The organism is Ruegeria sp. CDSA034 (genome assembly GCF_059612275.1).
On record NZ_JBXWQH010000013.1, the window covers coordinates 1 to 115,343 of the forward strand.

Genomic DNA, 115,343 nt, shown 5'->3' on the forward strand with positions numbered 1-115,343 from the left:
TAGATTGAAACTACGGCGAGCCTGATCCTCCTAAGCCAATCAAACGCTCGTGTTCCAAATCATTCGATGACGGACACGCAGCAGTGAGGGTATATTCGTCTGGACGGCACCTGCGAACATCGCTGCGGGTACAGTGATAAACCCCGCATTTACCGGGCCAAACTTTTCGGCCAGCGGCGATCAGATCCACGCGTATCAGGGTGATGACGACACGCCCAGTTTTGTCGCATCGGTTCATTTCAATGAAGACGGATATGAGGCTGACGCAACATCGTCGAATACGTCTGCACTGCCCTCGGGGCTGACAGTCGGCACCAGCGCAATCGCCCTCACCGAAACCGATAACGGTGTTTATTCCGGCCCGCTTACCGGTACCAAAGCTGAATTGCAGGCCGCCATTAACGATCCCGCCAACTGGACGACCGACAATTCCAGAATTGAAGATGTTGAGCCTGCAGGCTTTAAGGTCACGGATGCCGCGCCTTCACCATCGGTCATCATAAATGATCTGGACCTGGCGGCCGATGAAGGGGGCATGGCGGATAGTTATGAAGTCACGTTGTCTGTCGCGCCCGAGCAACCCGTCACGATCACCATAGCCGCAGGAGCTGATCTTGACGTTGCACCAACCGAATTGGTTTTTGACGCGACCAATTTTGATCAGCCACAACAGGTCATAGTCACGGCCGTTGACGACGATCTGCCCGAAGCAGCCGAGGTCGCGGACATTCAGCACACGGTAACCTCGGGCGATCCCGCCTTTGACGGTATTCTGGCCCCTGTTGTCGAGGTATCCATCTCGGCCAGCGACATCGAAATAGTGTCAATCTATGAAATACAGGGCTCAGGCCATGTGTCTGAATTTGTTCTGGCAGATGGACAAACGGTTGCCGAATTCTTCGAGGACTTGCCTGCCGGCCCATCAAACGTTCTGGGCGATATGGTTTCAACCAGTGGCATCGTCACTGCGGTAGATTCCAACGGATTCTATCTTCAGGATCCGGAAGGCGACGGAAACGATGCGACCTCGGACGCGATTTTCGTGTTCACCGGATCAAGCCCTATAGTGTCAGTAGGTGACGCCATTTCCGTGGGCGGAACCGTTGCCGAATTCTTTCCTGGCGGCACTGGCAGTGGCAACCTGCCGACCACCCAACTGACCAATGTTTTTGACCTCGAGGTGCAGTCATCGGGCAATGCGCTGCCCGAAGCGGTTCTGATTGGCAATGATCCGGGTGAGCGAGCGGTGCCCAACCAAAGCATCGACGATGATGCGTTTGCCTCATTCGATCCAACCCAGGATGGCATCGACTTCTTCGAAAGCCTGGAAGGGATGCGCGTGACTGCAACGGATTTGCAAGCCGTCAGCGGAACCAGCCGGTTCGGTGAAATCTTTGCGGTTGCCGATCAGGGCAGTGGCGCAACCGGTCTTTCTGAGCGGGGCACGCTCAATATCTCACCAGATGACTTCAATCCTGAGAAAATCCAGATCGACGAAGACAGTGGAATTTTCGATTTCGACTTTCCCACGGTGAATGTCGGCGATCACCTTGGCGACGTCACGGGTGTGGTGGGCTATAGTTTCGGAAATTACGAAATCCTGCCGACCGAGGATTTTACACCGAATATCCAGTCAGCAGGGTTGGAACAGGAAACGACCACCCTCGCCGGTTCAAGCAACGAGCTGACGATTGCCACATACAATGTTCTTAATCTCGACCCCAATGATGGCGACGGCGACCAAGATGTCGCCGACGGTCGGTTTGCCGCCATTGCCGAGCAGATCACCAATAACCTCAACAGCCCGGACATCATTGGTCTGCAAGAGGTGCAGGACAATTCGGGCTCGGACGATGACGGAACCGTTTCGGCGTCGGAAACCCTGGCGGAACTGGCCGCGGCTATTCTGGCGGCGGGTGGTCCGGCTTATGAGGTGATCGACAACCCCTTTATCGGGGACGGAACATCCGGGGGTCAGCCCGGCGGCAACATCCGAACCGCCTTTCTCTACAATCCTGATCGTGTCTCGTTAGTGGAAGGATCCGTGCAGACCATCAGTGGGCAAGGTGAAGGCGAGGCCTTTGAGGGCGCACGATTGCCGTTGGTCGCAGATTTTGTTTTCAACGGTGAAACCGTCACGGTGGTCAACAATCACTTTTCATCCAAAGGTGGTTCTGCGCCTATTCTGGGAACCGAACAGGACTTTGCCGCTCGCCAAGTAGACGTTGATGTGAACGGCAGTCTGGATGAGCGCCAGGCCCAGAGCCAGGCTGTTCAGGATTTTGTTAACGGACTGGGTGATGGTGCTAATACGGTTGTGTTGGGTGACTTCAACGAGTTTGAATTTGTCTCACCCGTAGCCGGCCTTGAGGCCAATACCGACCTCGTCAACCTGACAAACGACATCCCGGAAGACGAACGCTATAGCTTTGAGTTTCAGGGCAACAGCCAGTCGTTGGATCATATTCTGGTGTCCGAGGATCTGCATTCCGGCGCACAGGTTGACATCGTCCACGTCAATTCAGAGTTCGCCGCAACCAGCGGGCGCGCCTCGGATCACGATCCCATGGTGGCAAGCCTGTTCATTCCAGAAACCCAGAGTTTGGCGGTTGAGTTCGAGGCCGGTCGCTGGTTCAAAACCAAAGCCTTTGAGAGCATCGATGGCGAAGACGTGGATGTCGACAAGCTTGGTCCGGTTCGGAACAGCCTGACGTTTTCGGATGTGGGTATCAAGGTAGATGCGGTCGATCCGACCGATTTTGAACTGGTCGCGATCAAGCATGGGGCGATTGGCGTGTTCTCATTCGACGACTCGTTGTTTAGCCGCGATGCTGCATCGGTTGACGGTGACGAAAGCCTCAGAATTGCGCTGGAAGACACGGACCTAGAAGCGGTGGAATTCATCTTTAGCTTTGGCGACAGTCACGGCAGCGGTGACGTCGAGGTTGCCTTCTACGATGACGGTGTTCTTGTCGGCACCATGGTGGCGGATGCCGACGACGGTGATTTCTCGGGCTCACTCGGGCGCAAAACCTTTGATGCGGTAGAGCTGTCAGCGATCGACGACACCATGTTTACAGTCGACGAATTCTCGTTCGAGGTGATCGACCAAAACTTGATTGCGTAAGACAATGCCACACGGGGTCACCCCTGTACCACCGTGTGGCATACCACTGCCGGATCCAACCGCATCGCGAACACCAAAGAACTCGAACAGAGAATTTTAGCCTAAGTGATTTAGTGAACGTGGTGGGTTGCGAAAAAAAGCCTGGCTGCTGAACCGTGCAGGTTTGATCCCATCTGACGACCTGTAAGAACTCCATCCGCAGCTTTGTTATGGCTACCGGCCATTCACGCCTTGCACAGCATTGATCAAAATGGGCTCAAAGCGACCCCATGCCGTGTTGATCAATGTTCTCAAGGCGACGACGCGAACCGACGCTAGCTTGATGTCTTTTCTCAAAACCTTGACGTGCAATCGCAATAAACCTGAGCCGCAGAATGCCAAATTGAATGCACACAAAGCGTTTCAAGCACGCTCAACCGAAAGGGACCAAGAAATGAAAAAAGTAATAATTGCATCTGCTACCGTGTTCGCACTGATCGTAAGTGCTGGAATGTCCTCGGCGCACCCGTTGGGTGACATCGACCAACAAACCGTAAATCTGTCCGGCCCCGGCTTCCAGTTGACACCAGAGCTTTCGAATTCCGACTCTTGTGATTCATGCAGTGATGCCTTCTCATAAACGCGCTGACACATAAAAAGCGGATGCCTGAGGCTACGTTTCAGTAGATCAGCATCCGCTTTCTTGCCCGAGATCACTGTAACAACCGAGTTGCATGCCCTGAGATCAACCTAAACTGTTCGAACACTACCCGGAGATTGGCCCGTCCAGGTCTTGTAGGCATTGGTAAACGCAGCCTGATCAGAGTAACCGAGCGCAAAAGCAATATCGGAAAGACTTAGCTTGGGGTCATCAAGATACTGTTCTGCCAGCCTTGCGCGAATGTCTTTGAGCAGTTGTTTGTAGGTTGTGCCTTCTTTGGCAAGTTTGCGTCCGAGTGTACTGATGCTCATCCCCAGCGTCTTCGCGATTTCATCTTGTGTGGGAGCGTTAAAAGACAGTCGCGACGTAATCTCGCTTTGCACCAAAGAACTTGTTTCGCCGATTGCGGGCGGCAAATCCTTCATCAAAGTTTGCACATGTTTTTCAAGATGCAGAAGCAATGCGGGGTCTGTATCTTTGATCGGAATATCCATCACTGTCTGGTCAAACAGGATACCCGGAACCCTTTGACTCTGTTTGATATTGACCGCTAAAGCACCGGAGATTTCGGATTGCCTTTCTTCGGTCAATTCATGCGGAAAACGTATCTCAAGGACTGGTAAGGGCGCTTCAGCTGCAATCTGAATACTGGTCAAGAAAGCGGATATTCGAAACTCATTATGAGCTCCGTCAGAACGCATTAGTTCAGCGATGGAATCTATCTCCAAGAACATGCCACGCTCTTCTTCATAAAACGACAATTTGGCGAAACCCCGCGCCAGGCGCGCGTAGGTCACTGCCTTCTCAATTGCGTCGCCAGCGGTCGGAGAGTTCAAAACGACGTAGCTGAGAAGTGTCGTTTTTCGGGGGTTAAATGTTCTTCCTGCTGAGATTGCAAATAGGGGGTCCCCGGTCTCTTCAATGGCAAGCTCTAGGAGGCGAAGCTCATTCCGGACATCAACAATATCCGGTGGTGTTTCGTGGAGATCAACGGGTAGGTTGGCCGATCTCAGAAGCGTAACAATATCCGAACCACGGTTTTCCAGAAGCTTGGCAATGTGATGCACGCCAAAACCTGGAACATTCCAAGTTTCGCTATCAGAATTCAATTTGTTCTCACTCATGTTGCCATACCGCCCGAGACTGAAACGCCCCATTTAACCTAGGCGCTTTGTGTTTTGGGCGATAATAGACAGGCTGCAAAAGCTATGCCAAGCAATCGTTTGGTTGCCGCTAGAAGGGCAGGCAAACGAATGTCTGCTGCCGCATAATCTTGCGGCCCTGCGCCACCGGGGTCACCTTCGCTCCATTGGCACCCGCCGACGTGACAATCTTAAGATTGAACGCGCCATGCAAGATAGCCGATTTGATCGACACAACTTTTGACGATGTGCAGAGATAGACACCAACTGTGCATCTTTGAGCCTAACGGTGCGAGTTTTCAGCACACACATGTCTGCGGAAAGGAGTAAGCGCATGCTTGATACATACGACATTCGCACCGCCGATATGCCGGGCGAGATGCAGATCTTGCTCGAACAATATCCACGCGACAGCTGGGAAGCACACCCCGGCTTCACCGAGAAAACCCGCCATTGGCTGGGTGCCCATCTGATGTTTCGGCGCCTTGCCCGGCTGGTTCGCTCTGATGCAGAAAGCTATCTTGAAAAGGACCTGTCCCCCGAAGAGTACGCCGCGCGCCTGTCCTATTATGGAAACGCGCTTGTTGGAAACTTGCACGGCCATCACGGTTGGGAAGATCATAGCTACTTCCCCGAGCTTTCTGCCGCGGATTCCCGCTTTGACGCCGGACTGAAGGTTTTGGAAAAGGACCATGCCGACCTCGATCTGGTCCTTGACCAATACACAAGGACGGCCAATCGTGTGATCAAGCTCATCCAATTGGATGAGGCTCAGGCCCGATCCGAAGTCGGATCTCTGCGCGACACCTCAGAAGCCATCGAGGCCTTTCTGAAACGCCACCTGAGCGATGAGGAAGACCTTGCGGTTCCGATCATCCTGCACCACCGCCTAAGAGGATAAGGCCACGCATGACCGACCATTCCAAACAGGAAGATCAGGCCCATGCCTCAGAACGCCGCGCACGAGGAGAGTTCGTGCGCGGCGTCAGCGGATTCCGACATGCTATCGGCGATCCAGAGTTCCCGGCTGAACCAGGGCGCTATCACCTGTTTGTTGCGCTGAATTGCCCATGGTGTCATCGGGTGACGCTGGCGCGCAATGTGTTGGGTTTGCAGGACAGCATTTCGATGGATGTGGCCTTTCCCAATCGCACCACAGAAGACGACCCAGAGGGTCCGAACAACTGGCAGTTCGCCCCCGAGCTTGTTGCTTCAGCAACTGGGGCAACGTTGCCTGAATGCACCTTGGAAACCGCAACGGGACAAGGTTTCAGGTTGGTTCGCGAAATTTACCGGGCTGAAGGCTCAGAAGAACGTTCAGTCCCAATCCTGTATGACAAAATAGCCGGCCGTATCGTGAACAATGAAAGCGCCGAGATCATTCGAATGCTGAATGGCAATGCGGCGCTGCTGGGCAGCTACTGCAATGAAGCCAACCGGCCCAACCTCTACCCGGATGATCCTGCGATCCGGGCTGAAATTGACGAACTGAACGTGCAAATCTACGCCGCCATCAACAACGGGGCATACAAGGCCGGGTTCTCGTCTGATCAAAACGTCTATGCCACCAGTTTCGGGACTTACTTCAAGACATTGGCGCAGTTGGAAGATCGCTTGGCCAGCGATTGCAGACCTTTTCTAACCGGGGAGCGATTTACAGAAGTCGATCTGCGCCTTTTCCCGACGCTCTACCGCCACGACCCTGTTTACTACGTGCGAATGAAGCTGAACGGCGCCAAGATCCTTGACTACCCGCATCTCTGGCGCTGGCTTTGTCGCGTCCATGACCTGCCCGGGGTGGCGAACAGCAGTTCACTGGATCACTGTCGGCAAGGGTACTTCGGCCGAAGCTGGAATGGTATTATTCCCGCAGGCCCGTTTGTTCCCATGGCATATCCCGAAGCCTATGGGCATCCTGAACTGACGGTCCAGCGTGTGACTCCGCCGCTCATTCCCAAGACAAATGTTTAAAGCGCCGAAGCAGCGAACTTGGTATAAACTGGCACGGATTTTTCCAACCAAGAGAGGGATATTGCCATGGGCATTCGGCAGACTGAGGGACGCAAACGGCTTTATGACAGTGTTCTCGATACCGTAGGTGACACGCCCTGCATTCGGATCAACAAGATCGCGCCGTCGCATGTGACGGTCTATGTGAAATTCGAGGCTTTCAATCCTGCAGCTTCGGTCAAGGATCGTTTGGCGCTGAACATTATCGAGGCGGCGGAACGTGACGGGCGGCTGAAACCCGGCCAGACCGTGGTCGAGGCCACATCAGGCAACACTGGGATCGGCCTTGCGATGGTGTGTGCTGCCAAAGGGTATCCTCTGGTGTTGACCATGGCCGACAGCTTCTCGGTAGAACGCCGCAAGCTGATGCGCTTTCTGGGGGCGAAGGTCGTGCTGACGCCGCGCGCGCAAAAGGGCTTTGGCATGTATGTCAAAGCCAAGGAACTGGCCAAACAGAATGGATGGTTTCTGGCCAGCCAATTCGAGACGTCGGCAAATGCCGATATTCACGAGAACACCACTGCCCGAGAAATCATGGCAGATTTCGAAGGTGAGCGGCTGGATTACTGGGTCACCGGCTATGGCACCGGCGGGACCGTTTCCGGTGTCGCACGCGTTCTTCGCGCAGAGCGCCCCGGCACGAAAATCATCCTAACAGAACCCGCCAACGCGGCGATTGTGTCATCGGGTTATACAAACACCCGCAACGAGGGCCACCAACCCACGGAAAGCCATCCGAATTTTGAACCTCACCCCATTCAGGGCTGGACCCCAGACTTTATCCCATGGGTTCTGCAAGAGGCGATCGACAAGGGTTACTATGATGAATTGATCCCTGTCCCCGGTGCCGAGGGGATTGAATGGTCCAGACGGCTGGCGTCGGAAGAAGGGATTTTTACGGGAATATCTGGTGGCTCGACGCTTGCTGTTGCTATGAAAGTGGCCGAGCGAGCTCCGCAAGGTTCCGTTTTTCTGGTGATGTTGCCAGACACGGGCGAGCGCTATCTCTCCACACCACTTTTCGACGGGATCGAAGAAGATATGACCGAAGACGAGCGCGTGATTTCGATGTCGACACCTTCGGCACAGATGGCCGCTGAATAGGCAAAGCACACTTCATCTGGACGCTTCTATGACTATGGCTTTCGGGACGATCTGCGCCCCGAAAGCCCTTTTCGCAGCGCGCTCACAACCTTCGAAACACGCAGGCCAGTCTGTAGTTGAAGCCGCGCAAAAAGTCGTCACCCGAATGAATTCTCATCGTTAAATCAATTGTATATGTCGGGACGTTTCGCCGATTTTCGGGTTTGAAGCTTGACTCAACAACCCTCCCTTCGTGCATGATGGACGAATAAGCATCGTATTTTAGCTGCTTTTTCGAACGGTCTAAGTTCTCAGGAGGCGGACGATGGAAGCAATTGTTAACGGCATTAACTCTATTCTTTGGAACTACGTCCTGATCTACGGGTTGCTCGGCGTCGGCATATTTTTCACCATTCGTCTGGGTGCGCTGCAGTTTCTACATTTCGGCGAGATGATCCGCGTCCTTACCTCGTCCAAGTCCACTGACAAACGCGGAATTACACCGTTTCAGGCACTGACCGTTAGTCTGGCGTCACGCGTTGGCACCGGAAACCTGGCCGGTGTCGCCGTGGCTTTGACCCTGGGTGGCCCCGGCGCAATTTTCTGGATGTGGATCGTAGCCTTGGTCGGGATGGCCACAGCCTATTCCGAAAGCACTCTTGCGCAACTTTACAAGGTCACGTCTTCGAACGGGCGGTTCCGTGGCGGTCCTGCTTTTTACATGGCCAATGCCCTGAACGCGCCTTGGGCCGGTGTGATCTTTTCGATCTGCCTGATCGTCAGTTTCGGCCTGGTTTTTGTCGCCGTCCAATCCAACTCAATCGCTGAGGCGTTCGAAGGCGCGTTCGGGTTGAACAAATTGATTGCTGGTCTGGCGCTGGCGGCTGCCGCTGCTGTGGTCATCTTTGGCGGCATCCGAACCATTGCGCGATTTGCCGAAATCGTCGTGCCGCTCATGGCCGGGCTTTACCTGTTGCTGGCCTGTGTTGTCGTTGTCCTGAACCTGCCACAGGTGCCTGCAATGCTGTGGTCTATCGTTGCAGGGGCCTTTGGCCTTCAGGAAGCAGCAGGCGGCGTCACAGGTGGCGTGATGGCAGCAGCGCTCAATGGTATAAAGCGCGGGTTGTTTTCAAACGAAGCTGGCATGGGCTCGGCCCCCAATATCGCGGCTGTTGCCACACCGGCTCCGCACCACCCGTCGAGCCAGGGTTTGGTTCAGGCGTTTGGCTGTTTCGTGGATACGATACTGGTCGCCACCGCGACAGCATTGCTGATCCTGCTGTCTGGCGCCATCGAACCAGACGGGGCCACCGGTATGCGTCTAACTCAGGATGCGGCAGCGGTCCATCTGGGTGAGATCGGCCGCCATTTTATCGCAATCGCAATCGTGTTTTTTGGCTTTACGTCGATATTGGGCAATTACTCATACGCAGAAAACGCCATGACGTTTCTGAAGCTGGAAGGCAAAGTGCCAATCTACATCTTGCGCCTGGGTTGTCTTGCCATGGTCGTCTGGGGCGCGGTGCAAGCGGTCAGCACAGTGTTCAATTTTGCAGATGCAGCCATGGGCGTAATGGCAACCATCAACCTGGTCGCCATCGTGCTGCTATCGGGCACGGTGTACAAACTGACCGTGGACTATTTCACACAGCGCAGACAGAATCTTGAGCCCCGCTTTGTGGCAAGCAAATTCCCTGAATTTGACAAAGGCGTGGATCACTCAGTCTGGACGGAGGAGGCATATGCCGAGACCCAGCGTGGTTGAAACCGGTGAGTTGCAGGTCATTTTGGATGACATCGCCGATCGCGTTGCCAGCATGTCGGAACGCGGGAAGGTCGCCCAATATATTCCCGAACTTGCCAGCGTTGACCTGAACCAGTTCGGCATCGCTGTCGCGCCCATTGACGGCGCGCCTGTTTCGGCCGGAAATGCGGACACGCTGTTTTCCATTCAAAGCATTTCCAAGGTTTTTTCGCTGACAGAGGCCCTGCAACATGTGGGCGCGACCCTTTGGCAACGTGTGGGGCGCGAACCTTCGGGCGATCCGTTTAATTCAATCGTCCAGCTCGAACATGAACGTGGAATTCCCAGAAACCCGTTTATTAACCCCGGCGCCATCGTCGTGGCCGACGTTCTGCTAGAAGACCGAAGCTCTGATGAGGCGGTCAACGATGTACTGAACCTTTGCCGGACGCTCGCAGAGGATGCGTCCATTCAGGTGGATAAAGCCGTTGCAGACTCCGAGATGCGGACAGGGTCCAGAAACAGGGCGCTTGCGCATTTCATGAAAGCCGAGGGAAACCTAAAAGCGCCGGTCGAAGATGTTCTGTCGCTGTATTTCCGCCAATGCAGCATCGCCATGTCGTGTCGTCAGTTGGCGGTTGCGGGCCGCTATTTGGCCGCCGCAGGCCAGAACCCTGCAGACGGTTCAACCGTTCTGTCCGCGCAGCGCGCCCGCAGAGTGACTGCGCTGATGATGATGTGTGGATCTTATGACGCCTCGGGCGAGTTTGCATTCCGCGTCGGACTTCCTGCCAAAAGCGGTGTCGGCGGCGGCATCCTGTGTATCGTTCCTGGCGTCGCAGCGGTCACAGCATGGAGCCCGGGACTGGACGCAAAAGGCAACTCTCATTTGGCAAGCATTGCATTTCAGGAACTGGTCCGCGCGACCGGATGGTCGGTGTTTGGGCCAAGTGTTTGATTGCCGAAACACACGGTTCACTCACGCCGCTTCTCTTGTACATTTCGCGTGGTTTTGGTCAACCTTCTGGGGTTCCTCCTGTCAGCCGCTAAGACACGTGGCATACGGCCGGCGTGTGACGGACTTTCCCAAGAAATCTAGAGGTTACCTCCACCCGGCTTTTGCGGCGTAGCGTTTCAACAGCAAATATAATAATGTTTCAATATGACAAACAGCCTGCGCCGTGGAGTCGGTATTCTGAAGGGGAGATTGGAATGAAATTGCAGTGTGTTTTTGTGTTGTCGATGGGCTTTGCTGCCTTATCGGCTGAAGCGCAGGAAAACCCAATTCAACACGATGCGGAATTCTATATCCTTCAAGCACAGCTTGGATCGCAATGGGCCCAAGATGACGCAGCCGTTGACCAAGCATTAGCTGCGTTTCGGGAAAGTAACGGTGGAAACCCTCCAAATATCGTCAGTGTGCTGATCGATGACTTGGGCTTTGGGGATATGGGCATCCCAGAGCTGAATGCAATACGCGGGTATGAAACACCGAACATTAATGACTTCTCGGATCAGGCCATGCGGATGGTTCGGATGTACACCGAACCATCGTGCACGCCGACGCGCGTGGCACAAATGACCGGACGCCTGCCTGTCCGTATGGGTATGGGGAACACACAAGTTGATATTGCCGGAGAAGGCCTGCCGGGTGGCGAAATTACACTCGCTGAAGTGCTTAAGCAGGCCGGCTACTCCACGAGTCATGTTGGCAAATGGCATATGGGTGACATTTCAGAAAGCTGGGCAATGAATCAGGGGTTTGACTATGCCCAGCATGCGATTCATCAGCAGGGGCAGTTAACCATATTCCACGATGACGCGATTAAGGAGCAGGTTTCCGTAGCCATCAACGATTATGACGACAAGTATACTGTCGACAAGTGGTTCCGCCCCGACGCCTCGGCCATGATGACCGTGATTGAAGGCGAGGCCGGGGGTCCCATCCGCGAAATTAGGATGAAACCCGGCGAACGTTGGAACGCGGCCAAGTATGACGAGATGAACCAAGCCTTCCAAGACAAGACCATGGAAGAACTAGAGCGCTTGGCTGGTGGCGAGGATCAGTTCTTCCTGCAATACTGGCCGATGATCCCACTGGACAACACACGGACCGGCCGGACCGGACCAAAAAGCGCAAATGGCGGCCTTTATGTCGACAAAATGCAGCTACTTGACCAATGGCTTGGAGATCTCTTTGCCAAGATTGACGAGCTTGGATTGGCTGAGAACACCATCGTTATTGTAATGGGCGACAACGGCCATTTTACCAAATATTCACCGCAATCTGGGTTCACACCGATGATCTTCCGTGGCGGCAAGGCCGACACCACTGAAGGTGGCGTACGAGTTGACGCCTTTATCCGATGGCCCGGCATGATCGAAGCGGACGGGCTGCTCAACAGTATCATCCACGTCTCGGACCTTTATACCACCTTGTCGCGCTTTGCCGGTGCTGATGAGTTCATACCGCGCGACCGCCTGATTGACGGAGTGGATCAATCCGCTGCGCTACTTTTCGACGATGAATCCAAATCGCGTCGCGATCACGTGATCATCTATTCGGACAAAAAACCCGAGGCGATCGTCAAGGATCAGCTCAAACTCATCTTGCCGCCTCCGGGCAAGAACCCGATCGCGGCCAAGTTCTTTGACCTCTATCGAGATACTCGTGAAGAATTTTCAGTCTCGACCGAGGTTGGCGCATGGGGCGGCCAGGAATTTGTGCGCATCTTGGGTCGTCACATGGCACGAAAGGAAAAATTCCCGGATGTGCCTCCAGCATATGGCGCGCCCTACGAGGGGATCGAAAACACCCGCCCCGAAACCCAGCTAGCCGTAGATGCGTTTCTCATAAAACGCGCGTCACCGCAGCAATAATTCCTGACCGCCCGCGGTTTTCCTGCAGGCGGTCTATTGGAACCCGAAAATAGGATAAGCATATGGCAGGAAACATCATTTTCGCTCTGGGTTTAGTCGTTTCACTGGGTATCGGGTTCGTCTATTTCCGCGATCTTGGCGACATTTCGCAAATGGTGCTTAAGGTTAAACGCAAAAACATGATCCGGTTTATCCGACACGAATACCGCCTGATCGCAGTGGGGTTGAGCGGATTTGCCGTCGCTACGCTTGCGCATTTCATTCTGGGCGGCGGCCCGTTCTGGCTGTGGCTGATTGCGGCGCTGCTAGTTTTGGTTTTGTATGGATTTCCCTATGTGTGGGTCCATCTGGGGCTGAGGAACCAACTCAACACTGCGGCCTTCTTTCCTATTGCCGAGGCGCAAAAATTCATCGGCCCGACCGCGCCGGTCATCGTTATTGAAAACAATGGTCACGCCCGCGCGCATCCCGATGCGCAAATCATGCGACCCCACTTGGCCGGCAATGCTGACGGGCTGGGTGGCGAAGATATCGTCATGACCTTTTGCGCGATGGCCAACCTTGGGCAAGGCTATGCCCCACGCATCGAGGGCAACCGCCTGGATCTTGAAGTTCTGGCCCAACATGGCAACAACCTGATCCTGCGGGACAACGAAACCGGGGAACCCATCCAGCAGATCTATGGGTTTCGCGAGACGGATCGCGATACTGGCGCGGATGGGCCCGCCTGCCCTGTGCGCCCCGAAGCAAAGATGCAGCCCTGGCCCACGTATCGGATGACGTTCCGCGGATTTCAAAAAGCGTTTCCCGATGGCGAGGTGTATCTGAACACGCCCTCGCCGAACCCGTTTTTGCGGCTGCTGGATATGGTGACGGAAATTACGTTTGGCTGGGGGATCGCGCGCCAGCATCAGGAAGATGCGCCCGTCATGGACAATATGGACCGATCGGACGACCGGCTTCCGAATAAGTCCTATGTCTGGGGGATCACGATCGGCAATGATGCCGCCTGCTGGACCGATGATTTCGTGGTCGAGAATGACTGGATCGTAAACGCAAATGTCGGTGGACGAGACGTGGTTGTCAGTCTGGACCCAAAGTACGAAAGCCTTGGCGTTTGGTACAATGACAAAGGCCAGCCCATCACCCGCTGCGATTTCTGGGGGATGTCGGATCAGGGAAAACTGCAACGCGTCGAGACCCTGCGTGCCGGTGTATTCTGGCATGTCTGGTCCGAGTTCTTTCCGGAAACCGATATCAACCGTGTCGGTGCGCGCGTACAACAGTCTGGCGAAGCCGCTGAATGAGTGAGCAATCAGATCAGATTGCCAAATTGGAACAAACGGAGGATCAAAATGGTCTTTAAGAGGGCAATAACAACCGCTGCGTGGGCCGTGGCGACCTGGATTCCAATGACAACTGCCGCTGTGGCGCAGCAGTCCGACTGGTCCTATGAGGCAACAATATACCTGTTCATGCCTGAAACGGAGGTTACGCAGGAAACAGCCCGCGGCACAGTTGATGGAACGCTCAGCTTCTCTGACGCACTAAAAAATCTCGATCTGGCCTTCATGGGCGTCTTTGGTGCATCGAATGGGCGCTGGTCACTGTTGGCCGACTACAACTATGTGGACGTCTCTTTCAGCAATGACACGCCCGGTCCGGCAAGCTCTGGTCTTGAAACCTCTCTCACAACGCAATTTTTCAGCGGTTATGTAGGCTACCGGGCTTATACTACAGATACGTCCTACGTGGACCTGGTCGGCGGTTTCCGCTGGTTCCGGACGCAGACCGATTTCACCGTCCTTCCCGGAGCAGCCCCCGGCCGGTCCGTCAGTGTCGATGAAAGCTGGACAGACCCGGTCATCGGCGTTCGAGCCCGCGTCGCATTCAACGACAGATGGTCTGGCACTGGCTTTTTTGATTACGGCGGCTTCAGCAGCGACAGCGAAACATGGCAGGTCTTGCTGACTGCGGATTATGAAATCAACGACAGGTGGGTGATCCGCGGCGGTTATCGCTATATCTCTTTCGATCACGAGATTGACGGCAACGATTTCACGTTCGAACAGTCCGGCCCCATGATTGGTGCGACTTATCGGTTCTGAGGGGCTCTTTTAGCCCTTCAAACCTTACCCGGTCCAAAGTCACTTAAACATCGGGGTGATCATGACCGCGTAGTTGTCGGCCAGCATGGCGGCGTCTTCGCGGTTGAATTTGACTGATGAGAGCATACGCAGGTCGACTTGCGTGGGCCCGTCAAATAGCTTTGCAACATCGACGTTCATGTGCAGGTCCACATCGCCCTCAACAACGATATCCGGTGGCAACTGGATATCGACCTCGCGCGCGTTTTCCGAAAACCCAACGTGATAGACCAACGGCGAGACCTCTTCGCCAATCCGCAGCGTTCCTTCCATCACGACGAATTTATAGCCGACCTCCCAATTCCAGGCCATTTGGCTGTTCGGGTCCAGGTCCCCGCGCGCTTGGATCGAGCCATTGGCTTCTGGGTCTACGCCGATCATGAAACGGACCTGCTCAATGCTGCTCACGGGAATGTCGTTCAGCCTGAGCGAATGGGTTGTTTCCGGGTTGTCGAACCGGAGCAGATGATAGCTGTCAGGCTCAGCAAACAGTGCCCCATCTTGCGAAAGGGTCAGGTTGCTGAGGTAGAGCCGAAAGTCACGAACCCTGAACGTGCCAGGCCCGCCGGGGTTTTCGTACAAGAACTCATCAAATACCAACGGATGTTCACCCATCTTCGCGTGAAAGGTCAAAGTGATCGACGTGGTGCGCTGCGGACCAAGAGCAAAGAACAGCGCTCCGCCAACGAACAACAGTATCGCAAGCCCCGTCATCCAAATACGCATCAGCCGTCTCCTCCGAAAGGATTGGATAACTGTGTGTTTGTCAGAAAACCCTCATCCGTCAGCGTGTGCAGGAACGCGATGATGGACTGCACTTCGTCGGGCGTCATACGCAGGCCCACAGTGCCCTGCCCGGCCTCTGGTGCATTGTCGGCCTCAAGGATCAAAGGGCTGAGCGTATCGCTGACGACAATCCCGTCATTGTAGTGATCCATGACCTCTTCTAACGTCTCGAACCGACCATCATGCATGTAGGGCGCAGTTACTGCGATGTTGCGCAGTGTCGGCACTTTGAAGAAGCCCTTGTGCGCCGGATTGTCTGTCACAGCCATCAGACCATCCGGCAGGTCGTCATCGGACTCCAGGCCGTTGTTTGAAAACCCATCCAATGCGTCCCGAAACCCGGAAGTCAAAAACTGGCTGTGGCAGTCGATGCAGTTCCCACCACGCAATGAAACCTTGGTGTCCGGATGCGCCATGAATAGTTTGCGACCATGTTCTTCCTGCACGGTCAAACGCACTTCGCCACGCAGAAACCTGTCGTATTTTGAATCCGACGAAATCAGCATTCGCATGAAGGTCGACAATGCCCGGGCCACGTTTTCAGCGCTGACTTCCCCGTATGCCTTGTGGAACATCCGTCGATAATCGCGGGATGCTTGCAGTTCGGTGATCAGCGCATCCAAGTCCTGATCCATCTCGTCCGGGTGTTGAATCGGCATCAACGCCTGCGCTTCCAACGACGTTGCGCGACCGTCCCAGAAGAACCGCTCTTGCCCCCAAAGGAGGTTGGTCAAACTCATGGAGCTGAACTCCAGCTCTCCGCCCGACAATGCGGGCGACTTTGCCAGACCATCAGTGAAGGCAAGGGCCTGCATATGGCATGTCGCGCACGAGACCTGATTGTTGCCGGACAGGATCGGATCGTAGAACAGGTGACGCCCAAGGGCAAAGGCCTCTTCCGTCAGCGGGTTGTCCGGGGGCACAGCAAAGCGTCCGAAAACAAAAGGCGCCGAGAAGCCAGCAATCGGCGTCGCCGTCGGCCCGCGTGCGCGGTCCCAGAAGACCCACGCCGTCGCCGCGATCACCACAGCGACGGCTGCTGTCAAAAACACCCGAAGCATAACGCCCCCAGAGCATTAATGGTGGTGCACAAAACCCGAACCGAACAGCCCTTCAACGTTGTCCACGCCTTTGTTGTAGCGTTCTTTGAAATTGACCTCGGCGATACGTTCACCTGTCTCAAGATCGTGGATCGTGATCGTGTGTGCGTTCAGGTCAGCAATAAAATCCACATCCGTTGGGTCGTCATCAGCCGCGTTGCCCAGATTGAGCAGGTTATTTTGAACGGCGATCAGGTCCCGGCCCGAAGCGGACGTGAAAAAGATCATGTGATGTGCACCCGGATCGGCAACGATATCCGGCCCGCTGGACACAAGCTCGGGCAGTGCAGCCAATTCATATCGCTTCACGACACCCGGCAGCCCATGAGAGATGAATAGCTCATCTTCAGTGCCATAGAATTCCAGCGGAACGGCGGTTTCATTGGCCACGCCACTATATATGACTTCGGCTTCACCAAAGGTTTTGGAACCGGCGTCATAGGGGATTTTCCAGGTCTCGAACCCGAACATCGTGTTGGCCAGAATGGCCGGTTCAATGTCAGCGTGCATGTCAGGCCGCGCGAACAGCACCTCGACCGGTGAAGACGGAAAATTCAACGGCTTTTCGTTTTCCACAACGATGTTCTGAATGGGTTCAAGCGTGTTGAGATCTATGATCGTCAACACATTTCCAACGCCAGTCGTCATATCGGGATGTATCGTCGAGGTGACCACCATGCGGTCGTCGAACGCAGATATCCCGTGTGGGTACATGATATATGGCTCACCTTCGCCGACTTGGCTTTTGCGTGCTTCGATAATTTTGACCACCTCATTTGTCTGAGTGTCGAAAACACCGACCGAGCCGCCATCATCGCCCCCAGTGCCACCCATGAAGGTTACGAACATATACTCCTGCCCGTTCGACGTGGCCCACATAATGTCCTCGCCAACGATCTGCCCTTGGGTATCCAGACAGGTAAAGCCTTCGATCACAGGCGTTCCGCTGGAATCGCGGGACAGCCCGATCTCGGCCAGGCTGCAGGACGGGTCCAACCCGGTCGAATAGAGACGCCCGTTCGGGCTGTAGTAGAGGTGATGCAATGGATGCTGAATATCCGGCTGTTCAACTTCGCTCAGTAGCTCTCCGAACTGGTCGGATTCCGGATCCAGCTCGACAATCGCGATGCTGTGATTTGTATCCAACGTCGGCAAACCGCGCAGCAGAACCATGCCCTGACTTTCCTCGCGGGTCTGAGATTGCGCCGGCGTTAGGCCAACCATCAACAGCCCGGCACCGAAAAGTACGCTTTGCGCAAGCAATTTGAATTTCATAATTTCCCCCCTTGCGATGAAACTTCTAAAAATGTTTTTGAAATTCACTTTACGTAGCGTCATATCACATTCAGGAAACTGCATCAAATTGGGGTGCAATCGACCAAAGAAACGCCGCCCCGAACGGGACGGCGTAAGCTGAATACCTGCAGGTCGACTTCTTTATGACGCTTGGACGGCCTTCATAAAGCGGTCGCGGATCACAACCGGGTCCATCGTGATTACCGGCATCTTGGCATTGCCGCTTTCGCACTTGCTGACGATGATTGTCATTTGGCCGCTGTCGAGCGCTGCCTGCAATGCGGCGCCAGTGTCTTCGGCCTGGCACTCGACCACATTCTCGCAACCACAGGCCTGCGCCACAGCCGCCAGCGATGTCTTTTTGCCCGCGTAAGTCGGCTGATCCCCGGTCGACCCATAAGATCCGTTATCGACAATCAGCAAGATGTAGTTGTCAGCCACGTTGTTGGCGATGGTCGGCAAGGTGCCGAGGTTGGTCAGGATGGACCCGTCACCGTCGATTACGATGACCGGCTTTGGCTGAGACAAGGCCAGACCCAGGCCGATGCTTGAGGCCAACCCCATAGTGCCCAGCATGTAGAAATTGGTGGGCTGGTCGTCGATGGCGTGCAGCTCCTGGCTGGGAATGCCGATGTTGCAAACAACCAGTTGATCTCGCAGGATCGGGGCGATTTCTTTCAGGATTTCAGAACGGATCATTGGTCGCCATAGCCTCCCCAGAAATTGGCGTCGGTCAGAATGGCGACCGGCTTGTTGCACATGAAAGTGTATTTCAGGATCGCATCCAGCTCCTCGACATCTGCCTGATGATGGAAGTGGTAGGTCGGGATGTTCATCTGTGCCAGAAGCGCCTTGGTATGCACCGCCATCTCGACCTGGCAGGCGACGGGTTCGCGCAGCTCTCCGCGATATGAGATCAACATGGGCAAAGGCATCCGGTAATACTGGATCAGCGTCGCCAACGTGTTGATGGTTACGCCAATGGCCGTGTTCTGCATGATGATCGCGGGGCGTTTGCCGCCCATCCAGGCACCAGCACACAGGCCCATGCCTTCATCCTCTTTGTTCGACGGGATGTGAAAGATGTCTTCTCGCGCGTCGATTTCGTCGATGACGCCGGCCAATTGCTTGCACGGAACCGTGGTGACAAATGAGATGTCGTTGGCCACCAGATCGTCGGTGATCTTTTTGTCTATGTTCATGTCCGATATGTAAATCCTGTTTGGGCGCTATAGGCGCGATTGACGGGTTACAGCCTGCGGTGCACATGCACGGCGCAAGGCGCATGACGGACGACGCGCGAGGCGGTCGATCCCAGAAAATAGTCGCTGACGCCCGGTTCGTGCGAACCGATGACGATGCAGTCAAATTTGTTTTGTGTCGCAAAGTCGATCACCGTGCGAGCCGTGTGACCTTTGACAATCTCGGCCTGAACGCCTTCAAGCCCCGAAACTTTTTCCCGCAACAAGGTGCGTGCCGCGCGAAAGCCTTCGGCGACGACATCCTTGTCGAGATAGGCACTGACAGAGCCCTGAGGCATCTCGTAGACGTGCAGGGCCACGATCTCGGCCCCTTTTGCCGACAAGGCTTTGGCGATTTCCAAAGTGTGCGGCGAAATCCCATGATCCAGCGCCATTGGGACGAGAATTTTTTTATACATGAATACCTCCGTTTCTGCCTGGACTAGACCCAGGGTGCGAGGATGATCTTAGGTGCGGCCACAGCACCTTTCCGCAAATCGCGAAAAGCGTCGGCAGCTTCAGACAAGGCCCGTTCCTGTATCCAGTTCAACGGGCCCAAACGGCCATCGAAAATCGCCTGCGCGGTTTTTCTGAAATCCTCGGCAGTATAAGTATAGGTGCCGATAAACGTGATCTCCTGCAAGGTCATACGACGTATATCCAAACCGCCAGCATCCTCACCCAACCCAACATGCACGATAACGCCGCCCGGCTGAACGTGATGGGAAGCGGCAGCACGGGTCGCAGAATACCCCACTGCGTCAACAACCAGTGAGAACGTATCATCCGTGGCTTCAACCACATTGAAAGAGCCCAAACTCTGTAAATAGGCGCGCCGCATATCATTCGGTTCGATGATGACAATATCGTCAACGCCGGCCGCTGCCAGTGCCAAAGCTGCCGCCACACCAATCGCGCCGCCGCCAATCACCAACGCATCACGCGCCATTCCCTGATGCAGCGCCTCAAGGCCCAAACGAACCGCATGCCAGCTAACCGCCAATGGCTCAGCCAAAGCGGCCTGCTGAAATGATACGTGGTCCGGCACCTCAACCAGATTTGCATCTGGCATGGCCACATATTGGGCAAAAGCCCCTTCACGCGGTGGCATCGAGATGATCTGCCGGCTGGGGCACAGGTTTTCCCGACCTGCCTCACACGCCGGGCAGACACCGCAGTTGACCAAAGGATTGATCGTTACGCGCGTACCGTCGCGTGGACCTCCAACAATCGTCCCTGCGGCCTCGTGACCCAGAATAAGCGGTGCAGGTCGGCGCGCGTCGTGACCCAAATAGGCGTGCATATCCGAGCCGCAAATCCCAACGGCCTCGACCCGGATCAATTGCTCACCTATGTCGGGCGCAGCATCTGATACGTCCTCATAGGTCAAATGCTCAACACCCTGATAAACAAGCGCTTTCATTTCGCTGTAAACCCTCCGTCGACCATCAAAACTTGCCCTGTGACGTAGTCGGACGCCCGTGAGCACAGGAACAGGATCGGCCCATCGATATCTTCAATCTGCCCGTTCCGGTTCATACAGGTTTGCGCCGCGTTACGATTTGCCCGGTCGGGGTCATCGAAAACGGCCTGCGTCAGCTCGGTCGGGAAAAACCCCGGCCCGATGGCGTTTGCAGTGATACCGTCAGCGGACCAAGCCTCGGCCATGGCCCGCGTCAGTTGCCCAACCCCGGCCTTGCTGGCTCCATAAGCAATACCGCCCGGGAAAGCGCGCGTGGTCTGAAGCGAGGCGAAATTCACGATCCGCCCCCACCCCCGAGCTTTCATCGCAGGCACCAATGCCTGGCTTAGGAAGAACGGGGCGCTCAAGTTCAGCTCAAGCGTCTTGTCCCAGCCTTCGGCGGTCACGTCATCGGCCACTTCGCGCATGTTGATGCCCGCCGCATGTACAATGATATCCGGCGCGCCAAAACTGGCTGAGACCTCTTCGGTGAGCGATGCCATGCGCGACCGATCGGCCACGTCGGCAACAACTGTGGCCACGCTGTCGCCCCCTTCAGCTTGCAAATCTGCCAGTGCTTCCGGTCGACGCGCGACACCAACGACGCACGCACCCGCTGAGGCCAACACAAGCGCTGCTCGACGTCCAAGGCCCGCGCTTGCGCCGGTCACGCAAGCGACACGCCCGGTCAGATCGAACAACGCGCGCGGATCATTCATCGGCGGTCAGGTTGAACTGTTCGTCAGGGAAATATTTGGCAAGGCGCACGTCTGCAGCCCGCGCATGCCCTTCCATACCTTCCAGCCGGGAAATACGAGCGGTCGCCTCGGCAATGGATTTCGAGCCTTCGCGTGTAGCGCGCTGCCATGTGACGATCTTCATGTACTTGTGAACGCTCAAGCCGCCGGTATAGCTGGCCGCGCCGGATGTCGGCAGAACGTGGTTCGTGCCAGTCGCCTTGTCACCGTAGGACACTGTTGTTTCTTCACCCAGAAACAGCGATCCATAGCAGGTCAACCGACCCAGCCACCAATCCAGATCCTCGGCCTGAACGGTCAGGTGTTCGGGCGCATAGTCGTCCGAACAGGCCGCCATTTCTTCACGATCTGAACAGACGATGACTTCGGCATAATCGCGCCACGCAGCGAAGGCGTTTTCCCGGTTGAGTTCAGGTAGATCCTCGATCAGTGCTGGCACCAACTCCATGACTTTTTGCGCTAGGTCCCGGTCATCCGTCACCAACCAAACCGGAGAATTGTACCCGTGTTCCGCCTGGCTCACCAAATCGGTGGCAACTACATGCGCATCTGCGGAACCGTCCGCAAGGATCAGGCTGTCCGTCGGCCCGGCAATCATGTCGATGCCAACTTTGCCATAGAGAATACGTTTAGCCTCGGCCACAAACTGATTGCCTGGGCCCACAAGAATATTTGCGCTCGGTAGGCCGAACAAACCATAGGTCATGGCGGCCACGCCCTGAACGCCGCCCATGGCCAGAATGCTGTCTGCACCGCAGATATGCGCTGCATAGACAATCGCAGGCGCCACGCCTTCACCCGGACGTGGCGGCGAACAGGCTGTGATGTGGCGGCACCCGGCAACCTTTGCCGTAGTGACCGTCATGATCGCGCTGGCAATATGGCTATAGCGTCCGCCGGGCACATAGCAGCCAGCCGCGTCCACAGGGATGGCCTTTTGGCCAGCGACGAAGCCCGGGACAATTTCCATCTCAACGTCAGACACCGTGGATTTCTGCGTTTCAGCAAACCGGCGAACGTTGTCGTGCGCAAACCGAATATCCGCCTTGAGCCTTTCGGGGACAAGCGCGCAGGCGGCCTCGATCTCATCGGCGGTCATCAACACGTTGCCGTCAAACTTGTCGAACTTGACCGCATATTCCAGCGCTTTGGCATCCCCGCCAGCCTCAATGTCGGCAAGGATTGTCTTCACTGTATCATGCACTTCCGTGGCATGAGATTGAGCCGTCAGGGTCGCCTTTTTCAGATAGTCGCGAGGCATTTTCAGTAGGTCCTATTGGTAGATTTCAGGAAGCAAAGTGGTCGAAACCGCCGGAACGTAAGCAATCAGAAGAACTACGATCAGCATTGTTAATACGAATGGAATAGCACGGGCCGCAATCTTCAGAATGGACTCACCCGTAATGCCAGATACGACGAACAGGTTCAGGCCAAGTGGAGGCGTGATAAACCCGACACCCAGCGCGGTAATCATCATGATGCAGAACTGAATTTCGTTCATTCCGATGTTATCGGCCAACGGTTTAAGGATCGGGGCGAGTATCACGATGTTGGGGGTCGTTTCCATAACGCAGCCCGCAGCAATCAGGATACCGATCATCAGCAGGATCAGCAGGTACGGATCGTCGGTCAGCGACGTGATCGAGGCGACGAACCCTTGCGGCACGCCCATGATCGCCAGCGCCTCGGCCAAGGGGGCCGAAAAGGCAATGATCGGCAGGATCACCCCGTTCACCTTGGCTGAGCTGACCAACATCGACGGAAAGTCGGCCAGTGTCAGGGTGCGCATGATGAAACCCATGATGATGGTGACAACCACGGCAGTAGCGCCCGCCTCGGTTGGGGTCAGGCGACCCGAGAAGATGCCATAGAAGATAATCCCGGGCACAATAAAGGCGTACCAGCCGGATTTCAGGGCCTTGCCCAAATTGGCCAGCCACTCGCCCATCGTCATCAAGCCGCCACCCTCATAAGCGTAAAGACGGTTCATGATGATGTTGGTGATCAGGATCGAAACCAGAATGGCCAGACCGGGAATCAGGGCAGCCAGGAACAGGGTCGACGCGGAAATCCCCAGCACCAGACCGATGATGATGTAGGCAATCGACGGTGGGATCAGGATGCCGGTACAGGCCCCGGCCGCGACCAAGGCGCAGGCGTAGGGGCGCGGATATCCACTTTCGACCAGCCGGTTGATGGTCATGCGACCGACAGCGGCCGCGCCAGCGGCATCCGAACCCGAAATGGCGGCGAACATGCCGCAAACCAGAACGGTGGCCGAGCCAAACCCGCCCTTGGCGAAGCAAGTCAGCGCCTCAGCCACATCCAGAAATTTACGTGACAAACCTGTACGGACCAGCACGTCACCTGTCAGGATAAACAGCGGCACGGCGGTCAGGGCAAAGGCGTCGATCCCGGTAAACAGGCTCTCGCCCACCAGACTCAGCGGTAGATCGCCCGACATGACCAACATCACGATGGCAGCAGAACCAATCGCCGCCCAAACCGGAACAGCCATGGCGATCAGAACAACGAACAGAATGACGGGCAGGTAGAAATCCCAGCCCAGTTCTACGGTTTGATTGAGAGTGTTCCAGAGCATCTCAAATCCCCTCAGTCAAACAGCTTGTCACCTTCGAAGACGGGCGTGCCGTCGCGAAGGGATTTGATGTCACGCATAAACGATTGGATCAGGCGCCAGATCATCAGCGCAAAGCCGGTCGGCACCGCCATCAGGAACCAGACTTTGGACACCCGGAGGCCATCAGTCACTGACCCGAACTTGGCCGAGACGTGAACCGCCTCATATGACCAGTAAAGCGCGATCACAGCGACGGCGAACATCACAAGATCGCCAAAGATGTACAGCAGGGCCTTGGGACGCGGCCCGAGGTAATGCATGACGACATCAATCCGGATATGCGCCCGTTCCTTGACCGCTGCCGCGGCACCGATCCAGGCCAAATAGATGAAGGAATACCGGACGATTTCTTCTCCCCAGATCGAGGAATAAGCGAATATCTCGCGCCGCAGAACCTCGATGGCCATGGTGATGACCAGCATCACGTAGAACACCAGCAGCAGCCAGCGCTCGGCGTTGCGATCAATATTTCGGAGTAAGGTCATCGTGTTCCCTCGGCGACAGAACAGTCAGGCGCGGCCTTCTGTTTCGGGCCCTTTCAGGCCTGACTGCTGTTGAGTGATTGCGGACGTCTAAAAGACGCCCGCCGGTTTAGGTCATGCGTCGTGGACGTAGTACTTGCCCTGCGTCCCGGCCGCCTCGACAAGTTTCTCAAATGCATCCATCGACCCGGCCAACTCTGTCTTGAACGGATCCCAATCGGCGTTTTGGTAGCCGCCGACACTTTCCCATTCAGCCAGTTGATCCGCGTTGAGCGAATGGAATTCCACTCCGGCCTTGTTCAGTTCGGCCATGGCAAAGGCACGGGCCGAGGGAACTTTGGAAAGGTTCTGATGGCTGGTCATTTCCGAACCCCACATGATGCCTTCCTGAACGTCCGGCGGCATCGAATTGAACCATTCGAGGTTACACGAATAAACCTGACTGTCCGGAACGGCCTGCGTAAAGGTCACGTGGCTGAGGATGTCCTTGAAGCCAAACACATACAGCGCTCCGACCGACGGATCGAGCGCATCCGCAACACCCTGTTTGATCGCCGATGGGGTCTCACCCCAGGCAACAGGTGTCGGGTTCGCGCCGACCATGCGGTAGTACTGCTGCAGCATTTTCGAGCCGGGCACGCGGAACTTCACGCCGCTCATGTCACCCGGCGTGATGATGGCATTACCACCCTGACGCACGGCAACGACGCGCGGGTCGATCACCACATAGAACAGGGCCTTGAAGCCAGCGGCCTCGACTTTCGGGTGTACTTCGTTCTGCCATGTGTCGGAATGCACAAGGTTGGTGAACCGCTGGTTCGACCCGCACAGATACGGCATATTGATAAGGTCTACTGTCGACGCGAACGGGGCGAAGTTGGACAGCGAATGCTGCGCCGCCTGAATGGTTCCGCCCTGCACTTTCTGCACCAATGCACCACCGGCACCCAGCTGACCACCCGGCGCAAGTTTGACGTACACCTTGCCGTTCGTCGCGTTCTGGATGTTTTCTTTCAGATCAAGCTGCATGATCGGATAGCTACGTGACGCGCCCAGTACATATGCGGTCGCGACCGTCATGACATGATCGGCGGCCTTTTCACGCTCACTTTCTTCTTTGGCTGTCTGCGCCACGGCCTCGGACGACCAAAGGACGCCGCCTGCACCTGCGACCAGCGCTGCAGTGAATGACCCACTGGCGCTGAGCTTCAGGAAATTACGGCGTTCGACGGACGCCAGTTCATTTCTGTCGTTTTTCATTTAGTGCCCTCCCAAGCAAAAAATTCAGCCATCCTTTTTTGCGTCGCGGACAGCTTCCCTTTTTAGAATTGCGACAACGAACAGGATCGACGCCGCGAACAGAACCAACATCTCTCCGACGTCACCAAGAAAGGCGCTGTTTGCAAAAGCCCCCAACGCCACGTTCGCAAAATAGACGGCAAACACGAGTGCGGACGCAGCCAGAAACATCTCTTGGACTCCCTTTTCAGATTCGGCCCAACGTCATTTGTAAGCGCTTACATACAAAATGCAAGCGCTTACATAAATGCTTCCCTCTCACCGCAGTTGAGTTTAGAGTTATCAGCAAAAGCAAATTGCGAGTTTGGAAATGGCGAAATCCCGGTCGGCGCCGACACTGGATGATGTGGCAAAAATGGCAGGTGTTTCGACGGCCACTGTGTCGCGCTGCCTCAACAGTCCGGACCGGGTGGTCAAAGCTACCCGTGAACGCGTGCAGTCCGCGGTTGATGCGCTTGGGTACACGCCAAACTTTGCAGCCCGTGTAATGGCGGCCAAGCGGTCGTTCACCATCGGCGCGATCATTCCAACCATGGAAAACGCGATTTTTGCGCGGGGCCTTCAGGCATTTCAGGAGGAACTGCACCAGCGCGGCTATACGCTGCTGGTCTCAAGTTCAGCTTACAAACCTGAAATCGAAGAAGAGCAAATCAGGACCCTGATTGCACGTGGGGCCGACGGGCTGCTGCTGATCGGACATGACCGCGATCCCAAGATCTACGACTTTCTGAGCCAGCGGAAAATTCCGGCATTGGTCGCATGGTCCTATTTGCCGGACTCCAAGTTGCCTTCCGTCGGATTTGACAATCGCGCGGCCATGTTCGACCTCGCCAGCCATGTTATTGAATTGGGGCACACGCGGATCGGCGTGATCTCGGGTCTCGTAGACGGGAATGATCGCGCCCGGCTCAGGGTTCAGGGCATCCGGGATGCGATATCTGATAGCGGGCTCGCGGCCAGCAATCTGACTCTTGTCGAAACGTCGTATGAAATCGAAAACGGTGCCAAAGCCTTCCGCGACCTGATGAACGCTGACCCGCCGCCGACTGCAATCTTGTGTGGGAACGATGTGTTGGCCGCAGGTGCCTTGCGACAGGCCCAAGAGATGGGGTTGGACGTGCCTGGCGATGTATCGATCACGGGTTTTGACGATATCGAACTCGCCCGAATCGTTTCCCCGGCCCTGACGACTGTGCATGTGCCACATCGTGAAATGGGGCGCAAAGCGGCCCTGCAACTGGTGGAGATGGTCGAGAACCAAACCGCCGGGACTGGCGAACAACTGGCGACGAGAATTGTAAATCGACCGTCGCTTGGTAAGCCTGCGCCGGGCTAAGCCGCCTCCCCCTCCATCGTGCGGAAGTCGTTTTTTAGCCAAGGATGCTTGGCGCACATTGGGCGAGTGAAATGTTGCCGGATCAGTTTCACCATAACTTTCTGGATCAGTTCCGAGGTCGTCACGGGATACACTTCGGTCGTGAACAGCGACACGGTTCGCACGAAGTTTCTACCGGGAAACGGCATGGCTTTGACACTGTTATGGAACCGCTGGGTCCGATGAAAACAGGCGGCCGTCGTGATCGCCCAACCGCTACCCTGGGCCACCAAACCGATGATCGACTGGTTGCATTCCAGTTCGAACCTGTTCGGTAGGCTAAACTTGCTGCGTGCCAATTGAATCTCGATCTGCTTCCCGATCACATAGTCCCGCGAATACCGTAATAGGGGTAAGTCCGCGTCCGGGTGAAACAACTCTTCTGGCGACCCTTCAAAACTGTTGGGCAGCACGACAAGAAACGGGTCCCGCATCAACGGGTACTCAATCAATCCTTCGGTTCGCCCAGGCGGTCGGGTGGCAACACCCACATCCAGTTTGTGTTCCTGTAGCTTAGAGAGGATTTCGTGGCTGGGACGCGTATAGTGACGAAAATTGCAACGCGGCAATGCCTGCGCCAGAAACCGGACCATATCAGGCGCGATCTGGTTGTCGAAATCGTCAATAAGCGCCAATCGCAGGTCGGTCGCATGTTGCCAATTGCCCGTTCGGATTTCGGCCTCGCCGCGTTTCAGAACAGTCAAACCGTCGCGGACATATCGCGCAAAGACTTCGCCCGCGGGCGTCAGGCCCATGGGTCTGCGCCCATGATCGACCAGCTCGATACCAAGCGTGTTTTCCAAGCTGCGCAGGTGGTTCGAGACCGTGCTGATCGACAAACCCGTTTCGGACGCGACCTGTTGGATCGATCCGGATTTGGCGATCAATTGGAAGATTTCTAACCATCTCAGGCTCAGCGATTTGGACATGGGTGCCAATCATTGTTTCGATTTGCTCGAAACTAGCCAAACAAAGATTTACTCTTGCGGCAATGCCAAAGTTCCAGTTACGCCTTCATCCGGTCAAAGCCCGGGTCATATGGGCACGACGGAATGACCGTTGCGCGCACACCCTGACCGCAACTGTCCAGATCCATTTCACATCCGATATCCGCGTAGGCGGGATCGACAAATGCATGCGCCAGATTCAATTCGGTGCGGTGCCCCCATTCGCCAGATGTGACGGTTCCAACCACTTGATCCCCCTGCATCAATGACGCTCCAGGATGTGCAGGACCGAAGGTCGAGGAAACCTGAAGCACGACAAGCTTCTTACGAAGCCCCTCCGATTGTCGATTTAACAAAGCGTTCCGCCCGACAAAATCTCCCTTATTCATTCGGACGAACCTGTCCAATCCTGTTTCATAGGGATCGAACTCGGTGATCAGGTCTGCTTTCCAATGAAGAAAGCTCTTCTCCATCCGCATCGATTCAACCGCCCGTGCCCCGAACAGTTTCAACCCGTGCGCCTCACCTGCTTGCCGTAACGCCAGATAGGCCGCGTAGAGCGAGGCGTTGGGCACGTGGATTTCATAGGCCAATTCACCCGAAAAGCTGAGGTTCATGACCGTAGCCGGAGCGATGCCAACGAAGCACTCGCGCACATTGAGCCACGGGAAAGCCTCAGCCGACCAATCCCCTCGGGCGCAGGCCGACAAGACGTTTCGCGCCTTCGGGCCAGCGAGCACCAATATGGTTTGGTCATTTGTCAAACTGCGCAGATGAACGTCTTCATCGCGTCGCATGTGCTGACGCAGCCAATCCATGTCATGAAATTCGCTTGCTGCGGCTGAGCCATACCAGACGCGCGCCTCCCCCCGGTCGCTGGCCGGTAGATTGGCGACAGTAGCCTCTGCTTTGATCATACCAAGATGGTTCAGCAGGTACCCTAGCCCAACACGCCCCTCGCGCCGGGTCACAAGCCCGCAGAACATCCGGTCCAGAAAAGCATGCCGGTCATTTCCATTGATTTCGATCCGATTGAACCCGTTCACCTCGGCCAGTCCAACACCCGATTGCACATTCCGAACCTCAGTGGCGATCACGTCAAATGTTTCGTCAAAACCGAAACTATGCGTCGGCGTGAATTCCGGCGAAGGTTTGATGTAATCCACCCTCTCCCACCCGTTGACCACTGTGAACTCGGCCCCCTCCGCCGCCAGCACCGGCGTCAGAGGTGTGGTTTTGGCGGGACGTCCTGCAGGGCGATGTTCGTGCGGAAAGTGGAACCGGAATTCGTTTTGATAATCTTCGATGGCCTTGAGCGCGGTCAATTCGACATTTGCATGACCAGTGAACCGCCGAGGGTCGAGGCACCACGTATCGTAACAAGCCTCGCCATGCACGATCTGCTGGGCCAGCAACCACCCATGCCCGCCACCTTCACCCAGCCCTGCGCGCAGACCGATGATACAAAAGGCGTTGCGTTTGCCTGGGATTGGCCCCACCAGCGGAGCGCCGTCGATCGTGTAAGTAATCGGCCCATTGACCACCGTGTGAATACCAACCTCCATCAGCGCGGGCATCCGCGCGAATGCGCCTTCCAACACGTCCGTCACTCGGTCCAAATCATCGGGGCAAAGGGCATTCACAAAGTTCGGATCAATCCCGTCCATACCCCAGGTCTTGCAGTCCTGTTCGTAAAACCCGAGCAACAGGCCGTTCTTTTCTTGCCGGCAATAATAGTCGCTGATCGGACAACGCAGCAGAGGCATCCGATGCCCCGCGTCGCGGATCGCCTGTATCTCTTCGGTCAGGAAGTACTGGTGCTCCATCGACGAAACAGGATGATGAACGCCCATCATGGCACCGACTTCGTTGACGCGATATCCGCAGGCGTTGACCACGATGTCGCAATCGATGTCACCATGCTCGGTCTGCACAGTCCAGGTGTCGTCGGCGTGCTGCTCCAGACCAGTCACTGGTGTATTCCGATAAACCTCTGCCCCTGCCTTGCGCGCCCGGCGCGCCAATGCCTGACACAACTGAGCGGGGTCAATATCGCCGTCCAGCGGGTCCCACAGCCCGCCGATCAGGTTGTCGGTTGAAATCAGAGGGTGTCGGCGGGCGCATTCGTCCGCGTCAATCACCTCGAAGTGCACATCCATACCCCGCGCCATGGATGCAAAGTGGCGATAGCCCTGCATCTGGCCTTCGGTGTTGGCGAGGCGTATCCCCCCATCCCCGTGGTGATAGTTGATCGGATAATCCGGATCGTCGGCTAATTCCTTGTACAATTGGATCGAGTGCGTTTTCAGGCCCACCATCGTCTGGTTCATGCCAAAGTTCGTCACCTGCGCGGCCGAATGCCATGTCGTGCCCGAGGTCAATTCGTTCCGTTCGACCAGCACCACGTCGGTCCACCCCTCTTGCGTCAAATGATAGAGGGTCGAACATCCGGCGATGCCGCCACCTATCACAACGACTTTGGTACGCGACTTCATTGGCTTTGCTCCGTAAGATTTCGTCCAAGTTTTGCGGAAGAAAAGGCTTAGGCTACAACTGCGCAAATGCGGGTGCAGGAAAATCGAAACTGCGATTGCGGATTCTGAAAAAGGCAATTCGCCTTTGATGCCGGGATGTTCCGCCCCTTACGGTGCAGGAAAGCGATAAAAAGGAATTGGACCGGATGTCATCAGAGGGTTCTAAACGCAGCGGCCGAAAAGCGCGGCATGCCCAGCGAGCAGCCAAACCGGTCGTAGACCCCTGCCCACCCGGCCAGAAGGGCGGCGCTTATAAACCTCTAAGCCAACGCGAGATCGAACAGATATACGATACAGCACTGCAGCTGTTGGAACGTTTGGGCATGGGAAACGTGCCAGACAGGTTAGCGGCAGACCTCAAAGCCGCAGGTGCGCAGGCGGGTCAGCAAGACCGGTTGCTGTTCCCGCGTGAAATGGTTCAGCGCGCAATCGATACAGCCCCCAAAAGTTTCGTGTTCCACGGCCGGGACGAAAACCGCTCGATCGAGGTTGGCGGCGACCGCGTGTATTTCGGCACGGGTGGCGCCGCCGTTCAAACGCTGGACATCGATAGCGGCCTTTATCGCCCCTCTACCTTGGTGGATTTGCACGACTTCACCCGATTGCAGGACACGCTGGCCAATGTCAGCTGGTTCACCCGATGCTGCGTGGCCACAGATGTACCTGATGTATTCGATCTGGACGTCAACACAGCCTACGCTCTGGTGCGCAATACGACCAAACCAGTGGCAACATCGTTTACTCTGGCCGAACATGTCGGCCCCATTGTCGAGTTGCTGGATATCGTCGCCGGAGGGCCGGGTGAATTCGCCAAACGCCCCTTTCTGAAAGCTCATATCAGCCCAGTGATTTCGCCACTGCGGTATGGGGAGGATGCGGTTGATGTCGTCTATGAATGCGTCGCCCACAACATTCCCATGTCGTGCATCACGGCCGCGCAGGCCGGTGCCACAGCCCCGGCGACTTTGGCCGGGTTTTTGGCGCAATCGCTGGCCGAGACATTGGCCAGCCTTGTCATGGTCTACGCTATCAGACCCGGATTTCCGATGGTGTTTTCCAATTGGCCTTTCATCGTAGACCTCAGGACCGGGTCTTTTGCCGGCGGCAGCGGAGAGACGGCTGTTTTGAACGCCGCCTCAGCGCAGATCACGAACTGGTTAGGCCTGCCCTCGGGCGTAGCCGCGTCCATGACCGACGCAAAGGCCATCGACGCACAATATGGCCTGGAAAAAGGCATGACCTCGCTTGCGGCGGCCTTGGCCGGGGGCAACCTGATCTATGAAAGCTCGGGAATGACCGCATCCTTGTTAGGCGCAAGTTTCGAGGGGTTTGTTCTGGACAACGAAATGCACTCACACACTTATCGGGCGCTGCGCGGAATTGAGGTGAGCGAGGAAAACCTGGGTTTTGACGCCATCTGCCATTCTGTTCTGGGTGACGGGCATTTCTTGGGAAGCGCGCAGACCTATGCGGCGATGGAGCGGGACTACTTTTACCCCGAACTCGCCGATCGACAAGAGCCCCACACGTGGCAAAACGATGGTGCCAAAGACGCATGGTCATCTGCCCGGCATCACGCCAAAGAAGTTCTGGCCAGCCATCACCCAGAAAATTTGAGCGCCGAACAGGATGCCGAAATCCGGAAACGTTTCCGCATTCTGATATAAAAGCCACAGAGCATTCCCAACACTTCATTGGGCCGCTAGGGTCCAATGGGAATTGCGCGAAGGATAAGGCCATGACCGATTCATTTTTTCAGCCGGTATCGGCGATGGAGCTGGCCCGGTTTGCCGGCATCCCCTCGTTCATGCGTTTGCCCAGCCTGGGCCTGGATCACGAACGGATTTTGGATGTTCAGGTCGGTCTCATCGGCATCCCGTGGGATGGCGGCACCACCAATCGCCCCGGCGCGCGGCATGGTCCGCGACAATTGCGGGACTATTCCACGATGATCCGCGCGATGAACCCAGTCACAGGCGTCGCGCCGTTCTCAATGGTCAATTGCGCCGATCTTGGCGACGTTGCGCCCAATCCGGTTGATATCGAAGATACTCTGAACCGGGTTACGGATTTCTACTCAACCCTACAGGCAAAAGGCATTGTTCCGCTCACCGCTGGCGGGGACCACCTGACCACCCTGCCCGTTTTGCGTGCGCTTGCCGCCGCAGGCCCCGTCGGCCTGATCCAGTTCGACAGCCACACGGACCTGTTCGACAGCTATTTTGGCGGCCACAAGTTCACCCACGGCACCCCGTTTCGCCGCGCGGTAGAAGAAGGATTGGTCGACCCAAAACGCTTTGTTCAGGTTGGCATCCGGGGCACTGCGTACAACACCGAAGACATCGAATGGGGCGAGGCACAGGGTATCCGCATCATCCGTATCGAAGAACTGTTCGATCGGGGCATTAACGACGTGATGGCCGAAGTGCGCGGTATCGTTGGAAAAGCACCAACCTATTGCACCTATGACATTGATTTTGTTGACCCAACCTACGCCCCGGGCACCGGAACGCCCGAGATCGGCGGACCAAACAGTTTTCAGGCGCAGCAGGTCATCCGCCGGATGTCTGGTGTGAACCTGATTGGCGCTGATCTGGTCGAAGTATCGCCCCCATTCGATCCGAACGGAGGCACCGCGTGGCTGGGCATTTCGCTGATGTTCGAACTGCTCTGCGTTTTGGCGCAGGCTGTGGACGCACGGCGCTAGCTGGCGTTTTCGGCGATCATTGAAATCATTTCGAACATCACCGCAGCTGCCGTTAGCGCGGTGATGTTGTTCGGGCTGTCCTTGGTTGGCATCATGCAGACGACGTCCCCGCCCACAATGTTCAACCCGCGCGCGGCGCGCAGAATGCCGACAGCCTCGTCAATATCGAAACCCTTCTCGCCCGGTTCCAGATTGGACACGGCAGGCGCGACAGTGGGATCAAGGCAATCCAGATCGAACGTGATATAGACCGGGCGGTCCCCCAGCACTTCTTTGGTCTGAGCCACGACGTCTTCCAACCCGCGCTGGCGAAATTCACGCATGGTGACGATGTTGTAGCCATAGTCGTAGGACGGCTGCAGCCAGTCCAAGCTTCGCGGATGGCCCCTAAGTCCGATTTGCATGGATCGCGTGGGGTCGACCTGCCCCTGATCCGCCAGATACGCGCCCCAATGGGCCGCTGATTTCTTCGCCCCCAGGAAATGATCGACCTTGGTGAAGACGTCCGTATGCGCGTCCAAATGCAGAAAGCTGACAGGCTCTCCACCAGCCAGTTTACCGCGACCCAGCGCTTGCACGATCCCGCCAGTGATGGAGTGGTCGCCGCCAATCGACACCGGGCGCGCACCGGCTGCATCGATGTCTTTGTAAAAAGCCGTAATCCGTTCGATGCAGTCTTCGTTATCGTTTGCCCGCGGAAATGGAACGTCGCCTACATCTGCAATCTTCGCACAATTCCACGGATCAATTTCAAACACCGAATGTACCCGCCGCTGTACGGCAGAGACATGCCGCAAAGCACGCGGGCCCAAATGCTGATCCCGCTCGGTTGTGCCGTTGCCTGCCGAATGCGGCACTCCGACCAAAGCGATGTCCTGCCCTTCGGGACCTTGATTGGGGCACCGAAATAGGGTCGGTATCCCCCACCAATATAGATTGTCCATCATAGACTGTTCGTAACGGTCGGTCATCTGCGTCTCCGGTGAAAGAAAAACACCCCCGATGTGAACCGGGGGCGTTTGCGTTCAGAGTTTCTCGTCTTCTCGGCGGAAGGCACCTTGAACGATACGGTCCATGACCATGGCCAGGAACAGGATGGCGAACCCACCCAGCAGACCTGGACCTTTGGCAGCGTATTGCAGCGCCTCAAGGATTTCCTTGCCCAGACCTCCACCGCCGATCAGCGAGATAATCACCACCATCGACAAGCACATCAGAATGGTCTGGTTCACGCCGGTCATGATCGACGGCAGGGCAAGCGGGATCTCAACATCCTTGAGCAACTGCCATTTCGATGCGCCAAAGGCCACCGCAGCCTCCTTGATGCTTTCCGGAACCCCGCGCATCCCCAGCGCGGTCAAGCGAATGACCGGCGGCATGCCAAAGATGATCGTCGCCAGAATGCCCGGCGGGTTGCCTGTGCCAAAGAAAGCGATGATTGGGATCAAGTAGACAAACGCAGGCAATGTCTGCATCAGGTCCAACACCGGCTCGGCCGCCCGGTAGGCGCGCTTGGATTTGCCGAACCAGATGCCTAGCGGAATGCCAAAAACCACGCATAACAGCACCGCCGCGCCCACCAAGGCCACGGTTTCCATCGCCACATCCCAATACCCCAGAAGCGCGATATAGGCCAACGAAGACGCGGTGAAGATTGCCACCCTTGGCCCTGCCGCGCGCCACGCGGTCACACAGATCACCAACATCACAACTGGCCACGGGGAACCGATCAATGCCACCGTCAACGCATCCAGAACAGATCGCACACCCGCCACGATACCGTCGAATACATCCCCGCCAGCTGCGGCGGCTGCATCTATCTGCGCCTCCATCCAGCTTGCCAAGTTTGAGAACAACGTTCCGTTGCCTTCGCCCAATATCATCGCGGAGACTTCCTGCTCGGGAAATGCATCCAACAATGGGAGTGAGGCGTTGACGGTGAATTTGTACACAATCAGCGGACCAATTGCGGCCACCAAAACAGCACCCAGAACAGTGTTGCGGGTCGAGCGGCCGCTTTCGGTGCTGGCAGGATCTGTCCGCCAATTCGAGTACTGCTTTTCGTACACGCGGTCCGCATAAAAACCTTGCGCAAGCTTGAAAACCAACAACATCAACAGGCCTGTAACCATGATGCCAAACGCCTCAGACTGGGCGGACGCCGCTTTCTCAAAACTGGCATCTGCGGCCTTCTGGATATTCGCTGCCAACTTGTTGAACCGGTCAATGTCCGCCTTTTCGGTGGCCGCAGTCGCACGTTCCAATAGCTCGTTCGCGCGGGTCTGCTGACGTTCAGCCCGTTCGGCCAGATCAGCGCCGGGGTTGCCCCAGGCACCGCGGCCGATCTGAACCCAGGCGATGATTTCCAGGATCAGGAAAGTCCAGAACATCCCCCAGATCGCGCGGGACGCAGACCAGAATGGTCCCAAAACAGCCGCCCAGATGTTGAAGGTATTGGGAATACCGCTGGTCGCGTCATGGATTTTGTGAAACGCGTTGACGTAGTAGTCGCCGTTTGGCCCGGTAAATTCGTGGATCGAGCGGTCCAGCGCCTCGCGGTCGACTTCGATATCCGAGGCGGCCGTGACTTTTACTTCCGTGGTTGCATCAGTCATTTTTGCCCCCCTGAATTCCGCGCAGCAAACGCGGTTTAGTGACCACGCCTACATCAGCGCCAGCATCGGTAATGATGACCGGAAGGTCCGTATTGACTGCAAGGTCAATCAACTGGTCCAAATCCGCCCCTTCATCCGCGCGCGGCGCGCCATCGGTCGGGCCAGAGTAACTTTCGATCGGCTCCATGATCGAATGCGCCTTGACCAGTTTCAGCTTGGAAATGCCCTGCACGAACTCTCGCACGTAATCGTCTGCCGGGTTCATGACGATATCTTCCGGCGTACCTATCTGCACAATGACACCGTCTTTCATGATGGCGATGCGATGGCCTATGCGAATGGCCTCGTCCAGATCGTGCGTGATGAACAGCGTCGTCTTTTTCAATTGCGCCACCAGTGCCTTGAACTGGTCCTGCAATTGCAGGCGGATCAGCGGATCAAGGGCTGAAAACGGCTCATCCATCAGCAGGATCTCGGGGTCCGAGGCCAGCGCGCGGGCAATCCCAACACGTTGCTGCATGCCGCCCGACAATTCTTTGGGCAGGCGGTCTTCGTAGCCTGTCAGGTCTACCAACCCTAATGCGTGATCCGAAACCGCCCAGCGTTTCGATTTCGACACTTTGCGGATTTCCAGCGGGTAGGCGACATTATCGCGAACCGAGCGGTGCGGCATCAGTGCCATGTGCTGAAACACCATCCCGATTTGCATGGCCCGAATGCGACGCAGCTCGGCCTCGGAAATCTTGGAGACATCCTGCCCCAGAATTTCGATCTTTCCGGCGGTCGGTTCGATCAGGCGATTGACGTGTCGTACCAGCGTAGACTTGCCAGAGCCTGACAGGCCCATGATGCAGAAAATCTCGCCCCGTGGCACTTCGAAGGACGCGCCCTGCACGCCAACGACACAATTGAATCTTTCCAGAACTTCAGGCTTTCCGATGCCTTCATTCCGGACGGCTTCCATGGCTTCTTCGGCTTTTGCGCCAAAGATTTTCCAGACATCCGTCAGTTTAACGACTGTTTCGGTCATTTTTGTCCCTTTGGTGCAAAACAGGCCGCCGGGGCTGTCCCGACGGCCTGCCAGAGTTTCAATTCCGGTGGGCGTCAATCAATTTGACATCCAGCCCAGAACGGCATCTTCGTTCGCACCGACCCATTCCTCGGCATAAGCCAAAGGCTCTTGGCCTTCGATCACCAATGCAAAGGTCATCGCCGAAACCGTGTCCGTATCCAGTTTCATGTTGGACAGCATGGTCGCCACTTCCGGATATTCTTCCTCAAGCGACTTTGCGAAGTGCAAATGCAGGTAGGCAAGATCCCAGGCAACGCCGGCCTCGGATTTTTCCAGCCAGTCCGGGTCATCTGTGGGCTGCAGTACGTTCCACTTGGCCGCGTCGTACGCCGGTTCTTCCAAGATCTGCATGTCATGCAGGGCAAACACATAGTGCGGCGTGTAGCAGAACCCTACCCACGGCTCGCCCGCTTTGATTGCATTGTCGAGATTCGCGTAAGCCACTGTCTCGTCAATTTCTGTCAGTTCAAAAACTTGGTCATAACCGTAGGATTTGGCCCGAATTTTTTCGACGTTGGTCGACGCCCATCCCGGCGCACCGATCCATAGCTCACCCTGCCCGTCACCGTTGCTGTCGAACAGCGCTGCATTGTCGGGATTTGTCAGGTCTTCAATGGACGTAATGCCATGTGCTTCGGCGGTTGCCTTGTCGACGCACATACCCTGAAAGGCTTCAACGCCATTCGCGTTGAACGTAACCGTACCCTTATCTTTTACGTAGGTATCATGCAGGTTTTGCTGGTTGGGCATCCAAACTTCGGGGTGTACGTGCATGGCACCGGAGTCCATCGCCTCGAACACAATCGGGTTGGTGCCATTCTGAAGTTCGACCTCAAGACCGAGGTTCTGTTCGATCGCGACCTTCAAAATATGTGCCGTCGCATTTACCGAAGGCCAGTTCGGCACGCCGATCACGATATCAGCAGCAAGGGCGGGTCCAGCGATCACAGCGGATGCGCCTCCCAGTAACGTGGCTAATTTTCTCATTTGTGTCTCCATGTTGGACGTCTGCGGCGCTGTTTTTCTATGCCCGAGGGCCGTGGTGCACCTTGCAAACAAAGTCGGAAAGCCGATGCCTTCCCATTTTTGGGTCAGCCGCACGATGCGCCGACCCGGCAAGAAAAATTGAAACATGGTGACGCGTCACCCATCAAGCGTTACGTCCAAGAAGCATTCAAATTCGATATTATCATAGAAATGTTTCGGCTTTGTCGAAAATTGGCCGTGAACTCGTACTCTGCCATCAGGCAGCGCCCAGTTCCAGAATGTAAGCGACCGCCTCTTCGGTCAGATGCTTGAACCGCGCATGTTCACTGACATAGAGGCAGACCTGGCGCTGATCGGGCAAATCCGCAATTTCGCGAAACGCCGTCGCCTCGGGCATGAAACTGGCGACCGATTGCGGCAACACCGTTACCCAATCCCCGGTCTTGACCATTGTGATAAGGGAATGGGTGTTGTGAACAGTAACATCCGCCTGCGCTTCGGATGCCCGGAACTTGGGCGATTGAATCAGATCGCACAGCGCGTTTCGTATAAACGGAAGTGTCAGGACTTCGTCAATTGTTGGCGTATTTGGCTGTCGTATCAAACGGTGATCAGAGGCGCATACCAGCCCAAACCTGTCTTCGAACAACGGAAGCGACCGAACTCCGTTCAGCGCGTGCTGACCTGAGGCGATGCCAATATCCGCTTTACCCTCAACCAGTGCGTCCAATACCTGCTGAGTATCTGTGTCGCGCAATTCGACTTTTACTCCGGGAAAGCGTTCTGTGACATAGGCCAGAACCTTAGGAAAAATCAGCGCCGCAACCGATGGAACGGACGCGATGCGCAGCAACCCGTGCTCTGCTTTTGCTGCGGCCATTATATCCAAGACGGCCTGATCGAATTGGCGGACTTGTTTCAAAGCCACTTCGAAAACCTGTAACCCCAACGGGGACAACTGGTTTTTGCGCTCTCCTTCAAAGAGCTTTTTACCCAGATGATCCTCAAATTGCTTGAGGGTCATCGAGACCGCCGACTGCGTGCGGCCCAACCGGTCGGCCGCCTCGATCAGGTTGCCAGTTTGAGCGACGGTGCAAAAACACCGTAGGGTCTCGATCTTGATCGCCAAGCTTCACCTTTTTTGAAGTTTGCTCAATTTATTTGAGTTTGACTGATATCTACTCAAAAAGCCATTCTGCGCCAGACCAATTTTCATGACTCTGGGGCGCATCGTGACAAAACTGAACCTGATTGCTGGCGAATGGCTGGCGGGCGAGACCGAAATTGAAAACCGCAACCCTTCGGATCTGAGCGATCTGGTTGGCATGTTCGCACAGGCCAGCGCGGATCAGCTTGAGGCCACATTGGATCAGGCGCGTGTTGCACAGGCAGAATGGGAAGCCTACGGCCCCGAACGCAAGCAAGCGGTTCTGATGAATATCGGCAACGAGCTGATGTCGCGCGCCGAAGAGCTGGGCACCTTGCTTTCCCGCGAAGAGGGCAAGCCGTTGGCCGAAGGCAAAGGCGAAGTGTATCGCGCTGGTCAGTTCTTCACCTATTACGCAGCCGAATGCCTGCGCCAGATCGGTGAGAACGCCGACAGCGTCCGCCCCGGTGTTGAAATTGACGTCCGCCGCGAGGCCGTGGGCGTCGTAGCCATCATTAGCCCTTGGAACTTCCCGACCGCGACGGCCTCTTGGAAGATTGCTCCGGCGCTGTGCTATGGCAACGCAGTTGTCTGGAAACCCGCCAACATCACGCCGGCTTCTGCCGTAGCCCTGACCGAGATCATCGAACGTCAGGACATCCCCAAGGGTCTGTTCAGCCTTGTCATGGGGTCGGGCCGCTCGATCGGTCAGCGGCTGGTTGAAAGCCCCAAGGTCAACGCGATTTCCTTCACCGGTTCCGTTCCGGTTGGCAAAGGCATCGCCGCCGCTGCGATTCAGAACCTGACCAAAGTTCAGATGGAGATGGGATCGAAAAACGCGCTGGCCGTGATGGATGACGCCGGTCTGGATTTGGCGGTGACGCTGGCATTGGGCGGAGCTTTTGGCGGTACAGGTCAAAAATGTACCGCATCCTCGCGTCTGGTCGTTCATGCCGGTGTGCACGATGCATTTGTCGAAAAACTTGTCGCGGGTGCGCAGGCCATGAAAGTCGGCCACGCGCTGGAAGACGGCGTTCAAATGGGGCCGGTCGTCAGTGAACAGCAACTGAACGAAAATTTGGCCTATGTCGATCTGGGTAAATCCGAAGGTGCCGAGCTGGCCTGCGGTGGTCAGCGACTTGAGATGCCGCATGACGGTTTCTACATGTCCCCCGGCGTGTTCCTGAACACCAACAACGATATGCGGATCAACCGCGAAGAGATGTTCGCGCCGTTGACCAGCGTCATCAAGGTCGGCAGCTATGATGAAGCGCTGAGCGTGGTGAACGCAACCAACTTTGGACTGACTTCGGGCATCGTGACGCAAAGCCTTGCGCGCGCAACGCACTTCCGCCGCAACGCACGCACCGGTGTTGTCACAGTCAACCTGCCGACCGCAGGCACCGACTATCACGTTCCGTTCGGCGGGCGCGGCGACAGCTCTTACGGTCCACGCGAGCAGGGCAAGGCAGCGGCTGAATTCTATACCACTGTTAAAACAGCCTACATCAGCGCGGGAACACCGGTCTGATGCGCATCGACGGGCTGCAATACGCCAACTGGTCGGAGAAGATTTTTCGGCAGCTACGTGAAGGGGGCGTGGACGCAATACACGTCACCATCTCGTATCACGAGAACTTCCGAGAAACGGTTCTGAACTTTGAAAAGTGGAACCGCTGGTTTGAGCAATTTCCGGACCTGATCATGAAAGGCCGTTGGGCCAGCGACATCGACATCGCCCGGGAAACCGGGCGGACGGCTGTGTTCTTTGGCTTCCAGAACCCCTCGCCCATCGAAGATGATATCGGGCTGGTGGAAATCCTGCACGATCTGGGCGCGCGGTTCATGCAGCTGACCTATAACAACCAGTCTCTTCTGGCGACCGGTTGTTACGAGGCCGAAGACACCGGCATCACCCGTATGGGCAAACAGGTTATCAAAGAGATGAACCGTGTAGGCCTTGTCGTCGACATGAGCCATTCGGCGGATCGTTCGACAATCGAGGCCGCCGAGCTGTCCGAACGTCCCATCGCCATCACCCACGCCAACCCGCACGAATGGTCCCCGGCCCTGCGCAACAAACGTGATTCGGTGATCCGGGCAGTGACCGAAAACGGTGGGATGTTGGGCTTTTCGGTCTACCCTCATCACCTGAAAGACAAATCCGACTGCACGCTGGAGAGTTTTTGCGAGATGATCGCCCGTACGGCCGAAAAATACGGTGCACAACATCTGGGGATCGGCACCGACTTGTGTCAGGATCAACCCGACAGCATTGTCGAGTGGATGCGCGTTGGTCGCTGGACCAAGGAAATCGACTACGGCGAAGGTTCAGCCAGCAATCCCGGCTTTCCGCCGATGCCCAGCTGGTTCGAGGACAATCGCGACTTTGGCAATATCGAAACCGGGCTGCGCAACGTTGGCATGAACGCCGAAGAAGTTTCGGGCATCATGGGCGGCAACTGGTACGGCTTTTTCGATCAGAACTTTGGACCACGAACTGCATGAACCACGTCAGTACTGATATCCCGCGACGCGATCCTGCGCAGGTTATGCGCCTGTCGCGGCTGGGCTCGCTGCATCAGTGCAGACTCAGCTTCATGCGGCAACTGACCCGGCGTATGGCGCGTGAGAACTGGGCCTTTACGCGCCCTGTTTTTGAGATCGACGAAAACGGCGTCGGCCACGCCGTCTACACCGCGCAAGGTCCGGATCGCGCCTATTCGCTGGTTGCGTTCGCCCATGACCTGCCGCCTGAACAACGGTCGGACCGGGTGATCGCCGAGGCGTGGGACGCCACTTTCGCATTATTCGATGGCATCCCAACGGAACAGGACATCCAACGCCTGTCAGAAAACGTTCCTTTGCAAGAGGCAGGGCGCGTAAGCGAAAGCGAGCTGTCACTGTCCCGCGCCAACCGGTCCGTACGTTTGTGGAAACACGTGGTCGACAGGTTGGCTGCCGGACAACAGCCCGACTTGGAGCAAATCCATAAAGTTGGCTACCTGATGCGGACGACGGCCGTATACGGATCGGGCAAGTTCGGCGCCGCAGATCGCGAGAAGATAGCGAACCGGCCAGAACTGCACGCACCGTTTCAGGCGGAAATGCTGTCGGTCTACCTGACGCGAACTTTTGTCCGCGATCTGGTGCAACATATGGCCCTCGCCAAAGGCGGTATGCAGACGGCGGATCTGGACCCCGAGATTGCGCAGTGGCTGGGCATCGGTAACTCTACCGGCCTTGGCATGGCTCCGTTCATCGTGAACCACCCGGTGCTGTTCAACAATTGGATTATGACGCGCGAGGAAGCTTTGGCACGGGTGCGATCCCTGCAAACAGCGTCTGAGGACGAAGCCCGGCACTTTCGTGAAATCTACGATCGTAGCAAACTGTCGATGTCGTGGTGGCGATCAGAGCATCCGGTCCAGATTGAGAAGCTTGCATCGCTGAATGCCGATCTTGCGGCAATTACCAGCTACCTGGATCAGAATGACCTGAGGCAGGACCACCCGTGGGACAGGCTGATCCGATGGTCCGAAACCGCACTTGGCGAAGAAGGGCAGGAACTGCTCGCCTCACTTGTTCTGGAACCCTATGGCGATCTGGTGGATGGCCTGACCGGCTGTATGGCTGACGGGAATGCGCAGGCACAGGTTATCAACGGGGGCATGACCGTCGATCAGGTCCGCACCGCGATTCAGGACCGCTTTGGTTGGGCGTTGGATTTGGAATGGTCGGCAGAGGCAAACTGCGCGCGCGCCTGGTACGTGTCTGAAGAAAAACTGGAACCACGCTTGGGTGAACGGTTCGAGGAACCAATTGCCGAATACGAACAGCCCCTTGCCCCGGCCAGAGACGCCGCGCTGGCTTTCGCGGACCTTGAGAATTGGCAGGATGACAGGTCGATAGCCGAGTTCCTACTGCGCCATCCTGAACACCGTCACACGATCCGGCGTGCGCAGATCGGCCTTGTCGCGCCATATGGCGAGCTTCGCGACAACACGATCAGCGCTGGGGTCATGCCCATCGATATGCTCCGGGCCAAGTTATCCTTTTTTGGTGCTACGCATTTTGACCCACGCTCGGACCGCTGGGTGCGTATCTGCATGTACGCTGGCGCGCCCTACCCCGAAGACCTGAATGCCAAAACCGCAGATCTGTGGGTTTATCCGGAGCTTTCCCAATGAACGTCTCGCTGAATGAGGTCGAAGCCACCGCAAAGCGTGCGACCCGAGGAGCTCGATATAGCTGGGGACTTGCTGAGGAAGCCGCGAAAGCAACGCGCTGGCTGTGCGCGCACGGGCAAAACGGTACCGGTGCTTTGGCTCAGCTGCTGCAACTTGATTTGGCGAGTACACCAAAGACACACACCCCGTCCGATCTGAGCGGCGAATGGCAGAGCGAAAACCAGCTGTGCCCATTGGTGACCGGCGCATTATTGTCTGATTGTGCCCACCGCCTGAATTCATCCCCGATAGCAATAAGAAACGTAGCCGTACCCGCACTGCTGCTTCCATTTGCGGCCAATGCCGCACGCTTTCTAGCGACATGCGTGAGCGTAGATTATGACCACGCACTAGCGGAAACCGACGGTTTTGACTTGTCCCTGGACGCCCCGATCCCGGACCGGGCACATCAGGTATCTGTGCACCTTGGCGGCCAACTTACCGCCCCCGTCCCGCATCGAACACGGGCTGAACCCGATCTGACCGATTGGGCGGTACTAAACCGGTTCGCCCACCGCACATACGCCCCCGCCACCGAGGAATCCCGCCTGCGCGGGGCCGGAGCGGGCTTATCCGACAACGATTGAAGAGGCCCCAATGATTGAAACCCGTACACTGACCCTTGAGCAGATCGAAGATCTCGCCTTCCGTGCGCTTGTTGCCGCAGGAACCGCTGAAGCCAACGCCCGACCATTGGCCGTTGCGACGGCTGCAACCGAGGCGGATGGGGTTGCCAGCCACGGGCTGGCCTACATCCCGATATATTGCGAGCACGTGCAATGTGGGAAAGTGGACGGAACGGCCCAACCGGAACTGTCGCGCCCGCGCCCCGGCGCAGTGAATGTGGACGCAGCAACCGGCTTTGCCCATTCCGCAATTGATATGGGTTTTGAGGTCCTTATCCCAGCTGCACGTGAACAAGGAATCGCGGCACTGTCGATCCGCAACAGCTATAACTGCGGTGTCCTTGGCTACCACACATACCGGTTGGCGCAGGCCGGGTTGGTTGGGTTGGGGTTCACCAATGCTCCGGCTTCGATCGCGCCTTCGGGCGGTGCGAAACCCGTCGTCGGAACCAACCCCTTCTCGATCGCCGCGCCCGGCGCGGACGGCCAGCCCGCCCTGCTGATCGACCAAAGCGCCAGCACGATTGCTAAAAGCGAGGTCATGAAACACGCGCGCGAAGGCAAACCGATCCCGGTTGGCTGGGCTCTGGACACAGATGGCAACCCGACCACAGACCCCAACGTCGGCCTTAAGGGGTCGATGGCACCGTCAGGCGGCTACAAAGGCGTCGGTGTTGCCCTATTGACAGAGATTATGGCCGCAGCCCTGACCGGCGCGACCCTTGGCATTAACGCCTCGCCCTTTTCCGGCACCGCCGGTGGGCCGCCCAAGACCGGGCAGTTCTTCATTGCGATAGACCCGACCGCCACCTCTGGCGATGCGTTTGCTTCGGGGATCAGCGAGTTGGTCGGCGCAATCCGCGCACAGAACGGAGCGCATCTGCCCGGCGATGGGCGCGGTGGCAAGCGCAGGCAGGCACAGACCGACGGTGTTGCCGTCAATGCGGCCACGCTGGATAAGATTGAGGCAATCATAGCCTAGCTATTCTGCCCAGGTCTGTTAGGTCGCCAGCGAACGGGTCGTTTGTCTGGCGACACATTCCAAATCACAGCGGATGCTGAAATGCTTTGGTTCATCCGACGTGATGAAATCGGTGAATTTCTCACCGGCCAGTGCTCCGATGTTTTCTGCGGGAATGCGGATGGTTGTAAGGCCGGGCTCGACGTCCGCTGAGCCTTTGAAATCCCCGATACCAATTATCGACAGATCATCGGGAACGCTTAGTCCAAGTTTTTGGGCAGCAAACAGCGCCCCCTGCGCAATGACGTCATTGCCACACAGCAATGCCGTCGGACGTTTCGACGTCGTCAAAAGGGCCATGGCCGCCTGCTTGGCCTGAGAAACACTGTACGGCGCTTGGGTTTCATGCTCATCAGGTACGGAAACCCCCCGTTCGCCCAACGCATCATGCACAGCGGAAAGGCGGTGTTGCGCGCGGTCGTTCCCCTGAGTTTCGGGAAAGATCAGCCCGATATCACGATGCCCCAGATCTAGCAGGTGTTCGGCCGCCAATCGTCCGGCCAGATGGTTGTCCGCCCCCACGCAAGGAAGGGGTGATTCTTCTGAGTAATTCCAGATTGCCAATGCGGGTATCTTTTGCTGCGTGATTAAGCGGTTGGTGGCGTCGGAATGTTCCAACCCGACCAGCGCCACACCGTCCACGCGATGTTCAAGAAACTTGCGAACCATCGCGTATTCCCGGTCCAGGTCATACCCATGCGACGCCAGCAACAGGCTAAACCCCGCTTTGTCGATCGAATCCGAAAAGGCCTGAATGACCTCGGAAAAAATGGCGTGGTTGATTGTGGGCACGACAAGGCCAATTGTTCCCGACCGTTTTCCATGCATCGTTTGGGCCGCGCGGTTGCGGATGTAACCCAATCGCTGCACGGCCTTGTTGATCTTTTTGCGAGTCGCCGGGTTGACCAGATCGGGGTGATTGAAGGTACGTGAAACCGTAGACGGCGACACCTTTGCAGCCTTTGCAACGGCCACAATATCCACCTTACCCCTTTGAAAGTTAGCCATAATTTTACCCTAACCGGTCAAATCTATGAAAACATTTGCAATACTATTTTCATCCCCTAACCTGATTTGTCAACAAAAGTAAAAGTGCGAACGGACGGGTTGGGAGGCCCAGGATGGAATTCATTTACTACTTCGGAGATGTGTTCACGCCGATGTCGTTCCTGCTGCTTTTGGGCGGCACGATCGGAGGGTTAATTCTGGGCGCGACCCCCGGCCTGTCACCAACGATGGCGGTGGCCCTGTTGATCCCGTTCACCTTCCAACTTGAGGCCGCGCAAGGCCTGATCCTGCTGGGGGCAGCCTATACCTCGACCGTGGCTGGCGGCGCGGTCAGCGCCATCCTACTGAAGATCCCTGGCGCTCCGGCGAATATCGCCACCACTCTGGATGGCCACACGATGGCCCAAAAAGGCGAAGGTGCCCGCGCCTTGCAGCTGTCTTTTCTGGCATCGGCCGTGGGCGGAATTTTTGGCGTTCTGCTGCTGATCTTCCTGACGCCCGTTTTGGCGCAATGGGCGCTGGCCTTTGGACCATCGCACCTGTTTTGGCTGGCCATTCTAGGAGTGACGGTCATTGGCACGCTGGACTCGGCCTCAGTGGTCAAGGGTTTGCTGTCGGGCTGTATTGGGTTGTGGCTGGCGACCATCGGGTTCGACGACATCATGGGTGCACAACGCTTTATCTTTCACCCCGCACTGGGCGGCGGCATCAACATAATCGCCGCGTTGATTGGCCTGTTTGCGATCCCACAGGTGTTGACCATGTTTGCCAAAGGGCGGCACAACACAGGCGCCGAAGTGATCGAAGTGCAACGCCACTCGATCCTGGCGGCGTTCAGGGAACTGTTCAGCCGCACCCGAGCGCTGAGCATCGGAACGCTGACAGGTTCGATCATCGGCCTGATCCCTGGCGTCGGTGGACAGATCGCGGGCCTTGTCGCTTATGACCAGACCAAGAAGTTTTCGTCCGAAAAGGACAAGTTCGGCACGGGACATTCCGAGGGCGTGATTGCCGCGGAATCTGCCAACAACGCGATGGTTGGACCTTCGCTTGTTCCACTGTTGACGCTGTCCATCCCCGGCAGCCCGACCGCCGCCGTGCTGTTGGGCGGGTTGCTGATCCACGGGATTTTCCCGGGATCGGATTTGTTCGACAACCATCCGGACGTGGCGTGGACTTTCATCAACTCGATGCTGATCGGGCAGGTGCTGATGTGTATCTTCGGCCTCTATGTCGCCGGTCTTGCAGCGCGTGTTGCACAGGTTCCGCAATCCGTCATGGCCGCCATCGTTCTGGCCTTGTCGGTCTTCGGTGCATACTCGGTTCAAGGTTCTATGGGTGATGTCTATGTCATGGCATGCCTCGGCATCGGCATGTTCTTTTTGGAACGCTTCGGTTTCTCGGCTGCACCGTTGGTACTGGGCCTGATCCTCGGGCCAATCGCCGAGGCCAACTTCATCCAGGGTGGAATGATCGCCGACGCGACCGTCGGCAAGGCTTCGTACTTCATGACCGGTGGATTGAACCTGTTCCTAATCGCCGTCGTACTGGCCTCGATCGCCTATTCGGTTTGGATGGAACTGCGCAGCCGCCGCTACACCACCAAAGAGGAGGCACAGGCATGAACCGCTCACAGCACGTATTCGGGTCAGGTCTGGTCTTTGCAGTTGGCCTGTGGGTCGCATGGGTCAGTTACACGCAACAACCCGCCGAGGCATTCCTGTTCCCACGCCTGATCGCAACGGTCTTTGTGGTTCTGGCCGGATGGACATTTGGCAAAGCAGTTATGGGTCTGTCCAAGGTCGGAAACGGCGTGACGCGGACGATGTTCGTGAACATGCTGCCGGGACTGATCATCACGCTGATCTACGTATTTTGGGCGGCGAAGACGCTGGGGTTCTACACCGCAACAACCATCGCCTTTTTTACCCTGCTGTCGATCTACGACCCCGCCCCCCATTCCGAGGTCAAAACCTGGATCAAACGCGGGATCATTACGGCAGTCTTTGTGGCGGTTATGTACGGGCTCTTTGCCATGCTTTTGAACGTCTACACACCAAGAGAAATTCTGTTCTGAACACGCAAATGCGCGGATGAACCAAATCAGGGAGGAAACGCAAAATGAAACGATTGATTGCAGGGGCAGCAATGGCTCTGACGGGCCTGACGGGTGCGGCAATGGCCGAGGAATATCCCGAACGGCCGATCATGATGATGGTCAGTTACGGAGCCGGAGGCGCGACCGATTTCCAGGCCCGGATCGTCACGATGACATCTGGAAACGAGGATGCGCTGGGAATGCCCATCGCCATCATCAACAAGCCTGGTGCCGGTGGGCGCGTTGGCTGGAACTGGTTCGCAACTCAGGCCGATCCGGACGGCTATACGCTGGGTGCCTACAACGTTCCTCATTTCATCGCCCAGTCGATCAAGGGTGGCGTCGATTATTCGACCGACAGCTTTGAACCCATCGCGAACTGGGGCGCAGACCCGGCCGTGTTCGTGGTTGGTGCCGACAGTGAGTTCAACTCGATGGATGATGTTGTCGCCTATGCCAAGGAAAACCCGGGCAAGCTGACCGTATCCGGCGCGGGTCTCTTCGTGGGGCACCACATCGCGGCGTTGCAGATCGACAAGGCAGCCGGGACCAAGATGGCCTACATCCCGACCAAAGGTGGCGGAGCAGCAGCCATGAAGGCCGTCATCGCTGGTGAAGTCATGGGCGGCATCAACAACCTGTCCGATGCGTTCCGCGCACAAGAGGCGGGCAATGTGAAGATTCTCGGCGTCGCTGATCTGGAGCGCAACGCGTTCCTGCCGGATGTTCCGACGATGATGGAACAGGGGCTGGACGTGGACAACTCCTCGGTCAATTTCCGAGGTGTCATGGTGCCCAAGGGAACACCTCCTGAGGTGATCGAGAGACTGGCAGCAACCGTACCCGAGATGTTCGCCAATTCCCGCGTTTCCAAGAAGATGGAAGCGGGTGGCTCGCCCATGCACATCATGACACGTGACGAAGTGATCGAGATGTGGGCGCAGCGCCAGCAGACGCTGAACGAATTACTGGCTGGTCTTTAACCGACCCCAATCGGGGCGGGCAGAACCCGCCCCGGACAACCAATCGAGGACCAAAATGAACGCTCCAAACGACATAGCCCCCGAAATCGCCGAAGTAGACCGGATCGTGGCACAGGCGCGCAAGGCTCAGGCTGCCTATGAGGCAACAGGCAGTCAGGCGCTCTATGACAAGGCGGCGCTGGCGGCAGGCTGGGCGATCATGGAACCCGCGCGCAATCAGGCGCTGGCAGAACTGGCGGTTGAAACCACCGGCCTGGGCAATGTCCCCGACAAGATCACCAAAAACCACCGCAAAACTCTGGGTCTTCTGCGCGACATTGCCGAGGCAAAAACATATGGGGTCATCAGCGACGATCCTGAAACAGGCATCACGGAAATCGCCCGTGCGATCGGCGTCGTTGGCGCGGTCGTTCCATCAACCAATCCGGCCGCAACACCGGCCAACAACATCATTAATGCTCTCAAGGGTGGCAATGCTATCGTCGTCGCCCCCTCGCCCAAGGGCGTGGCATCCTGTGAGATGCTGCTAAGCTTCATACACACCGAGTTTGAAAAGCTGGGGCTGGATCCGAATCTGGTCCAGATGATCCCCGCACCGGGATCAAAGGCCAAAACACAACGGCTGATGGAGACCTCGGATCGGGTGATCTGCACCGGTAGTCAGAACAACGTCCACCGGGCCCAGTCCTGCGGCACACCGGCCGTCGCGGTCGGCGCCGGCAATGTCATCGTGATTGTCGATGAAACCGCCGATCTGTCTGCGGCCGCGGCCAAAATCACGGCGTCAAAGTGTTTTGACAATGCGACTTCGTGCTCGTCCGAAAACGCAGTTGTGGTGGTAAACGCAGTCTACGACGACTTCGTCGCAGCAATGGCGGCCGAAGGCGGTGCGCTTGTCCCTGCTTCAGATGCTGAAGGTATCATTGCCAGGCTATGGCCAAACGGGCACCTCAACCGATCCGCGATCGCTCAGGACGCCGACAAAATGCTTGATGCGTTGGGGATGGCAGACAAAGCGCACGAAGGTACGAAGTTTCTGGCGGTAGAGACAGATGGGATCGGTCCTGACCATCCCCTGTCCGGAGAGAAGTTGAGCCGCGTTCTGGCTCTGTACCGGGCCTCGGACTATGCGGGTGCCAAGGCTACTGCAGCGCGTGTCCTGGCCCATCAAGGTGCCGGACATTCGGTCGGCATCCACACCAGCGACGACGTGCGCGCTGTTGAGTTGGGCCGAGAGCTCCCCACCTGCCGGGTTATCGTGAACCAGGCGCATACCTTTGCAACAGGCGGCAGCTTTAACAACGGAATGCCCTTTTCGCTTTCGATGGGATGCGGCAGCTGGGGCGGAAACTCTATCGACACCAACCTGCATTGGCGGCACTTCGTCCAGACCACCAAAATTGTGCGTGAAATAGCCCCACGCGAACCCGCGCTCGAGGACATATTCGGCGCGTATTGGAGGGAGGCTGGCCAATGATGGAACCGCCCAAAGGAACTGTCCGCGATTGGCTGGACCTAAGAGCCGATCAGGGCGGAACCGGGTTTGTTTTTCCCGATGGCGCACAGGATCTGAGCTGGGCTGAACTGCGCGACTCGGCCAAAAAAGTCGCAGGCATGCTAACCCGCCTTGGGGCGCAAAAAGGCGAAAGCGTCGCCCTTATCTATCCCAATTGCCGCGAAGCGCTTGTCACCTTGTTCAGCGTTCTCTATGGCGGATTCCGGGCAACAATGATCAATCTCGTCGCTGGCGACAGTGCCGTGGCCTACGCCCTTGAACACAGCGGCGCGCGCTTTGCCTTCGTGCACCCGGATCAAGCCGAGCTGTTCGGCCGAACAGCCGACCCTGCCGTGACCAAGCCTTTGCAGATCGCCGATGCTGGTGACGCAGATACCGAGCTTTACGACCTGACGCCCGAAGATCATGCCCTTCTCATGTACACCTCAGGCACAACCGGCAGACCAAAGGGCGTCGTTCATACCCATTCCAGCCTTTTGGCCGGCGGCTGGACTACCGCTGTCGCACATGAACTGACCGACACTGATCGCGGTTTCTGCGTCTTGCCGATCTATCACATCAACGGTCTTTGCGTGACTGTAATGGGAACGCTCGTTTCGGGCGGGTCACTGGCTATGTGCGAGCGGTTTTCGGCCAGCCGGTTCTGGGAGAACCTTGGAAAGACTCAGGCTACTTGGTTTTCGGTTGTGCCCACCATCATCTCTCATCTGCTGCAATCGGACACCAATCCGGACAGCCAAACCCGTCAGCGGTTGCGGTTCGGGCGCTCTGCTTCGTCCGCGCTGGCACCGGACGTACAACGGGCTTTCGAAGAACGGCTCGACGTTCCCATCGTCGAAACAATGGGCCTTACCGAAACCGCTGCGCAGATCCTTTCGAACCCACTTCCGCCGGGTGTGCGCAAGATCGGCTCACCAGGTGTTGCCTATGGAAACGACGCCGCGATCCGCGATGCGAACCAACAGCCCGTCCCACACGGAACCGAGGGTGAACTGGTCATACGCGGACCAAATGTGATGCTTGAATACCTTAAGGATCCGGAGGCGACCGCAGGCACGTTTACTGCCGATGGATGGCTTCGCACCGGCGATCTGGCGCGTATGGATGAGGATGGATACGTCTATGTCACGGGCCGCTTGAAAGAGCTGATCATCAAGGGCGGCGAGAACATCGCTCCGCGTGAAATCGACGAGGCACTTTATTCCCACCCCGACGTTGTCGAAGCCGCAGCCTTTGGACGCCCCTGCCGTAGCTATGGCGAAACCGTCGAGGCCGCTGTCAAAATCCGGGAAGGGTCCGTGCTGACGCCGCTGACCTTATTGCAGATTTGTGAGACCAAACTGGGTCGGTTCAAATCCCCTGACGAGGTTCACATTCTGCACGATCTGCCAAAGGGGCCATCGGGTAAGATCCAGCGCAACCGGATACTCGAAATCGTTGACGATCAGGGCTGAGCACTAGCGGGACTATGACCGCTGGCGCGCAGCCGGGGCCGACCCTGTGCATAGAACGGCGCTAAGTCTTGCGCCGTTTCGGCACAGCCTCTCCGCCCTTGCCCGCTTTCGCGGCTGAAACGCGGGCGCGATTCTTCTTGCTGCTGGGTTTTCCCTTGGGCGGCGGTGGGCCTTTGGTGGGTTTACCGCCGGGCTTTACGCTTCCGTCTTTGCTCTTGTTAGCGGGCGTTTTGTGGGTTTTCTTCTTTGCGCTCGTTGCCGTGAATTTAACATCCGGCTCGCTCAGTGACGAGTCGCGGTGCGGTGTCGAGCCATGTTCTTTTGATCGGGTCTGTTTGAAACCGCGTTCCGCTGCTTTACTGGGCTTGCGATCTTCGGGCTTGGGTTTGCGGTTACGGGGCGTCGGGGCATCGTTCCAATCAACGGGGGTGGTGTCCCCTTTGCGCGGGCGCGGTTTACCCTTGGGTGGGCGGTTGGACCTTGGACGCTCAAACGCTGGCACGTCAGGCGCGCCATCCAAGCGCACAACGTCTTTCGAACCTTCGATTTTCATACCCGGTCCAACAGCCGCCAGAAAGCCCGCAACACTGGCTTCGCGGATCTCGACGTAAGACACATCATCGGCAATCCGGATCGCACCGATATCGTCTTTGGTCAGATCACCGGCCTTGCAGATCATCGGCAGCAAATGGCGCGGCGAAGCATTTTGGTTGCGACCTTCAGACAAGGAAAACCAAACGCTCGGACCAAAGGCGGCGCGGGGTTTGGGGCGGTCCGCCGTAACCGGGGCCAACTCTTCCGGTGCTGAATGGCGCAATTTATACTGACGTAGATACGCTGCTGCTATTTGCTCAGGGGTAAATTTTTCAACCAGGTGCCGAACCGCGTCCTGTTCGCTTTCGGTAACTTCGACTTGCCAGTCATCAGAGGCGAGCATCCGCGTCTGATCTCGCTCGTTCACCTCATCCGAAGACGGGGCGACGCCCCAATCCGCCGTGAGCTTTGCGAACTTCAGAATACGCTCAGCCTTTTTCCGCGATGACGGTTCGACTACCAGGGCGCTGACGCCCTTTCGCCCTGCCCGGCCCGTGCGTCCAGAGCGATGCAATAGCGTCTCGTGACTGTTAGGCAATTCAGCATGGATCACCAGATCGAGGTTCGGCAAATCAATCCCGCGCGCCGCGACATCTGTCGCCACACATACCCTCGCACGCCCATCGCGCATCGACTGCAACGCGTTAGAGCGTTCACTCTGCGTCAGCTCACCAGACAGTGCCACCACCGAAAACCCGCGGTTGGAAAGCCGCGTGGTCAGCCGCGACACCATCGCGCGGGTGTTACAGAAAACGATAGCATTTGGGGCTTCGTAATACCGCAGTGCATTGATGATCGCGTTATCCCCGTCCCGCGGCGCCACCATCATCGCACGATATTCGATATCAGCATGTTGGGTTTTCTCGCTGACCGTGCTCACCCGCTCGGCATCGCGCTGATAGCGCGTTGCTAGGCTAGCAATGGCGCGCGGGACTGTAGCCGAGAACAGCAACGTTTGCCGCTCTGCCGGAGTTTCATCCAGGATGAACTCAAGATCCTCGCGAAATCCAAGGTCCAGCATTTCATCGGCTTCGTCCAGAACCACAGCCCGGATCGCGGTCAGATCAATGGAACCACGCATGATATGATCGCGCAGGCGACCCGGCGTTGCGACAACAATATGCGCCCCACGCGCCAGAGCCCGGCGTTCATCACGCATATCCATGCCACCAACACACGAGGCCAGAAACGCACCAGCATCCGAGTACAGCCAGCTCAGCTCGCGCTTGACCTGCATGGCCAGTTCCCGCGTTGGCGCAACCACCAAAGCCAACGGCGCGCCGGACGCCCCGAACGTCTCATCTTCGCCCAGCAACTGTGGTGCGATCGCCAACCCGAACCCGATGGTTTTTCCCGATCCGGTTTGCGCCGACACCAACATATCGCGCCCTTCCAGCTCGGGCTGTGTCACGGCCTGCTGGACTTGTGTCAAAGTATCGTAACCCTTGCGGGCAAGCGCATCTGCGATGGTCTGTTTCACGGTGGTGTTCTTTGTATCAGCCGGGGGATACGTGCCTTGCGGTATTGCAATCAGCGCATCTTCCAAGGTTAAAGACCGCCTCTTAACGGGAGTCGCTGGCAATGTATAGCCGTGTCTTTTGTGGTGACCGAAGTAAAAAACCGCCGGTCACGTAGGTATCTTTTGATGAACTTGTCTGAAGTTTCAGCCAACTGTCAAAAGCCGATGCGAAACCAATACTTTACCAGATAAAGTGGTGCCCGGGGGCGGAATCGAACCACCGACACGAGGATTTTCAATCCACTGCTCTACCCCTGAGCTACCCGGGCACGGGAACGGCGTTTGCCGTTGGGTGGAGGCGTTCTATGACTTGCTACAGGCAGTGTCCAGAGGCTTTTTCACATTTTTTCAATGTGGACGTTGTTGCTCTGGTTCGGGATCGGAAACTTCTGTTTCAACGTCCTCTTCCCGCTGCGATGGAACCGCGTAGGACCCGTTCAGCCACTTGGCCAGATCAATATCAGCACACCGTTTCGAACAGAATGGTCGAAACTCGGTTACAGACTTTTCTGCGCAGATCGGGCAGCTCATTTCAGCACTTCCGACAACGGGATACGACCGCGTTTTCGCTGTAGCTCGTAGTGGCCAAGAGGGGTCCAGCCTGCCAGCGTGGTTTCGACCGAATCTGCCTTCAACGCAGCGCGCAGAGAGGCCTCGAACCCACGGCGATCCTTTTTAGGCATTGGTGCTAGGTCCAGAGTGATTTGCCCCCCAAGACCGCGAACGCGCAAGGCACGGGCAAGCCCCTTGGCACAGGCGAAATTGACCTTGGTTCCGGCTGCCATCGACGTGTCGGACCCGGTGTTGACATCCACAGCGACCAAGGCCCGGGTGGGCTGAATATATAGATACCCGCCTCCGGGCAGTGGCTCGGAAATACCACGCGCCACGTCCAATGCATCCAATACGCCATGCGTTTCGAAACTGCCCGGCTGTGTCACAACCTCAGCTGGGTCAGTCCAGTCGCGCCAGGCCAGAACATGGGGTCCGTCACCTTCCAGCAGCAGCTCGGGCTCAGTTCCCGGATCGTTCAAAACCTGATCCGCATGGGCCAGCATCGCACCGATATCTTCGGCGATTTCAGCCGCACCTTCGCCCTCACAACAGGACCGCAGGATCAGGCCATGGCTGCTGCCCTCCATGCTCTCATGAGCGATTTCAAGAAGGCGGTCACGCTCATCTTCGTCGCGGATGGAACGTGAGATATTCAAACCGGGCGCATCAGGCGTGACAATCGCATAGCGGCTTTTGAACAGAACCCGATCGGTCACTGGCAGCGCCTTACCGGGTTCGGCATAGCCCGTCACCTGAACCAACATCAGTGCACCGGGTGCGAGCCCTTTGATCTGTCGTAGAAAGGCCGGACCGTCAGGTGTGGTCAGGAACATGCCGCCCTGCCCTTTGACCGGTCGGTCGGCACGGGCACGGTAAATCGTACCCGGCGCGGGCGCGTCAGCTGCAATCAGGAAATCTTCCAGCTGACCGTCGACCATAAAGGCGGCAGCTTCGCGGTTTTCGATGTGATCCAGAACAATGGTTCGACCCTTCATGACACCTCACGATACAGGGGATAGCCGATGCCTTGCAAAAGCGCGGCAGTCTCGGACAGGGGGAGCCCCACGATGCCGGTAAACGAACCAGAAATCCAAGGGATGAAAGCCCCGGCAGGGCCTTGAATGGCGTAAGCGCCTGCTTTGCCCTGCCAGTCTCCGGTCGCCAGGTAAGCGTTGATTTCAACGTCTGAAAGGCGTTTGACCTTGACCTGAGACACAACATCACGTTGCAGAACGCGGTCCCCGCACCGTACAGCGACCGAGGTGATTACGCGGTGCCGCCGACCGGACAAAGCATGCAGGAATTCAGCCGCCTGGCCCGCGTCTTCCGGTTTTCCCAGAATACGGCGACCCAGTGCGACAGTGGTATCCGCGCAAAGAGTTACATCGTCGCCATCGGCCTGTACCGCCTGCACTTTTGCCCGCGTAATGCGATTGCAATAGGGCACCGGCAGCTCACCTTTCAGCGGCGTTTCATCAATGTCGGGTGCACGGATGGCATCGGGCTGCACGCCAAGCTGGGCCAACAGGTCCAGCCGCCTTGGGCTGCCCGATCCTAAGATAAACGCCATTGCGGCAGGCGTTACTTGAAGCGGTAGTTGATCCGACCCTTGGTCAGATCATAGGGGGTCATCTCGACCTGAACTTTGTCGCCGGCCAGAACACGGATGCGGTTCTTGCGCATCTTGCCTGCCGTATGTGCGATGATCTCATGGCCGTTTTCCAGCTCGACCCGAAACGTCGCATTAGGCAGGAGTTCCTTCACGACACCGGGAAATTCGAGCGTATCTTCCTTGGCCATGTTGTCTCCACATTTAAGTTGCACCCGCAGAATCTGCGGGGATGTGCGCTTAAATGAGCCTATTTTGGCCCTATTTCAAGGGCGGAATCACCTATAGGGCGGATATTGTGACCGAATCGACTCGGGGTGATTGCTCATCCCAATGAGTTCGGTTGAGGACATGGCCATCGGAACGCACACCGGCGATGGCTGACATGTCGACCTCAGCATAAGTCCAGCCGGGTTGGTTCAGGGTACCTTCGGCCAGCACTCCGGTCGCGGGAAAGCCCTTGTCCGGTGGACCAAATATACCGCCAGTGCCGGTATTCATATCAACGGCTTCGGACCATTCATTAACGCCCACCAAGGACGACATCACGGTAACGCATTGATTTTCCAATGCTCTGGACATCGCGCCGATACGCACCCGCCAATAGCCTGACAACGCCTCGGTGCAGGATGGGACAAGGATAAGGTCTGCCTCGCTGAGAGCACGACCCAACAGCGGAAACTCACTATCGTAGCAGATCAGCACCCCGATTTTGCCCAGCGCAGTATCAAACAGCTTCAGCGGGCCGCCAGGGGCAATATCCCACGACTCGCGTTCGAACCGGGTCATGATCTGTTTGTCCTGGTGGTCCTGTTTGCCATCTGGGGAATAGAATGCAGCCCGGTTCACTGGTCGCTCGGGGCCATCCACAACCGGGGCCGATGCGCCCAGAATGTACGCCTTGTACTCCTGTGCGAGGCGCTGGTGCAGGTTTTGCATTTCCTCCATCCGATCCGAGACCGCGTGGATTGACCGCTCCAGATCACCCGCCACCTCGGCCCCGTCGAGCGTAGATAGCTCCATCGCGCCATATTCAGGAAAAACCAGCAGGTCCGCCCCCTGCCCCGCGGCGTCTGAGACCCAGCGGTCCAGCTTGTCCTCATACTGCGCCCAGCTGTCGAGCCAATCAAGGTTGTAGGCGGCAGTAGCAACTTTCATGGGCTATCCTTGCGGTCCAAACTCGGGCGAATTTAAGTGTGAGTTCGCGGTCTGTATAGCCCCATCCTGTCAACATGTGTATTGAACGAACAACTCCACTGTGAGCCCAGTGCTGACTTCTTGTTCAAGCGCAACATCCATCACAACGAGTGCATATGCGACTTCCATTTCAGCCACTGGGTTAACAACGGCACAGGGAACTGGCAAAATCTTGCGGGAGAATTGGCAAGCCCCTTTTCATTTTCGGTCAAACCATCGTAGAACCCCGTTAGTCTTCGAACCGGCAATGAAGCGTCTTGGAATACAGCGCCTACAAAACAAATACGATTTGGCCGCGCCTGTCCGGCACCGCCCGAACCGCGATTGCGGTGGGTGTTTTTTGTCTTGTCTCCGCCTGCTCCGAGCGTCCAACCGATGCAGACCTCAATCCGGAACGTCAGTCAATGGCTTTGCGGGAGGTCGCGCAAAAGCAAGCCCGGGGGCAAAGGGTGTGGTGCGTTCCCTACGCACGGAACCTCAGCGGCATCCAAATTCGTGGCAACGCCAAGGATTGGTGGGGAAGGGCGCGCAGTACATTTGAACGCGGCAATGAACCAGCTGTCGGTGCTGTGATGTCGTTTCGGGCAACCCGCGGAATGCCCCTGGGTCATGTGGCTGTCGTGTCGGATATTGTCACTGACCGGGAAGTTATTGTGAATCACGCCAACTGGCACCGAAACAAGGTATCGTTGAAAATGGGCGTCAGGGACGTATCCAAACACAATGATTGGACCTTGGTCCGTGTTGAAACCCAACCGGGCCGGTATGGCAATTTCTACCCAGTGAACGGGTTTATCTATCCGAAAGATGGCGGGTAGCTCTGTTTCTCTTCGCGTCTGCCGCGAGGTATCGGAATGCGCCAAGAGCGTTTCCTGCTTCGGCCGTGAATCGCGGGCACTTACCGTTTGCGCGGGGATGCAGAACGTCGATATCGTCCACAGAGAACAGAAAACTATCTATAAATCCCGCATCCAAAACTGCAGTCGCTTTGCTGTTTCGCCCTCTTCGCCAACATCCTTCCAAGAAAACTGCGCGATCACACCACGTAGCGGTTCGTATCCACGCGCGTGCCAGAAGGCATCCAGGGGGCGATAGTTTTCCGGACGCATCGGGTGATCAACAGGGCGCTGCACGCTGCAAAAGGCGCATTTTCTGAAGCCCAGCTTGCGTGCATGTTCCTCGCGAAGGTCAAAGAACTTATGGCCAACTCCCTGCCCTCGATAATCCGATAAAAGGACAGACTCGGCGCAATAGAAGACTTCGTTCAGATCCAGGCCAGAGCCATCAAAGGCGGCAGCGAAATCATCAGCGTGGTCGGTCAGTGGGGCACCGGTCGAAGCGCCTATCAGGCGGTCTCTATCAAATGCCCCGACCACGATAGCCTTATCGCTGTCCCGGTAGGACTGAAGGTACTTCCGCTCGTATTTGATGTCGCCGTCATACAGATACGGCCACGCCCGAAACACCTGGATCCGCAAACGCGCCACATCATCCAAGGCACCCGTCAGCGCCACCCCGGTCAGGAGGCGGACAGCCGTGACCTCAGCCATTCGAGACCTGCTTGGTCCAGTCTGCGAGGTTGTAGAACGTGGTGACGCGGCTAATTTTGCCGTCTTTCAAGTCAAAGAACGACCCGGCGGGCAAGCGATAGGTCTGACCGCGTGCTTCGGGCAAACCCTCATCCGTTTGCAGATAGGTACCGTTCACAGTGAACTCTGCCGCAGCACGAGTACCGCCTGCGGCCTCGAACACCACGATATCCGTTAGGTGTTCCTTGTAGCAGCGGTTCATATGGGCGCAAAAGGCCGTGAATTTTTCCTTACCGGTGCGGATCTGGCCTTCGTTCACGTGATGCGCCACATCATCGGACAGGCAGGCCAGCATGCCGTCGACGTCACCGGCGTTGAAAGCGTCGAAATAGGTTTTGACAGTCTGGTTCATGGTCACTCCGTAGGTTCGCCCCAGCGGCCTTTCAGATGCTGAATGATCTGGTCGCGGGTCTGTCGGTAGTGAATTAACTTGTCTGCGCGGCTTTCGCCCAGTCCGGTAGGGTCCATTATTGGCCAATAATCGACATCCAAGTGAAAAATGCGCGTCAATTCCAGAGCCTGGCGTTGACTGGCCGGCGACAACGCAACGATCAGGTCGAACGAGCTGAGGTCGTCGCCCCATTCCTGCATTTCATCAAACGAGCGTGACCGATGACGGGACAGTTCAACGCCGACTTCTTGGCAGACCGCGATGCAGAACCCGTCAATCTCAAGGTCATTTCGCACACCGGCGGATTGTACGTAGGTGCCAGTGCCGTAGAACTTTTTCATGAGCCCTTCGGCCATAGGGGACCGAACCGCGTTATGGTCGCAACAAAACAGGACCGACTGCGGCAAAGGCTTCACGCGTCAGCCCCCGAAATGCAGCACGCAGATCAGCGTGAACAAACGGCGTGCGGTATCGGTGTCGATGTCAGCCTTACCTTCAAGACGTTCTTGCAAAACGCGGCTGCCTTCGTTGTGGATGCCGCGACGGGCCATGTCGATGGTTTCGATCTGGCTGGGCGGCAGGGTCTTTACCGCGTTGAAATAGCTTTCGCAGATCTGAAAGTAATCTTTGACCACCTGGCGAAACGGCCCCAGTGACAGATGAAACTCTGCCGCCTTTTCCTCAGCCTCTGTGGCGATGTCGAAGACCAGCCGTTTGTCGCGGATCGATAGCTGCACACGGTACGGTCCGTCGGGCACGACACGGTCATCGCGTACAGGCAGCGCAAAGCTGTTTTCTTCCAGTAGATCATAGATCGCAACCTTACGCTCCTGCTCGATTTCGGGGGTCGGCGGTGGCAGGTTTCGGTCATCTAGTTCGATGTGCGAGATACGAGTCATAATGCGTGGTCCGTTCAGGTCGGGACAGGCTTATCGCAATTAAAAATGATGAACAACGCAAGAGCAGATCAAATCGGATGCTCCGCAGGGTCGATTTGATGGTTTTTCAGAAGCTGATCGATCAGAGAGCCTTCATTGAAGCTCTTTACGCCTGAAAACATCCGACGGAACCATGATCCATAAAAGTGGATCGACATCTTGTCCTGCCACTCGAGAAAATCCAGCTTTGAGATATCTGGGTCGTTCCACAAAGCACGGAAGCGCGGCGGAATTGAATACAATTCGGTTCGCGGCGTTGCCATCGAATTCTCGTCGCTTCTAGAGACATAGTAATACAGCATTGGAGGCCCAAGGCTAAACAGGGGCAAACTCCAATACGTGGATTTTCCAAAGATACGCAGGTAGGCTTGTTGCTGATCTTCCGGCCACCAGGGCGGAACAAGATCGCTTTCGAATGCAAATTCGCACATCTGCTTTAACGCTAGGCTTCCAGATGGAAAGGCCAGAACGCCATTCATCAACCGTTGTTTGTTACGGTTCCCTTGCGGGAACAGGTAGCCCTGGTTCGTCTCGAACGGTCTGTTCGCATAGGCATCGGCATCCACCCAGATATAGTCCGTATCCTGCATAAGTTTCAGGCGGAACAGATCCGCATGAACGGCAACGGATCGGGTGATTGGATCACGGTAAATCTCGGACGTATCAAAAATTTCGCGTGCGTCGCGCGCCTCAATGTAGTCCGGAATATCCTCTAGGTCGCCATAGTGGTAGACGATCGGCTTCTGGTCCACATCCGCGAAGGATTTCAGGCACAAATGCTCCAGAAAACTAAACCGCTTGCCGATCCAGAGTGTTGCCACACGTTCCAAGTCTGGCTCCTATTTGTCAGGCCCTTCTGTCAAGGCGCCGTTGAACAACCGGTTGTTTCAAGTCCCTACCTACATAATCCGTGCAGGTTCGCGGCGGGTGTGACCCTTAGGCCATAAGGATTTAGCCGTTCAGTCGCTTCAACCGCGCCGTTACTGAAAGTCCATGCGCCTCAAGGCTTTCGGAGTGGGCCAGCTGCTCGGCTGCGGGTCCAATCGCACGCAGGGCTTCTGGTGTCATTTGGCTGAGTGTCGTGCGCTTGAGGAAATCCATCACACTGAGACCAGAGGAGAAGCGGGCCGAACGCGCTGTTGGCAGCACGTGATTGGGACCACCGACATAATCGCCAATGGCCTCCGGTGTGTACTGGCCCAAGAAGATGGCCCCGGCGTGGACAGTCTTAGCGCTCAGCGCCACTGGGTCCGCCACGCACAGCTCCAGGTGTTCGGGCGCGATGCGGTTCGACAGTGCCGCCGCCTCGTCCAAATCACGCACGGTGATGATCGCGCCGAAATCGCGCCAACTGGCCCCCGCGATGGCGCGGCGTTGCAGGGTTTTAAGTCGTTTGTCGACGGCTTTGGCGACGGCCTGACCAAACCCGGCGTCATCTGTAATCAGAATCGACTGCGCGCTTTCGTCATGTTCTGCCTGGCTAAGCAGATCCAACGCGATCCAGTCGGGATCGTTGTCCTTGTCGGCGATAACAAGAATCTCGGACGGGCCGGCAATCATGTCGATGCCAACCTTCCCGAATACGCGGCGCTTGGCGGCGGCTACAAATGCGTTGCCCGGACCCGTGATCTTGTCGACCGCTGCAATTGTGTCGGTGCCATAGGCCAGTGCGGCAATCGCCTGTGCCCCGCCAATACGATAGATCGTGTCCACACCGGAAAGCTGCGCCGCCAGCAGGACCAACGGGTTCACTTGCCCGTCCGGTGTTGGCACGGCAATGGCCAGACGCTCAACCCCAGCGACCTTCGCGGGGATTGCGTTCATCAGCACGGAAGACGGGTACGATGCCAGCCCGCCGGGCACGTAGAGACCGGCAGCCGACACAGCAGACCAACGCCAACCCAGCATTGCGCCCGACGAATCTGTCCACTCGTGATCCTCTGGCAACTGCTTTTCGTGATAGGATCTGATGCGCTCAGCGGCCAATTCCAAAGCAGCCCGATCTTCGGACGAGACCTGATCCACAGCCTCGGTGATCTGTTCAGGGCTGAAGGCCATTGTTTCGGGCGTCAGCTCCAGCCGGTCAAACTTGGCGGTCAGCTCGATCACCGCCGCATCGCCACGTTTCCGCACGTCATCGATAATCCCGGCGACAACGGCGTCCACATCCGGGCTGTCCTCGCGCTTGGCGGACAATAGTGTTTTGAAGGCGGTCTCGAATTCAGACGACGTCGTGTCGAGGAAAACAGGCATGTTCTGGCACTCCGGAGCGTTTGATCGGGACATACCGCCCAGATGGGCCGGCCTCAACCCTCAGTCCTGTAGGTGCAGCGATTTGCGCATACTCAAACAGGACACGTCATTGCGCTGACTGCATCCTCCGGTGGTTTCCCAGCCGTGCCGCGCATAGAAACCCTGTGCCGTTTGGGTGGCTTCAAGCTGTCCCTCGGTACAGCCAAAGGCGATAAGTTCCTGCTCAAGTGCCTTCAACAAAGCGCCGCCAATACCCCAACCAATGTGATCTGGATCGATATACAAAAGCGTGATTTCTCCGGCTTCGGTCAGCCCACCGGCTGCCGCAGGCTGCCCGTTATTCTCGGCAAGCCAGATTTGTGCGCCGTTCCTGATCCAGCCCCTGATCGTCGCCGGATCCTTGTTTGCGGTCCATTGTGCGATCACCTCAGGATCATCCTGATGGTCCGCCGTGCAAAGCTCGGTAATTGACCGGACCAGAACACGGCTCAGATCGAACACGTCGAAAACGGTCGCACGGCGCAGCACCAGACCCTGGGGGGGGCCGGTGAATGCCTGCGCTATGCCGCGCTTATTCCGGATGGTGCGGTGCCTGACCGGATGGGGCCTGATACGGCCGGGTCACGTCCTTGAGGGTGACATCCAGCGCCTCGACCGACAAGCGGATCGTACCATCTCCGGCCAGTGTTAGCATGATCTGCCCGGCACCATCTTCGCCCGCTTCGAAATCAATCGACAGCAAGGACATCACCATTTCCTTGTCGCCGCGTTCGACCCCCTGGCTCGCCACAGACAGCACTGAATCGAAAACCAGAACCGACTGTACCCGTTCAAACGGGCGGTCGCGGCGGGCGGCGGCATCCTTGTCTTCCCAGCGGAACCGGTTCAGCAACAGGCCAAAGCGACGCTCAGAGGGCCGCCATGTCATCTCGGTGATTGGGAAAATCGCATCCTGTGCCAAGGTCGAGATCACCTGAAGGTCATCAGCATCCTCGGCCCCCAGATTCAGTGGTGCCTCACGTCCGTCTTCGAAACTTGCATCTGTCATTGGCCTTTGATCCGTTCAATCTTTGCGCCCACGCCTTCCAGCTTACGCACCACATGTTCATATCCGCGGTCCAGATGATAGACCCGACTGACGGTCGTTTCCCCTTCAGCCGCCATTCCGGCCAGAATTAACGAGACTGAGGCCCGCAAATCCGTCGCCATCACGGGCGCTCCCTTCAGACGTTCAACCCCGGTCACGGTCGCCGTACCACCGTGCACTTCAATATTCGCGCCCATGCGCACCAATTCCGGGGCGTGCATGAAGCGGTTCTCAAAGATACGTTCTTCTAGAACCGAGGTACCTTCGGCCGTGCACATCAGCGCCATCATCTGCGCCTGCAAATCCGTCGGGAAGCCGGGAAACGGCTCGGTCACAACGTCCACAGCGTTAACACGGCCGTTCTTACGGGCAACCTTCAGGCCATTTGGGGTTTCTTCGACATGCACTCCTGCCGCATCCAGCTTGGCCGCAAAAGATTCGACCAAAGCCATCCGACCACCCAACAACTCAACTTCACCGCCGCACATGGCCGGGGCCAGCATATATGTGCCCAGTTCGATCCGGTCGGTCACCACCTGATGCGTTGCACCATGCAGGCGATCAACGCCCTGAATCTCGATGGTCGAGGTCCCCTCACCCGAAATTTGCGCACCCATCTTGCGTAGGCACTCAACCAGGTCAACAATCTCAGGCTCACGCGCGGCGTTCTTCAGAACGGTCGTGCCTTTGGCCAGCGTGGCGGCCATAACGATGTTCTCAGTTGCGCCCACCGAGGCAAAGCGCATCTCATGCACTGCGCCTTTCAGCCCACCCGGGGCTTTGGCGTGCAAGTAACCGTCTTTAAGCTCGATCTCGGCGCCCAGCGCCTCAAGACCTTCGACATGCAGGTCCATCGGCCGCGCTCCGATGGCACACCCCCCCGGCAACGACACAACGGCCTTTCCAAAACGCGCCAGCAAAGGACCCAGCACCAGATTGGACGCCCGCATCTTGCGCACGATCTCATAATCCGCTGTCTGACTGGTCAGATCATGGCTGGACATCGCCAGCACCTGACCATCCTGCAACGAGGACACCTCGGCCCCGAGCGATTGCAACAGCGCAGTCATTGTTTTGATGTCACTCAGTCGCGGTGCATTGGTCAGCGTCAGCGGTTCTTCGCTGAGCAACGTTGCGGGCATCAGCGTCAGGCATGCGTTCTTGGCCCCCGCAATCGGTATCTGACCGTTCAGCGGCCCGTTGCCCGTTACCAAAATCGAATCCATCTGCTCTTATCCCTCGTCCTTGCCGGTCTTGTCCTCGGATGCCGCCCGCGCCTTGGCCTGCGCCTTGCGCCGCGCCATATTCGCCTTAAGCGCGGCCTTAAGCCGTTCTTCGCGCGCGTCCCCGGATTTACCGTCTTTTTTAGGTGAATTTTTATCTGCCATTGTCTTTCTCTACAGGAGACGAAAAAAACCGTCCAGACACCCTTGCGCCGCGTTTCGTTTGAGTCTAATCACCCGCCCACAGCGCTGCTGTAGCTCAGAGGTAGAGCACTCCCTTGGTAAGGGAGAGGTCGAGAGTTCAATTCTCTCCAGCAGCACCATATAATCTCCATTGAATAATGCACACGCTGCTCGGTTATGAGCATGGCAGTCCAGTACCCGCTTGCATGTGCCATGGGCGCATCAAGCCCCGGTAGCGCGGTTCGAATTGCGCGTGACGCATTGAGTTTACTTTGAACCATTCAGCTCAACGCCTTGTTCGCGGAGTATGAATGCAACCTTCCTCAAACGGGAGTGAGACTTGGCGTATGCAAGCCCCACTTGCCGGGAAAAACTTGAATTTGTCGATCCACTCTCCCATTGAGAAACCGACAGTGCGTTGAATTTTTTTGTCGAAATTACCCAGCGCGCGCTGGGATCCCCGGTCGCGTCAAATGCGCCGTTCCGACGCTGACAATGCGCCCGCAAGCGAGCTCTTGATCTCTGATGGGATGTCCCGACCTTGCTGATTCAGCTTTGCGGCGATCCAGCCCGCAGAATGTCCACGGCATCCGATCTTGTTCAAGCGCGCCGCGGCCGGTGTTGTCACTTCACCCTGAGCCAGGGCCATGGATGCTTCAACCTCTGTGTCCGGCAGGACCATTCTAACGGCGCTGAACACGTCCATCGAGACCTGTAAAGTTTGACGCTCTAGCCGATGGGCGGCGTTGGTCAGCAGTCGCGTGCAATAAGCCGACAAGAAATACCAACGGAACACCTGAAAAACCTGACCGTTGGACGCCGCCATATCTGGCGCGCGGTCCGCAACAGCGGTCAGTTCGGAAAAGGCAGCTTCGGCCAATTTGGCCGCATCGCAAATCTGACGCTCGCGACTGGCACGAGAAACCGCGCCGTTGGCGAAGCGGGAGTCAGATTTACCGATTTCCAAGTGCATTGATATCCTCCACCGTCAAATTGTGATGAAGATATAAAATCTGACGGCATCGCCCGCATGGGAATTGCGGTCAGAATTTCCCGATTTGTCGTCTTTTTTGGCCAACTTCAGAGTCTGTCTATACATTTCACCCTATAAGTTGGCCTGTTTTGAGCCATTTGGTCAACTGGTGAACACCGCAAACGTTAATGTTTTAAACAAAAAGCACACATATCTGACACGATCTTGTAATAGTTATGCCCACTTCGATATGTATGAATACTCAATCCTGCTGACCAGTTTACCAGTAAAGTTTTAACGAGGGGGTACGAAGCAGGATCAGGGGGTGAGCGCCTGTTCAGCCAGGCTCGCCTTAGGACAGAGACGCTCCCCCCGTCCTTATCACTTAGTCTATCTTGTTCTTTTGGGCATGTGGCGTCACACCAAAACTCGACCGGTAAACGCGCGAAAAATGTCCCGGATTTTCGAACCCGCAGGCCATAGCCACTTCGGTCACGGATGCTTCGGTCTGCAATAGCAGCTTCTGCGCGCGCTCCAGCCGAAGCTCCATAAAGTACTTCTTGGGCGACGTGTTGAGGTATTTGCCGAACAACCGTTCCAACTGGCGCGTTGAAATCCCCAGATCCCCGGCAATATCAGATGGTGAAACCGGTGCCTCAATGCAGTCCTGCATGATATGAATAGCCTTGGCGAGATGCGCGTTACGCATCCCGTTGCGCGATTGAAGAGACACACGCTGTTTAGCCGTAGCATTGCGCACGGCGTTGTAGACCATCTGGTCAGCAACCGCGATGGACAACTCTTGGCCGTGGTCCCGTTCAATCAGGTGCAACATAAGGTCGGCGGTCGCCGTACCGCCCGAGGCAGTGATATGCTTTTCATCGGCGACAAAGACGCTGCGCACCAAGTTCACCTCGGGAAAGGCTTCCATAAAGGCATCGTGGTACTCCCAGTGAATGGCGGCCTGCATCCCGTCCAGAAACCCTGCCTCGGCAAGCAACCACGCGCCCGAACACAAGGCGCCGATGGCGGTTCCCCGTGCCCGTTCGCGCCGCAGCGTTGCAAGCAGAGGGCGCGAGACATGGTTGCGCATATGAATACCCGACAGCACGAACAGCTGGTTTGTTTTTGGCAGCGCATCCAGTCCACCATGAACCAATGTCACCGACCCGTTGGAACAGACGGCCTGCTTGCTGTGTTCAGACACAAAAGACCACTCATACAGATTTTCACCACTGACGAGGTTGGCAATGCGCAGCGGCTCGACCGCGCAGGAAAAGGCGAGATGCGAGAATTCCTCGATCAGGATGAAAGTGATGTGACGGGGTTGGCGCATAAACGTCCGATTCAGTTTGACGTGGTCGACGGCCTATGCTGCACGATTCTTTTCTGTATACAACTTGTATTTTTTTAGAATACAGAGAATGAACGAATTAGCCGACACGATTCGCGCAGCGACTGTTGGAGGAACGGATGCAAGACGACGCCAAATCCCGTAAGGCAGAGTTGATGGAGCACCTGAAGGTGTCGATCCTGACGCTGCGCCTGCAACCAGGCACAGATTTGGACGAAGCGCATCTGTCCGACGCTTTCGGCTTGTCCCGGACACCGTTGCGCGAAGTGTTCCGGCAACTGGCGGGCGAAGGCTATCTGGACTTGCGCACCAACCGCAGTGCGCGGGTGTCTGAGATGTCTTATACCACCCTGCGTGACTTCTTTCTGGCTGCACCCATGGTCTATGGCGCGGTTTTGCGACTCGCCGCGCAGAACGCCACACGAACTCAGATCAACGACCTGAAAGACGCGCAACAGGCGTTCAAGGCTGCGTTGCAGTCCGGATCCGCCGAAGATCGGGCATTGGCCAATAACCGCTTTCATGATGTGACCGGAGAGATGTCAGGCAATGTCTACTTGCGGCCATCATTCAACCGGTTGCTGATCGACCATGCCCGGATCGGGATGACCTTCTATAGACCCCAATCCGCGCACAAGACCGAGAACCTGTCGGAGGCAAGTCGCCAGCATGACGCCATCATCGCCGCCATCGAGGCGGGCGATGAGGCGGCTGCTGCGCAGCTGGCCGAGGATCACTGGAACCTGTCACGCGACCAAATCGAACTGTTCGTGATGCCTGCTGCGCTGGATATCCCGATGGGTATCCCGCCCCTTTCGAAACCTGCATGAGGACGGAATGAACCCGATTTTCAGATTTGAGGGGATCTATACCCCGGTGGTCACGCCCTATAACCAAGATGGCCGCGTGAACTGGGATGCCCTGTCCCACGTGATCGAATACCTGATCGACAATGGTGTGCACGGGCTGATCTCGGGCGGGTCAACGGGTGAGAACTATGCCCAGACCGTCGAAGAACGGCTGGAACTGGCGTCGTTCACGCATAAACAGTTGAAAGGCCGGTTGCCTCTGGTTGTCGGAACCGGCGCGATGCTGACGCCGGATTCCATCGCGCTGGCCTCGGGCGCGCGAGAGATTGGCGCAGACGCAATCCTGCTGGCAAGCCCACCCTATTCTGTGCCGACCGATCGGGAAAACGCCCTGAACGCGCTGGCTATCGACAAGGCCGCTGACTTGCCGGTGATGTTGTACAACTACCCGCACCGCACCGGTACAATGATGGGGGAAGAATTCCTTGACCGCGTGGGGCGCAGCCGAAACTTCTGCGGCATCAAGGAAAGCTCAGGGGATATCAACCGGGTGCATTTGTTGGCGCGGGATTACCCGCATATCCAGCTTGGCTGCGGCATGGATGATCAGGCGCTGGAATTCTTCGCCTGGGGCGCACCGTTCTGGGTCTGCGGTGGGTCGAACTTCCTGCCAGCCGAACATGTAGCACTATATCAAGCCTGCGTTGTCGAAGGGAACTTCGCAAAGGGCCGCCGCATCATGTCCGCCATGATGCCGTTGATGCGGGTGCTGGAACAGGGCGGCAAGTTCATCCAGACCATCAAGCATGGCGTCACCATGAACGGGATCAACGCAGGCGCGATGCGGCCCCCGCTTAAGGGGCTGAACAAGGATGACAAACGCGCTTTGGAACAGGTGACGCGCGTGCTGAAGAAAACAATCGCAGATATCGTGGCGGAGGGCTAAGGCATGGAATTGCTGACACAGGACGAATACAAATCCATCGCTGCGGGCCTGACCTTGCCCACCGGGGCCTTCATCGACGGCGCTTTCCGCCCGGCTGTCTCTGGCAAGACTTTTGAGACGGTGAACCCCGCTACAGGCGAGAAACTGGCCGATATTGCCGCTTGCGACGCGGCGGATGTGGATTTTGCCGTCGAAAAAGCGCGTGAGGCGTTTGACGATGGACGCTGGTCCAGGATGCACCCCTCGGATCGCAAGGACATACTGATCCGACTGGCCAAGTTGATGAACCGCAATGCCCGTGAATTGGCAGTGATGGAGAGTATCGACAGCGGCAAGACCATCTATGACTGCGAAAACCTGGATATCCCCGAAACGATCCACTGCCTGAAATGGCATGCCGAGGCGATCGACAAAATCTATGATCAGGTCTCGCCCACCAGCGACGACCACATCGCCATGGTGGTGCGCGAACCCATCGGAGTTGTGGGGTTGGTGCTGCCGTGGAACTTCCCGCTGCTGATGCTGGCGTGGAAGATCGGGCCAGCGCTGGCGGCGGGCTGTTCCGTCGTGGTGAAACCGGCGACCGAAACCACGCTGACCGCCCTGCGCCTCGCGGAACTGGCGATGGACGCGGGCCTGCCGCGCGGCGTTTTGAACATCGTGCCCGGTGGCGGCGCTGATGTCGGTGAGCCGATTGGTCGACACATGGATATCGACATGGTCTCTTTCACCGGCTCGACCGTCACTGGCAAACGGTTCCTGACTTATTCGGCGGAAAGCAACGCCAAAGAGGTTGTGTTGGAGATGGGCGGCAAGAACCCGGCCATCGTGATGGATGACGCCGAGAACCTTGACCGCGTGGCGGCCCATGTCGTGAATGGCGCGTTCTGGAATATGGGTGAGAATTGTTCCGCCTCGTCCCGTCTGATCGTGCACAAGGACGTAAAGGCCGAGTTGCTGGAGCGGATCGCCCATCACGCGAAGCAGTGGAACATCGGTGATCCGCTGGACCCGGAAACCCGAATGGGTGCGTTGGTCAGCGAAGGCCACTACAACAAGGTCTGCGGCTACTTAGAACAAGCCGAAAACGTGGTGATTGGTGGCAATGCCAACAAGGGTTTTGTCGAAGCGACCGTGGTCGAAGTGCCCAGCAATCACAGCACTCTTGCGCGCGAAGAGATCTTTGGTCCCGTTCTGTCGGTGATCGAAGTGTCTGGCTTTGACGAGGCCATCAAGATTGCCAATGACACCGACTATGGCCTGTGTGCTTCGATCTTTACGGCTAACGCCAAGCGAGCCATCCGCGGCGCGCGGGCGATCCGCGCCGGAACCGTGATAGTAAACAGCTTTGGCGAGGGTGACATCACCACCCCCTTTGGCGGCTACAAACAATCCGGTTTTGGTGGCCGCGACAACTCGGTCCACGCCCACGACCAGTACACCCAGTTGAAAACCATCTGGATTGATTTGGCCGATGACGCGGACGAGGCGATCGATTGACGGCCTATACTGCAAAACGGCTGCCACGACAGACCGGGCCGGCGGGGTGGAACGCCATCCTGCCGCCCCAAACATCGCGACCTCGACTTGAACAGAACACCTCAGCCGACGTCACAATTGTCGGTGGCGGGTTTGCCGGGCTGAGCGCCGCGCGCAGGCTGCGCCAGCTTGACCCAGCGCTCAAGGTTGTTCTGCTAGAGGCTGGTCGCTTTGCCGAAGGTTCCGCTGGCCGCAATTCGGGCTTCATGATCGATCTGCCCCATGATCTGGCCTCGGACAATTACGCCGGAGGCGGGCTGGAAGCGGACCGCGCAACCATAGCCCTAAACCGCCGCGCAATAAGATTTGCAACGAACGTGGCTGAAGAATGCGAGCTGCCGCAGGAAATGTTCGACCCCTGCGGTAAGTTCAACGCAGCCGCCACACGAGCCGGGGACAGGCACAACCGCGAATTCGCCGCACATCTGGACCGGTTGGGAGAGCCTAGCACGCTTTTTGACCGCCAACAGATGCAAGAGATCACGGGCAGCCCGCACTACAGCTCGGGCCTCTACGCACCCGGCACAGTGATGATCCAGCCCGCCGGCTACATTCGCGCTCTGTCCTCTCACCTATCGCCACATATTGATCTGTTCGAAAACTCTCCCGTTACCGGCTTTGAAAAACAAGGCGTGGGATGGCTTGTGAAAACACCTGAAGCGCAGGTTTCGACGGGCCGCATAATTCTGGCCAATAACGGCCATTTGGAAAGCTTTGGCTTTTACGAACGCCGACTGATGCACATCTGCCTTTACGCGTCGATCACCGAGCGTTTGACGCCTGAACAGATCACGACATTGGGCGGTCAATCCCGCTGGTCGGTCACTCCGGCCGATCCGATGGGCACCTCGGTCCGGCGGGTCTCAGGCAGCTATGGCGACCGGATTTTGATCCGGTCCTGTTCAACTTTTCATCCGACAATCGAGACCAGCCCAATGCGCCTGCGCAATGCAGGCTGGGTGCACGACCGCAAATATCGCGAACGGTTCCCGCATCTACCCCAGGTGCAAATGGAGCATCGTTGGGCCGGAATGCTTTGCCTTAGCCGAAACGGATCAGCAGCATTCGGAGAGTTGGATGAGGGCGTCTTCTCGGCCTGTTGTCAGAACGGCTTGGGAATTTCCCGAGGGACATTGCAGGGCATGGCAGTGGCGGAATTGTTCACGCAGGGCGGATCGGACATCGCGGATCATTTCCTGACCCAACCGATGCCGTCGCGCCTGCCGCCAGAGCCGTTCGCATCATTGGGTGCAAATAGCTATCTGATTTGGAAAGAGTGGCGTTCAGGAAAGGAATGACCTGTCAGGGCAGGCTGAGCTTGGTCATGCGACCCCCATCCACCGTGTAAATCTGACCGGTGACAAAGCTTGCGTCCTCGGACGCAAGAAACGCTACCACTGCCGCGACCTCCTCTGGTCGGCCAGTCCGGGCGACGGGATGAATGCGGCCAATGTCCCTGCGAAATGCATCCGGATCCGGCTGAGCGTCGATGAAACCCATGTTCAGTTCAGTGTCGATCCAGCCGGGCGCCACCGCGTTGCACCGGACCCCCTCCGCCCCGTGATCCACGGCGACGGCACGGGTCAATCCGTGCAACCCGGCTTTGGTCGCACAATAGGCCGCATGGCCAGGATTACAGCCCAATCCTTCGATTGAGCCGATATTGACGATGTTCCCTTGCGTCTGCCGCAGATGGGGCAGCGCCGCCTTGATCAGCAGAAAAGGAGCCGTCAGGTTGACTGTCAGGTTGCGCTGCCAATCCTCCAGGCTCATGTCTTCGACAAGGACTTCCTGCATCATGCCCGCGTTGTTGACGAGGATATCCAGACGCCCTGCCCGCTCAACGACCTGATTTACCACAGATTGCGGGCTGCTCGGATCACCAAAATCTGCCTCGATCCCTTCGAACCTGGGATCTTGCCCGCGCTGCGCGGTAAACACCTGCGCCCCGTCCTGACACAATCGCTCAGCAATAGCCCGACCGATCCCGCTGCGTCCGCCGGTGACAAGGACGGTTTTGCCTTCAAATCGGGTCATGATACTGGCTTGCCTCCGTTCACCTCAAGCACCGCGCCGCAGATATAGCGCGACGCATCCGAGGCCAGAAACAGGATTACATCAGCAATGTCTTCGGGTTCAGCAATTCGCCCCAAGGGAACAGTCTGCCCCAGCTTGGCGACAGCTGTGTCCGGGTCGAAGCCACGCTTGGCAAAACCGGATCGCAACATAGGCGTGTTCACCTCGTTCGGGCAAACCGCGTTGATGCGGATGCCCTGATGGGCGTGGTCCATCCCCATGCATTGAGTCAGAGAGGCAATCGCGGCCTTGGTCATGCAATAGACAGCGTGGTTTGGACCGGGGCGCAGGCCCCAGCAGGATGCGGTGTTTACGATCGCACCGCCTCCGTTGGCAGCCATAATCGGGATCGCAGCGCGGCAAATGCGAAAGGGGGCTTCGACGTTCACGCCCAGAGACAGAGACCAATCCTGATCCGAGGTTTCAGTGACGGCACCCCGCGTAATGACACCTGCGTTGTTAACAACAATGTCCAACCCGCCCAGCGCATCTGCTGCCCTTTGCGGAAGTGCATCGGCATAGGTCGGGTCCAGCAGATCACCAGGCAGATGGGCCTCGGCCTCGATCCCGTCAGTCAGGCGGTCAGCAACGGCAACCTGCGCGCCGGCGGCACTTAGGCGGCGCACCAGAGTGGTTCCGATCCCCCCTGCAGCGCCCGTGACCAAAGCTGATTTTCCCGCAAACTCCATGATATGCTCCGTCAGAAAGATGCGACCGGCCCGCCAAAGCGGGTTTCGTCGGGAACGACGCCCAACCCCGGCCCGGTTGGAACTTGGATATGCCCGCCTTCAATGCGAATTCCATTCTGGGCATCGTAATTGCCTTCGATGTATGGCGCAGCCAGCCAAACGCCTTCCAGCAGATCGGGTCGAACAGTCGCGCCGATATGTGTGCATGCTGCGGCAATAATGTCCCCTCCCCAACTGTCGTCGCAGGTATGGGGCAGATTCCGCGCCTCGCAGTGGTCTCGGAACGCGCGCATGGGCTGTAGGCCACCGATCCGCGTGACCTTCATACCGAACCCATCCACCAGACCAATGCCCGCCGCAGTGATAACCGTGTTCAGATTGGTGGCATTTTCGTCCATGTAGATCGGGTGGCTCACTTGTGACCGTATCTTTTGCAGATCTTCGATCGTATCGCAGGGTTGTTCCATGACAAACGGAATGTCCGGGCATTCGCGGCTGACACGCAACGCATCACGGGTTGTCCAGCCGCGGTTTCCGTCCACGGCCAGCCGCATGCCTGACCCGCCGATTGCCTCCCACACTTTGCGGATGGTTTCGATATCGATTTCAACCGGCCGGCCACCAACTTTGATTTGCAGGCGCAGGTAACCTTCGGCCAATTTTTCCCTGGCCAGAACGGCTATATCGTCGGGCGCCCCAACCCCCGTCGCATAATATGACGGAACCTTGTTCACTTCGGCACCGCCAAGAAGTTCCGACACGCTGATCCCAAACTGCTTGCCCAGCAGATCATGTGCCGCGATGTCGATAGCCGCCTTGGCATAGTTGTGTCCGTTCAAAAGGCCGCCCATTCGTCGGTGCAGTCCTAGCGGAGAGATCTCAGCACCCAATAGTCCTTCGGCCATCTGAGCCAACGCAGCCCGAGCGCCAGCGGCGTGGGCCTCGGCGTAAGTGGGGCCAACCGGGCAAGTCTCGCCCCATCCGACCAACCCGTTGTCGGCCACCATTTTGACCAATGTGGTGTCCAGTGCCCAGACCTCGGCATTGGCCATTGTGTACGGGCCGTTTTTGACAGGCAGATCGTGGCTATAGATGTGAATTTCAGCGATTTTCACGACTTGTGTTCCGTACTGCTATTGAAGGGACAAACCCGCCCAACTGGCCGGGCGGGTGGAATGCGGGGGAGTAACTTCAGTAACTTTGGTTCAGCTCATCAGCGGCCGGGATTTCACGCTCACGTCGGGCGATGTAGTCCAGCAAGGCCTCGTTTTTCGCCTCATCCAGTTTGGGTTCTTCATACTCGGCCAGCAACGCGCGTGCGCGGTTCAGGGCGCGCGCGGTGATTTCAATGCTGCCTTCTGCCTGCCATTGTTCGATCGAGTTGTTGTCGAACAGCTCGGGCATGAAGAACGCACTCTGGAAATTGTCCTGTGTATGGGGGTGACCAAGATAATGACCACCGGGCCCAACATCCGGAACCGCTGCGAGGGCTTGATCGAAATCGTGCCACTTTGGCCCCTCGGCCATGCGGTACGCCATCGCACATTGTTCGGCGTCGACGATAAACTTGGCCACGGAACAGTGCATCCCGGCCTCATTCCATCCGGCCGAGTGCCAGATGTAGTTGGCACCCGCATGCATGACTGCCTGCAAGGTGGTGGCAGATTCATATCCGGCCTGAGCATCAAAGGTTTTGGCCCCACCCAACGTGTTCGAAGTACGCCAAGGGACGTCATAATGCCGTGCCATCTGGCCAATCATGAAATTCATCAGGCTGATCTCGGGTGTACCCGCCATCGGAGCACCGGATTTCATCGACACGGTCGACAGGTAGTGGCCATAGATCGCCGGAGCCCCTTTGCGGATGACCTGCGTGTAGGCCAGTGCGCTCAGCGCCTCGGCATTCAACTGGGCCACCGTGGCCGGAACAGATGCGGGCGTGTTGGCCCCCCCCAGAACGAAGGGTGAGCAGAGCACTGGTTGATTGCGACGACAAAAGGCCCGCAATGCACCCAGCATGGTTTCGTCCCACACCAACGGCGAGTTGCCATTGCAGTTACCGGTGGTCACCGGGTGATCTTCAAGGAATTCCTCGCCAAACAGGATCGCGCACATATCCATCACATCTTCGGCGTTCTTGGGTGAGGTGGTCATGCCCATGAACGTTTTGTCCGAGTGTTTCATCGACGAATAGGTGATGCGCAGGTGGCGTTGACTGATCGGATGGTCATAAGGTTCCACGATGTGATGCGCCGAGGAATGCAGCGCGGGCATCATGTGGCTGAGTTTGTGGAACATCGCCAGATCTTCCAGCAACGGATTTCGGCGCACGTCGTCCAGATCGCGCAGGAATGGAGCGCCGGTCATAGGCACAAAGATCGAGTGTTTACCGCCCAGCCGCACATTCTTTTTCGGGTCCCGCGCGTGATATGTGAAATCGCTGGGTATGGTGGCAATCAACTCACGCACCAAACCACGGTCGAGGTAAACCAGCTCCCCTTCGACCTTGGCTCCGGCTTTTTTCCAGTCTTTCAGCGCAATCGGGTCGCGAAACTGAACGCCGACATTTTCCAGAATATCCATCGAAGCAGTGTCGATGCGTTCGACCTGAGCACCATCCATTACCTCACACAAGGGGATACCTCTGGTCAGGCCGGGCAGCATTTCAAAGTTCGGGGCAGTGCGCAGGGCGCGACGGGCAGAGCGTCCGCCCGAGCGTGTCGCGGTACGAATGTTCACGGGGCAATCCTCCAATCTTGCTGATCAGACTGACGGATTCGGCACCGGCGCACCTCACTGATTGCGATATCTGTTTGCAGGAAACGACACGGGAACCCGGAACGAAAAACGCCGCCCCAACTGGGGCGGCGTCTGTTTTGGCATTAAGACCTGCGCTTATTCAGCCGCCTGCGTGCTTGCATCAGCATGCTTGTCGCGCCGACCATCACGATAGAGCGCCTTGGTCAGCGAAACCATCATCAGCCCCATAACAACCGTAAAGGGCAGAGCACCGATGATCATCGCATTGCGCAACGCGTCCATCGGGTTGTTTTCACCAGCGGCCAAGATCAGCGCACCGATCACGGCGGTCAGGATAACACCCCAGATGATACGGTGCTTGACGCCGGTTTCCTGGCTGCCACCGGACATGATGGTATTCATAACCAGAATGCCCGAGTCCGCGGAGGTCACCAGGAAGGTCATGATCAGGATCACGCACATGACGTTCAGCATGGACAGAAGCCCACCGTCGATCATGTAAGACAGCGTCACGAACAGCTTGTTGGTGTTCGACGCACCGATGATCGCGCCTTCAGCTGCACCAGCCAATTCCAGATCAATCGCAGTACCACCCAGAACAGTCATCCAGGCAAAGCAAACCAGCGCCGGCGCCAGTACGCAGCCCAGAATGAACTCACGTACAGACCGACCCTTAGAGATGCGCGCTAGGAACAGGCCCACAAACGGCGAGAACGCAATCCACCAAGCCCAATAGAAGGTGGTCCAGCCCGACTGCCAGCCAAACTGACGGCCTTGCTCGCCTGCGGCGTAAACAGCCGCCAGCGTGTCGTCACTCAACTCAGCCGCAGCACCTTCAAGACCGCTCTTAAAGCCGTCAAAGCTGCCCCATGCGTTGGTTGCGCCACCTACCAGATCAGCCGCATGCGCCTGCGCTTCTGCAGGCAGAGCCGCTGCAAACGCTTCGGTCGACAACGGACCGTATGCACCAAAGCTCAGCGAGAGGAAGTGCAGCAGGTAGTCAAACAGTGCTGTGCCATAGGTCGTCATAGCGAATACGAACGAGCCGAAGATCACAAAGGTGCCCAGCAGGATGATCGACAGAACAAGGTTCAGGTTCGACAGGTATTTAACACCGCGACCAACACCCGAGACCGCCGAAATAATCGACAGACCCATGATGACAACCAGACCCGCGATCAGACCAACTTTGCTTGGCGTAGGTACTTCACCACCAAAATCCATGATCCATTCCATACCGGTGATTGCATACAGACCGTCGATGAACTGGCTGACACCAAACCCGATCGTAACGGACACACCCAGGATCGTTGCAACAACGCCCAGAACGTCAACGACGTGGCCGAGAAAACCGTTCATCAGACGACCGAAAAGCGGGGTAAGAGCCGCGCGAATGGTCAGAGGCATGTCACGAGTATAGGCGTAGTAGGCCAGCGACAGGCCGGTCACCACGTAAATTGCCCAGGCATGAAAGCCATAATGCAGGAAAGTATACCGATACGCGGATTGAACGGACTCTGGATCATTGCCTGCAACTGCACCGGCCACGACTTCGGGGTTCGATCCCCACAGGCCCAACGGTTCAGCGGTGGCAAAAACCATCAGGCCGACACCCAGACCCGCTCCGAACATCATCGAGAACCAGGAGAAGTTCGAAAACTCGGGTTTTTCGCCCGCTGTTCCCATAACCCGCTTTCCGGTCGTTGGAAGGATGGCAACAATGACGAGGAAGATGACAAACAGGCCGACAATGACCACGTAGAAGCTGTTGAAGATTTCCAGCAACTTTCCGTTCCAGCTGCCAAGTGTGCTGTTGGCATTGGCCGGGAAGACAAGTGCCCACAGTACAAGGGCAACCATGATGCCCTTACTGATTAGGGCGATTGGGACGCTGTAATTTTCATAGAATCCGGCATCGGCCGTTTCTATTTCTAGATCCGTAAAGGGTTCGGGTATCGACATGTTGCTCCTCCGTGGTGCTGTATCAATTGCGATACTGTCTCTGCACTTCTCGCTATTCGCCCAATCGCCTCGAACGATGGGGAAGGTGCTGCAGCAGACGTATCGGCTCTTTCTTGTTTCGTTTCTGTGTTTCAGAAATGCGGCACCGCCGCATGGTCTTACGCCTTCTGAGTTGCATTGAATTCAACACACCGTGCAATCAGGCGATACTCGGTCTTACCAACTGGGAATGGGTTCGCGCCTCCTTCACGTCCCCTTTCGACCTTTCCCGTTTGTCAGTTCGGGACATCATTGTGTCGCAGTACCGTCTTGCGACGCCCGGAAAATTCTCTCGAAAAGCCCGAAAAACACAACGTTTGTTGGTAGAACTGACTATAGTGGCGCTCCGTTCAAAATTCGGCCAGAACCGACGCATTGACGAAAAATGCGACATCCGCCTTTAACTTGAGCCAGAAAAACATCAAATCATCAAAAGCGCTATAGCTTTCACCTTCAAAAAAACTAAAACTGAGTTGATAAAAATTAAACTAACCCGAAATACGATTCACCAGCTTCCATGTCCAGACGCCACTACAACCTGCCGCCGCTGACAACCTTGTCAGCTTTTGAGGCCGCCGCCCGCCACCTGAGCTTTAAGAACGCCGCCGTTGAACTGTCTGTCACACCCGGCGCGGTCAGCCACCAGATCAAGGCGCTAGAAGGCGATCTGGACACACCTCTCTTTCAACGCAAGCATCGCGGCGTTGATCTGACCGAGGATGGCAAGGCGCTTTATGACGCGCTGTCCACATCCTTCGGGCGCATCTCAAAAACGCTGAGCATGATCCGCGACCGGTCCACGGCGGGAAAGGTGACCGTAGGATCGACAACCGCGGTTGCCGCGTTGTGGTTGTCTCCGGCTGTCATTCGGTTCTGGCGGGACATGCCCGAGGTTAATGTTGATCAACTGTCACAGGATCGCCCCTTTCGCGATCGGCCTGACGTCGACTTTTTCATTCGCTATGGGCGGGACAGCGATCCCAACCTGTCACACACTCCCCTGTTTCGCGACCAGCTAGTCCCGGTCGGAAGCCCAGAAATGGCAGAAAGGCTTGCGGATGCCGGTCTTGAGGATCTGACTTCTGAACGGCTGATCCATCTGGAGTCAGAAGACCGCACCTGGACCACCTGGCCCGAATGGTTCCAGCAGTTGGGATTTAATGGCGCAGTGCCCATTGAATCCCGCGTCAACAGCTATTCAGTCGCGCTGCAGCTTGCGCGCAAGGGTGCCGGGCTGGCGCTGGGTTGGCAGCGGCTGATCCAACCCATGCTGCAATCAGGCAAACTGGTTCCTATCGGCACGCATCAAGTGCCCGCTCCGAACCAGTTTTACCTGGTCGGGCGACCGGATGAAGAACTCTCAGACAGTGCCCGCGCCCTGAAGAACTGGATCGTTCAAGAGGTTCAGGAAGGTTCGGTTTAGGTGAAATCACTCTCTGATGAGCTTTTCTGATATTGAGACTAACAGGTGCAATCCGCCAATAGGGATTAATAGCATCCAGCAAAACCTCAGGAGAGCCCGATGAACAAGCATAGCGCGCTGTCTTCCGTTCTGGCCGATGTAAACGTCGCAAATGGCCTGCCGAACGAACATTACATCGATCCGGCCGTTTTTGACGAAGAAAAGCGTTCTGTGCTGTATGCCAACTGGTCCGGGATCGGCTTCGGCAAGGATGTTCCGGAAGAAGGCGATGCAAAACCAGTCGATTTTCTGGGCATGCCGCTGCTGATTGTCCGGGACAAGGACGGCGAGGTTGGCGTTTTCCAAAACACCTGCCGCCACCGCGGGATGATTCTGGTAGACACGCCGCGCAAAATCGGCGGCGCAATCCGCTGCCCCTATCACAGCTGGTGCTACAGCCTGAAAGGCGAGCTGCGCGCAACCCCGCATGTGGGTGGTCCCGGCCAGAACAAGCACGAAGACGTCAATCGCGAAGACCTGGGTCTGATCCGCGTGCGGTCCTACGTTTGGCGCGACGTGATCTTTGTGAATGTTGACGGCACAGCACCGGAATTCGAAGAGGTACACGGCCCCCTGCTGGAACGTTGGAAGGAATTTGAGAAACCCGTCTTCCACGGCGGTGAAACGTCCTCATTCAAGCTTGAGGTCAAGACCAACTGGAAGCTTGCGGTCGAGAACTATTGCGAAAGCTATCACCTGCCATGGGTGCATCCCGGTCTGAACAGTTATTCGCGGCTGGAGGATCACTACAACATCGAAGAGCGCGGTCAGTATTCGGGCCAAGGGACCCTGGTTTACCGCCAACTGACAGATCAGGACGGCGCAACCTTCCCGGATTTTGACGGGCTGAGCGACAAGTGGAACGAAGGCGCAGAGTATATTGCGGTTTATCCAAACGTTCTGTTGGGTGTGCAACGCGATCACGTATTTGCCATTGTGCTGGAGCCGGTCGATCAGGAAAACACCGTCGAACATATCGAACTGTACTACGCCAAAAGCATTGATGACACTCCGCAGCATGATGGACTGCGTGCCTCGAACGCGCAGCTGTGGAAGACGGTATTCGAAGAGGATGTCTTTGTGGTCGAAGGCATGCAAAAGGGCCGGCATGGAATGCTATTCGATGGCGGTCGGTTCTCGCCCGCGATGGACGGCCCGACGCACAACTTCCACCATTGGGTCGCGACGCAAGTTGAAAACGGCCGCGCGGAGTAACCCTTTTGGATTGTTCAGCCGCCGGGTGGCTGACCGGTTGCCCGTAGAAGGGGACGCCCATGGACAAACAGGAACTGGATCGCCTCTTGCTGGCCGCGCATGATCGAAATGATCATGCCGATCTGATCCGGTACTACACCCTGGCCGCGGATGAGCGCGAAACGGCGCTGGACATCGACGCGGCCTGTTTTTACCTGACACATGCCTTCATTTTCGCGCTGGAATCCGGCGCGCCCGAAGCTGATGCGCTGAACCAGCGGCTGGTCGAACATGATCGGGCGCATAAGCTGGATTTCTGAGTTTAGCCTCAGATTAAACTCACTCAACCCAACTTGAAATTTATGTCCGTTGCCGATGCCATTACGATGATGACACATGGCCGCGGGACCAACTTTGATACGGCAGGCTCATGAAAACGAATGCACAGGCGGTGGTGATTGGCGGCGGGGTGATCGGGTGTTCGATCCTCTATCATTTGACCAAACTGGGATGGTCGGATGTGGTTCTGCTGGAACGGGATGAACTGACATCCGGGTCCACTTGGCACGCCGCGGCGAACATCCACGGGCTGCACGACAGCACCAATGTCAGCCGCATTCAGCACTATACGATGAACCTGTACAAAGAACTTGAAGCCGAAACCGGCCAAAGCTGTGGCGTGTTCCAGCCCGGCTCGCTTTACCTCGCGCAAACCGAAGAACGCGAACATCAACTGAAGCTGCAAGCCGCTAAGGCCAAGCTTTATGGCATGAACTTTTACGAGATCAGCATCGAAGAGGCCCAGCGACTGAACCCGCTGGTCAACTTCGATGGCATCCGCTGCGTGATGTACGAACCAGACGGTGGCAATGTGGATCCATCGGGCGTCACAAACGCCTATGCGGTGGGCGCCCGGCAACGCGGAGCCGAGATCCATCGATTTACCCCCGTCACGGCGACTGACCAGCAAGAAGATGGCACTTGGATCATACGAACACCCAAGGGCGACATCCACACCCCTTGGGTCGTCAATGCCGCCGGTCTGTGGGGGCGCGAAGTCGCCAAACTTGCCGGAATTGAGCTGCCCCTACAACCGACTGAGCACCAGTATTTCGTGACCGAAACAATGGCGGACGTGGCAGCGCGTGGCACCCGGCTGCCCTCGGTCAGTGATCGTGACGGCGAGTATTACTTGCGGCAGGAAGGTCAGGGCCTGCTGGTTGGCGCCTATGAAAAGGACATGAAATTCTGGGCCGAGGACGGCACGCCACTCGACTTCGCGCATGATCTCTTCCCCGACGATCTGGAACGGATCGAAGAGAATATGATGAACGCCATCGAACGTCTGCCCGCCGTGGGTGAAGCCGGTATCAAGCGGGTTATCAACGGGCCGATGATCTGGTCGCCCGACAGCAACGTGCTGATGGGACCAGTGCCCGAGGTCGACGGCTATTTCTGTTGCAACGGTATCATCCCCGGCTTCTCACAATCTGGCGGCATGGGCCTGATGGCGGCGCAATGGATCATCGAGGGTGAAACGCAGTACGATATGTTCGCCTGGGATATGGCTCGGTTCGATGACTGGGCGACGAAAGAGTTCACAATGGCCCGCGTTCAGGACCAGTACGCCCACCGGTTCGCGATCCACTTCCCGAACGAGGAACGCAGCGCAGGCCGCCCAGCGCGCACGCGCCCCATCTATGACACGCAAGCTCAAATAGGCGCAGTGTTTGGCCTGAACGCAGGGTGGGAGCACCCCTTGTGGTTCGCGGATACGCCAGGAACCAAAGACACTAATGGCTTTACCCGTCAGAACTGGTGGGAACCCGTGGGTGAGGAATGCCGGATGCTGCGTGAGCGCGCGGGGATCATCGATATCTCGAACTTTGCCAAATATGTCTGCAAGGGACCGGGAGGCGAGGACTGGCTGAATGCTGTTTTCACCAACACCATGCCCAAATCGGTCGGCAGGTCCTGTCTTACGCCTCTGATCTCGAAACGCGGGGGCATCGCCGGGGACTTCACTGTAACCCGTGTGGCCGATGACGAGTTTTGGATCATCGGATCCGGATTGGCCGAGCGGTATCACAAACGGTTCTTCAAACAGGTCCCCCTGCCCGATGGCACCACATTCAAAAGCCGGACCGAGGCCGTGTGCGGGTTCAACGTCGCTGGCCCAAAATCGCGCGAGTTATTGCAGCGCCTGACCAATACCTCGCTGGCCACCGAGGATTTCCCCTTCATGCGATCCGCCCAAATCGAACTGGCCGGAATCGAAGTACTGGCCCTACGGGTTTCGTTCACGGGTGATTTGGGGTGGGAGGTTCACTGTGCCACCGAAGATCAGGCCCGCCTGTATGACGCCCTGCTTCAAGTCAGTCAGGAGTTTGGCGCAGGCCCAGTGGGAAGCCGAGCACTGATGTCGTTGCGGGTCGAAAAAGGATATGGCTCGTGGAGCCGCGAATACAGCCCCGAATACTGGCCGCATGAGGTAGGTCTGGATCGGTTGTGCAAGTTCAGCAAAGACTTTCTGAACAAGAACGCAGCCGAGACCGTTTTAGCCAACCCTGCCCGCGAACAGCTTGTCCTTTTGCATCTGGATGAGGCTGACACCAGCGCGTCGAACGCCGACGCGACCGGCGGTGAGCCAGTCTTCAAAAATGGTCAGGGTATCGGCCGCGTGACCTCTGGCGCTTATGGTTATTCCGTCGGCATGTCTCTGGCGCTTGGCTTTGTAACCGATGCCAAAGCAGGGGATGAGGTCGAGGTGATGGTATTGGGACGTCCGCACAAGGCGACCATTCTGTCCGAGCCGCCTTTTGATCCAAATGGTGAAATCCTGCGCGGCTGAAAAAACCGAGAACGGCGCCTGACCCTACGGGAGGCTGTTCTCACGCATTCCAGCGCCTATAGTCTGACCCAACCATATCGGTCGTTTTGGGAGGGACGGGCGCATGGAATATCAAACCGATATGCTGATCGTCGGCGCTGGATTTTCCGGCCTGACGATGGCGATTGAGGCCCGAAAACGCGGCATCAAGAATATTGCAATCCTTGAAAAAGCGAATGAGATTGGCGGGACGTGGCGCGAGAACACCTATCCCGGTGTCGCGTGTGATATCCCATCGCACCTCTATTCCATGGCAACGCATCTGAACCCGGACTGGAGTCGGGCCTACGCGGGCGGCGCTGAAATTCAGGCCTATCTGAAAAAGGTCTGCCTTGATGAGGGGATTTGCGAGCTATGCCATTTCGGGCAGCAGCTGAAATCTGCCCGCTGGGACGGCATGCGCTGGCAAGTGGAAACCGAAAGTGGGCAGCGCTGGTCGGCGCGGTTTCTGGTCTCGGCCATAGGGGCGCTGCATCTGCCCAGCATCCCCGATTTACCCGGTGCGGACAGCTTTCCCGGGCCTTGCTTTCACTCTGCCGAGTGGGATCACGACACGCCGCTTGAGGAAAAACGCGTCGCAGTTGTCGGAACCGGCGCATCCGCTGTCCAGTTTGTTCCAGAGATTGCGAAAACTGCTGCACACGTCACAATCTTTCAACGCAGCGCGCCCTATGTCCTGCCCCGCCCGGATGGACCAATCGCGCCGTGGTTACGCCGCCTTTACCGCAGCATCCCGGTGTTACCTTGGGCACGCCGGAAACTGATTTACATGGTCTTCGAGTATCGCCATCGCGTGTTCCGCGGCGAAAAACGGATGGTAAATTTTGCCATGAAGATGTGGCGCAAATCGTTGGAAAGCGCGATCGCCGACCCAGGCTTGTGCAAACAGCTGACGCCGGACTATAGGATCGGTTGCAAACGCATCCTCAGCTCAAACGATTGGTACCCGGCACTGGCGCGTGAAAACGTGACGGTTCTCCCGCACGGTGTGGCATCAATTGAGGGCGATCAGATCATTTCATCTGACGGAAGCCTTACACAGGCCGACGTTCTGATCTGGGGCACCGGGTTTCATGTGACAGATGTTGTTGAGCGCCTCGACATAACGGGATCCGATGGCTTGACACTGCGCCAGGCATGGTCGGACGGGATGAAAGCGCATCTGGGCACCGCCATCGCAGGTTTCCCCAATTTTTTCATCTTGCTCGGGCCACATACTGGCCTCGGTCACAACTCGGTTGTGCTGATGATCGAAGCACAGGTTCGCCACATCGGCCGAGTGCTGGACCAGATGAACCGCGACGGGTTGCAGATGATAACCCCGCGCCCGGACTACCAGGAAGCCTTCGAACAGGAGATGCGCGAGCGGCACGAAGACAGCGTATGGCAGGTGGGTGGCTGCGCCTCATGGTATCAGGATGCACAGGGCCGGAACACGACGCTTTGGCCCGGGACCGTTTCAGAGTATGAAAAGCGCATGGCGCAATCCGGGCTGGAACAATACCAACCTACCCCTTCCTCATGCGGAAAGTGATGAGATGACCACAATTCTAGTTATCGCCCTTCTGGTCGGCGGCTTCTTTGTCGGCATGAACCTGTGGACCCGGCGACTGACCCGGCAGGGGTTGCAGCGCGTCCCGCAACTTGGACAGATTGTCCCGGTGCGCGGCGGCAGCATTCATTACGTGGAAAAGGGCGACCCCACTAAGCAGACAATCATCATGATCCACGGGCTTGCGGGGCAGCTGCAGCATTTCACCTATTCTCTGATGGACCTGTTGGCGGATGACTATCACGTCATCGCAGTCGACCGCCCAGGCTGCGGATACTCAACCCGCGATAGCGCCGATCTTGGGCGCCTGCCCGAACAGGCCCGCATGATTCAAGAGTTTCTGGACACCAAAGGCATTTCCAACGCCGTTCTGGTCGGGCACTCATTGGGCGGGGCCGTATCGCTAGCCATGGCGTTGGAACACCCGGAGAAAACCAAAGCGCTCGCTTTGCTCGCCCCGTTGACGCAAAAGCTGTCGAATACGCCGCAAGTTTTCAAACCGCTGGAAATACGTACCGAGTGGTTGCGCAACTTTATCGGCAACACGATCGCTGTCCCCATATCGGCTAAGACCGCCCCGCATACATTGGGAGCCGTTTTCTATCCGGAACCCGCGCCAGATGACTTTCTGGACCGCGCCGGCGGTGCGCTGGGGTTGCGCCCTTCGGCCTTCATTACCGCGTCGCAGGATGTTGTAGGGGTGGATGAAAGTATCGGAGCCCAGGTAGACCGCTATACCGACTTGTCCGTACCCGGCGGCATTCTGTACGGGGCACAAGACACCATACTTTCACCCACCGCCAACGGTGCCCCCATGACCCGGTTCGGGCTGAGCGACGAAAAGATCGAAGGGTTGGGCCATATGATCCCGATCACCGCACCCGACGCCTGCGCGGCCTTCATTCGTAGAATTGCTGATACTGCTGGGGTCGCTGCACAACAGGCAACCAAAGCAGATTGATCGGGGCAAAAATAATCTCTGTAAGGCGGTGTTTCCCCCTTGACCCTTTCCGGCCCCTCGCTTAAATCGCCTCTCACTCATGGCGGAGTAGCTCAGTTGGTTAGAGCAGCGGAATCATAATCCGCGTGTCGGGGGTTCAAGTCCCTCCTCCGCTACCAAATCCCCATTCAAATTAGACCGTCGCAATCACAGGCCCAAACACTTCTTGTGATCTTGTCGCTGTGGCTGAATTGGGCTGCATCCCGGCGTATCAGGAAACTCGTTAGTCGGACCTTGCATGGTCGAGATATCAATTACTCTCCGAAACCATCCTCGCAAAGTTCAGTTACTTTATAAGGGCAGTAGTCATCGCCCCATCGTCGCTAACCTTCCCGCAATAGTGCGACAATTTTTTCAAGTTCCGCGCGTCGCCTCGATGGATGTGGAAGGTTTATCACCAGCGACCGGCCTGTTTCGCAGGCCTGCGCCGATACACGCACCAAATGCCCGGCCTTGAGCGCAGGTTCGATCAGACATCCATGCGCCATCAAAGCACCAGCCCCGGACTTTGCCTCTTCAACTGCAAGACCGTAAAGCGAATATTTCGGCCCTTTGTTAGGATCGCTGATGATTGTCCCCGTCTCCTCGGACCACCGCCGCCAGTCATCATGCCACGTCTGATCGTGCAGCAGCGGGGTGGATTCAAAATTGAAACTCTCGGCCAGTTCCGGCGCGCAAACCGGGAAAATGACGTCCTCCGCGATTACAATTTGATCAGCCGCCCCGTCAGGTTCGGCAATGAAGACTGAAAGATCAAACAGATCACGTGATAGGCGAGGCGATGTTTCCATGGCCGTTACCGAGAACTTCATGTCCGGCCACGTGTTTCGGATTCGCCCCAAACGCGCCGGCAGCCAAAGCTGTGCGACCGAAGGCAGGGCGGCGATGTGGATCTCAACGCTCGGGCTCAGGTTCCGCAGGTTCTGTGTTGCGGCCGCAAGCTGATCGAAAGCCAGGGTGAAATCACCGGCCAGTTGGCGCGCAGGCGCGGTCAGATCAACCCCTTGCGCGTTTCGCCGGAACAGCGGCACATCCGCCCACGCTTCAATTGTCTTTATATGTTGCGAAATCGCACCGGGAGTGACGCTCAGCTCTTCGGCAGCAGCAACGAAACTGCCCAGCCTTGCCGCAGCTTCAAAAGCGCGGAGTGCGTTAAGAGGTGGCCCTTTCGGGCGTCTTGGGAGAACAGCCATTGCCTTAGACTCAGTTTTTCTACGCCAAGAAATAGCAATTCTGATTTGCGATGTCGCCTCAATTGTTCAATCTGGTGACAAGCAGGAGGTCACAGACATGACAATCACACACCGAAACTGGGTCCCGGATCAGTGCGAATCTCGGGTTCAACAAATCGCCGTTAAGGCGTCTCAGGCCTCGTCTGATGAACTGATCAAACGGATCGATGATCTTGCGACCCGAAACCGCGAGATCCACGAGCGAGAGTGTTTCAACCTAAACCCCGCAACCAACGTGATGAACCCAAAGGCCGAGGCCCTGTTATCGTCGGGCATCGGGTCGCGGCCGTCGCTGGGCTATCCCGGCGACAAATATGAGATGGGGTTGGAGGCCATTGAAGAGATCGAAGTGATCACTGCCCAGCTCTGCGCCGAGGTCTTTGATGCCAAATTCGCCGAAATCCGGGTGCCGTCGGGCGCGATTGCCAACCTTTATGGTTTTATGGCCACCTGCAAACCTGGCGATACAATAATTGCGCCCCCAGCCTCCATCGGTGGGCACGTGACCCATCACTTAGCGGGATGTGCCGGTCTCTTTGGTCTGCGCACGATTGAGGCGCCGACGGATGCTGACGGTTATACCGTCAATCTGGATCAGCTACGCGCATTGGCTCTGAAAGAACGGCCCAAGCTGATCACTATCGGGGGCAGCCTCAATCTGTTCGAACATCCCGTAATAGAGGTCCGGCAGATCGCTGACGAGATCGGGGCCAAGGTCATGTTCGACGCTGCGCACCAATGCGGGATCATCGCAGGCAAAGCGTGGAGCAATCCACTGGCCGAGGGCGCGCATTTCATGACGATGAGCACTTACAAAAGCCTGGGCGGCCCCGCTGGTGGTTTGATCGTCTCCAATGACGCTGAAATTGCGCAAAAACTCGACGCGATTGCCTTTCCGGGAATGACGGCCAACTTCGACGCGGCCAAGTCCGCAGCGTTGGCCGTAACAATGCTGGACTGGCGCGACTTCGGCCAACAATACGCGGCCGAAATGATCTCGACGGCGCAAGCGCTCGCGGAACGATTGGACTCTCGTGGCGTTCCCGTCTTTGCGGGTCGGGAAGGGTTTACCAACTCACACCAGTTTGCTGTGTTGGCAGAATCTTACGGCGGCGGGCAAGCGGCGTCCAAAACGCTGCGCCGCGCTGGGTTTCTTGCTTGCGGAATTGGGCTGCCTGCACCCGAAGTAAAAGGGGACATGAACGGCCTTCGGTTCGGGACGCCTGAACTAGTCAGATGGGGGATGACGTCGCAGGACGCTGATCGGTTGGCGGCATTGATCACCTCTGGATTGGCGGGCGCGGATATCGCCGCCGAGGTTGCAGAGTGGCGGCAGAGTTTTTCAAAACTGCATTTCGTGCACTGACGGCACGTTGGGTGCTATCCAAGGCGCTTTCGTCGCGCCCGCATGATTGCGCCCTTTGCATCGTATATGGGCGCGGGCCGACCGTTATGGCCCGCGTTTTGGCATTTCACATTGCCAGATCCGGTTGGTTCCGAGTTATCTCATACGTTTGGGTTTGACCGGATCGGGTCACCTGCAAGATCAACGTCTGCGCATTTTCGAACCGCTCGAAATACGCAAACCGAATATTAGCCAGCGCTGTAATATCCTGGCACTGAATCAGGTAGTCGGCCAAAAAATCGCTATGTTGATCTTGATCAGCAGACTTGGTGGTATTGTCCTGCCCCAATCCTTCACCCGTAAGGGTGACATTGGCTGATGCGGTAACGCATCCGGCCTCTTCAGGCAGCACAAACAAGCCCAAAGGTTTGGACAGGTCTGAGACCGCAACCGCCACCTGCGCGCGATCGTCATCGGTTTCGGCCGGCCCTTCAAAACCAATGATGTCAGCAGAAGGCACGTTGAGGGACAAAGTAAATGCCTGATCAGAAAAGGCGATATCCACATATCCCGTACCATGTTCATGGGCAGGGCCTTGCACCTGCGATAGAACAATCGCCGGTGTCAGCATCAAAGCAATGGCTGCACATTTCATAAACAAAGCACCATCCAACAAGGAATCACGTCGTCCATTCTAATGTGATTAATACCCCGTGCAATCGCGGCTTCGGCCCACCTACCCCGCTAATTATGGGGAAAGGGTGCGACATTTATTTCCGACAATAAGACTCAGGTTGACTTAACTTACTAATTCACTCAGCTTTTGGCGCATGCGCGTCGCTGAGGCGGCGCTAGTGAGTTTTTTTGACAGGAAAGTGTCACCTCCATGACCAAATTTTTTGCCGCCACCAGCGTATTGACCCTTGGGATCGCGACTGCAGCGTTTGCGGACGCCCCAGCGAAGATCGACGTTCTGACCACCTACGCGAACATCGCCGAAGCCAAATATGACGACAGCCTGATCGCGGCAAAGTCGCTGCAGGCCGCCGTAAACGCACTGATCGCTGATCCGTCAGACGCCACACTCAACGCAGCACGCGCCGCATGGATTGCCGCACGTGTTCCTTACCAGCAGACCGAGGTTTACCGTTTCGGCAACGCAATCGTCGACGACTGGGAAGGCAAAGTAAACGCATGGCCGCTGGACGAAGGGCTGATCGACTATGTGGACGCAGCCTATGGCGGTCCGACTGACGAGAACGAGTTCGCCGCGCTGAATGTCATCGCCAACCCCAGCTTTGAACTGTCGGGCAAAACCATCGACGCCAGCGAAATCACTCCGGAATTGCTGGGCGAAACCCTGCACGAAGCCGACGGGATCGAGGCAAACGTTGCCACAGGCTACCACGCAATCGAATTCCTGCTGTGGGGCCAGGATCTGAACGGCCATGGCGCGGGCGCAGGCGACCGTCCGTATACCGATTACGTTCAGGGTGACGACTGCACCAACAGCAATTGCGACCGCCGTGCACAATACCTGAGCGCTGCAACTGACCTGCTGGTCAGCGATCTGGAATGGATGGCCGCGCATTGGGCCGAAGGTGGCGAAGCACGCGCCGCCTTGACGGCCGACGAAACCGCTGGCGTCAGCGCCATTCTGACCGGCATGGGTTCGCTGTCCTACGGCGAGCAGGCCGGTGAACGTATGCGTCTGGGCCTGATGCTGAACGACCCCGAAGAAGAGCATGATTGCTTCTCGGACAACACCCACAACAGCCACTACTACGATGGTCTGGGCGTTCAGAACGTCTATCTGGGCAGCTACACCCGCATCGACGGCACTCCGGTTTCCGGCGCATCGCTGTCGGATCTGGTTGTTGCCAACGATCCGGCTCTGGATGCCGAGATGAAGGTGAAACTAGCCAACACCATGCAGGCCCTTGGGCGTCTGAAATCGACCGCAGAGGCCGGTTTTGCCTATGACCAGATGCTGGAACGCGGCAACGAAGGCGGCGAAGTGCTGATCATGGGCGGCGTAAACGGTCTAGTTGATCAGACCAAGACGATCGAGCGCATTGTGACTGTATTGGAACTTGACCAAATCGCGTTCGAAGGTTCGGACAGCCTGGACAACCCAGACGCGGTCTTCCAGTAAACACAAGGTTTGCGCCAAACGGAGGCGGCTGTTTCACGCCGCCTCCAAATCTTGTGAGGTACCTTTGATCTGTTGCCTCTGGACGCTTCCAAATTAACTTACTAATACAGTAAGAAATACAACTCAGAGCCCTGATTGCCATGATCGTATGCCACTGCACAAACATCTCGGATCACGATATCCGCGCGGCCATCGATTGGATGCGCACGTCTGATCCTTACGCGGTCATTACCCCTGGTAAAATCTACCATGCCCTTGGAAAATCAGCAGATTGTGGCGGGTGCATGCCGCTTTTCCTAGACTCGATGCGCTCCAGCGATAAGTTGGAGGTCCCGATGCAGCTTCGCGCACTTCGCAGCGAGGTAACACAGGAGAATGCAGATGAAGGGCGACCCCAAGGTCATAGAGTATCTCAACAAATCTCTGCGGCATGAGCTAACGGCGGTCAGCCAGTATTGGCTGCATTACCGCCTGCAGGAAGATTGGGGCCTTGGCCACATGGCCAAGAAAAGCCGCGAAGAATCTATCGAAGAAATGGAGCACGCAGACAAGCTGATCGAGCGAATCATTTTCCTGGGCGGTCACCCGAATCTGCAACAACTTGACCCGTTGCGCATCGGCCAGACCCCAAAAGAGACGTTGGAATGTGATCTGGCCGCAGAGGTCGACGCCCGGGCCTTGTACAAGGAAGCGCGCGAATACTGTCAGAGCGCTGGCGACTACGTCACTATGTCTCTGTTTGAAGGATTGCTGGCGGATGAGGAAGGGCATATCGATTTCCTCGAAACGCAGCTCGACCTGCACGAAAGGATTGGCGAAGCCAATTATGCGCAACTCAACGCATCGAAAATGGACGAAGGCGAGTAAGCTTGCCCTTCTGCCGGTGGCCGCCCTTGCGGCCACCCAATCCCTGTCGGCAGAGCTGCGGGATCTTCACCTCAACTACCTTCCCAGAACCGAAGACGAACAAGAGAGGATTGCGCGGGTAACCACCGAACCTGACGATTTCAGCGCGTCGCAGCGCTTTGAAGAGTTGCCCGGTGGGGCCGCAACTGTCCGCGTGCGCACCGACGCAGATGCGTTTTCGCAGCCCTCGGGCAACCTGAGTTTCGAGCAGGAGCTTGACTTCAAAGTCGGCAACGGACTGTTCAAGAAAATCTGGGTGTCATCTCCGTCATCCACACTGGCTTCGGATGGGTTGGGGCCGCTGTACAACGCACGATCCTGCCAACGCTGTCACATCAAAGACGGGCGCGGGCATACGCCCAACGGGTCAGATGACAACGCGATTTCGATGTTCCTGCGCGTGTCCATCCCTGGTACATCCGAAGACGGATACGCCGAGATCGAAGACTACATCGCCACCCTGCCCGAACCGAATTACGGCGGGCAGATGCAGGATCTGGCCCTTCCCGGCCACCCGGCAGAATACAGGCTGGATATCACTTACGAGGACGTTCCCGTCACGTTGGCTGATGGGGAAACCATTATCTTGCGCCGCCCGACCTACGAGGCTGCGGATCTGGGTTATGGCCCGCTGCACCCCGACGCCATGATAAGCCCACGCGTAGCCCCGCAGATGATCGGCCTGGGACTGCTCGAAGCGATCCCGGTCGAGGATTTGTTGGCGAACGCGGACCCCGAAGACGGGAACGGCGATGGAATCTCCGGCCGCCCCAACATCGTATGGGCGATTGAATATGGCGCGCCGATGATGGGCCGGTTTGGCCACAAGGCAGGCATGCCCACGATCATGGAGCAATCCGCAGCGGCCTTTGCCGGGGATATCGGCATCTCCAGCCCGCTCTACCCGGCTCCGCATGGTGACTGCACCACTTCGCAGGTCGATTGCGTGAACGCACCGCATGGTGATGGCGACGACCGGACCTTCGAAATCGATCAAACCGGCATGGATCTGGTCGCCTTCTACAGCCGGAATCTGGGTGTTCCGGCCCGGCGGAATATGAACGACGCTGACGTGTTGCGCGGCAAGCAGGTGTTCCACGACACCGGGTGTGCATCGTGCCACACGCCCTCGTTCGTGACGCATCGTATGGAAGACCGTCCCGAGCATAGCTTTCAGCTGATCTGGCCCTATTCGGACCTGCTGCTGCACGACATGGGCGAAGGTTTGGCCGATAATCGGCCCGAAGCGCGCGCCACGGGTCGTGAATGGCGCACGCCGCCGCTTTGGGGAATCGGCATGACCCAGCAGGTGTCAGGACATACGCAGTTTCTGCATGACGGGCGCGCGCAGTCGTTACTTGAGGCGATCCTGTGGCACGGCGGTGAGGCGCAGGCAGCGCGTGACGCTGTCGTCGAGATGCCAAAACCCGACCGCGATGCCCTTATCCGTTTTCTAGAAAGCCTTTGACCCATGCGCGCCTTCGTACTTGCCCTTTCCCTGACATTGCCGCTTAGCGCCTATGCGAAAGAGCGCGGCCCGATCCTGTCCGACGCCATCGAGGCGCACATCCTGCCCGGCTATGCCAGACTGACGGAGACCACCGATGCATTGGCCGAGGCAGCGCAGACAGATTGCAACCCAACCTCGGTCGCGCTTCGCACTGCTTACCACGCGGCGTTTGACGACTGGATTTCAGTCAGTCATCTGCGCTTTGGCCCATCTGAGGCAGAAGACCGCGCGTTCGCATTGGCGTTTTGGCCCGACACCAAGGGCTTTACGCCCAAAGCCCTGTCCGGCCTGATCGCTGCCGAAGACACAGCCATCCAGTCACCCGACACGTTCGCGGAAACCTCCGTGGCCGGTCGCGGTTTTTTCGCGCTGGAACTGATGCTCTACGATCCACGGTTCACCGATCTGGGCAGCGCAGAGTATCGCTGCGCGCTGATGCAGGCCATAACCGCAGATATCAACCGCAATGCCGGGGCAATTGATGCAGACTGGGCGGGCAACGCGCCCGCATTGGCAAACCCGGGCGAAAACAGCCCATACCGGTCTGAAGACGAAGCCATGCAAGAGCTTTACAAGGCCCTGATTACCGGTCTGGAATTCACGGCCGATACCCGCCTTGGTCGCCCAATGGGAAGTTTCGATCGCCCCCGCCCCAAACGCGCCGAGGCGCGGCGTTCAGAACGTTCGTTGCGCCATGTGGAGTTGTCTTTGACCGCCCTGCGTGACCTTGCCGCGCGTCTGTCTGCAGATCACCCGGACATCGCCGCCGATCTGGATGACGCATTCGCTGCTGCCATCGATCGGGCGCAGTCGCTGGACGATCCGGCATTTGCCGGGGTGGCAACCCCACAGGGAAGATTCCGCCTTGAGGCATTACAGCAATCCATCAACGATATCCGCGTCATTGCCTCGACCGAGCTTGGCCCCACACTGGGCATCAATGCCGGGTTCAACTCACTGGACGGGGATTGAACCGTGAAAAGCCGTCGAAGCTTTCTCGCTGGGTTGGCTGCCGCCAGCCTTGCGCCCATTCGTGGATGGTCCGCTGTCGGCGCACCGGATTATCTGGCCGCCGCACTGTTCCCGGATGGGACTTTTCGGCTGGCCGGGTTGGATACGGGCGGTGACATCCTGTTTTCTCTGCCGTTGCCCGCGCGCGGGCACGCGGCGGCGGCGCATCCCCACCACGCGCAGGCGGTGGCCTTTGCACGCCGTCCGGGAACATTTGCAATCGTCATCGACTGCGCGACCGGCACACAGGCCGCTGTGTTAGAGGCACCGAGGGGCCGCCATTTCTATGGGCACGGCGTGTTCTCAACCGATGGAACGCGGCTGTTCACCACTGAAAACAATTTTGAGACTGGTCAGGGCGTGATTGGTGTCTGGAACACAGATGGCTACACACGAATTCGCGAGTTCGCTTCGGGCGGTGTCGGTCCCCATGACATGCGTCTCATGCCAGATGGTCGCACATTGGTTGTGGCAAATGGCGGGATCGAAACCCACCCAGAAACAGGAAGAACCAAGCTCAACCTGCCCGTGATGCAACCGCGCCTGACCTATCTGGACCAAAATGGCGGGGTTCTTGAGCAGGTGGAACTGCCACAAGAGCTGCACAAAAACTCGATCCGCCATCTGGCGGTGCGACCTGACGGTTTGATCGGCTTTGCGATGCAATGGCAGGGCGATACATCGCAACATCCTCCCCTTTTGGGTTTGCATCGCCGTGGCGAAAAGCCCCTGCTACTCAGCGCGCCCGACACTGACCAAAGCACGTTGCAGGGATATGCGGGCAGCATCGCGTTTTCCGGTGCAGGCGAAACAGTCGCTATCACCTGCCCCCGCGGCAATGCCGTGCACCGTTTTCGGGTCGCGGACGGACAGTTTGATGGCGTCTTCCTGCACGAGGATGTTTGCGGCCTTGGCACCGCATCAAACGGGTTTGTGTTCACAACCGGGACAGGAGTCATCGGGCAATTGTCCACAAACAAGGCCCAAATATCCAACCGGGCTGATTGCCAATGGGACAACCATTTGATCCCAATTCGCACAGCTGCATGAATTCGGAAAATTCCGCCCCATAGATTACACTTGGAAGAATCATATAGCTGCCGTATTGGCGGGCGCGAAACTGGCACCCTGACTTACAAGGACTGACTTGATTGAAACACACGCCCGACGCACCGCATTCCATCTACGGAGTTGAGAAATGGGGCAAAGGTCTCATTGAGGTGACGGAGCAGGGCGAAATCGGTCTGCGCAATCCGATGGCCCCCGAGGCCGAAGCGATCAGCTTACCGGGTATTCTCAGTGATCTAGATGAACGCGGCATCAAAGCGCCGATGATACTGCGCGTCAGTTCTTATCTGGAACACGAGATTGTCCACATTAACGAGAGCTTTCGCGATGCGATTGCACGCACCGGCTACAAGGGCAGCTATCGCGGTGTTTTCCCGATCAAGGTGAACCAGCAAGCGCAGGTGGTCGACCGGATTGTCGAGTTCGGCAAGAAATACAATTATGGGCTTGAGGCCGGGTCAAAGCCTGAACTGGTGGTGGCCTTGGCGCATCGTCTGGCCAGCGAGGCGCTGATTGTCTGCAACGGCGTCAAAGATGCCGAGTTCATTCAGTTGGCCATCCTCAGCCGCAAGATCGGGTTCAACACGGTTATTGTTCTGGAAAGCCCGAAAGAGGCTGACACAGTAATCCAAGTCTATAACGAACTGGGCATCGAACCCCTGATCGGTGTGCGGGTCAAACTGACCAACCAGATCAGCGGCAAGTGGGAAGAAAGCTCGGGTGATCGATCGGCCTTTGGCATGAATACAGATCAGCTGGTCGCTACGGTGGACAAGCTGAAGGCGGCGGGCTTGCTGCATTGCCTGAAGCTGCAGCATTCACACCTGGGCTCGCAGGTGCAGGACGTCAACGATGTACGCCGCGCGGTGGGCGAAGCCTGCCGGTATTACACCGAACTGACGCGCGAGGGCGTGCCGCTCACCCATCTGGACCTCGGCGGCGGTATGGGCGTGGATTACACAGGTGAGAAGAAGGCCGCCGAGAACTCGATCAACTACACGGTCGAGGAGTACTGCGCCAATGTTGTCGAGACCGTTGCCTACGCGATGGATGAGGCAGAAGTGAACCATCCTACGCTGGTTACCGAAAGCGGCCGCGCCGTGGTGGCGACATCGTCGATGCTGGTGTTCAACGTGCTGGAAAGCACGCTTTACGATGCGCCCAACGGCCCCGAGGTCGAAGCGGAAGATCACCATCTGGTCTCAGATCTGGCGGCAATCAACGGCTATCTCAGCAGCGACCGGCTGCAGGAATGCTGGAACGACGCGAATTTCTACCGCAACGAACTGCGCGCGCTGTTCCGCCGCGGCTATGTGGACCTGCGCCAGATGGCCCGGGCTGAACGGATCTACCTGTCGCTGATGGCCCGTCTCAAGGCGCTGGCCGCAAGCGACGACCTGGACACGGATGTGGATGATCAGCTTGAGAAAGTGGCCGATATCTATCACTGCAACTTCTCACTGTTCCAGTCGCTGCCTGATGTCTGGGCGATCGACCAGCTACACCCAATTGTGCCCCTGCAGGGCCTGAACCAAACGCCTGATCGTCGCGCGGTTCTCTCCGATATCACTTGCGACAGCGACGGCAAGATCGACCGGTTCATACTGGCCGACGGCGTCTCGCCCAGCCTGCCGGTACATTCCCTGCCCGAGGATCAGGAATACCTCATGGGCGTCTTCTTCGTCGGTGCCTATCAGGAAACGCTGGGCGATCTGCACAACCTGTTCGGCGACACGAACGTCGTCACAATCGACCTGCGCGCGGACGGCGGCTTTGACCTGCTGCACGAGCAAGAGGGCGACACGATCAGCCAGGTTCTGTCGTATGTCGAGTTCGACCCCAACGATTGTGTCGCCGCGTTCCGTAAAATGGTGGACGAGGCGATCTCGACCGGTACTCTGATGGCCAAGGACCGCAAAACCCTGATGAGCGCCTATCGCGACTCCATCAACGGCTACACCTATTACGAATAACCCCAGAGAGGAGATGACCCCCATGGGAACTTTGAGTGGCAAAACACTGGTTGTCGGCGCAGGCGGCGTATCGCACGCGGCCGTGCACAAGATGGCAATGAATTCGGATATCTTCACCGAAATCACTCTGGCCAGCCGCACGAAATCAAAATGCGACGCCATCGCGAAGGCAGTGAAAGATCGCGTGGGCGTTGACATCGCCACGGCGGAGCTGGACGCTTACAAGGTCGAAGATACTGTCAAACTGATCAAGGACACCGGGGCCGAACTGCTGGTGAACCTCGCCCTGCCCTATCAGGATCTTGTGCTGATGGATGCGTGTCTTGAGGCGGGCATTCATTATCTCGACACTGCGAACTATGAACCCGAAGACGTGGCCAAGTTCGAATACCACTGGCAATGGGCTTATCAGGACCGGTTCAAAGAGGCAGGCCTGACTGCCATCCTCGGTTCGGGCTTTGATCCGGGCGTGACCAGCGTGTTCGCCAAATGGCTGAAGAAACACAAGCTGGACACCATTCGCCAGATCGACGTTCTGGATGCCAATGGCGGTTCGAACGATCAGGAATTCGCCACCAACTTCAACCCCGAGATCAACCTGCGCGAAGTGCTGGCCGAAGTGCGCCACTGGGAAAACGGCGCATGGCATACCAGCCCGGCGATGACCACAAAGGTCGAATACGATTTTCCCGCCATCGGCCAGAAAAACATGTACCAGATGTATCACGAGGAATTGGAGTCGCTTACAACCCACTTCCCCGAGATTGAGCGTGCCCGCTTCTGGATGACCTTCGGCGACGCCTACATCACCCACGCCAAAGTGCTGGAAAATGTCGGCATGACCCGCATCGACCCAGTGATGCATGACGGCAAGGAAATCATCCCGATCCAGTTCCTGAAAACATTGCTGCCCGACCCTGGCGATCTGGGCGCAGAAACCAAGGGCAAGGCTTGCATCGGCGACATCGCCACGGGTCAGGCCAAAGATGGCTCGGGCGAGAGGACCTATTACATCTACAACATCTGCGATCACGAAGAATGTTACGCAGAGGTCGGATCACAAGCGGTCAGCTACACCACCGGTGTCCCCGCCATGATCGGTGCAGCGCAGGTGCTGAAAGGCAACTGGAACGAACCCGGCGTGTGGAACATGGAACAGCTCGACCCGGATGACTTCATGGACATGCTGAACGAGCACGGCCTGCCGTGGCAGGTCCACGAACTCGAAGGCCCAGTCGAGTTTTAAGCCTTAGCCCGGTGGCAACGCCGGGCAGCACCCACCCGCGGCCGGGGCACTGCCCTCCGCACTGTTCGGAGATCAAACCGTGTCGGAATTGATGACCACACAGGCGGGCGACGCCGGCGCCTTCCGCGCGTTCGACCTTAGCCGCGTGCCAACCCCCTGCTTCGTGGTCGACGAAAAGGCCGTGGAACGGAATCTGATCATCCTGTCCGAAATCGGCACCCAATCCGGCGCGCATGTGCTCAGCGCGCTCAAAGCGTTCTCGATGTTCGCGTTGTCCCCACTGGTGCGCCAACACCTTGGTGGCACCTGCGCGTCGGGTATCTATGAGGCGCGTTTGGGTCGCGAAGAATACGGTGGTGAAGTCGCAACCTTCTGTGCGGGTTACAAGGATTCCGATATCGACGAAATCCTGTCCCTCTCCGACCACATCATCTTCAATTCTCCGGCGCAAAAGGACCGCTTCCTCGCCAAGGCCCAAGCCACAGGCGTTCAGGTTGGCCTGCGCATCAACCCGGAGCATTCCGAAGGTGAGATTCCCAAATACGACCCTTGCGCGCCCTGCTCTCGCCTTGGAACACCAGTCAGCCAACTGTCAGCCGAAACCCTGACTGGCGTAGACGGGCTGCATATGCACACGCTCTGCGAACAGGGTTTCGAACCATTGCAGCGTACTTGGTCTGCTGTAGAATCGAGGCTCAAACCGTTCCTCGGTCAGCTTAAATGGCTGAATTTCGGCGGCGGTCACCACATCACCCGTTATGACTATGACCGCGAAGGGCTGGTGGCGTTTATCAAAGACATTCGCGAAATGTACAACCTCGACGTCTATCTCGAACCTGGTGAGGCCGTGGCGCTGGATGCGGGCATCCTGATCGGTGAAGTTCTCGACCTGCCTACCAACGGCATGGACCTTGCGATTACAGATATCTCGGCCACCTGCCACATGCCCGACGTGATCGAAGCCCCCTACCGCCCTGCCCTGATGAACGAGGCAGAAACGGGCCACACCTACCGACTGGGCGGCCCCTCCTGTCTGGCGGGCGATGTGATCGGCGACTACACATGGGATCGACCACTGGCAATCGGCCAGCGCTTTGCCTTCCTCGATCAGGCGCACTATTCGATGGTCAAGACCAACACGTTCAACGGTGTTCCTCTGCCTACCATCGCCTTGTGGAACAGCGAGACAGACGAACTGAAGATCATCAAACAGTTCGGCTATGACGACTTTAAGGACAGACTCTCATGAGCATTTTCCTCGACAGTGAACTGACCGCATTTGAGCGCACCCAAGATGCCCGCTTTCGCATAATCCCGGTGCCGCTAGAGCGCACGGTCTCTTACGGCTCGGGCACGGCCAAAGGGCCTGATGCCATCATCGAAGCCAGCAATGAGCTGGAACGCACCACCGGACACGCCGAGCCATGCGTCGAGGGGATCTTCACCGAAGAACCGGTGGATTGCGACGCCGCCCTGTCCGAGATCATGGAGCGCCTTGCCCAGCGCACCGAAGCCGCTGTTCGCGCTGGTAGGGTTCCAGTGACTTTGGGCGGAGAGCATTCCCTCAGTTACGGCGCCGTCATGGGAGTGGCCCGCGCGTTAGGTCAACCCATCGGCATAGTTCAGATCGACGCCCATGCTGACCTGCGCAACGCCTATCAGGGGGAAAAACACTCCCATGCTTCGGTCATGCACCTGCTGGCCGAAGAAGGCGTTCGATTGGCTCAGTTCGGTGTCCGTGCCTTTTCGACTGAAGAGGCACAGAGCCGCCTGAAAAACCACATCTTCCACGTGGATGCAGAAGATCTGGTCACAAGCAATATCCACGCTGTCGACCTGCCAGAGGATTTCCCCGAGCTGGTCTATGTCAGTTTCGATGTCGACGGGCTGGACCCGGCGATCATGCCCGCCACCGGAACTCCGGTGCCCGGTGGCCTGGGATATTATCAGGCGTTACGGCTGGTAGAACACACCCTGAAAGGCCGCAAATGCATAGGCTTCGACGTGGTGGAACTGGCCCCAAACGGCAATGCCGCCTGGGACTTCACCGCCGCGCAGATCGTTTATCGCCTGATGGCTGCCTGTTAACCCTCGGACGTTTCGTTCAGTTCCATATGGCCTTCGCCCTTGTTCAGGACGCGGCGCAGCATGGGTTCAAAGAACTCAAGTGGTTTGGTCGGATACTCGGGATCAAACGCCTTCTGATCGTATTCATGGCAGAAGTAACGGCAGTCCTCCCAATAGGGGCTGTCGCGGTACTTGTCGCGGGCGTTACGATCACCACCCAGGTGGTGATTGTAGTAATAGCCTTGGAACACGCAGTGGTGTTTTAATATCCAGTGGGTTTTCTCGCTGACATAAGGTTTCATCATCGCTGCCGACAACTCACCGTGGTTATACGGTGACAGAATATCTCCGGTGTCATGGATCAGTGCCGCGACCACCAGTTCTTCATCCGCACCATCCTCGTGGGCACGCGTCGCGGCCTGAAGGCTGTGCTGGTAACGATTTACCGGGTAAGGCGTCCACGCCTCGTCCAGGGAACGGATCGCGTCCAGGATTCGGTCTGGAAGGGCGGCGTTGAACGCCTCTTCATACTCCATGACGGCGTCCCAATCGGCTTTGGTCGCCTCTTCAAAACTGGTCCAGGTGGGTTTGTGGCTTTTGTCCAGCATGATGTTTCCTCTGGCTGATCTGCTACCGCCAGCATATCCGAAGGCAACAGCTGAAAAAAATGAATTGATTTTATCACTTCGATCAAAAAATACTTTCGACATGCAAATCAAAGCCTTTGAGACATTTCTGTGCGTTGCAGACACCGGTGGCTTCCATGCCGCTGCACGACACCTCAACATCACTCAGACAGCGGTCAGCGCCCGTATCAAACTGATCGAAGAGGAAACCGGAAAGCCCTTGTTCACTCGAGGCGTAGGCGGCACCAACCTGACAGAATTCGGACGGCAGTTTAGACCCTATGCCGAGCAGATGTTGTCATTGTGGTCCTTCGCCTCTCGTGACCTACCGGGGCAGACACCGCACCGGATAGCCCTTCGCCTTGGTGCACAGCTCAGCGTTTGGGATCCATTGCTGGTCGATCTGGCCGTTCGCTATGAACAACGCCATGGCCAGCTATTGCTGACCCTGAACTACGATCATGACCTCAACATGGTCGAGGCCGTGGCGACGCATGTATTGGATGCAGCACTGACCCACGAAAAACCATCTGATCGGCGCGTTCTATATCACGAACTGGCACCGGAACGTTTATTGTTGGTCGAAACCCTCGGCGCGGGCAAAGACCCAGTTTTCGTAAATCTCGAGTTAGGCGAAGTTTATCAGGACCACGCGCGGTCAGCAGCGCGCAAAGCGGCAGGACAGACGCTTTTTTTGGGCAATTGCATGATGGGCCTGCGGTATGTTTTGCAGCGCGGCGGCACGGGGTACTTCCCCGAATATGTTATTCAGGATCAATTGAACGAAGGTACCTTGGTGCCGGTTGCCGAAGCGATAGACCTGATGTTGCCGCTTTATCTGGTGACCCGGCGGGACAGCGAAGCCTTCGACGACGTGGTGGCCTGCCTGACCGAACTGCGTGCGGCGGATTAAGCTTGAGACAAGGCTCCATTCGCCCCCCGCGATCGGGTGCGCAGCAATGGCCGCCCGGCGATCAACAGGAACACGCATGAAATCAAGACGCCGACAATCGCCGGAAGATAAAGCAAAATCCACAGGTTTGGATCATCAATCACGACCGGGGACACAAAGCCCCGGACCCCCTCCAACAGGACCAAAATCGTGAAAGCTCCGAATATCTGTGGCCACAGCCCAAAGCGCGAAAAACTGCCCAGCATCAGCGTTGAAAAACCAGCCATCGCCACCGCGATACAAATGGCGATCCATGAAAAACGCTGATGCAGCTCTTCGATCAGTTCCCCTTCCGAGAACTGCTCGGTCGCAAGAATACTTTCCCGGCCCTGCAAAAGCTCGAGCGTTGGGATCGCCTCAAGACTGCGCATGGCGTTGGTGTCTGAATTTGTGAGTTCCGAGATGTCATAAGAGGCATCCGCAAAAAGCGTCGAAGACAGCGTCCTGCCTTCCGGGTTCAGGCGCAATGCGATCCCGTCCACCATCACCAGATGAATGCCGGAGCCATTGTTGACCAGATAGGCCGTCTTGCTGGAATAGCTGACCGGGCTCTCTTCATCCCGACGATCCGAAACAAAAACCTCGGATAACGTGCCGTCGAGATCAATTTTCCCGATGTAAACCGTAACACCCTGCGCGGGATGCAGAAATTCACCTTCATTCAAAAGCTGAGCGGTGACATCCCCCGCGACCTCGGCCTGACGCTGTTCCAATTGTTCAACTGACGCGGGGCGCAGGAAGACACTGATCGCGGCCATCATCAAGCCAGTTACGATGCCAAATACGAACACTGCGCGCGCCAATCTCCAGGGGCTGGTCCCGGTGGCCAGCATCACTGTCATCTCGCTTTCACGGCTCAGGCGGTTGGTGGCATAGACGGCTGCAGCAAACACCGCCATTGGCATCACAGTGCGGATCAGGGTCGGCAGGGTCAGTGCGGTAAATTCCAGAAACACCATCGCGGGTTGGCCGCCGCTGATCACCCGGTCAAACAGGCTGACGGAACGGGTAATCCAGAATACACCCACCAGAACCAAGGTGAAAAAGCCGAACAGAATCAGCAGTTGCCGCAGGAAGTAACCATCAAAGCGCGACATGAACCCTCTTCCGCCTGTCTGTTGTGGGCAGGACCATAGGCCATTCTACTGGCGTAGGAAACCGGGATTGACCCTTTGACAGCAGGGCGCGGGAAGAACGATGTCTGGACAAAGTAAGATTGCGAACTTCACTCCCCAAAAACAAGGCAGGTAAAGGTCAAAATTCTTTATTTCTGAATTACTTAGAAGATCACGTAGTGATGGACACCGGTCGCGACAACGACAGACGCGGCAATGACTGCGACAGACGCATAGTCGGTTAGTTTGAACTTGCGCTTCTTAGGATGCATCGTCCATTCAGCCCACTTCTTTTGGTCTTCCGTCAGTTCCGAACCTTCACCATACGCCATCATTACTACCTCAAACTTGACATCGCTAAGTCGACAAACTTTCGCCAGTATTTTGACACAAACCGAATAAATCAAGTAAAAACACTGGGTTCTTACCGGGTTAACCTGACGGCAGGCTCGGCGCCTGGGCTCTGAAAAGCATTCATAAACATCCAACCTCTCGAAAATCCTCGCTCGTCTGACCATAGCGATCCGATAATTTTCCATGAAGCGGCCTGCAGTGGTGCGCCCCGACGAACGAGAGCAATTCACAAGGCTTCCACCGATTCTAGGTTTTCATTGGAGGAATGGCAGGGGCAGCAGGGTTCGAACCCGCGACCTACGGTTTTGGAGACCGTCGCTCTACCAACTGAGCTATACCCCTAAGGTGCGCATCAAATATGCCAGCCGCGCAGCGGACTCAAGAGGCTTTTTCAAATTCCGCGCGACTAATGCACGCGACAAACAAGTTGCGTGCAGCGTTTAGTTCTATAAGACACGGTTTGGTCAGTACGAGGGACCCAATCCGTGAGTATCCGCAAAAAGATCGCCGACAGCGAAGCCGTTTTGAACTGGGCCGCGCGCCGCATCGCAAGTTATATCCGGATGGTCAATCGCAACACCAAATGGCAGCGTATCGGATACGAAGAACTGGATCAGCTGGCCGAACAAGGTGAGCCGGTGATCGTGGTGCTGTGGCATCAAAGGCTGGCGCAGTCGCCGTACTTCTTCCCGCTGGACAAAGGACGCATCTGCTCAATCACTTCGTCTGCGCGCGCAGGCAGCATGGTGGGTCGGGTGCAGAAATTGTTCGGAATGGACACGATCGCCATGGCCAGCAAACATAAAAGCAACGTTGCCGTCTCGCGAGAAGTGATCGGTAAGATCAAACAAGGGATTTCCATCGGCATCGCTGCTGACGGACCACGTGGACCCGAGCGTGTGCTTTCCACGGTGCCATTGGTTTGGGCGCGCACATCTGGCAAACGAATCTTCGGGATCACCTTTTCTGCACATTATGGCAGCGAAGCGGGTACATGGGATCGTCTTTTGATGCCCCGCCCCTGGCGAAACAAGGGAGTCTTTCTGTGCCGCGAGTGGACCGAGACCGTGCCTCGCAAAGCATCCGAAGAGAAAATCGAAGAGCTGCGCCAAAGCCTTGAGCAGCATATGAACGATATCACTGCTGAAGCCGACCGCATGGTCGGGCGCGAACCGTGGTCGCCAGAGGCCTAACCGCCCCTTAACCGCTGCATCAGGTAAACTTCGCTGCCTTCAGGGATTGGCTCGGTCAGCCCTGTGGCTATAACACGGCCATCAATTGCAATAGACACCCCGGCATCAATAGGGCCTTGAAGCTGCGGGTGGGCGAGCACCAATGCGCGTAACAGATCTCCGGTCGTCTTGGCTTCAACCTCGACGACCTGCTGGCCCCCGGTCAATGACCGGAGGCCGGACCAGAGATGAACTTCAACCATCGTCCTTGAGCGCGGCCAGAATACGCGGCGGCGACATCGGCAACTGACGCATGCGCACGCCAGCCGCATGGGACACGGCGTTGGCAATGGCGGCCAGAGGCGGCACAATGCCGGTCTCGCCGACGCCTCGTACACCGAAGGGGTGACCGGGGTTGGGCACTTCGACAATCACCGTGTCGATCATCGGCAGGTCACTGGCGACGGGGATGCGATAGTCGAGGAAGATCGAGTTCTGCAGGCGACCATCCTCGCCATAGATGTATTCCTCGTTCAGCGCCCAGCCTATGCCTTGCGCAGCACCGCCCTGATACTGCCCTTCCACATAGGTTGGGTGGATCGCCTTACCGGCATCCTGGATGACCGTGTAGCGGGTGATCGCAGTCTTGCCGGTTTCCGGATCAACCTCGGCATCGACGATATGGGTACCAAAGGACACGCCTGCGCCTTCCGGGGTCGCTTCGAAATGGCCTGAGATCGGTCCGCCTGTCGAGCCCATATGAGCCGTGATATCAGCCAGTGGCCGCGGATCGAAATCACCGGCATTGGGGCCAGAGGGCACCGCACAGCCGTTTTCCCATTTGACTGCGTCGGTCGGAATTCCCCAGCTGGCCGCCGTGCGTTCGCACAGTTTTTCGACCGCGTGTTTGGCTGCTTTGATGGTTGCCAGACCGGAGGCGTACGTCACGCGAGAGCCGTGGCTGACGTCGTTGTACCCAAGCGTCGCTGTATCGGCGATGGTCACCCGGATGTTTTCGTAGGGAATGCCCAGCACCTCAGCCGCCATCAGCGCCATAGATGCACGCGAGCCGCCGATGTCCGGCGTACCGACCATCAACTGGGCCGAACCGTCCTCGGACAGAGATAGCGAGACCGAAGTTTCACCACCGTGGTTAAACCAGAACCCGCAGGAGATGCCGCGCCCCTGCCCTGGTTTCAGCGGCGCCGAGTAGTGCGGATGCGCCTTGGCGGCTTCCAACGTCTCAACCAGCCCGATGCGCTCGTAACGCGGACCATAGCTGGCTTTGGTACCCTCATGCGCGGCATTCTTCAGACGCACATCAACAGGATCGAGGCCCAGCTTTTTGCACAGCTCGTCAATCACCGATTCAACCGCAAAAGCCCCCATCGGCGCACCGGGTGCACGATAGGCCGCCTGTTTCGGGCGGTTGGCCATCACGTCATAGCCGATCTGTTTGACGTTGGTCAGGTTGTAGGGCGCAAAGGCGCACATGGCGGTCATGTCACCAGGCGCTCCGGGGAAGGCCCCACCCTGCAGGCGGAAAACGCCCTGCGCGGCAGAGATGGTCCCGTCCTTCTTCATCCCGATCTTGATGTCCATCGACGCCGACGAAGTGGGACCGGTTGCCCGAAACACTTCGGATCGGGTCATCACAACCTTGACCGAGCGGTTGGCCTTGCGGCTCAGCGCCAGCGCAACGGGTTCGATAAAGACGGTTGTCTTGCCGCCAAAGCCGCCACCAATCTCGGATGCCGTCACGCGCAGCTGCGAGGTTTCGATACCCAGCAGCGCCGCGCAGGTCTTCTGTGCGATCCAGTGTCCCTGGGTCGTGCACCACAGCTCACCCTTACCGTCATTTCCCAGCATGCCCAAACAAGCATGGGGCTCGATATAGCCCTGATGGGTCGCCTCAGTGACAAAGCTGTCTTCGATGACCAGATCGGCCTCGGCAAAACCGGCTTCGACATCGCCGTGCCCACTTTCATGGTAGCGAACGACGTTCGGGTGCATGCCTTCGGGCACCGAGTAATCCGCCGCACCTTCGCGAATGACAGGCGCATCTGAGGCCATCGCCTTATCCACATCAGTAACGTGGGGTAGCACCTCGTATTCGACCTCAATCAGCTTGAGCGCATCACGCGCTGCAAGGGCAGACGTAGCTGCTACAGCCGCAACGGCGTGTCCGTCATACAGAGCCTTTTCGCCTGCCATGACGTTTTCCAGAACATTCCAGAATTCGCCCTCCAGTCCCGGTTTGAACGGGACGTCCGCAAAATCCGCGCGGGTCACGACGGCTTTAACATCCTTGTGCGCCTCGGCTTTCGACGTGTCAATTTTCACAATCCGCGCATGGGCGTGAGGCGAGCGCAGGATCGCGCCGTGCAACATACCGGGTGCCGACATATCGGCCCCGAACTTGGCGCGGCCCGTAACCTTGTCCAACCCATCGGGACGGTTCGGTCGCGTGCCAACAAAAGTGAATTCAGATTTGCGATCGTCGAGTGCCATTACGAAGCCTCCCGCAGTTCTTCTGCCGTTTCCATGACGGCGCGAATGATCTTGTCATAACCGGTGCAGCGGCACAGGTTCCCTGCCAACCAATACCGGGTTTCCTCTTCGGTCGGGTTGGGGTTCTTTTCCAGCAGCGACTTGGCCGCGACCAGAATGCCCGGTGTGCAGATGCCGCACTGAAGCGCGGCGTGTTCAATAAACTTCTGCTGCAGCGGGTGCAGAACGTCGCCGTCTGCGATGCCCTCGACCGTTTCGATCTGCTTGCCATCGGCCTCTACCCCCAGCATCAGGCAGGAACAGACCAGGCGCCCGTCAACCGAGACGGAACACGCGCCGCAGTCACCTGTACCACAGCCTTCTTTCGCGCCGGTCAGGTTCAGCTTGTCGCGCAAACAGTCCAGCAGGGTTTCGCGCGGGTCGCAGAGGTATTCAACCGAGTCGCCGTTTACAGTGGTGGATACGTGGAACTTGCTCATGCTTGTTCTCCCTTCGCACGGGCATAGGCGATTTTCGCGGCGCGCTTGGCCAGAACGCCAGCGACCTCGGTGCGGAACGCGATGGTGCCGCGCTTGTCGTCAATCGGGTTGCACGCAGCGGATGCCGCAGCAGCCAGCGCATCAAGCGCGGCGTCGTCCAGTTTACTGCCGATGATGGCCTTGGCACAGTCTTCGACCAGCAGAACGGTCGGGGCGACAGCACCCAGCGACACGCGGGCTTCGGCAACAGTGTCGCCGTCCAGACGCAAGTTCACGCCTACACCAACGACGGCAATGTCCATTTCGGTCCGCGGTATGAACCGCAGATATGCGTCGCCGCCATCTTCACCCCGTGCGGGAATGTGCACGGCCGAGACCAGCTCACCCTTGGACAGCGACGTTTTGCCGGGGCCGGTCGGAATTTCTTCGACAGCAACTTCGCGATCACCACTTGGGCCTGTCACGGTAACGGTCACTCCGGCGGCGACCATAGCAGGCACAGAATCGGCCGCAGGAGAGCCATTGCACAAGTTCCCGGTCAGCGTTGCGCGCCCCTGCACTTGGGTTGATCCGATCAGGTCCATCGCCTCAACTACGCCGGGCCAATCGCGGCCCAATTCGGAATGTTCGCTCATCTCGGCACCGGTGGCCGCGACGCCAATCGTCCAGCTGCCATCGGCATTGCTGATGATGTCGCTGACGCCGTCGATCTTTTTGATGTCGATCAGCGTGTCGGGGGTCACAAGTTCCGAGCGCAGCTGCACCAGAACATCGGTGCCTCCCGCCAGAAACCGGGTAATGCCCGTCGCGCTCGCGGCCAGAGCCGACGCCTCGGCAAAGCTGGCGGGGCTGTGATAATCCATGAAAATACCTCGCACCTGTTGATCAGGATTCACTGGGGTTCGCAGGGGACGTTAGTGCAGCTACCCCACGGCGTCCATGGCTGGAACGACCAATTTTTGTGTTTATCGAAGTCGTTTTCAGACCTCAGATCAGAGGTCGAGTTCAATCACACCGTCAGGTTCAGCCGCGCGGCTTTGACACAAGATGATCGCGCCCTCGCGCTGTTTGTTGGACAGAACGAAATCACGATGCTCAATATCGCCGGAAACCACACCGCATTTGCAGACGCCACATATGCCGTCGGCGCATTTCACATCCACATGAATACCCGCCTCGTTCAATACCTGAGCGGCATCTTTGTCTTTGGGGACGGTCAGTTCCCTACCCGACTTCGCCAGCTTCAACGTGAAGGAGTGATTTTCATATTCCGGCTGTTCGGGGACTGAGAAATACTCCAGGTGCCGCGCCTCTTCGGGATATCCCTGCCGGTCGGCCGCTTGCATGACACCGTCCATGTAGCGATCCGGTCCGCAGGTATAGACGTGCCACCCTTCCTGATAACCCGACAGGACTGCATCCAGATCGGCGCGCGTTCCTTCATCCGAGAAATGAAAATGCACGTGGTCGGCCCAGGGCATCGCCGCCAGATCGTTCAGGTACCCGGCCCCAGCACGGGTGCTGGCGGAATAGTGTAACGCGAACGGCTTGCCCAGCGCATGCAACCGATGAGCAAATGCAATCATCGGGGTGATGCCGATCCCACCACCCATCAGGAAGGTCTTTGTTGCAGTTTCATCCAGTTCGAAATGGTTGATCGGTTTCGAGATGAAGACCTTGCGCCCCTCGCTGAAGATTCGATGCAACAGGGCCGAACCGCCGCGACCTTCATCCTCGCGCAGAACGCCGATCTGATAGACTGACCTGTCCGACGGGTTCCCCGACATTGAGTACTGGCGCAGAAACTCAGGCGCGACCAGCACATCCAGATGCGCCCCGGCGGTCCAATCCGGTAACGGCGCGCCATTCAGGGCCGAGAATTCATACTTGGTCACACCCGCCGTCATCTTGTCGACCTTGGTCAGCGTAACTCGCATCACCGGCGCATCGCCCGCGATCGAGTAACGATGCACGATCGAAGTATCCCCTGCTGCCTTGCGGTTTTTGTATTCTTCGGCTGACACCATCGCCTGATAGGCCGCAATCCCGGCCTCGCGGTCCATCGCAAAGGGATATGGCCACGGATGGGGGGCCAGATAGGCAGGATAGACGGCTAATGTCTGATCTTCGAACTGCAGGTCCAGATCCGTTTGCAAGTCACGCCGGTTCAGCGGATGTTTCGTCGGGCGGTAAGCTCCATCCGCCTGCAATTCAATATCCCACCACCATTTCTTGGTGTCGTTCAATCCGCCATTACCCACGGCATCGTCCAGTTTCGCCAATGCCGGCGCGGCTTTCGGGATGTTCATCGCGGCCCAGCGGAACGGGCGTTCCTTGAAGATACCCTCAAGGTTCCACGGGCAGGTCTTCATGCAACGCCCGCACATTGCACCGCCAGGGGTGGTCACGCGATAGGTCGCACATTTCTGACTGTCGGATTTCCAGATCTCATAGCCGTTGAACATGAGTTTCGGCCCCGCGGTGATTGCCCCAGAAGGACATTCGCGCGCGCATTTGTTGCAGCTTTCACAGAAAGTCTGCAGGCCAAAATCAATCGGTTTGTCGTGCTCCATCGGCATGTCGGTTGTCACCGCGCCGGACTTGAGCCGGGGCCCGAGATAAGGGTTCAGGATGACCTCGCCAATCCGGCTGACCTCGCCCAATCCAGACAGCAGCAAAAGCGGCGGCTGAAGCACTTCGCCATCCATGACCGTATGCGCCTTGGCTTTGTAACCGAGGTTGCGGATCTGCTGCGCAATTACACCGCCCAGTAGCGAAAACCGCAGATAAGCGCGCATTGACTGGGCAACTGCGATCCAGTCATCGCCGCTGGACCCCTCCATCGTTTCATAGCCCTGGTCGATGATCATGCTGATGGCCTGATCGTGGGTCGGGTTGATCTCTTCTCCGGTCGCGTCGTGAGAGTACCACGCCCATTCAGGACAACGGCTGAGACCCACGGCATCGCCTCCAATGAAATAGGTCGCGGCCTTGATATTCGCGGCATTTCGGGCGGCATCGGTCGGGCGCGGGCCATCCGCGCTGTCGCCATCCTGCAAAAGCACAAATGCGCCCAGTGAACGGCGTTGCGCGAAACTGGGGGCGGCCTTGCGCACGTAGTGCCCCCCCCTGGCTGCATCCTGCAGCGGTTTGCCCATATCCCCGAATTGTGCGCGGGCAAACATGTCGGCGCGTTTGGGAACGCGGGCCACGTTTTCTTCGTCGATGTAGGTCGTCGGGTCCTCGACGCGCTTAAGCTTCTCGAACGGATGCGCCCCGTCCACGTAGCGTCGTTTGGCGTAAGCATCCCGGTTCAGCGCGTTCTTGGCGAACCCCGTTCCCAGCCACCACGCCGGACCCTGAGTGCGAAACCACGGTTGCTGCGCCATGGATTGCAGGGGTCGATCATGCGCAATCTCCATCTCGGTTGTAACAGCTGCCAGACCAAACCGCTTGCCTAGCCACGGCACAACGACATCGCCGTTCTCGACCGAGGCCAAACCAGCCGCCACCGCCAGCTTGCCCAGATCAACCTCAGAGGACATCGCGGTATGCGCCCGCGCATCGAACCCCAACAATCGGATATAGTTGGCAATCACCACCGCATTTTCGGTCGCCAGCAAACAGGAACGGTGATCCTGCGCATCCATGATCCAATCAGAGCCGGGCTCATCCGGGTTCGGATCACGGTTGTGTTCATAGACAAAGACGATGGCGTGGCGGTGGGTGTCCATCGGCTTGGGCGCGGCCTCCATGCTTTCTTTCAAGTCGGCCATGATGACATCAATACCCGACGCCAGCGTCTTGGTCTGCCGGGTCTTCAGCGCATGGGCCAGTCGATCTATGTCGGGGTTACGACGCGGCTGGGGCAGCATCGCCTCGGCAAGCAAAGGCCCGCACCCCATCATCGACGCGTCATTGAAATAGCCAAAGGCCTTCAGGTGATGCGCCCGCGCGCTCGGATCAGCCGGGATTTCAGAGGGCACAGCATTCACGAACCCATCACGAATAGCGTCCATCATCGCCTGAAACTCACCCATTGCGTTGACGATGCTTTCAGGCTGATCCGGCCGGTGAAAACTGAGTACGGGCATCGGCGGCACGGCAGACAGGTCCGGCACAACGCTCTGACGTGCCAGCCGCTCCGACGGATAAGGCCCCATGTGGACCGGCCGGTTCTTGTCCGAGAAAAAGCGGATCCCCATCGTGCGCCTCCTGATTTCTAGGTCTCACCTAATGCGGCGTGGACAGTAAATCCATTCATGAATAATCATAAGCGGTATGAGCAAAACAGATTTCATGGATCTGGATGGCAAAGTCCTGAGGGTCTTTCTGACCATTCTCGAAGAAAACTCGGTATCCAAGGCCGCAGATCGGCTTGGCGTGACGCAATCGGCCATCAGCCACACCCTGTCCAAACTTCGGGTGGTTCTGGGCGATCCGTTATTTATCAGATCAGGGCAAGGTCTGACCCCTACTGAGCGCGCCTTGTCCTTGAAAGACCCCGTGCAGCAGGTTCTGGACAATATGCGCGCACTGACCGAGGACCGCCCGTTCGACCCGCTGTCCGAAGAGATGGTCTTTCACATCGCCACAAACGACATGCCGAGGGAATTGATTTTCCCGCAATTGCTGCAAAAAGTACGGACCGAAGGCGTGCGGCTAGGGTTGGGGTTTATCCCATCAGGTGTTCCAGACCCTGAGCTGCTGCGCAGCGATCGGTGTCAATTGATGCTGACACCTTTGCCGCCGGATGGACCGGACATCTTTCAAAAGCGCATCCTCAGCAGTCCGTTGATGATCTACTATGATGGCACACGACGATCTCCTCCGGACAGTTGGGAAACCTATTGCGAAACCGAGCATGTCGAAGTGCGCTTTGCCGATGGCCGCAGCTCGCGCGCTGTTATGCGGGGTGTCGATCAAAACCAGATCAGGCCACCGACGGTTACCCTGCCGCATTTCAATGCCATTACCTCATTTGTGAAAGGCGGCGACCTGATTTCAACCGATACGGCGTTGATGAAACACGGGCCGCTACATGCGTTGGATTGTGCACCTCTGCCCTTCGCGTGCGACCCTGTCTCTATCTACATGGTCTGGCACCAAAGATCTTCCAACGACCCGGCACATCGCTGGTTGCGTGACAGGATCGAAGCCATCGCAGCGACGCTTCAGGATTGAGACAGCAACCAGTCTTTCATCACTGCGACCAGCGCGGGTTGGCGTGGCTGTTTGGGTGTTACGATGTAAAAGCCCAAGTCCTCGACCAGCTCGTCCGGGATCGGGCGCACCAACTGACCGGCGGCCAACTGGGCAGAAACAAGCGGTTCGTTAGCAAGCGCAACACCCTGGCCCGACACGGCTGCGTCGATGGCAAGGCTGGTCTGGCTGAAACTCATCATCTTCGGCTTGCCCGTGATCCCTGCACGCTGCAGAAACAAAGGCCACAGCCCATGGGTGTCGTTCAGCAGAGTGTGCTTTGTCAGGTCAGCAGGATGCGCAATTCTGGCCGCCATCTCAGGACCGCAAACCGGAATGAAAGTTGTGGAAAACAGAGGCACTGCGACCACCCCGGATCCAAACGGCGCACGCCCTTGCCGAACAGCAATGTCGACACCGTCCCCCTGGAAATCCGCCAGCCGCTCCCGCGCGTCGACCTGCACGGCAATATCAGGGTGGTGCCGCGTAAAGTCCGGAAGTCGAGGAACCAGCCATTTCGAGGCAAAGCTGGGCGTGACAGAGATAGTAATTTGTCTGTCCCCAGAAAGATCCTCGACGGCCTCTTCGATCAGACGGAAGGCCCGGCGCAAGGGCGCATGGAACCTGCGCCCAGCCTCGGTCAGCGCAAGGCCACGCGGCAGGCGGTCAAAGAGCGTCACAGCCAATCGTGCCTCAAGCCCGCGTACCTGCTGGGCGACGGCACCTTGGGTGACGCCCAGATCCTCGGCAGCCAAGCGAAAGTTCAGATGCCGCGCCGAAGCTTCGAAGGCCCGCAAAGCGTTCAGAGGGGGAAGAGCCGCCATCGTAGCACCCTGTAGTTTTTCTACATCATAAGGCCAGCAGAACTGATTGGTCAATCAGATCGCCAAAGCGCATCTTCATGCCATCAATGAATGGAGAAATCACATGACCAAAGTGGCGCTGATAACAGCGGGCGGCAGCGGAATGGGCGCAGATTCAGCCCGACGTCTGGCCGCAGATGGATTTAAGGTCGGCATCCTGTCGTCTTCTGGCAAGGGTGAGGCACTGGCGCACGAACTGGGTGGTGTTGGCGTGACCGGGTCAAACCAGTCGACGGATGATCTGCAAAAACTGGTCGACACCGCGATGTCCCATTGGGGGCGCATCGACGTGCTGGTCAACTCGGCCGGTCACGGACCGCGCGCGCCAGTGCTGGAGCTGACGGACGAGGATTGGCACACCGGAATGGACGTCTATTTCCTGAACGCCGTCAGACCAACCCGGCTGGTGACACCTATTATGCAGAAGCAAGGTGGTGGATCGATCATCAACATTTCGACTTTCGCCGCGTTCGAGCCCGACCCTGTCTTCCCAACTTCCGGCGTGTTCCGCGCAGGTTTGGCCGCTTTCACCAAGCTGTTCTCGGATCATTACGCGGCTGACAACATCCGGATGAACAACGTCTTGCCAGGGTTCATCGACAGCCTGCCAGAGAAAGAGGAATTCCGCGCGCGCATCCCGATGGGCCGCTATGGACGCAGCTATGACGAGATCGCCTCGGTCGTGGCGATGCTTGCATCAGAGGGTGGCGGCTATATCACCGGTCAAAACATCCGGGTTGATGGCGGCATCACCCGCGCTGTCTGAGGTCAGAACCGCGCTTTGACAAAATGGATCAGCGCCGCGCCGGTTTCAAAATAGGCGCGGCGTAGCCCTGTCCACTTTTCCTGATATTCTGGGACTGCGGGCACCGGCAAAAGGCTTGGGTCGTCCTGCAACAGACTTTGGGCAACAAGGCGGCCAAAGACAGTGCCTGGCCCGATTCCACGCCCCGAAAATCCATGAACGGACAGAGCATTGGGACCAATCTGCGTAATCTTCGGGATGTGGTCTGACG

Annotated in this window: 105 protein-coding genes and 4 tRNA genes (1 of these 109 running past the window's edge); 50 read left to right on the forward strand and 59 right to left on the reverse strand. The window is 57.2% G+C overall.

Features of this window, described 5'->3' with window-relative positions; genetic code table 11:
* Nucleotides 1–133 precede the first annotated feature (133 nt).
* A complete protein-coding gene (locus AC2FLJ_RS17875) occupies nt 134–3,127 on the forward strand; it encodes a DUF8508 domain-containing protein (protein WP_496707000.1) in 2,994 nt (997 codons plus the stop codon).
* Nucleotides 3,128–3,856: 729 nt separating this feature from the next.
* On the opposite strand, the gene AC2FLJ_RS17880 is transcribed toward AC2FLJ_RS17875, so the two are convergent.
* A complete protein-coding gene (locus AC2FLJ_RS17880) occupies nt 3,857–4,891 on the reverse strand; it encodes an AraC family transcriptional regulator (RefSeq protein ID WP_496696313.1) in 1,035 nt (344 codons plus the stop codon).
* 352 nt (nt 4,892–5,243) lie between these two features.
* Between AC2FLJ_RS17880 and AC2FLJ_RS17885 the strand changes: the two genes are divergently transcribed.
* From AC2FLJ_RS17885 to AC2FLJ_RS17920, 8 genes are all read left to right on the forward strand, one after another.
* The gene (locus AC2FLJ_RS17885; protein ID WP_282118908.1) at nt 5,244–5,810 is read left to right on the forward strand and encodes a hemerythrin domain-containing protein; all 567 of its coding nucleotides are present in this window, start codon (nt 5,244–5,246) and stop codon (nt 5,808–5,810) included.
* Between the two features lie 8 nt (nt 5,811–5,818).
* Nucleotides 5,819–6,880: a glutathione S-transferase C-terminal domain-containing protein gene (locus tag AC2FLJ_RS17890; protein WP_496707002.1), complete on the forward strand. Its 1,062-nt coding sequence runs from the start codon at nt 5,819–5,821 to the stop codon at nt 6,878–6,880.
* Nucleotides 6,881–6,946: 66 nt separating this feature from the next.
* Nucleotides 6,947–8,023, forward strand: a complete 1,077-nt coding sequence (locus AC2FLJ_RS17895; RefSeq protein WP_496707004.1) for a PLP-dependent cysteine synthase family protein — start codon at nt 6,947–6,949, stop codon at nt 8,021–8,023.
* Between the two features lie 304 nt (nt 8,024–8,327).
* Nucleotides 8,328–9,767, forward strand: coding sequence for an alanine/glycine:cation symporter family protein (locus tag AC2FLJ_RS17900; protein WP_496707006.1), 1,440 nt, complete (start codon nt 8,328–8,330; stop codon nt 9,765–9,767).
* On the forward strand, nt 9,745–10,704 hold the full coding sequence (locus AC2FLJ_RS17905) for a glutaminase (RefSeq protein WP_496707008.1): 960 nt from the start codon (nt 9,745–9,747) through the stop codon (nt 10,702–10,704). Before AC2FLJ_RS17900 ends, AC2FLJ_RS17905 begins: the two co-directional genes overlap by 23 nt.
* Before the next feature lie 254 nt (nt 10,705–10,958).
* Nucleotides 10,959–12,626 carry a sulfatase-like hydrolase/transferase gene (locus AC2FLJ_RS17910; protein WP_496707009.1) on the forward strand — a complete coding sequence of 556 codons (1,668 nt, stop codon included), beginning with the start codon at nt 10,959–10,961 and terminating at the stop codon, nt 12,624–12,626.
* Nucleotides 12,627–12,688: 62 nt separating this feature from the next.
* Complete coding sequence (locus AC2FLJ_RS17915; protein ID WP_496696324.1) at nt 12,689–13,933, forward strand: DUF3179 domain-containing (seleno)protein; 1,245 nt, start codon at nt 12,689–12,691, stop codon at nt 13,931–13,933.
* A gap of 105 nt (nt 13,934–14,038) precedes the next feature.
* A complete protein-coding gene (locus AC2FLJ_RS17920) occupies nt 14,039–14,734 on the forward strand; it encodes an outer membrane protein (protein ID WP_109312619.1) in 696 nt (231 codons plus the stop codon).
* Between the two features lie 39 nt (nt 14,735–14,773).
* On the opposite strand, the gene AC2FLJ_RS17925 is transcribed toward AC2FLJ_RS17920, so the two are convergent.
* The 13 genes from AC2FLJ_RS17925 to AC2FLJ_RS17985 form a co-directional block, all read right to left on the reverse strand.
* Nucleotides 14,774–15,499 carry an MbnP family protein gene (locus AC2FLJ_RS17925; protein WP_496707012.1) on the reverse strand — a complete coding sequence of 242 codons (726 nt, stop codon included), beginning with the start codon at nt 15,497–15,499 and terminating at the stop codon, nt 14,774–14,776.
* Complete coding sequence (locus AC2FLJ_RS17930) at nt 15,499–16,620, reverse strand: cytochrome-c peroxidase (protein ID WP_496707014.1); 1,122 nt, start codon at nt 16,618–16,620, stop codon at nt 15,499–15,501. The genes AC2FLJ_RS17925 and AC2FLJ_RS17930 overlap by 1 nt, the downstream gene beginning before the upstream one ends.
* 15 nt (nt 16,621–16,635) lie before the next feature.
* Nucleotides 16,636–17,934, reverse strand: a complete 1,299-nt coding sequence (locus AC2FLJ_RS17935; RefSeq protein WP_496707016.1) for a hypothetical protein — start codon at nt 17,932–17,934, stop codon at nt 16,636–16,638.
* A 162-nt stretch (nt 17,935–18,096) separates the two neighbouring features.
* Nucleotides 18,097–18,654: a sulfopyruvate decarboxylase subunit beta gene (comE, locus tag AC2FLJ_RS17940; RefSeq protein WP_058275427.1), complete on the reverse strand. Its 558-nt coding sequence runs from the start codon at nt 18,652–18,654 to the stop codon at nt 18,097–18,099.
* Nucleotides 18,651–19,157 carry a sulfopyruvate decarboxylase subunit alpha gene (comD, locus tag AC2FLJ_RS17945; RefSeq protein WP_058275426.1) on the reverse strand — a complete coding sequence of 169 codons (507 nt, stop codon included), beginning with the start codon at nt 19,155–19,157 and terminating at the stop codon, nt 18,651–18,653. The genes comE and comD overlap by 4 nt, the downstream gene beginning before the upstream one ends.
* A gap of 47 nt (nt 19,158–19,204) precedes the next feature.
* On the reverse strand, nt 19,205–19,615 hold the full coding sequence (locus AC2FLJ_RS17950; RefSeq protein WP_496696333.1) for a universal stress protein: 411 nt from the start codon (nt 19,613–19,615) through the stop codon (nt 19,205–19,207).
* 23 nt (nt 19,616–19,638) lie between these two features.
* Nucleotides 19,639–20,619 (reverse strand): zinc-dependent alcohol dehydrogenase, encoded by a 981-nt coding sequence (locus AC2FLJ_RS17955; RefSeq protein ID WP_496696335.1) that lies wholly within the window; start codon nt 20,617–20,619, stop codon nt 19,639–19,641.
* Nucleotides 20,616–21,377: an SDR family NAD(P)-dependent oxidoreductase gene (locus tag AC2FLJ_RS17960; RefSeq protein ID WP_496696337.1), complete on the reverse strand. Its 762-nt coding sequence runs from the start codon at nt 21,375–21,377 to the stop codon at nt 20,616–20,618. Before AC2FLJ_RS17960 ends, AC2FLJ_RS17955 begins: the two co-directional genes overlap by 4 nt.
* A complete protein-coding gene (hisD, locus tag AC2FLJ_RS17965; RefSeq protein WP_109312497.1) occupies nt 21,370–22,677 on the reverse strand; it encodes a histidinol dehydrogenase in 1,308 nt (435 codons plus the stop codon). Before hisD (AC2FLJ_RS17965) ends, AC2FLJ_RS17960 begins: the two co-directional genes overlap by 8 nt.
* Before the next feature lie 12 nt (nt 22,678–22,689).
* Nucleotides 22,690–24,018 carry a TRAP transporter large permease gene (locus AC2FLJ_RS17970; protein WP_058275421.1) on the reverse strand — a complete coding sequence of 443 codons (1,329 nt, stop codon included), beginning with the start codon at nt 24,016–24,018 and terminating at the stop codon, nt 22,690–22,692.
* A gap of 11 nt (nt 24,019–24,029) precedes the next feature.
* Nucleotides 24,030–24,542, reverse strand: a complete 513-nt coding sequence (locus tag AC2FLJ_RS17975; RefSeq protein ID WP_058275420.1) for a TRAP transporter small permease — start codon at nt 24,540–24,542, stop codon at nt 24,030–24,032.
* Nucleotides 24,543–24,653: 111 nt separating this feature from the next.
* Nucleotides 24,654–25,799 (reverse strand): TRAP transporter substrate-binding protein, encoded by a 1,146-nt coding sequence (locus AC2FLJ_RS17980; RefSeq protein ID WP_058275419.1) that lies wholly within the window; start codon nt 25,797–25,799, stop codon nt 24,654–24,656.
* Nucleotides 25,800–25,823: 24 nt separating this feature from the next.
* The gene (locus tag AC2FLJ_RS17985; RefSeq protein WP_108860892.1) at nt 25,824–26,009 is read right to left on the reverse strand and encodes a hypothetical protein; all 186 of its coding nucleotides are present in this window, start codon (nt 26,007–26,009) and stop codon (nt 25,824–25,826) included.
* Nucleotides 26,010–26,148: 139 nt separating this feature from the next.
* On the opposite strand from AC2FLJ_RS17985, the gene AC2FLJ_RS17990 reads away from it, so the two are divergent.
* A complete protein-coding gene (locus tag AC2FLJ_RS17990) occupies nt 26,149–27,174 on the forward strand; it encodes a LacI family DNA-binding transcriptional regulator (protein WP_496707021.1) in 1,026 nt (341 codons plus the stop codon).
* On the opposite strand, the gene AC2FLJ_RS17995 is transcribed toward AC2FLJ_RS17990, so the two are convergent.
* Complete coding sequence (locus tag AC2FLJ_RS17995) at nt 27,171–28,142, reverse strand: LysR family transcriptional regulator (RefSeq protein WP_496707022.1); 972 nt, start codon at nt 28,140–28,142, stop codon at nt 27,171–27,173. The genes AC2FLJ_RS17990 and AC2FLJ_RS17995 overlap by 4 nt on opposite strands.
* A gap of 77 nt (nt 28,143–28,219) precedes the next feature.
* Nucleotides 28,220–30,655: a GcvT family protein gene (locus AC2FLJ_RS18000; protein WP_496707024.1), complete on the reverse strand. Its 2,436-nt coding sequence runs from the start codon at nt 30,653–30,655 to the stop codon at nt 28,220–28,222.
* A gap of 185 nt (nt 30,656–30,840) precedes the next feature.
* Between AC2FLJ_RS18000 and AC2FLJ_RS18005 the strand changes: the two genes are divergently transcribed.
* Nucleotides 30,841–32,361 carry a trimethylamine methyltransferase family protein gene (locus AC2FLJ_RS18005; RefSeq protein WP_496696345.1) on the forward strand — a complete coding sequence of 507 codons (1,521 nt, stop codon included), beginning with the start codon at nt 30,841–30,843 and terminating at the stop codon, nt 32,359–32,361.
* A 71-nt stretch (nt 32,362–32,432) separates the two neighbouring features.
* The gene (locus tag AC2FLJ_RS18010) at nt 32,433–33,401 is read left to right on the forward strand and encodes an agmatinase (RefSeq protein ID WP_496707025.1); all 969 of its coding nucleotides are present in this window, start codon (nt 32,433–32,435) and stop codon (nt 33,399–33,401) included.
* Here AC2FLJ_RS18010 and AC2FLJ_RS18015 read toward each other — a convergent pair.
* The 5 genes from AC2FLJ_RS18015 to AC2FLJ_RS18035 all read right to left on the reverse strand — a co-directional run bounded on the left by AC2FLJ_RS18015 (nt 33,398) and on the right by AC2FLJ_RS18035 (nt 39,204).
* The gene (locus AC2FLJ_RS18015) at nt 33,398–34,372 is read right to left on the reverse strand and encodes an arginase family protein (RefSeq protein WP_282152692.1); all 975 of its coding nucleotides are present in this window, start codon (nt 34,370–34,372) and stop codon (nt 33,398–33,400) included. The two genes, AC2FLJ_RS18010 and AC2FLJ_RS18015, sit on opposite strands and share 4 nt — an antisense overlap.
* 54 nt (nt 34,373–34,426) lie before the next feature.
* Complete coding sequence (locus AC2FLJ_RS18020) at nt 34,427–36,016, reverse strand: ABC transporter permease (RefSeq protein ID WP_058275411.1); 1,590 nt, start codon at nt 36,014–36,016, stop codon at nt 34,427–34,429.
* On the reverse strand, nt 36,009–37,046 hold the full coding sequence (locus AC2FLJ_RS18025; protein WP_058275713.1) for a quaternary amine ABC transporter ATP-binding protein: 1,038 nt from the start codon (nt 37,044–37,046) through the stop codon (nt 36,009–36,011). The genes AC2FLJ_RS18020 and AC2FLJ_RS18025 overlap by 8 nt, the downstream gene beginning before the upstream one ends.
* A 78-nt stretch (nt 37,047–37,124) precedes the next feature.
* A complete protein-coding gene (locus AC2FLJ_RS18030; RefSeq protein ID WP_282169050.1) occupies nt 37,125–38,075 on the reverse strand; it encodes an ABC transporter substrate-binding protein in 951 nt (316 codons plus the stop codon).
* A gap of 256 nt (nt 38,076–38,331) precedes the next feature.
* Nucleotides 38,332–39,204 carry a LysR family transcriptional regulator gene (locus AC2FLJ_RS18035; protein ID WP_058275410.1) on the reverse strand — a complete coding sequence of 291 codons (873 nt, stop codon included), beginning with the start codon at nt 39,202–39,204 and terminating at the stop codon, nt 38,332–38,334.
* 85 nt (nt 39,205–39,289) lie between these two features.
* On the opposite strand from AC2FLJ_RS18035, the gene AC2FLJ_RS18040 reads away from it, so the two are divergent.
* Genes AC2FLJ_RS18040 through AC2FLJ_RS18060 form a run of 5 tightly spaced genes read left to right on the forward strand, consistent with a single transcriptional unit; the run spans nt 39,290 to nt 45,059 of the window.
* Nucleotides 39,290–40,753 (forward strand): aldehyde dehydrogenase family protein, encoded by a 1,464-nt coding sequence (locus AC2FLJ_RS18040; protein ID WP_496707027.1) that lies wholly within the window; start codon nt 39,290–39,292, stop codon nt 40,751–40,753.
* Nucleotides 40,753–41,730 (forward strand): membrane dipeptidase, encoded by a 978-nt coding sequence (locus AC2FLJ_RS18045; protein ID WP_496696353.1) that lies wholly within the window; start codon nt 40,753–40,755, stop codon nt 41,728–41,730. Before AC2FLJ_RS18040 ends, AC2FLJ_RS18045 begins: the two co-directional genes overlap by 1 nt.
* Nucleotides 41,727–43,412, forward strand: a complete 1,686-nt coding sequence (locus tag AC2FLJ_RS18050) for a hypothetical protein (RefSeq protein ID WP_496696355.1) — start codon at nt 41,727–41,729, stop codon at nt 43,410–43,412. Before AC2FLJ_RS18045 ends, AC2FLJ_RS18050 begins: the two co-directional genes overlap by 4 nt.
* A complete protein-coding gene (locus tag AC2FLJ_RS18055; RefSeq protein WP_496707029.1) occupies nt 43,409–44,038 on the forward strand; it encodes a DUF3726 domain-containing protein in 630 nt (209 codons plus the stop codon). The genes AC2FLJ_RS18050 and AC2FLJ_RS18055 overlap by 4 nt, the downstream gene beginning before the upstream one ends.
* A 10-nt stretch (nt 44,039–44,048) precedes the next feature.
* Complete coding sequence (locus AC2FLJ_RS18060; protein ID WP_496707030.1) at nt 44,049–45,059, forward strand: Ldh family oxidoreductase; 1,011 nt, start codon at nt 44,049–44,051, stop codon at nt 45,057–45,059.
* An 18-nt stretch (nt 45,060–45,077) separates the two neighbouring features.
* On the opposite strand, the gene AC2FLJ_RS18065 is transcribed toward AC2FLJ_RS18060, so the two are convergent.
* Nucleotides 45,078–46,106 carry a LacI family DNA-binding transcriptional regulator gene (locus AC2FLJ_RS18065; RefSeq protein WP_496696359.1) on the reverse strand — a complete coding sequence of 343 codons (1,029 nt, stop codon included), beginning with the start codon at nt 46,104–46,106 and terminating at the stop codon, nt 45,078–45,080.
* Nucleotides 46,107–46,219: 113 nt separating this feature from the next.
* Between AC2FLJ_RS18065 and AC2FLJ_RS18070 the strand changes: the two genes are divergently transcribed.
* Genes AC2FLJ_RS18070 through AC2FLJ_RS18090 form a run of 5 tightly spaced genes read left to right on the forward strand, consistent with a single transcriptional unit; the run spans nt 46,220 to nt 52,157 of the window.
* Complete coding sequence (locus tag AC2FLJ_RS18070; RefSeq protein WP_282118881.1) at nt 46,220–47,731, forward strand: tripartite tricarboxylate transporter permease; 1,512 nt, start codon at nt 46,220–46,222, stop codon at nt 47,729–47,731.
* A complete protein-coding gene (locus AC2FLJ_RS18075) occupies nt 47,728–48,183 on the forward strand; it encodes a tripartite tricarboxylate transporter TctB family protein (protein ID WP_496696361.1) in 456 nt (151 codons plus the stop codon). The genes AC2FLJ_RS18070 and AC2FLJ_RS18075 overlap by 4 nt, the downstream gene beginning before the upstream one ends.
* A gap of 44 nt (nt 48,184–48,227) precedes the next feature.
* Nucleotides 48,228–49,187 (forward strand): Bug family tripartite tricarboxylate transporter substrate binding protein, encoded by a 960-nt coding sequence (locus AC2FLJ_RS18080; RefSeq protein WP_496707031.1) that lies wholly within the window; start codon nt 48,228–48,230, stop codon nt 49,185–49,187.
* Nucleotides 49,188–49,242: 55 nt separating this feature from the next.
* Nucleotides 49,243–50,664, forward strand: coding sequence for an acylating sulfoacetaldehyde dehydrogenase (gene sauS / locus AC2FLJ_RS18085; protein ID WP_496696363.1), 1,422 nt, complete (start codon nt 49,243–49,245; stop codon nt 50,662–50,664).
* Nucleotides 50,661–52,157 carry an AMP-binding protein gene (locus AC2FLJ_RS18090; protein ID WP_496696365.1) on the forward strand — a complete coding sequence of 499 codons (1,497 nt, stop codon included), beginning with the start codon at nt 50,661–50,663 and terminating at the stop codon, nt 52,155–52,157. The genes sauS and AC2FLJ_RS18090 overlap by 4 nt, the downstream gene beginning before the upstream one ends.
* Before the next feature lie 61 nt (nt 52,158–52,218).
* On the opposite strand, the gene AC2FLJ_RS18095 is transcribed toward AC2FLJ_RS18090, so the two are convergent.
* The 7 genes from AC2FLJ_RS18095 to AC2FLJ_RS18125 form a co-directional block, all read right to left on the reverse strand.
* Nucleotides 52,219–54,231 (reverse strand): DEAD/DEAH box helicase, encoded by a 2,013-nt coding sequence (locus AC2FLJ_RS18095; RefSeq protein WP_496696521.1) that lies wholly within the window; start codon nt 54,229–54,231, stop codon nt 52,219–52,221.
* Nucleotides 54,232–54,464: 233 nt separating this feature from the next.
* A tRNA-Phe gene (locus AC2FLJ_RS18100) sits at nt 54,465–54,539 on the reverse strand.
* A gap of 79 nt (nt 54,540–54,618) precedes the next feature.
* Nucleotides 54,619–54,801, reverse strand: coding sequence for a DNA gyrase inhibitor YacG (locus AC2FLJ_RS18105; RefSeq protein WP_058275399.1), 183 nt, complete (start codon nt 54,799–54,801; stop codon nt 54,619–54,621).
* The gene (locus AC2FLJ_RS18110) at nt 54,798–55,820 is read right to left on the reverse strand and encodes a ribonuclease E/G (RefSeq protein ID WP_496707033.1); all 1,023 of its coding nucleotides are present in this window, start codon (nt 55,818–55,820) and stop codon (nt 54,798–54,800) included. The genes AC2FLJ_RS18105 and AC2FLJ_RS18110 overlap by 4 nt, the downstream gene beginning before the upstream one ends.
* Nucleotides 55,817–56,395, reverse strand: a complete 579-nt coding sequence (locus AC2FLJ_RS18115) for a Maf family protein (RefSeq protein WP_058279387.1) — start codon at nt 56,393–56,395, stop codon at nt 55,817–55,819. Before AC2FLJ_RS18115 ends, AC2FLJ_RS18110 begins: the two co-directional genes overlap by 4 nt.
* Before the next feature lie 11 nt (nt 56,396–56,406).
* Nucleotides 56,407–56,625, reverse strand: a complete 219-nt coding sequence (gene infA, locus AC2FLJ_RS18120; protein WP_005978431.1) for a translation initiation factor IF-1 — start codon at nt 56,623–56,625, stop codon at nt 56,407–56,409.
* 91 nt (nt 56,626–56,716) lie between these two features.
* Nucleotides 56,717–57,592, reverse strand: a complete 876-nt coding sequence (locus tag AC2FLJ_RS18125) for a carbon-nitrogen hydrolase family protein (protein WP_496707035.1) — start codon at nt 57,590–57,592, stop codon at nt 56,717–56,719.
* A 443-nt stretch (nt 57,593–58,035) separates the two neighbouring features.
* On the opposite strand from AC2FLJ_RS18125, the gene AC2FLJ_RS18130 reads away from it, so the two are divergent.
* Nucleotides 58,036–58,449 carry a CHAP domain-containing protein gene (locus AC2FLJ_RS18130; RefSeq protein ID WP_496707037.1) on the forward strand — a complete coding sequence of 138 codons (414 nt, stop codon included), beginning with the start codon at nt 58,036–58,038 and terminating at the stop codon, nt 58,447–58,449.
* Between the two features lie 138 nt (nt 58,450–58,587).
* On the opposite strand, the gene AC2FLJ_RS18135 is transcribed toward AC2FLJ_RS18130, so the two are convergent.
* From AC2FLJ_RS18135 to AC2FLJ_RS18180, 10 genes are all read right to left on the reverse strand, one after another.
* Nucleotides 58,588–59,181 (reverse strand): GNAT family N-acetyltransferase, encoded by a 594-nt coding sequence (locus AC2FLJ_RS18135; RefSeq protein ID WP_496707038.1) that lies wholly within the window; start codon nt 59,179–59,181, stop codon nt 58,588–58,590.
* Nucleotides 59,174–59,572: a ketosteroid isomerase-related protein gene (locus AC2FLJ_RS18140; RefSeq protein ID WP_496707040.1), complete on the reverse strand. Its 399-nt coding sequence runs from the start codon at nt 59,570–59,572 to the stop codon at nt 59,174–59,176. Before AC2FLJ_RS18140 ends, AC2FLJ_RS18135 begins: the two co-directional genes overlap by 8 nt.
* Nucleotides 59,573–59,574: 2 nt before the next feature.
* Nucleotides 59,575–60,027, reverse strand: coding sequence for an arsenate-mycothiol transferase ArsC (locus AC2FLJ_RS18145; RefSeq protein ID WP_058275393.1), 453 nt, complete (start codon nt 60,025–60,027; stop codon nt 59,575–59,577).
* A 3-nt stretch (nt 60,028–60,030) separates the two neighbouring features.
* Nucleotides 60,031–60,510: a UPF0262 family protein gene (locus AC2FLJ_RS18150; protein WP_058279383.1), complete on the reverse strand. Its 480-nt coding sequence runs from the start codon at nt 60,508–60,510 to the stop codon at nt 60,031–60,033.
* Nucleotides 60,511–60,578: 68 nt separating this feature from the next.
* On the reverse strand, nt 60,579–61,379 hold the full coding sequence (locus AC2FLJ_RS18155; protein WP_496696379.1) for a hypothetical protein: 801 nt from the start codon (nt 61,377–61,379) through the stop codon (nt 60,579–60,581).
* 121 nt (nt 61,380–61,500) lie between these two features.
* Nucleotides 61,501–62,802, reverse strand: a complete 1,302-nt coding sequence (hisD, locus tag AC2FLJ_RS18160; protein WP_472723011.1) for a histidinol dehydrogenase — start codon at nt 62,800–62,802, stop codon at nt 61,501–61,503.
* A gap of 60 nt (nt 62,803–62,862) precedes the next feature.
* Nucleotides 62,863–63,330 (reverse strand): GNAT family N-acetyltransferase, encoded by a 468-nt coding sequence (locus AC2FLJ_RS18165; RefSeq protein ID WP_496707043.1) that lies wholly within the window; start codon nt 63,328–63,330, stop codon nt 62,863–62,865.
* A 43-nt stretch (nt 63,331–63,373) separates the two neighbouring features.
* Nucleotides 63,374–63,850, reverse strand: a complete 477-nt coding sequence (locus AC2FLJ_RS18170) for a DUF2948 family protein (RefSeq protein WP_058275388.1) — start codon at nt 63,848–63,850, stop codon at nt 63,374–63,376.
* A complete protein-coding gene (murA, locus tag AC2FLJ_RS18175; protein ID WP_496707045.1) occupies nt 63,847–65,115 on the reverse strand; it encodes a UDP-N-acetylglucosamine 1-carboxyvinyltransferase in 1,269 nt (422 codons plus the stop codon). Before murA ends, AC2FLJ_RS18170 begins: the two co-directional genes overlap by 4 nt.
* Before the next feature lie 6 nt (nt 65,116–65,121).
* Nucleotides 65,122–65,277 carry a hypothetical protein gene (locus tag AC2FLJ_RS18180; RefSeq protein ID WP_199520031.1) on the reverse strand — a complete coding sequence of 52 codons (156 nt, stop codon included), beginning with the start codon at nt 65,275–65,277 and terminating at the stop codon, nt 65,122–65,124.
* An 83-nt stretch (nt 65,278–65,360) separates the two neighbouring features.
* On the opposite strand from AC2FLJ_RS18180, the gene AC2FLJ_RS18185 reads away from it, so the two are divergent.
* Nucleotides 65,361–65,435, forward strand: a tRNA-Thr gene (locus AC2FLJ_RS18185).
* A 329-nt stretch (nt 65,436–65,764) separates the two neighbouring features.
* On the opposite strand, the gene AC2FLJ_RS18190 is transcribed toward AC2FLJ_RS18185, so the two are convergent.
* Both AC2FLJ_RS18190 and AC2FLJ_RS18195 read right to left on the reverse strand, forming a co-directional pair.
* The gene (locus AC2FLJ_RS18190; protein ID WP_282121125.1) at nt 65,765–66,268 is read right to left on the reverse strand and encodes a hypothetical protein; all 504 of its coding nucleotides are present in this window, start codon (nt 66,266–66,268) and stop codon (nt 65,765–65,767) included.
* A 385-nt stretch (nt 66,269–66,653) separates the two neighbouring features.
* A complete protein-coding gene (locus AC2FLJ_RS18195; protein WP_496696420.1) occupies nt 66,654–67,604 on the reverse strand; it encodes a GlxA family transcriptional regulator in 951 nt (316 codons plus the stop codon).
* Between the two features lie 137 nt (nt 67,605–67,741).
* Between AC2FLJ_RS18195 and AC2FLJ_RS18200 the strand changes: the two genes are divergently transcribed.
* The 4 genes from AC2FLJ_RS18200 to AC2FLJ_RS18215 are packed head-to-tail and all read left to right on the forward strand — an operon-like array spanning nt 67,742 to nt 72,214.
* Nucleotides 67,742–68,452, forward strand: coding sequence for a GntR family transcriptional regulator (locus AC2FLJ_RS18200; protein ID WP_496696422.1), 711 nt, complete (start codon nt 67,742–67,744; stop codon nt 68,450–68,452).
* 7 nt (nt 68,453–68,459) lie between these two features.
* A complete protein-coding gene (locus tag AC2FLJ_RS18205) occupies nt 68,460–69,377 on the forward strand; it encodes a dihydrodipicolinate synthase family protein (protein WP_496696424.1) in 918 nt (305 codons plus the stop codon).
* A 3-nt stretch (nt 69,378–69,380) separates the two neighbouring features.
* On the forward strand, nt 69,381–70,877 hold the full coding sequence (locus AC2FLJ_RS18210; protein WP_496707047.1) for an aldehyde dehydrogenase: 1,497 nt from the start codon (nt 69,381–69,383) through the stop codon (nt 70,875–70,877).
* On the forward strand, nt 70,874–72,214 hold the full coding sequence (locus tag AC2FLJ_RS18215; protein WP_496707049.1) for an NAD(P)/FAD-dependent oxidoreductase: 1,341 nt from the start codon (nt 70,874–70,876) through the stop codon (nt 72,212–72,214). The genes AC2FLJ_RS18210 and AC2FLJ_RS18215 overlap by 4 nt, the downstream gene beginning before the upstream one ends.
* A 4-nt stretch (nt 72,215–72,218) precedes the next feature.
* Here AC2FLJ_RS18215 and AC2FLJ_RS18220 read toward each other — a convergent pair whose 3' ends face one another.
* From AC2FLJ_RS18220 to AC2FLJ_RS18240, 5 genes are all read right to left on the reverse strand, one after another.
* Nucleotides 72,219–72,953, reverse strand: coding sequence for an SDR family NAD(P)-dependent oxidoreductase (locus tag AC2FLJ_RS18220; RefSeq protein ID WP_496707051.1), 735 nt, complete (start codon nt 72,951–72,953; stop codon nt 72,219–72,221).
* Entirely contained in the window at nt 72,950–73,681 is a 732-nt protein-coding gene (locus AC2FLJ_RS18225; RefSeq protein ID WP_496696431.1) for an SDR family NAD(P)-dependent oxidoreductase, read from the reverse strand. The genes AC2FLJ_RS18220 and AC2FLJ_RS18225 overlap by 4 nt, the downstream gene beginning before the upstream one ends.
* 11 nt (nt 73,682–73,692) lie before the next feature.
* A complete protein-coding gene (locus tag AC2FLJ_RS18230) occupies nt 73,693–74,796 on the reverse strand; it encodes a mandelate racemase/muconate lactonizing enzyme family protein (protein ID WP_496696433.1) in 1,104 nt (367 codons plus the stop codon).
* A gap of 76 nt (nt 74,797–74,872) precedes the next feature.
* Entirely contained in the window at nt 74,873–76,420 is a 1,548-nt protein-coding gene (locus AC2FLJ_RS18235; RefSeq protein WP_282170966.1) for a trimethylamine methyltransferase family protein, read from the reverse strand.
* A 156-nt stretch (nt 76,421–76,576) separates the two neighbouring features.
* A complete protein-coding gene (locus AC2FLJ_RS18240; RefSeq protein ID WP_282121115.1) occupies nt 76,577–78,403 on the reverse strand; it encodes a BCCT family transporter in 1,827 nt (608 codons plus the stop codon).
* A gap of 556 nt (nt 78,404–78,959) precedes the next feature.
* On the opposite strand from AC2FLJ_RS18240, the gene AC2FLJ_RS18245 reads away from it, so the two are divergent.
* From AC2FLJ_RS18245 to AC2FLJ_RS18275, 7 genes are all read left to right on the forward strand, one after another.
* Nucleotides 78,960–79,865, forward strand: coding sequence for a LysR substrate-binding domain-containing protein (locus AC2FLJ_RS18245; RefSeq protein ID WP_496696437.1), 906 nt, complete (start codon nt 78,960–78,962; stop codon nt 79,863–79,865).
* A 99-nt stretch (nt 79,866–79,964) separates the two neighbouring features.
* The gene (locus AC2FLJ_RS18250; RefSeq protein WP_496707054.1) at nt 79,965–81,119 is read left to right on the forward strand and encodes an aromatic ring-hydroxylating oxygenase subunit alpha; all 1,155 of its coding nucleotides are present in this window, start codon (nt 79,965–79,967) and stop codon (nt 81,117–81,119) included.
* Between the two features lie 59 nt (nt 81,120–81,178).
* On the forward strand, nt 81,179–81,418 hold the full coding sequence (locus tag AC2FLJ_RS18255; RefSeq protein WP_496696441.1) for a hypothetical protein: 240 nt from the start codon (nt 81,179–81,181) through the stop codon (nt 81,416–81,418).
* A 110-nt stretch (nt 81,419–81,528) separates the two neighbouring features.
* A complete protein-coding gene (locus AC2FLJ_RS18260) occupies nt 81,529–83,949 on the forward strand; it encodes a GcvT family protein (protein ID WP_496707057.1) in 2,421 nt (806 codons plus the stop codon).
* Nucleotides 83,950–84,052: 103 nt separating this feature from the next.
* Nucleotides 84,053–85,522, forward strand: coding sequence for a flavin-containing monooxygenase (locus AC2FLJ_RS18265; protein ID WP_496707059.1), 1,470 nt, complete (start codon nt 84,053–84,055; stop codon nt 85,520–85,522).
* Nucleotides 85,523–85,526: 4 nt separating this feature from the next.
* Complete coding sequence (locus tag AC2FLJ_RS18270) at nt 85,527–86,501, forward strand: alpha/beta fold hydrolase (protein ID WP_496696447.1); 975 nt, start codon at nt 85,527–85,529, stop codon at nt 86,499–86,501.
* 81 nt (nt 86,502–86,582) lie between these two features.
* Nucleotides 86,583–86,659, forward strand: a tRNA-Met gene (locus AC2FLJ_RS18275).
* A gap of 204 nt (nt 86,660–86,863) precedes the next feature.
* Here AC2FLJ_RS18275 and AC2FLJ_RS18280 read toward each other — a convergent pair.
* Nucleotides 86,864–87,733, reverse strand: coding sequence for a LysR family transcriptional regulator (locus AC2FLJ_RS18280; RefSeq protein WP_282121109.1), 870 nt, complete (start codon nt 87,731–87,733; stop codon nt 86,864–86,866).
* Between the two features lie 97 nt (nt 87,734–87,830).
* On the opposite strand from AC2FLJ_RS18280, the gene glyA reads away from it, so the two are divergent.
* Nucleotides 87,831–89,138, forward strand: coding sequence for a serine hydroxymethyltransferase (gene glyA, locus AC2FLJ_RS18285; RefSeq protein WP_496696449.1), 1,308 nt, complete (start codon nt 87,831–87,833; stop codon nt 89,136–89,138).
* 106 nt (nt 89,139–89,244) lie between these two features.
* Here glyA and AC2FLJ_RS18290 read toward each other — a convergent pair whose 3' ends face one another.
* Nucleotides 89,245–89,772, reverse strand: coding sequence for a ZrgA family zinc uptake protein (locus tag AC2FLJ_RS18290; RefSeq protein WP_472722983.1), 528 nt, complete (start codon nt 89,770–89,772; stop codon nt 89,245–89,247).
* A 231-nt stretch (nt 89,773–90,003) separates the two neighbouring features.
* Here AC2FLJ_RS18290 and AC2FLJ_RS18295 point away from each other — a divergent pair, with 231 nt between their 5' ends.
* From AC2FLJ_RS18295 to speB, 10 genes are all read left to right on the forward strand, one after another.
* Nucleotides 90,004–91,272 carry an imelysin family protein gene (locus AC2FLJ_RS18295; protein ID WP_496696450.1) on the forward strand — a complete coding sequence of 423 codons (1,269 nt, stop codon included), beginning with the start codon at nt 90,004–90,006 and terminating at the stop codon, nt 91,270–91,272.
* Between the two features lie 140 nt (nt 91,273–91,412).
* On the forward strand, nt 91,413–91,706 hold the full coding sequence (locus tag AC2FLJ_RS18300) for a (2Fe-2S)-binding protein (RefSeq protein ID WP_108859208.1): 294 nt from the start codon (nt 91,413–91,415) through the stop codon (nt 91,704–91,706).
* Nucleotides 91,654–92,139 carry a bacterioferritin gene (bfr, locus tag AC2FLJ_RS18305; RefSeq protein ID WP_496696452.1) on the forward strand — a complete coding sequence of 162 codons (486 nt, stop codon included), beginning with the start codon at nt 91,654–91,656 and terminating at the stop codon, nt 92,137–92,139. The genes AC2FLJ_RS18300 and bfr overlap by 53 nt, the downstream gene beginning before the upstream one ends.
* Nucleotides 92,099–93,646, forward strand: coding sequence for a di-heme oxidoreductase family protein (locus AC2FLJ_RS18310; RefSeq protein WP_496696523.1), 1,548 nt, complete (start codon nt 92,099–92,101; stop codon nt 93,644–93,646). The genes bfr and AC2FLJ_RS18310 overlap by 41 nt, the downstream gene beginning before the upstream one ends.
* A 3-nt stretch (nt 93,647–93,649) precedes the next feature.
* Nucleotides 93,650–94,660, forward strand: a complete 1,011-nt coding sequence (locus AC2FLJ_RS18315; RefSeq protein ID WP_496696454.1) for an imelysin family protein — start codon at nt 93,650–93,652, stop codon at nt 94,658–94,660.
* Nucleotides 94,661–94,663: 3 nt separating this feature from the next.
* Nucleotides 94,664–95,749 (forward strand): DUF1513 domain-containing protein, encoded by a 1,086-nt coding sequence (locus AC2FLJ_RS18320; RefSeq protein ID WP_496696456.1) that lies wholly within the window; start codon nt 94,664–94,666, stop codon nt 95,747–95,749.
* A 101-nt stretch (nt 95,750–95,850) separates the two neighbouring features.
* The gene (gene speA / locus AC2FLJ_RS18325; protein ID WP_282121101.1) at nt 95,851–97,740 is read left to right on the forward strand and encodes a biosynthetic arginine decarboxylase; all 1,890 of its coding nucleotides are present in this window, start codon (nt 95,851–95,853) and stop codon (nt 97,738–97,740) included.
* 22 nt (nt 97,741–97,762) lie between these two features.
* The gene (locus AC2FLJ_RS18330) at nt 97,763–98,986 is read left to right on the forward strand and encodes a saccharopine dehydrogenase family protein (protein ID WP_496707063.1); all 1,224 of its coding nucleotides are present in this window, start codon (nt 97,763–97,765) and stop codon (nt 98,984–98,986) included.
* A gap of 79 nt (nt 98,987–99,065) precedes the next feature.
* Nucleotides 99,066–100,235 carry a carboxynorspermidine decarboxylase gene (gene nspC, locus AC2FLJ_RS18335; protein ID WP_496707065.1) on the forward strand — a complete coding sequence of 390 codons (1,170 nt, stop codon included), beginning with the start codon at nt 99,066–99,068 and terminating at the stop codon, nt 100,233–100,235.
* The gene (speB, locus tag AC2FLJ_RS18340; protein WP_496707067.1) at nt 100,232–101,074 is read left to right on the forward strand and encodes an agmatinase; all 843 of its coding nucleotides are present in this window, start codon (nt 100,232–100,234) and stop codon (nt 101,072–101,074) included. The genes nspC and speB overlap by 4 nt, the downstream gene beginning before the upstream one ends.
* Here speB and AC2FLJ_RS18345 read toward each other — a convergent pair.
* Nucleotides 101,071–101,661, reverse strand: a complete 591-nt coding sequence (locus AC2FLJ_RS18345) for an HD domain-containing protein (RefSeq protein WP_058275703.1) — start codon at nt 101,659–101,661, stop codon at nt 101,071–101,073. The genes speB and AC2FLJ_RS18345 overlap by 4 nt on opposite strands.
* A gap of 100 nt (nt 101,662–101,761) precedes the next feature.
* Here AC2FLJ_RS18345 and AC2FLJ_RS18350 point away from each other — a divergent pair, with 100 nt between their 5' ends.
* Complete coding sequence (locus tag AC2FLJ_RS18350) at nt 101,762–102,592, forward strand: LysR family transcriptional regulator (protein ID WP_496707069.1); 831 nt, start codon at nt 101,762–101,764, stop codon at nt 102,590–102,592.
* Here AC2FLJ_RS18350 and lptF read toward each other — a convergent pair.
* The 3 genes from lptF to AC2FLJ_RS18365 form a co-directional block, all read right to left on the reverse strand.
* Complete coding sequence (gene lptF / locus AC2FLJ_RS18355) at nt 102,589–103,728, reverse strand: LPS export ABC transporter permease LptF (RefSeq protein ID WP_282170984.1); 1,140 nt, start codon at nt 103,726–103,728, stop codon at nt 102,589–102,591. The genes AC2FLJ_RS18350 and lptF overlap by 4 nt on opposite strands.
* A 182-nt stretch (nt 103,729–103,910) precedes the next feature.
* Nucleotides 103,911–104,081 (reverse strand): hypothetical protein, encoded by a 171-nt coding sequence (locus tag AC2FLJ_RS18360; protein ID WP_496707071.1) that lies wholly within the window; start codon nt 104,079–104,081, stop codon nt 103,911–103,913.
* Between the two features lie 285 nt (nt 104,082–104,366).
* A tRNA-Trp gene (locus AC2FLJ_RS18365) sits at nt 104,367–104,442 on the reverse strand.
* A gap of 143 nt (nt 104,443–104,585) precedes the next feature.
* Here AC2FLJ_RS18365 and AC2FLJ_RS18370 point away from each other — a divergent pair.
* Entirely contained in the window at nt 104,586–105,293 is a 708-nt protein-coding gene (locus AC2FLJ_RS18370) for a lysophospholipid acyltransferase family protein (protein ID WP_496696472.1), read from the forward strand.
* Here AC2FLJ_RS18370 and AC2FLJ_RS18375 read toward each other — a convergent pair.
* From AC2FLJ_RS18375 to AC2FLJ_RS18395, 5 genes are all read right to left on the reverse strand, one after another.
* The gene (locus AC2FLJ_RS18375) at nt 105,290–105,535 is read right to left on the reverse strand and encodes a MoaD/ThiS family protein (protein WP_170559220.1); all 246 of its coding nucleotides are present in this window, start codon (nt 105,533–105,535) and stop codon (nt 105,290–105,292) included. The genes AC2FLJ_RS18370 and AC2FLJ_RS18375 overlap by 4 nt on opposite strands.
* Nucleotides 105,528–107,783, reverse strand: a complete 2,256-nt coding sequence (locus tag AC2FLJ_RS18380; RefSeq protein ID WP_496707074.1) for a xanthine dehydrogenase family protein molybdopterin-binding subunit — start codon at nt 107,781–107,783, stop codon at nt 105,528–105,530. The genes AC2FLJ_RS18375 and AC2FLJ_RS18380 overlap by 8 nt, the downstream gene beginning before the upstream one ends.
* Nucleotides 107,783–108,262, reverse strand: a complete 480-nt coding sequence (locus AC2FLJ_RS18385; RefSeq protein ID WP_058278395.1) for a (2Fe-2S)-binding protein — start codon at nt 108,260–108,262, stop codon at nt 107,783–107,785. The genes AC2FLJ_RS18380 and AC2FLJ_RS18385 overlap by 1 nt, the downstream gene beginning before the upstream one ends.
* Nucleotides 108,259–109,125 (reverse strand): FAD binding domain-containing protein, encoded by an 867-nt coding sequence (locus tag AC2FLJ_RS18390; protein ID WP_496707076.1) that lies wholly within the window; start codon nt 109,123–109,125, stop codon nt 108,259–108,261. Before AC2FLJ_RS18390 ends, AC2FLJ_RS18385 begins: the two co-directional genes overlap by 4 nt.
* Before the next feature lie 129 nt (nt 109,126–109,254).
* The gene (locus AC2FLJ_RS18395; protein ID WP_496707078.1) at nt 109,255–112,467 is read right to left on the reverse strand and encodes a reductive dehalogenase; all 3,213 of its coding nucleotides are present in this window, start codon (nt 112,465–112,467) and stop codon (nt 109,255–109,257) included.
* A gap of 76 nt (nt 112,468–112,543) precedes the next feature.
* Between AC2FLJ_RS18395 and AC2FLJ_RS18400 the strand changes: the two genes are divergently transcribed.
* Nucleotides 112,544–113,446, forward strand: a complete 903-nt coding sequence (locus AC2FLJ_RS18400) for a LysR family transcriptional regulator (RefSeq protein WP_282170990.1) — start codon at nt 112,544–112,546, stop codon at nt 113,444–113,446.
* Here the strand turns inward: AC2FLJ_RS18400 and AC2FLJ_RS18405 are convergent.
* The gene (locus AC2FLJ_RS18405) at nt 113,437–114,288 is read right to left on the reverse strand and encodes a LysR substrate-binding domain-containing protein (RefSeq protein WP_282170991.1); all 852 of its coding nucleotides are present in this window, start codon (nt 114,286–114,288) and stop codon (nt 113,437–113,439) included. The two genes, AC2FLJ_RS18400 and AC2FLJ_RS18405, sit on opposite strands and share 10 nt — an antisense overlap.
* 103 nt (nt 114,289–114,391) lie before the next feature.
* On the opposite strand from AC2FLJ_RS18405, the gene AC2FLJ_RS18410 reads away from it, so the two are divergent.
* On the forward strand, nt 114,392–115,093 hold the full coding sequence (locus AC2FLJ_RS18410; RefSeq protein WP_496696479.1) for an SDR family oxidoreductase: 702 nt from the start codon (nt 114,392–114,394) through the stop codon (nt 115,091–115,093).
* Nucleotides 115,094–115,095: 2 nt separating this feature from the next.
* Here AC2FLJ_RS18410 and AC2FLJ_RS18415 read toward each other — a convergent pair whose 3' ends face one another.
* Nucleotides 115,096–115,343 carry the 3' end of an NAD(P)/FAD-dependent oxidoreductase gene (locus AC2FLJ_RS18415; protein WP_282170993.1) on the reverse strand. 1,024 nt of this gene lie beyond the right edge of the window, so the window shows 248 of its 1,272 coding nt (coding positions 1,025–1,272); the start codon falls outside the window, past its right edge — the gene reads right to left on this strand; the stop codon is at nt 115,096–115,098.

Coding starts and splice junctions, on each gene's coding strand:
- AC2FLJ_RS17935 (WP_496707016.1), bottom strand. CDS start 17,934: ATGAAATTCAAATTGCTTGCGCAAAGCGTACTTTTCGGTGCCGGGCTG.
- AC2FLJ_RS17915 (WP_496696324.1), top strand. CDS start 12,689: ATGGCAGGAAACATCATTTTCGCTCTGGGTTTAGTCGTTTCACTGGGT.
- AC2FLJ_RS18140 (WP_496707040.1), bottom strand. CDS start 59,572: ATGAACCAGACTGTCAAAACCTATTTCGACGCTTTCAACGCCGGTGAC.
- AC2FLJ_RS18240 (WP_282121115.1), bottom strand. CDS start 78,403: ATGTCGATACCCGAACCCTTTACGGATCTAGAAATAGAAACGGCCGAT.
- AC2FLJ_RS17995 (WP_496707022.1), bottom strand. CDS start 28,142: ATGTCCAAATCGCTGAGCCTGAGATGGTTAGAAATCTTCCAATTGATC.
- AC2FLJ_RS18315 (WP_496696454.1), top strand. CDS start 93,650: ATGCGCGCCTTCGTACTTGCCCTTTCCCTGACATTGCCGCTTAGCGCC.
- AC2FLJ_RS18220 (WP_496707051.1), bottom strand. CDS start 72,953: ATGACCCGATTTGAAGGCAAAACCGTCCTTGTCACCGGCGGACGCAGC.
- AC2FLJ_RS18300 (WP_108859208.1), top strand. CDS start 91,413: ATGATCGTATGCCACTGCACAAACATCTCGGATCACGATATCCGCGCG.
- AC2FLJ_RS18110 (WP_496707033.1), bottom strand. CDS start 55,820: ATGAAGGGTCGAACCATTGTTCTGGATCACATCGAAAACCGCGAAGCT.
- AC2FLJ_RS18390 (WP_496707076.1), bottom strand. CDS start 109,125: ATGGATTATCACAGCCCCGCCAGCTTTGCCGAGGCGTCGGCTCTGGCC.
- AC2FLJ_RS18225 (WP_496696431.1), bottom strand. CDS start 73,681: ATGGAGTTTGCGGGAAAATCAGCTTTGGTCACGGGCGCTGCAGGGGGG.
- AC2FLJ_RS18080 (WP_496707031.1), top strand. CDS start 48,228: ATGAAACGATTGATTGCAGGGGCAGCAATGGCTCTGACGGGCCTGACG.
- AC2FLJ_RS18090 (WP_496696365.1), top strand. CDS start 50,661: ATGATGGAACCGCCCAAAGGAACTGTCCGCGATTGGCTGGACCTAAGA.
- AC2FLJ_RS18075 (WP_496696361.1), top strand. CDS start 47,728: ATGAACCGCTCACAGCACGTATTCGGGTCAGGTCTGGTCTTTGCAGTT.
- AC2FLJ_RS17910 (WP_496707009.1), top strand. CDS start 10,959: ATGAAATTGCAGTGTGTTTTTGTGTTGTCGATGGGCTTTGCTGCCTTA.
- AC2FLJ_RS18065 (WP_496696359.1), bottom strand. CDS start 46,106: ATGGCTAACTTTCAAAGGGGTAAGGTGGATATTGTGGCCGTTGCAAAG.
- hisD (WP_109312497.1), bottom strand. CDS start 22,677: ATGCCTCGCGACTATCTGAAAAAGGCGACCCTGACGGCTCAATCTCAT.
- comD (WP_058275426.1), bottom strand. CDS start 19,157: ATGAACATAGACAAAAAGATCACCGACGATCTGGTGGCCAACGACATC.
- AC2FLJ_RS18410 (WP_496696479.1), top strand. CDS start 114,392: ATGACCAAAGTGGCGCTGATAACAGCGGGCGGCAGCGGAATGGGCGCA.
- AC2FLJ_RS18190 (WP_282121125.1), bottom strand. CDS start 66,268: ATGCACTTGGAAATCGGTAAATCTGACTCCCGCTTCGCCAACGGCGCG.
- AC2FLJ_RS17990 (WP_496707021.1), top strand. CDS start 26,149: ATGGCGAAATCCCGGTCGGCGCCGACACTGGATGATGTGGCAAAAATG.
- AC2FLJ_RS18005 (WP_496696345.1), top strand. CDS start 30,841: ATGTCATCAGAGGGTTCTAAACGCAGCGGCCGAAAAGCGCGGCATGCC.
- AC2FLJ_RS18000 (WP_496707024.1), bottom strand. CDS start 30,655: ATGAAGTCGCGTACCAAAGTCGTTGTGATAGGTGGCGGCATCGCCGGA.
- AC2FLJ_RS17955 (WP_496696335.1), bottom strand. CDS start 20,619: ATGAAAGCGCTTGTTTATCAGGGTGTTGAGCATTTGACCTATGAGGAC.
- AC2FLJ_RS18375 (WP_170559220.1), bottom strand. CDS start 105,535: ATGGTTGAAGTTCATCTCTGGTCCGGCCTCCGGTCATTGACCGGGGGC.
- AC2FLJ_RS18130 (WP_496707037.1), top strand. CDS start 58,036: ATGGCTTTGCGGGAGGTCGCGCAAAAGCAAGCCCGGGGGCAAAGGGTG.
- AC2FLJ_RS18290 (WP_472722983.1), bottom strand. CDS start 89,772: ATGAAATGTGCAGCCATTGCTTTGATGCTGACACCGGCGATTGTTCTA.
- AC2FLJ_RS17905 (WP_496707008.1), top strand. CDS start 9,745: ATGCCGAGACCCAGCGTGGTTGAAACCGGTGAGTTGCAGGTCATTTTG.
- AC2FLJ_RS18385 (WP_058278395.1), bottom strand. CDS start 108,262: ATGAGCAAGTTCCACGTATCCACCACTGTAAACGGCGACTCGGTTGAA.
- AC2FLJ_RS18105 (WP_058275399.1), bottom strand. CDS start 54,801: ATGAGCTGCCCGATCTGCGCAGAAAAGTCTGTAACCGAGTTTCGACCA.
- AC2FLJ_RS18150 (WP_058279383.1), bottom strand. CDS start 60,510: ATGACTCGTATCTCGCACATCGAACTAGATGACCGAAACCTGCCACCG.
- AC2FLJ_RS17930 (WP_496707014.1), bottom strand. CDS start 16,620: ATGCTTCGGGTGTTTTTGACAGCAGCCGTCGCTGTGGTGATCGCGGCG.
- AC2FLJ_RS18260 (WP_496707057.1), top strand. CDS start 81,529: ATGAAAACGAATGCACAGGCGGTGGTGATTGGCGGCGGGGTGATCGGG.
- hisD (WP_472723011.1), bottom strand. CDS start 62,802: ATGCCTGTTTTCCTCGACACGACGTCGTCTGAATTCGAGACCGCCTTC.
- AC2FLJ_RS17985 (WP_108860892.1), bottom strand. CDS start 26,009: ATGTTTCTGGCTGCGTCCGCACTCGTGTTTGCCGTCTATTTTGCGAAC.
- murA (WP_496707045.1), bottom strand. CDS start 65,115: ATGGATTCGATTTTGGTAACGGGCAACGGGCCGCTGAACGGTCAGATA.
- AC2FLJ_RS17900 (WP_496707006.1), top strand. CDS start 8,328: ATGGAAGCAATTGTTAACGGCATTAACTCTATTCTTTGGAACTACGTC.
- AC2FLJ_RS18405 (WP_282170991.1), bottom strand. CDS start 114,288: ATGGCGGCTCTTCCCCCTCTGAACGCTTTGCGGGCCTTCGAAGCTTCG.
- AC2FLJ_RS18250 (WP_496707054.1), top strand. CDS start 79,965: ATGAACAAGCATAGCGCGCTGTCTTCCGTTCTGGCCGATGTAAACGTC.
- AC2FLJ_RS18135 (WP_496707038.1), bottom strand. CDS start 59,181: ATGGCTGAGGTCACGGCTGTCCGCCTCCTGACCGGGGTGGCGCTGACG.
- AC2FLJ_RS18180 (WP_199520031.1), bottom strand. CDS start 65,277: ATGGCAGATAAAAATTCACCTAAAAAAGACGGTAAATCCGGGGACGCG.
- AC2FLJ_RS18330 (WP_496707063.1), top strand. CDS start 97,763: ATGGGAACTTTGAGTGGCAAAACACTGGTTGTCGGCGCAGGCGGCGTA.
- AC2FLJ_RS18030 (WP_282169050.1), bottom strand. CDS start 38,075: ATGAGAAAATTAGCCACGTTACTGGGAGGCGCATCCGCTGTGATCGCT.
- glyA (WP_496696449.1), top strand. CDS start 87,831: ATGACAATCACACACCGAAACTGGGTCCCGGATCAGTGCGAATCTCGG.
- speB (WP_496707067.1), top strand. CDS start 100,232: ATGAGCATTTTCCTCGACAGTGAACTGACCGCATTTGAGCGCACCCAA.
- lptF (WP_282170984.1), bottom strand. CDS start 103,728: ATGTCGCGCTTTGATGGTTACTTCCTGCGGCAACTGCTGATTCTGTTC.
- AC2FLJ_RS18060 (WP_496707030.1), top strand. CDS start 44,049: ATGATTGAAACCCGTACACTGACCCTTGAGCAGATCGAAGATCTCGCC.
- AC2FLJ_RS17970 (WP_058275421.1), bottom strand. CDS start 24,018: ATGCTCTGGAACACTCTCAATCAAACCGTAGAACTGGGCTGGGATTTC.
- AC2FLJ_RS18350 (WP_496707069.1), top strand. CDS start 101,762: ATGCAAATCAAAGCCTTTGAGACATTTCTGTGCGTTGCAGACACCGGT.
- AC2FLJ_RS18205 (WP_496696424.1), top strand. CDS start 68,460: ATGAACCCGATTTTCAGATTTGAGGGGATCTATACCCCGGTGGTCACG.
- AC2FLJ_RS18360 (WP_496707071.1), bottom strand. CDS start 104,081: ATGATGGCGTATGGTGAAGGTTCGGAACTGACGGAAGACCAAAAGAAG.
- sauS (WP_496696363.1), top strand. CDS start 49,243: ATGAACGCTCCAAACGACATAGCCCCCGAAATCGCCGAAGTAGACCGG.
- AC2FLJ_RS17980 (WP_058275419.1), bottom strand. CDS start 25,799: ATGAAAAACGACAGAAATGAACTGGCGTCCGTCGAACGCCGTAATTTC.
- AC2FLJ_RS17975 (WP_058275420.1), bottom strand. CDS start 24,542: ATGACCTTACTCCGAAATATTGATCGCAACGCCGAGCGCTGGCTGCTG.
- AC2FLJ_RS18040 (WP_496707027.1), top strand. CDS start 39,290: ATGACTCTGGGGCGCATCGTGACAAAACTGAACCTGATTGCTGGCGAA.
- AC2FLJ_RS18070 (WP_282118881.1), top strand. CDS start 46,220: ATGGAATTCATTTACTACTTCGGAGATGTGTTCACGCCGATGTCGTTC.
- infA (WP_005978431.1), bottom strand. CDS start 56,625: ATGGCCAAGGAAGATACGCTCGAATTTCCCGGTGTCGTGAAGGAACTC.
- AC2FLJ_RS18020 (WP_058275411.1), bottom strand. CDS start 36,016: ATGACTGATGCAACCACGGAAGTAAAAGTCACGGCCGCCTCGGATATC.
- AC2FLJ_RS17920 (WP_109312619.1), top strand. CDS start 14,039: ATGACAACTGCCGCTGTGGCGCAGCAGTCCGACTGGTCCTATGAGGCA.
- AC2FLJ_RS18245 (WP_496696437.1), top strand. CDS start 78,960: ATGTCCAGACGCCACTACAACCTGCCGCCGCTGACAACCTTGTCAGCT.
- AC2FLJ_RS18255 (WP_496696441.1), top strand. CDS start 81,179: ATGGACAAACAGGAACTGGATCGCCTCTTGCTGGCCGCGCATGATCGA.
- bfr (WP_496696452.1), top strand. CDS start 91,654: ATGAAGGGCGACCCCAAGGTCATAGAGTATCTCAACAAATCTCTGCGG.
- AC2FLJ_RS17890 (WP_496707002.1), top strand. CDS start 5,819: ATGACCGACCATTCCAAACAGGAAGATCAGGCCCATGCCTCAGAACGC.
- comE (WP_058275427.1), bottom strand. CDS start 18,654: ATGATCCGTTCTGAAATCCTGAAAGAAATCGCCCCGATCCTGCGAGAT.
- AC2FLJ_RS18055 (WP_496707029.1), top strand. CDS start 43,409: ATGAACGTCTCGCTGAATGAGGTCGAAGCCACCGCAAAGCGTGCGACC.
- AC2FLJ_RS18050 (WP_496696355.1), top strand. CDS start 41,727: ATGAACCACGTCAGTACTGATATCCCGCGACGCGATCCTGCGCAGGTT.
- AC2FLJ_RS17895 (WP_496707004.1), top strand. CDS start 6,947: ATGGGCATTCGGCAGACTGAGGGACGCAAACGGCTTTATGACAGTGTT.
- AC2FLJ_RS18280 (WP_282121109.1), bottom strand. CDS start 87,733: ATGGCTGTTCTCCCAAGACGCCCGAAAGGGCCACCTCTTAACGCACTC.
- AC2FLJ_RS18345 (WP_058275703.1), bottom strand. CDS start 101,661: ATGCTGGACAAAAGCCACAAACCCACCTGGACCAGTTTTGAAGAGGCG.
- AC2FLJ_RS18195 (WP_496696420.1), bottom strand. CDS start 67,604: ATGCGCCAACCCCGTCACATCACTTTCATCCTGATCGAGGAATTCTCG.
- AC2FLJ_RS18015 (WP_282152692.1), bottom strand. CDS start 34,372: ATGACCGACCGTTACGAACAGTCTATGATGGACAATCTATATTGGTGG.
- AC2FLJ_RS17950 (WP_496696333.1), bottom strand. CDS start 19,615: ATGTATAAAAAAATTCTCGTCCCAATGGCGCTGGATCATGGGATTTCG.
- AC2FLJ_RS18265 (WP_496707059.1), top strand. CDS start 84,053: ATGGAATATCAAACCGATATGCTGATCGTCGGCGCTGGATTTTCCGGC.
- AC2FLJ_RS18270 (WP_496696447.1), top strand. CDS start 85,527: ATGACCACAATTCTAGTTATCGCCCTTCTGGTCGGCGGCTTCTTTGTC.
- AC2FLJ_RS18045 (WP_496696353.1), top strand. CDS start 40,753: ATGCGCATCGACGGGCTGCAATACGCCAACTGGTCGGAGAAGATTTTT.
- AC2FLJ_RS18400 (WP_282170990.1), top strand. CDS start 112,544: ATGAGCAAAACAGATTTCATGGATCTGGATGGCAAAGTCCTGAGGGTC.
- AC2FLJ_RS18125 (WP_496707035.1), bottom strand. CDS start 57,592: ATGAAAGTTGCTACTGCCGCCTACAACCTTGATTGGCTCGACAGCTGG.
- AC2FLJ_RS18010 (WP_496707025.1), top strand. CDS start 32,433: ATGACCGATTCATTTTTTCAGCCGGTATCGGCGATGGAGCTGGCCCGG.
- AC2FLJ_RS18200 (WP_496696422.1), top strand. CDS start 67,742: ATGCAAGACGACGCCAAATCCCGTAAGGCAGAGTTGATGGAGCACCTG.
- AC2FLJ_RS17880 (WP_496696313.1), bottom strand. CDS start 4,891: ATGAGTGAGAACAAATTGAATTCTGATAGCGAAACTTGGAATGTTCCA.
- AC2FLJ_RS18170 (WP_058275388.1), bottom strand. CDS start 63,850: ATGACAGATGCAAGTTTCGAAGACGGACGTGAGGCACCACTGAATCTG.
- AC2FLJ_RS18380 (WP_496707074.1), bottom strand. CDS start 107,783: ATGGCACTCGACGATCGCAAATCTGAATTCACTTTTGTTGGCACGCGA.
- AC2FLJ_RS18395 (WP_496707078.1), bottom strand. CDS start 112,467: ATGGGGATCCGCTTTTTCTCGGACAAGAACCGGCCGGTCCACATGGGG.
- AC2FLJ_RS18210 (WP_496707047.1), top strand. CDS start 69,381: ATGGAATTGCTGACACAGGACGAATACAAATCCATCGCTGCGGGCCTG.
- AC2FLJ_RS18025 (WP_058275713.1), bottom strand. CDS start 37,046: ATGACCGAAACAGTCGTTAAACTGACGGATGTCTGGAAAATCTTTGGC.
- AC2FLJ_RS17925 (WP_496707012.1), bottom strand. CDS start 15,499: ATGCGTATTTGGATGACGGGGCTTGCGATACTGTTGTTCGTTGGCGGA.
- AC2FLJ_RS18310 (WP_496696523.1), top strand. CDS start 92,099: ATGCGCAACTCAACGCATCGAAAATGGACGAAGGCGAGTAAGCTTGCC.
- AC2FLJ_RS17885 (WP_282118908.1), top strand. CDS start 5,244: ATGCTTGATACATACGACATTCGCACCGCCGATATGCCGGGCGAGATG.
- AC2FLJ_RS18295 (WP_496696450.1), top strand. CDS start 90,004: ATGACCAAATTTTTTGCCGCCACCAGCGTATTGACCCTTGGGATCGCG.
- AC2FLJ_RS17960 (WP_496696337.1), bottom strand. CDS start 21,377: ATGAATGATCCGCGCGCGTTGTTCGATCTGACCGGGCGTGTCGCTTGC.
- AC2FLJ_RS18115 (WP_058279387.1), bottom strand. CDS start 56,395: ATGGCGTTTATCTTAGGATCGGGCAGCCCAAGGCGGCTGGACCTGTTG.